This is a genomic window from Micromonospora sp. CNZ285 (genome assembly GCF_004637285.1).
On record NZ_SPQD01000001.1, the window covers coordinates 3,810,362 to 3,920,000 of the forward strand.

A 109,639-nucleotide genomic window follows, 5' to 3' on the forward strand; every position below is an offset into this window, starting at 1 on the left:
GCTGCCCCTGCTGCGGCCGGGTACGCGGCGCGGACCTGTCGTCCTCGACGTAGCGCAACTGGATGCCGGCGCGGGCGGCCAGCCGCTCGACGGACTCGACGAAGCTGAGGTGCTCGGCGTCCATCAGGAACTTGATCGCGTCGCCGCCGACCCCGCAGCCGAAGCAGTAGAACACGTTGCGGGCGGGCGAGACGTTGAACGACGGACTCTTCTCGTCGTGGAACGGGCAGAGCCCCTTGAGGTTGCCGCCGCCGGCCGACTTGAGCGTCACCACCTCGGAGATGACGTCCGCGATGGCGGTGCGCTCGCGGACCAGCGCGATGTCCTCGTCCCGGATCCGCCCCGCCATGACCGCCACCCCCTCGGCGTACATCCTGCCCTGCCGGACCGACGTTCCGGCGGCCGGGGGGACGGGCGTGTGGCCGGCCACGCCCGTCCCCCCGGCTCAGGCCGAGCGGGCCGCCGCGGGGTCGCCGATGCGCGGGAACGGCTCGATGGAGAAGACCACCTCGACCGGCACCTCGAAGTACGCGGCGATGCGCAGCGCCAGGTGCAGGCTGGGCCGGAACTCGCCGCGTTCCAGGTAACCGACGGTCTGGTAGTGCACACCGAGCGCGTCGGCCAGGTGCCGGCGGGAGATGCCCCGTTCGGCGCGCAGCACCGCGATGCGGTTGTGCACGGTCTCGCTCATCGACGCCCTCTCATCCGACCCGCTGCATGGCCCGCTCCCGGCGGGCCGCGACCCGCGAGCCGGACTCCCGGCGGGCCATCCGGCGCAGCACCACCGGGGCCAGCACGAGCCCGAGCACCGCCCAGGCGCCGAGCACGCCGACCGTCTCCAGGTGCCGCCAGGAGCCGCCGAGTTCGACGGCCGCGAGGTCGCCGGGGAGCAGCGCCGAGCGCATGCCCAAGCCTAGCCAGTAGAGCGGGAAGACCTGGGCGACGCCCTGGAGCCAGCCGGGCAGGCCGTTGATCGGGTAGAAGATGCCGGACAGCGCGATGAGACCGAAGATCGGCATCACCACCAGGCCCATGTTGCGCGGGTTCTCCACCAGCGAGCCGATCACCGCGCCCAGCGGCAGCGTCGCCACCAGCCCGAGCGGCACCACCCAGGCCAGCGTGAGCCAGGCGCCGGGGTCGCCGAGCCGCAGCCCGTCGAGGAAGAACAGCCCGGGCGTGAGCTGGATGACCACGCCGATCAGCGCGACCGCCGAGACCAGCACGATCTTGCCGACCAGGTAGCCGAGCATGCCGTCCGGGATGGCCTTGGCGCGCAGCAGCGTGCCGTCCTCCCGGTCGATGACGAGCTGGTTGGCCAGTCCGAGCAGGCCGCCGAAGAGCAGGCCCATGCCGAGCGCGCTGGGCAGCGTACGGGCACCGAGGGAGAAGTCGGTGCCGGGCACCGTCGAGCCGCGCATCCAGAACACGGCGATCAGCAGCACCACCGTGGGGAAGAAGTAGGTCCAGAGATCCTGGCCGTTGGTGAACGTCGCGCGCAGCTCGATCACGCCGCGCCGCAGCCCGGCCCGTAGCGCGTTGGTGGTCGGGTTCATCGGTTCGCCTCCTGCTGCCACACCCGCTCGGCCCGGCCGGTACGGATGCCGGTCTCCTCCTCGTGCACCAGCGCCAGGTACGCGTCCTCCAGGCTGGCCCGGCGGACCTCCAGCTCGCGTATCCGGTCGCCGTGCTCGCGGAGCAGGTCGCGCAGGAACGCGGTGGCGTCGGCGGTGGCGTGCACGTACCGCTCGCCGTCGCGGGTCCAGCGCACCTCGGCGTCCCCCGCGACGCGCCGGGCGAGCTGGTCGGGCGACCCCTCGGCGATGATCCGGCCGCCGGCCAGGATGAGGATGCGGTCGGCCAGCTTCTCCGCCTCGGCCAGGTCGTGCGTGGTCAGCACGATGGTGGTCTCGTCCAGGTCGGCCAGGCGGTGCACCAGCTCGTGGAACTCGCGCCGGGCGGCCGGGTCGAAGCCGACAGTGGGCTCGTCGAGGAACAGCAGTTCGGGGCGGCCGACGATGCCGACAGCGACGTCGAGCCGGCGACGCTGACCACCGGAGAGCCGGGACACCCGGCTGCCGGCGTGCGCGCTGAGGCCCACCGTCTCCAGCAGCTCGTCGACCGGCCACGGGCGCGGGATCCGGTCGGTGGCGTACGGCGCGTAGAAGTCGCCGAGGTGCGCGAGCAGCTCCCGCACCCGCCACTTGCCGTGGTCGCGCCAGGACTGCAGCACCACGCCGAGCCGTGCGCGCCACCGTTCGTCGCCGCGGGCCGGGTCGGTGCCGAGCACGCGCACCGTGCCGGCCGAGGGCAGCCGGAAGCCTTCGAGGATCTCGATGGTGGTGGTCTTGCCGGCGCCGTTGGGCCCGAGCAGCGCCACCACCTCGCCCCGCCGGGCGGTCAGGTCGACGCCGTGCAGCACGTCGACGGCGCCGTAGCGCATACGCAGATCCCGCACGTCGAGGACGAGATCCTCGTCGGGCGGTCGGGGGGACGCGACGGCCCCGGGAAGTTCGACCGCAGTCATGCCTCGGAATGTAGCACCTCTACTACATTCCGGGGTACGCCCGCTCACCGCGGGAACGCGCGGTGAGTCGTCAGGACACGACGGCGGCGGCCTCCTCGGCCTCCACCGCGGCGTTCCAGGCCGGCTTGGTGGACCGCCAGCCCTCGTCGTCCATGCCACGCCGCCAGTAGCCGGAGATGGACAGGTCACCCCGCGGCACGCCGCGCTCCACGCGCAGCAGCCGCCGCAGCTCCTTCACCGCGCCGGCCTCACCGTGCACGAACGCGTGCACCCGGCCGGGCGGGAACTCCAGCGCCCGGACCGCCTCGACCAGCGGCGCGCCGTACGGGCGCCCGTCACGGTGCAGCCAGCGCACCTCGACCTCGCCCGCGCCGGCCAGGGGCAGCTCGTCGGCCGGACCGCCGACCTCGACGTACACCTTCGCCGACGCGCCCGCCGGCAGCCGCTCCAGGGCGGCGGCGATGGCCGGCAGCGCGCTCTCGTCGCCCGCCAGCAGATGCCAGTCGGCGGCCGGGTCCGGCGCGTACGCGCCGCCCGGCCCGGTGAACAACACCCGGTCGCCGGGACGCAGCGCCGCCGCCCACGGCCCGGCCACACCCTCGTCGCCGTGGTGCACCACGTCCACCGTCATCTCACCCGCCGCGGCGTCCCAGGCCCGGACGGTGTACGCGCGCAGGCGCGGCCACTGCTCCGCCGGGAACTCCCGCTTGATCGTCGCCAGGTCGACCGGGTACGGGTAGGTCACCCCGGCCGGCGGGAAGACGAACTTCACGTAGTGGTCGGTGTACGCCCCCACCGGCAGCCCGGCCAGCTCCGGACCGCCCAGCACGAGGCGGATCAGGTGCGGGGTGGGCCGCGTGGTCCGGACGACCGTGGCGGCGGTGAGCTTCTTCGGACGATCCGTCATGCCGCTTAGGCTAGCCTAAGCTCCGCAGGGGCGATCCGGTCAGCTCGGCGACACCAGGCGGGCGTGCCAGGCCAGCGCGGCCGGATCGGTGAGCGAGGCCACCTGGTCGATCACCACCCGCAGCCGCGCGGCGTCGTCCGCCGCGTCCCGCCACAGCGGCGCGAACACCGGGTCGAGCGCGTCCGGCGCCCGGTCCAGCAGCGCCGCCACCAGCCCGGCCAGCACGTCGCGCTGCCGCCCGTAGCGGTCCTCGGCGCCGGGGCGGCGCATCACGTACCGCAGGGCGATGCCCTTGAGCAGCGCACACTGCGCCCGGATCCGGCGCGGCACCACCAGGTCGGCCTCGTAGCGGCGGTGCGGGCCGGGACCGTGGCGCTGCTCGGTGGCGGCCACCACGCCGGCGACGAACCGGCCGGTGAGCACGCTCGTGGTGGCCTTCAACGCGGCGAGCGCGCGGTGGCTGCCGTCGTACGCGGCCAGCGGGGCGAGCACCGGATCGGCCAGCAGGCCGGCGAGCACCTCGCCCAGGTCCTCCGGCGCCTCACCGGAGTAGGTGGCGGCCACGTCGGCGCAGAGCGCCCGCCGCTCGTCCGCGCCGGCCAGCAGCGGGCGCAGGTCGACGTACCCGCCGTGGATGCCGTCCTCGACGTCGTGCACCGAGTACGCCACGTCGTCGGCCCAGTCCATCACCTGGGCCTCCAGGCAGCGCCGCGCACCGGGCGGGGCGCCCTCGCGCAGCCAGTCGAAGACCTGGTGGTCGTCGGCGTACACGCCGAACTTGCGCTCACCGGGCCGGCGCGGCCACGGGTACTTGCTCACCGCGTCCAGCGCGGCCCGGGTCAGGTTCAGCCCTGCCGAACGCCCGTCCGGGGTGAACACCTTGGCCTCCAGCCGGGTGAGCACCCGCAGCGTCTGCGCGTTGCCCTCGAAACCGCCGCAGGCGGCGGCCAGCTCGTCCAGCGCGTACTCGCCGTTGTGCCCGAACGGCGGGTGACCCAGGTCGTGGGCCAGCCCGGCGGTGTCCACCACGTCCGGGTCGCAGCCCAGCCGGGCGCCCATCTCGCGGGCGATCTGCGCGACCTCCAGCGAGTGGGTCAGCCGGGTACGCAGAAAGTCGTTCGTGCCGGCGGTGTGCACCTGCGTCTTCGCGGCGAGCCGGCGGAACGCCGCCGAGTGCAGCACGCGGGCGCGGTCCCGCTCGAACGGCGAGCGGCCGTACCCGGTGTCCTTGGGCGCCTCGTCGACCAGCCGCGCCGCGTCGTCAGCCCCGGTCACCGTTGCCGCGTTGGCGCAGAACGCAGAACTCGTTGCCCTCCGGGTCGGCGAGCACCGTCCACTCCACGTCTCCCTGGCCGATGTCGACGTGCCGGGCGCCCATGTCGACGAGGCGCTCCACCTCGGCCTCCATGTCGGCCGGGCGCAGGTCGATGTGCAGCCGGTTCTTCCCCTCCTTCGGCCCGGCGACCGGGACGAAGACGAGACCGGGCAGCGTGTCGGGAGTCCGGCGGATCTCCACCTCGTCCGGCTTGTCGGTGATCACCTGATAGCCGAGGGCCTCCGCCCACCAACTGGCGAGCCGGGACGGATCCCGGGCGTCGACTACCAGGTTCTCCCAGACGGCGGTCATGTGGACACCCCTCCTGATCGACACGCGGCGGAAGCTCAGGTTACGCCGAGGAGACCGGAAAGGCGCGCCGGGCGGTACGCGGGGCCGCCGCCGAGCACCGGCGACCCCGCGCCCTCCTCAGCGGGAGTCCGAACCCGTGGTGGTGATGGCCGCGCGGCCCGCCTCCAGCCGGGCCACCGGCACCCGGAACGGCGAGCAGGAGACGTAGTCCAGCCCGACCTCGTGGAAGAAGTGCACCGAGTCCGGGTCACCGCCGTGCTCGCCGCAGACGCCGAGCTTCAGCCCCGGACGGGCCGCCCGGCCCTCCTCGGCGGCGATGCGCACCAGCCGGCCGACGCCGTCGGTGTCGATCGACTCGAACGGCGAGATGCCGAAGATGCCCAGCTCCAGGTAACGCCAGAAGAACGCGCCCTCCACGTCGTCGCGGGAGAAGCCCCAGCCCATCTGGGTCAGGTCGTTGGTGCCGAAGGAGAAGAACTCGGCCGCCTCGGCGATCTGCCCGGCGGTCAGCGCCGCCCGGGGCACCTCGATCATCGTGCCGATCAGCACCTCGACGCCGCTGTCCCCGACCACCTCGGCGATGATCCGCTCGGCCTCGGCGCGTACCGTCTCCAGCTCCTGCACGGCCCCGACCAGCGGCACCATGATCTCCGGGCAGGCCGTGCCGCCGTCGCGGACGACCGCGACGGCGGCCTCCGCGATCGCGCGGACCTGCATGGCGAACAGGCCCGGGATGACCAGGCCGAGCCGGACGCCACGCAGGCCCAGCATCGGGTTCTCCTCGTGCATCCGCCGCACTGCGGCGAGCAGCGCCTCCTCCTTCGCGACGTCCTCGCCGCGCTCCTGGGCGACCGCGACGTTCACCGCGAGCTGCTCCAGCGGGGGCAGGAACTCGTGCAGCGGCGGGTCGATCAGCCGCACGGTGACCGGCAGGCCGTCCATCTCGCGGAAGATCTCGATGAAGTCGGCCCGCTGCAGCGGCAGCAGCGCGGCGAGCGCGTCCTCCCGCTCCCGTTCCCCGGAGGCCAGGATGAGCCGCTCGACCAGCTCGCGCCGGTCGCCGAGGAACATGTGCTCAGTGCGGCACAGGCCGATGCCCTCGGCGCCGAAGCGCCGCGCCCGGGCCGCGTCCGCGCCGGTGTCGGCGTTCGTGCGGACCCGCAGCCGCCGCGCGGCGTCGGCGTGCGTCATGATCCGGTGTACGGCGCGGACCAGCGCGTCGTCGATGTTCTCCGGGTCGAGTTCGCCCTCGAAGTACTGCACCACCTCGGACGGCATGACCGGCACCTCGCCGAGGTAGACCTTGCCGGTGGTGCCGTCGATCGAGACCACGTCGCCCTCGTTCACCACGTGGCCGCCCACTGTGAACTTCTTCGCCGGCACGTTCACGTCCAGCTCGTCGGCGCCGGAGACGCAGGTCTTGCCCATGCCGCGGGCCACCACGGCGGCGTGGCTGGTCTTGCCGCCCCGGGAGGTGAGGATGCCCTGGGCGGCGATCATGCCGTTGAGGTCGTCCGGGTTGGTCTCCCGGCGGACCAGGATCACCGACTCCCCCTCGGCGGCCAGCTCGACCGCGCGGGCCGAGGTGAAGACGACCTTGCCGGACGCCGCACCAGGGGAGGCGCCGATGCCCTTGGCGACCGCCTCGAACTCGTGGTCGAGCTGGAAGCGCGGGAACATCAACTGGGCGAGCTGCGCTCCGTTGACCCGGTGCAGCGCCTCGTCCAGGTCGATCAGGCCCTCGTCGACGAGCTGCCCGGCGATGACGAACGCGGCGGCGGCGGTGCGCTTGCCGACGCGGGTCTGGAGCATCCAGAGCTTGCCGCGCTCGATGGTGAACTCGATGTCGCAGAGGTCCTTGTAGTGCTCCTCCAGCCGGGCCATGATGCCGAGCAGCTGGTCGTAGGAGGTCTTGTCGAGCTGCTCCAGCTCCTGCAACGGCACCGTGTTGCGGATGCCGGCCACCACGTCCTCGCCCTGGGCGTTGGCGAGGTAGTCGCCGTAGATGCCCTGCGCGCCGCTGCCCGGGTCGCGGGTGAACGCGACGCCGGTTCCGGAGTCGGGACCGAGGTTGCCGAAGACCATCGTCACCACGTTGACGGCGGTGCCCAGGTCGGCCGGGATGCGCTCCTGCCGGCGGTAGAGCACCGCCCGCTCCGCGTTCCACGACTCGAAGACCGCGCGGATGGCGAGGTCGAGCTGCTCGCGCGGCTCCTGCGGGAACTCGCGGCCGGTGTGCTTGGCGAAGATCTTCTTGTACGCGTCGACCAGCCCGCGCAGGTCGTCGGCGTCCAGGTCGAGGTCGTTGTGCGTACCCTTGGCGCCCTTGATCTCGTCGAGCGCGTGCTCGAACTCCTCGCCCGGCACCTCGCAGACGGTCTTGCCGAACATCTGGATCAGCCGCCGGTACGAGTCCCAGGCGAACCTGTCGTTCCCACCCGCCTGGTTGCTGAGGCCGATCACGCTGCGGTCGTTGAGGCCCACGTTGAGGACGGTCTCCATCATGCCCGGCATGGAGAACTTGGCGCCGGAGCGGACCGAGACCAGCAGCGGGTCGTCCGGGTCGCCGAGGCGCCGGCCCATCTCGCGCTCCAGGGACTCCAGGTGCGCCTCGATCTGCGCGGCCAGGCCGTCCGGCTCGCGCCCGGTCGTCAGGTACGCCTTGCAGGCCTCTGTGGTGATCGTGAAGCCGGGCGGAACCGGCAGGCCGAGATTCGTCATCTCGGCCAGGTTGGCCCCCTTGCCGCCGAGCAGATCCTTGAGATCCTTGTTGCCCTCGGCGAAGTCGTAGACGTACTTCTGCTCGACCGGATCGTGCGCTGCCACCAGAGCCTCCCACGCGCGCCATTGACACTTAACGAAGGTTCAGTTCGGACATACCCCGGTAGTGACCACCGGTAATCCCGGCTCGTCAGCGTCGGTGGGGCGAAGGCTAGGCGAGTTTCGAGAAACCTGGGAGCGTTCGGTGACTTTCGGCACAACGGTCACCACAATCCGCGTTCGTACGGGTTTTTGGGAACGCTTCCACGAGCACGATCACGCAATTCCGCTTCCCCTCGTACTCTTGACGTCACTGCATCTCGCGGAACCTGACCTTTGCCATATCCCGCGCGAATACACCCTCGGAGCCGTCGCCGTGCCGACAAACCCCGCCGCCCCGGAGACCGGGCCGGAGCCGACCGACACCCCTCCCACCAGCCCTTCCGCCGACCTGCCGCCGCCGGATGGGGCCTCGCCCGGCGCGCCCGCCCCGGCTAGCGCGGCGGCGTCTCCCGCCGGCCTGCCCGGTGTAGCGGCGCCCGCCGACGGCCTGCCCGGTGTGGCGGCGTCCTCCGCCGAGCTGGCCCGGGTCGCCGCGGGCCGGGCCGCCGGGGTGCTCGCCGGGCCGGCGCCGATCAGGCTCGACGACGTGGTGCCGGCGCCCGAGCAGGTGCGCCCCGACCCGGCGGGTGACTTCACGCTGAGCGCGGACGCGGTGCTGCGGGTCAGCCCCGCCGGGCGGGACGTGGCCGAGCAGCTCGCCGGCTGGCTGCGCCCGGCCACCGGCTTCCCGCTCCCGGTCACCGGCACCACCGAGGGCGGCCCGCTGACGCTCACGCTGTCCGCGGCGGCTTCCACCGGGCCCGGCGGGTCGGACGGGTCCGACGGCTCCGGCGGCTCCGGCGGCTCCGGCGGCTCCGGCGGGCCGGACGGCTCTGGCGGGCCGGACGGCTCTGGCGGGCCGGACGGCTCTGGCGGGTCGGGCGACGTGCGGCTCGGCGACGAGGGCTACCGCCTCGACGTGACCGCCGGCGGCGTGCGGATCACCGCCGCCGCCCCGGCCGGGCTGTTCCACGGCGCACAGACGCTGCGGCAGCTGCTACCCGCGCCGATCGAGAACCCGGCCGCTGTCGCCGCGCGCTGGGCGGTACCCGGCGGCACGATCGTCGACCGGCCGCGCTTCCCCTACCGGGGCGCCATGCTCGACGTCGCCCGCCACTTCTTCCCGGTGGAGGACGTACTGCGGGTGATCGACCACCTGGCCCGCTACAAGCTCAACCACCTGCACCTGCACCTCACCGACGACCAGGGCTGGCGGATCGCCGTCGACTCCTGGCCCCGGCTCGCCGAGGTCGGCGGCACGACAGCTGTCGGCGGCGGCCCTGGCGGCTGGTACACCCGTGACGACTACCGCCGCATCGTCGCGTACGCCGCCCGCCGTCACGTCACTGTGGTGCCCGAGGTCGACCTGCCAGGTCACACCAACGCGGCGCTGGTCGCGTACCCCGAACTGGCGCCCGGCAAGGTCGCGCCGCCGCCGTACACCGGCACCGAGGTCGGGTTCAGCTTCGTCGACCCCGCCGACGAGCGGACGTACGCCTTCGTCGCGGACGTGGTCGGCGAGGTGGCCGCGCTGACGCCCGGGCCGTGGCTGCACCTCGGCGGCGACGAGGCGTTCAAGGTGCCGGCCGACAGCTACCGCGCGTTCGTGGCGCGGGCGCAGCGGCTGGTCGCCGCCACCGGCAAGACCGTCGTCGGCTGGCACCAGCTCGCCCCGGCCGAGCACGTCGACGGGCGCGTCCTGCAGTGGTGGGGCACGAACGGGGACGACCCGGAGACCGCCGACGCGGTACGCCGCGGCGCCCGGCTGATCCTCTCCCCCGGCAACCACGCGTACCTGGACATGAAGTACGCCCCGGACACCCCGATCGGACACGACTGGGCCGGTCTGATCGACGTACGCCGGGCGTACGAGTGGGATCCGGCCACTCACGTGCGGGGTGTACCGGCCGAGGCGGTGCTGGGGGTGGAGGCGCCGCTGTGGACCGAGTCGGTCACGACGATCGCCGAGGTCGAGTTCATGCTCTTCCCGCGCCTGCCCGCCGTCGCCGAACTCGGCTGGTCACCGCGCGAGACGCACGACTGGTCCCGGTTCCGCAGCCGGCTCGCCGGCCACGGCCCGCGCTGGTCCACCGCCGGCATCACCTTCCACCAGTCCCCCGACATCCCCTGGCCCACCACCGCACCCCAGATCCCCACCCAGCCCACCCCCACCCCCACCACCCCCTGACCGCACAGGCGTCGCCCAACCCCGTCGATCATCCACGGGCCGGTGACGTCCAGCCGCCCCTCGCCGGCGCGCGCTCCTCCCGAGCGCCCGAGATCTTGGTACGAAACCGCCCGCCCCCAGAGGGCGCCGATCTACCAAGATCTCGAAGCTCACCCACCCACGAACCCGACATCGGGCACCCCACGCGGCTCACTCCCCCACCGGATCGGTGATCAAGGAGTTTGTGTCCGGCGCACGGCCTCAGACGGACACAAACTCCTTGATCAACGGGGTGGCCGGGTGGCTGCGGCGGGGGCGGGCGGGGGTTGGGGTCGGCGGCGGCCCTGATGGGGTCGGTGTCCGGAATCGGGGTGGTCGGGGTCACCGGTGGGGTGGAATCGGGGGTGGGCGCGGGGCGTTGTACATGGCAGACCGCGCCGCACCCGCCGACCGCCCGCCCCCTCGGGCCGGGAATCAGGCCGGGACGCCGGTCGTTACATCACCGGGCCGCCGAGCAGGCCGACAGCGCCCGCCGAGCCGGCCCCATCGCCGGACAGCGCCCCCGGGAATGACCCCGGACCCCCGGTCGTTACATCCCCGAGCCGCCGGAGCAGGCCACCCCCCTGGCCGCCCGAGCGAGCCACCGGCCCGACGCACATCCGGGCCACCTGATCTTTATTCGCGGCATCCCCCATCGCCGCGTACCCCCGACAGAGAGGCAACTGATCATGGCTACCACTCTGCTGCGCAAGACCGCTCTGACCGTCGCCGGTATCGCCGCCACCGCTGGTGGCATCGCCGGCCCCGCCATCGCCGCCCAGGCCACCCCGGCCGAGCGCGCCGCCCAGGTCGTCACCAACGACCGCAAGCACGGCGAGCGTGAGCTGGGCGTGCGCTACGAGGCGCAGCCGAACTTCTACTTCTGTGGCCCGGCTGCGGCCCGTAACGCGCTGAGCGTGCAGGGCAAGAACATCGACGTGCACGCCATGGCCGAGGAGATGGGCACCACCGAGGACGGCACCAACTCCATCAACGACATCACCCCGGTGCTGAACAAGGAGACCGGCAAGGACGTCTACAAGTCGACCGAGATCCCGGTGGACAAGGCCGGTGAGAAGGTGGAGAAGCTGCGCGCCGACGTGGTGCGCACGGTGGACGACGGCCGGGCCGTGGTGGCGAACATCGCCGGCACCGCGACCGACACCGACGGCAACACCCACTCGTTCGAGGGTGGCCACTACATCAGCGTGGTCGGCTACCGCGACGGCGGCAAGGTCGTGACGATCGCCGACTCGGCGAACCCGAACCAGGCCTCGTACCGCATGGACGTGGACGCCCTGGCGCACTGGATCGCCAGCCGCGGCTACAGCTCCTGACACATCGGCACAGCGAAGGGCCCGACCCCGAACGGGGTCGGGCCCTTCGGCGTCTCTCAGCCGCCGGAGTCGTCCAGCTCGGCGCCGTCCGGCGGGGTGTCGTCGTCGCGGCTGGCCAGCCAGCCGTCCGGCAGGAAGACCTTGCCCGGGGAGTTGGTGCGGCCGCGCGGCTGGCCGAGGTTCTCCACCGGGAAGGGTACGGCCGGGTCGAGCTTGCCGAGCAGGTCGTCGAGCTGCGCCAGGCTCTCGATCATGGCGAGCGAGCGGCGCAGTTCGCTGCCGATCGGGAAGCCCTTCAGGTACCAGGCGACGTGCTTGCGGAAGTCGGTGCAGCCGTCCCGCTCGCCCCGGGCCGGGTTGCGCGCGCCCGCCACGAACTGCTCCACCAGCAGCTCGGCGTGCCGGCGCATGGTCACCGCCACCTCGCCGAGGCTGGGCAGCCGCCGCTCGGCGCTCCCGTTGAACGCGGCCTCCAGGTCGGCGAACAGCCACGGCCGGCCCAGGCAGCCGCGCCCGATCACCACGCCGTCGACGCCGGTGTGCGCGACCATCCGCAGCGCGTCGTCGGCCTCCCAGATGTCGCCGTTGCCGAGCACCGGCACGTCGAGCGCCGACTTGAGCGTGGCGATCGCGTCCCAGTCGGCGGTGCCGGAGTAGCGCTGCGCGGCCGTACGCCCGTGCAGGGCGACCGCCGCGACGCCCGCGTCCTGGGCCGCCAGCCCCGCCTCGACGTACGTCAGGTGGTCGTCGTCGATGCCCTTGCGCATCTTGACGGTGACCGGCACCCCGGCGGGTGACGCGGCGTCCACCGCGGCCTTGACCAGCCGGGCGAACAGCCGGCGGCGCCACGGCAGGGCCGAGCCGCCGCCCTTGCGGGTCACCTTGGGCACCGGGCAGCCGAAGTTGAGGTCGATGTGGTCGGCCAGGTCGCGCTCGACCACGATGCGTACGGCGGCGGCGGTGATCTCCGGGTCGGTGCCGTAGAGCTGGAGGCTGCGGGGCTGCTCCTCGGCACCGAAGGCGATCATGCGCAGCGTCTTCGGGTTCCGCTCGACGAGCGCCCGAGTGGTGATCATCTCGCAGACGTAGATGCCGCCGCCCTGCTCACGGCAGAGCCGGCGGAAGCCGACGTTGGTGATCCCGGCCATCGGCGCGAGCACCACCGGCGGCCACACCCGGTGCGGGCCGATGGTCAACGCAGGCAGGGTCGGAGCAGTCACCTGACCAGTGTAGGGAGGGGTTCTCGGGTATCGACGCCTACCGGGCCGCCACCCGATGCGGCTCGGTCGACCGCGTGGTCCCGGGCTCCCTCGCCGGCATGATCAGCAGCAGTGCGAGGACACCCAGCCCGCCCGCCACGGCGCCGACGAACTGCACGACGCCGTAGCCGACCCCGGCGGCGAGCAGCGTGAGGAAGACCGCCACGGAGATCGCCCCGGCCACGTGGGTGGTCGACTCGAAGACCGCCGAGGCCGTTCCCTGGTCGCCCGGCGGAGCGTCACCGACACACACCCGGGTCAGCCCGACGTAGATCGGACCGGCGCTGAGCCCCCAGGCGACCAGGATCGTCGTCACGAGGATCAGCGGGCCGCCCGCGCTGACCGCCACCAGCGCGAGCGTGACCGCGCACAGGGCCAGCGCCACCGTGACGACCCGCCGCGCGCCGCTCCGGCGGATCAGCGCACCCGCCGGAGCGGCACTGACCAGCGCGCCGAGCAGCACCGGGGCCAGCACCAGCCCGGCGCCCGCCGGGGACAGGCCGTGGACCTCCTGGAGGTAGAGACTGCCCACGACCACCACCACCGCGTACGCGGCCGAGTGGGCGGCGAAGGCGAGGCAACCGGCGACCAGCGGGCGCGACCGGAGCAGGGACGGCCGGACCAGCGGATCGGCCACCCGCCGCTCGACGCGCACCAGCAGGAACAGCAGCACTCCGGAGGCGGCGACCGCGCCGAGCGCGACCGGGTCCGGACCCGACTCGGCGATCCGGTTGGCACCGAAGATCAGCGCGAGCAGCATGCCGGTGGCGAGGACCGCCCCGGCGAGGTCCAGCCGCTGCCGGCCGCCCGGGCCGGGCCGGCTCGCCGGCAGCAGCAGCCGGGCCGCCACCATCGCCACCAGTCCGACCGGCACGGTGGCCAGGAAGACCCAGCGCCAGCCCAGGTGCGAGGTGATCAGGCCGCCGACGATCGCCCCGGCCAGACCGGCCGTGTTCGCGGCGGCGGCGACCACCGCGAACACCCGGCTGCGCCACGGCTCGTCGGGGAAGTACGTGGCCGCCGACGCCAGTGTCGCCGGGATGGCGAGGGCCGCGCCGGCACCCTGCAGCACCCGCCCGATCAGCAGCGGGAGCAGCGCGGTCGCCAGCCCGGCCAGGGCCGAGCCGAGAGTGGCGAGCGCGAGGCTGACGACGATCAGCCGGCGTCGCCCCCACAGGTCGCAGAGCCGGCCTCCGAGCAGCAGCAGGCCGCCGATGCTCAGTGAGTACAGCGTCACGACCCACTGGAGGCGGCCCGGGTCGAGGCGGAACTCGTCGCCGATGCGCGGCAGCGCGGTGGCCACCGCCAGGCTGTCGAACAGCACCAGGAACATGGCGCTGGCCAGGACCAGCGCGGTGGGCCACCGATGCGCCACCACGGCGGGCGCCGGGGTGACGGACGGTCCGGTGGTCGCCTGCCGCATCTCGCCCCCTCCGCTGCCGCTGAGGGATCTGCTACCCGGTGCTCCCGCCGGCTAACGACACCAGGCTCGCGGGATTCAGACACGTCGACCTGTCGTCCCGCGCCGGAGACGCGACGAGGGGCGCCGTCGGCGACGGCGCCCCTCGTCGTGCGACGTCAGCAGCCGGGCAGGCGCTCGATCAGGTAGCGCTCGACCTGGTCCAGCGAGACGCGCTCCTGGGCCATGGTGTCCCGGTTCCGGACCGTCACCGCGTTGTCGTCGAGCGTGTCGAAGTCGACGGTGACGCAGAACGGCGTGCCGATCTCGTCCTGCCGGCGGTAGCGGCGGCCGATCGCCTGCGAGTCGTCGAACTCGACCACCCAGCGCTTGCGCAGGTCGGTGGCGAGCTGCTTGGCCTTCGGCGACAGCGCCTCGTTGCGCGACAGCGGCAGCACGGCGACCTTGACCGGGGCCAGTCGCGGGTCGAACCGCATGACGGTGCGCTTGTCCACGCCGCCCTTGGTGTTCGGCGCCTCGTCCTCGTCGTACGCCTCCAGCAGGAACGCCAGCACCGCGCGGGTGAGGCCGGCGGCCGGCTCGATCACGTACGGCATCCAGCGCTCGCCCTTGCCCTGGTCGAAGTACGACAGGTCGACGCCGGAGTGCTTGCTGTGCGTGGACAGGTCGAAGTCGGTGCGGTTGGCGATGCCCTCCAGCTCGGCGAACTCGCTGCCGCCGAACCGGAACCGGTACTCGATGTCGACGGTGCGCTTCGAGTAGTGGGAGAGCTTCTCCTTGGGGTGCTCGTAGAAGCGCAGGTTCTCCTCGGACAGGCCGAGGTCGAGGTACCAGTTCCAGCGCTCGGAGAGCCAGTACTCGTGCCACTGCTCGTCGGTGCCGGGCTCGACGAAGAACTCCATCTCCATCTGCTCGAACTCGCGGGTCCGGAAGATGAAGTTGCCGGGGGTGATCTCGTTGCGGAACGACTTGCCGGTCTGCGCGATGCCGAACGGCGGCTTCTTGCGGGCGACCGTCTCCACGTTCTTGTAGTTGACGAAGATGCCCTGGGCGGTCTCCGGGCGCAGGTAGTGCATGCCCTCGTCGCTCTCCACCGGGCCCAGGTAGGTCTTCATCAGGCCGTTGAACATCTTCGGCTCGGTGAAGGTGCCCTTGTTGCCGCAGTTGGGGCAGTTCAGCTCCGTCAGCGAGGTCAGCGGCTTGCCGTGCTTGGCCTCGTACGCCTCTTCCAGGTGGTCGGCCCGGAACCGCTTGTGGCAGGACTGGCACTCGGTGAGCGGGTCGACGAACTCGGCGATGTGGCCGCTGGCCTCCCAGACCTTGCGGGCCAGGATGACCGCCGAGTCGAGGCCGACGACGTCGTCGCGCTGCTGCACCATGGTCCGCCACCACTGCCGGCGGACGTTCTCCTTCAGCTCGACGCCGAGCGGACCGTAGTCCCACGCCGACCGGGTGCCCCCGTAGATCTCGCTGGAGGGAAAGACGAAGCCCCGGCGCTTGGCGAGGCTGGTGACGGCGTCGATACGGTCGGCTGGCATGTTTCCTCCTACGCCGGCTGGCGGTCGGCGCGGTTGAGATGGATAAAACCGGGCTGTTCGGGACAACGGTACGACCGTGTCCGTCCCGAGCCCAGCAGAATACCGGGGGCCGGTCAGCTCACCCCGCAGACCTCCACGCCGCCCGTCTGCTGGTCCGCCGCCAGCGTCACGGTCTGCGCCTCCCGCCGGCCGCCGACGAGCGTGACGTCCACCGGCACGGTGAGCGTGGTGAGGTCGACCTCGCCCACCCGGTAGCCGGAGATCTGCGGCTCGGTGGCCACCCGCCGCTCGAACTCCCGCCGGGGCTCGCGTCGGCGGATGTCGTCGCAGAGCGTGTCGTACGCCTTGGACCACTCCCGCGCCACGAGCGCCTGGTAGTAGTCGTTCGTGACCGCCCGGCCCTGCTCGCCGATCGCCTGGGCGTTGCTCACCGCCAGACCCACCACCGCCGCGCCGCCCCCGCCGCAGCAGATCAGCACGGCGAGCGCGCCCGCGCCGAGGCCGAGCCAGAGCCGGGTCCGCCCGCCCTCGGTGGGTGGGGCGGCGAACGGCGGCGTGGCGCCGGGCCCCTGCGGCGGCGCGGGCACCCCGGGGTCCGCCGGCAGCGCGGGCGGAACGGATGGCGGGGGTGGCGCGGCCGGTCCGGGAGCGGTCATACGCGCCAGGGTAGTGCCCCGGCACTCAGCGATACGGACGTGCGGCACGATCGCTGGCGACGACGACGATCTCCCCTTCGGGGGCGGCGCCGGCGAGCGTCTCGTACGCCGACGGCTCGTCCACCGATCGGGCGAGCAGCGGCACGGCGGTGACCTTGACGTCGAATCCGCCGAGCGCCCGCCGGTACGCACCGACCGACTCCCACTCGGTGACCAGGAGCCAGTGGTCCGGATCGTCGAGCGCCCGCAGCAGTTCACCGCGCAGGTAGCCGGGGCGGGCGGCGAGCGCGGTCAGCGCGGCGTGCGCCGCACGGGTGAACTCGTCCACCATTTCGGCTTCCACCACGAACCGGTTGGTGACCAGCACGGCGTTCCTCCTCGTAGAGTTTGTGGCATGCAGCGTACGCAGAGTCCCGTGCTGTCCCGGTTGGCACGGCTCAACCCGACGGCGGTGTTCCTGGCCGCGCTGGCCCTGGTGCTTGTCGGCCTCTTCGCGCCCGGCCCGGCGGGCGGCGTCCTGCTGCTCGTGCTGGCCGGCGGGCTGGTCTGGCTGATGTCGGTCACCTGGCCGGTGCAGGCCCCGGCGACCCGGATGCTCCGGCTGGTGATGGTGACCTTGTTGATCGCGGTGGCGCTGGCGAAGCTCATGGTCGGCTGACCTGACGAAGCCGAGCTGACCTGCGCTGACATGCAATCATGCGTTTTTGACAATAGTTTTCGTTGTCGCGGACAGTTGAGCCCATGACCGTTCGTGCACCGCGCCGCATCCTGACCGCCGCAGCCACCGCCCTGCTCGCCACCGCCGGTCTGACCGCCTGCGCGGACGGCACAGGCGGCGCGAGCGAGCCGGGCAGGGTCGACGTGGTGGCCGCGTTCTACCCGCTCCAGTTCCTGGCCGAGCGGATCGGCGGCGACACGGTCGCGGTCAGCAACCTGACCAAGCCCGGCGCCGAGCCGCACGACCTGGAACTCAACCCGCGGCAGGTCGGCCAGGTCGTCGACGCCGACGTGGTCGTCTACCTCAGCGGCTTCCAGCCGGCGGTGGACGAGGCGGTGGAGCAGAACGGCGGCGACCGCGCGTTCGACGTGGCGGGCGTGACGCCGCTGCTGGACGCCGCCGCCGGTGGCCACGACCACGACCACGAGGGCGAGGCCGGGCACGCCGAGGAGGGCGGCGGCAAGGACCCGCACGTCTGGCTCGACCCGACCCGGCTGGCCACCATCGGCGACAAGCTCGCCGAGCGGCTCGGCAAGGCCGACCCGGACCACGCCGCCGACTACACCGCCCGCGCCGGCGCGCTGCGCACCGAGCTGACGAAGCTGGACACCGAGTACGCCGACGGCCTGCGCACCTGCCAGCGCAGGGAGATCGTGACCAGTCACACCGCGTTCGGCTACCTGACCGAGCGCTACCGGCTGGAGCAGATCGGCATCAGCGGGCTCACCCCGGAGTCCGAGCCGTCCCCGAAGCGCCTCGCCGAGGTCGCCGAGGAGGCCCGGGAGCACCAGGCCGGCACGATCTTCTTTGAGACGCTTGTCAGCCCGAAGGTCGCCGAGACCATCGCGCGTGAGGTCGGGGCGAAGACGGCGGTCCTGGACCCGCTGGAGGGTCCGCCCGCCGACGGCGACTACCTCTCCGCGATGCGCACCAACCTGCAGACCCTGCGAACCGCTCTGGACTGTTCATGACCTCACCCGTGATCGAGATCGCGCACGCCACAGTCGGCTACGACGGCCGCCCGGTGCTGCGTGACGTCTCGTTGACAGTGACCGCCGGAGAGGTGGTCGCCGTGCTCGGCGCCAACGGCTCCGGCAAGTCGACGCTCGTGCGCGCCGCGCTCGGCCTGGTGCCGGTCGGCGCCGGGTCGGTCGCCCTGTTCGGCACGCCGCAGCGCCGCTTCCGGCAGTGGCACCGCATCGGGTACGTGCCGCAGCGGCTCGGCGCGGGCAGCGGAGTGCCAGCCACAGTGCGCGAGGTGGTGGCGTCCGGGCGGCTGGCCCGCCGGGGCGTGCTGCGTCCGGCCGGGCGGGCGGACCGGGAGGCGGTGTCGGCGGCGCTGGACGCGGTCGGGCTCGCCGACCGGGCCGGTGACCCGGTGTCCACGCTCTCCGGCGGCCAGCAGCAGCGCACCCTGATCGCCCGCGCGCTGGCCGGCGGGCCGGAGCTGCTGGTGCTCGACGAGCCGACCGCCGGGGTGGACGCGGCCAGCCAGGAGGCGTTCGCCGGGGCGCTGCGCGCGTTCCGCGACGGCGGCGGCACGGTGCTGCTCGTCGCGCACGAGCTGGGCCCGCTGCGCCCGCTGATCAGCCGGGCCGTGGTGGTGCACCAGGGCGGGATCGCCCACGACGGCGCGGTGCCCGAACCGGCCGGCCACCACGCCGACCCGGACCACGAGCACGTGCACCCGCACTGCGACGAGGAGCCCGCCCGGCTCTGGACAGGCATCTGAGATGGATCTCTTCCAGTACGACTTCATGCTCCGCGCCCTGGTCGGCGCGCTGATCATCGGGCTGGCCGCCCCGGCGCTCGGCATCTACCTGGTGCAGCGGCGGCTGGCGCTGATCGGCGACGGGCTCGGGCACGTGGCGCTCACCGGCGTCGGCGCGGGACTGCTGCTCAACCGCTCCCCCGTGCTGGTGGCGGTGATCGCCGCGACGCTCGGCGCGGTGGTGATCGAGCTGGTCCGCGCGTACGGGCGCACCTCCGGTGACCTGGCGCTGGCGTTGCTGTTCTACGGCGGCATCGCCGGTGGCGTGATGCTGGTCGGGCTCTCCGACGCCAGCAGCGGGTCGCTCAACGCGTACCTGTTCGGGTCGCTGACCACCACCTCCCGCACCGACCTGATCACCATCGGCGTGCTCGGCGTGGTGCTGCTGGTGACCATGCTCGTGTTGCGCCCGGCGCTGTTCGCGGTGTGCCACGACGAGGAGTACGCCCGGGTGTCCGGCCTGCCGGTGCGGACGCTGAACCTGGTCATCGCGGTCGGTACCGCGGTCACTGTGACCATCGCGATGCGGGCGGTCGGGGTGCTGCTGATCAGCGCGCTGATGGTGGTGCCGGTGGCGACCGCGCAGCAGGTGACCCGGGGCTTCCGCTCCACCATGACGGCGGCCATGGCGCTGGGCCTGTTCGCGGCCGGCACCGGGGTCTGGGTGGCCGCCACCGCCGACACCGCGCCCGGCGCGTCGGTGGTGCTCGTGGCGATCGGCTCGTTCCTGCTGGTCGCGCTCGCGGCGGCCGGTGTGCGGGCGCTGCGGCGGCGGGTGCGGGCCGACCGGGCCACGCCGCCGCCCGAGCCGGTCGAGCACGAGGTGCTGCTGCGGTGAGGCCCTGCCCGCCGACGCAGCTGGGATTGGTTACCGTTACAGGGTGACCGGCACGAACGGGTACGACGCCTTCGAGGGTGCGGGTGACCTGCTGCGCGCCCTCTCGGCCCCGATCCGGCTCGCGATCGTCAGCGAGCTGGCCGAGGGCGAACGCTGCGTGCACGAGCTGGTCGAGAAGCTCGGCGCGCCCCAGCCGCTGGTCTCCCAGCACCTGCGGGTGCTGCGCGGCGCCGGGGTGGTGCGCGGGTCGCGGCGCGGCCGGGAGATCGCGTACGCGCTGGTCGACGACCACGTCGCGCACATCGTGGCGGACGCGGTCAGTCACGCCGGTGAAGGGTCGCACTGAGCGGGAAATCGGCCAGGTGCCGACGCGCCCGCGGCGTGGGACGCTGTCCGGCGTGAAGATCTACGCCGACCGTTTTCCCATCGCCGTCCGCCAGTTCCTCACCGACCTGCTCGTGGTCGTCTGGGTGTACGCGGCGATCCGCTTCGCGCTGTGGCTGCACGACGTGGTCGAGAAGCTCGCCGTACCCGGGCAGAAGCTGGAGGGGGCCGGCGGTGGTCTCGCCGACAACCTGGCCGAGGCCGGCGGCAAGGTCGGCCGGGTGCCGATCGTCGGCGACGAGCTGACCGCGCCGTTCACCCGCGCCGCCGACGCCGCCCGCGCGGTCGCCGAGGCGGGCCGCGACCAGCAGGAGCTGGTCGGGCAGCTCGCGCTCGGGCTGACCGTCGCGGTGCTGGTGTTCCCGCTCGGCCTGGTGCTGTTCGGCTGGCTGCCGCTGCGCCTGCGCTGGATGCGCCGGGCCGGCGCGGCGAAGGCCCTGGCGGGCGTCCCGGCCGGCCGGGACCTGCTGGCGCTGCGCGCGCTGGCGGGTCAGCCGCTGTCGAAGCTGACCCGGATCGCGCCCGACGTCGCCGAGGCGTGGCGGCGCGGCGACGACGCGACAGTCGACGCGCTCGCCGCGCTGGAGCTGCGCGAACTGGGGCTACGCGGCGGCCGGTAAGGTGTGCCGGTGCTGTACTTCCTGATCGTCGTCGCCGTGCTGCTGCTGGCGTACGCGGCCGTGCTGGTGAGTTTCGTCCGCAAGGGCCGCAAGATCCCGCCGTCGGCGTACCTGGTGCTGGCCGGCCTCAACGGCCTGATCCTGGCCGGCATCCTGGCCTGGGCGATCGCGCGCTGACCGCCCGGCGGCCGCACTCGGCGGCCGTCCGGGCGGCACGACCGCCCGGTGGTCCGGTCAGCCGGCGGGCGGGATGCGACGGCGGACGTCCTGCTCGGTGGACGGCCCCGGTTCCCAGCGGGCCACCCAGGGCAGGTCGGCGGGCGGGGTGACCACGCCCTCCTCCACCGAGGCGTACCGGCCGGCGACGATCCGCCTGGCGGCGGCCACGTCGACCGAGTCGGTGTTCGACCACAGGCCGGTGAACAGCTCGTCGACGCGCAGCCGCGCCTGACGGCAGAACAGGTCGGCCAGCTCGACGTTCTCCGGGTGCGCGTCGCGCTCGGCGTAAGCCCGGACGCAGACCGCGCTCATCGCGAACAGCTCCGCGCCGATGTCCACCACCCGGCCGAGGAACGCCTGCTTGCGCTCCATCTTCCCCTGCCACCGGGACATCGCGTAGAACGTCGACCGGGCCAGCTTGCGGGAGGTCCGCTCGACGTGGCGCAGGTGCCCGGCCAGCGGCCCGAACTCCTGGTACGCCCCGGGCGTCTGCCCCTTGCCGACGGCGAGCGTGGGCAGCCACTTCGCGTAGAAGGCGCCGGCCCGCGCGCCCGCCCTCGCCTTGCGGCCCAGCCCGGCGTCGGGGTCGATGATGTCGCCCGCCACGGACAGGTGCGCGTCGACGGCCTCGCGGGCGATCAGCAGGTGCATGATCTCGGTGGATCCCTCGAAGATGCGGTTGATCCGCAGGTCGCGCAGGAGCTGCTCGACGGCGGCCGGCCGTTCCCCGCGGGCGGCGAGCGAGTCGGCCGTCTCGTAGCCGCGGCCACCGCGGATCTGGATGAGTTCGTCGGCGATCCGCCAGGCCATCTCGCTGGCGTAGAGCTTGACCAGCGCCGCCTCGATCCGGATGTCGTTGCGGTCGTCGTCGGCGAGCATGCAGGACAGGTCGAGCATCGACTCCATGCCGTACGTGGTGGCGGCGATGAAGGACAGCTTCTTCGCCACCGCCTCGTGCTCGCCCACCGGGCGGCCCCACTGGACCCGGTCCGCCGCCCACTCGCGGGCCACGTTGAGCGCCCACTTGCCGGCCCCGACGCACATGGCCGGCAGCGAGAGCCGGCCGGTGTTCAACGTGGTCAGCGCGATCTTGAGGCCCTTGCCCTCGCCGCCGATCACGTTCTCCTTCGGCACGAACACGTCGTGGAACCGGGTGAGGCTGTTCTCCAGGCCGCGCAGCCCGACGAAGGAGTTGCGCCGCTCCACGGTGATGCCGTCGCTGTCGCCCTCCACCACGAACGCGGTGATACCGCCGCGCCGCCCCTCACCGGCCGGCACCCGGGCCATCACCACCAGCAGCGTGGCGAGCGTGCCGTTGGTGGCCCAGAGCTTCACCCCGTTGAGCCGGTAGCCGGTGCCGTCCGCCGTCGGCTCGGCGGTGGTGGCGAGCCGGGCCGGGTCGGAGCCGACGTCCGGCTCGGTGAGCAGGAACGCGGAGACCTCACCGGCGGCGAGCCGGGGCAGGAACAGGTCCTTCTGCTCGGGCGTGCCGAACATCTTCAGCGGCTGCGGCACGCCGATCGACTGGTGCGCGGAGAGCAGCGCGCTGACCGCCGGGTTCACCGAGCCGACGAGCATCAGCGCCCGGCAGTAGTGCAGGTTGCTCAGCCCCAGCCCGCCGTACTTCCGGTCGATCTTCATGCCGAACGTGCCGAGCCCGGCCAGACCGTGGAACACCTCGTCGGGGATGCGCGCGTCCCGCTCGATCGCCTCGCCGTCCACCTCGGACGTCAGGTACGTGCGCAGCGCGCCGAGGAACTCGTCAGCGCGAGCCACCTCGGCCGGGTCGGGGCGGGGCCACGGGTCGATCAGGTCGAGCCGGAACCGGCCGAGGAACAACTCCTTGCCGAAGCTGGGCCGGTCCCAGGCCGACTCGCGGGCCGCCTCGGCGACCTGGCGGGCCTCCTTCTCGGAGACCTGGCCCGCCTCGGTGGGCAGCGGCCCCGCGCCGTCTGGTGACTCGGGCCGGCTGTTCTGTGTCGTGGTCACGGCTGCCTCCTCGCGGTCCGGCTGCGTCGACGCGTTCGACGAAAACGACGCTACCCCCGGGTGTTACCCAGGGGTAGCGCCCCGTGCACGCCCGATTTGGCGGACGGTCAGTCGGTGAGCGACTGCGGATTGTCGTCCTCGTCGTCGATGTCGTCCTCACCCCAGTTGCGCCGGCTGAACGGCAGGATCGCCCAGAAGATCAGGAACCAGAGGCCGGTGAGCGCGCTGAGCAGGAACGCGATCGGCCGGTCCAGCACGAAGTCGCTGACCAGCAGGACCGAGCTGACCATCGCGATCAGCATGAAGAACAGGCCGCCGGTGGCCATCCGGTGGGCGAACCGGACCAGCTCCGGCTTGCGCCCCTGCCGGAACAGCGCCCGGTGGAACGCGACCGGCGAGATGATCATCGCGGCGGACGCGGCGGCGGTCAGCAGCGCCAGGATGTAGACGTCCCGCTGGAACTCGGTGGTCCGGTCGAACCCGGCGCTGAACGGCAGCGTCAGCAGGAAGGCGAAGAGGATCTGCACACCGGTCTGCGCGACCCGCAGCTCCTGCAACAGATCGGCGAAGTTGCGCTGCCAGCGCTGCTTCTCGGATTCCTTGGACACTCGCGGACCTCCCCGGAGACGGCACCGCCAGCGGGTGAACGCCCACCGGCAGGAGCGCCTGTGCCCCGTACGGATGATCACGAAACCGGTTCAGGAACCGCGGCGGATCCGGCCCGCGTACCGTGCCTCCAGCTCGGCGTTGTGCTCGTCGCCGCCGGTGATGTTCGCGGACAGGTAGACCGGCGGGCGCTGCCCCGCCGCGACCAGCCGGGCCACCACCTCGGCGACGATCTGCTGGGCGAGCAACGCCGCGGTGATCGAGGAGACCGCGCCGACCGCGCCGCCGCCCGGCAGCGGCAGCGTGGCGTCGCCGTACGGGGCGCCGTTGTCCAGCACGACGTCGGCGAAGTCGGCGAGCTTGCGGCCGGACGGGTGCCGCGACGTCATCCGCGCCGAGTGCTGCGCCGAGGTGATCGCCACCAAGCCGTGCCCGCGTTCCTTCACGATGGACGCGAACTCGACCATCGCCCCGTTCACGCCCGAGTTCGAGGCCAGCACGAACACGTCCTGCGGCCGGATCGGCGCCAGCTCGTAGAGGCGGTGCGCCACCGCCGGGTCGCGTTCCAGCTTCGGGCCGAGCACGTCGGCCGGGTCGCCGCCGATCAGCACCAGATCACGCAGCGCGATCCGGTTGGTGGGCACCAGCCCGCCGGCCCGGCCGGCGATCTCCATGGCCAGCGCCTCGGAGTGCCCGGTGCCGAACGCGTGCACCACACCGTCGGCGCGCAGCGCCGCCGCGATCAGGTCGGCCGCGTCGGCCACGTTCTGCCGCTGCTCGGCGGCGACCCGGCCGATCGTCTCGGTCACCACCGCCAGGTACGCCTCGGCGCTCACCGTCATGCCTCCTCCGTTCCTGCGCACCGGGCGAGGATCGCCTCGGCCAGCGGGCCGGGCGCCTCGTCCGGAATCCAGTGGCTGACGCCGGACAGCTCCACGAACCGGTAGTCACCGGTGACGTGCGCGGCGCACGCCTGCGCGGCCGTCCGGCCGATCGCCACGTCCTTGTCGCTCCACACGAACGTGGTCGGCACCCCGACCGGGGCGACCGCCTTCATGTCCGCACCGGTCATCGCGCGGTACCAGTTCAGCGCCGCCGTCAACGCGCCCGGCTCGCGCATCGGCTCGGCGTACCGGGCCACCGCGCCGGCGTCTCCCACACCGCTGAGCAGCTTGCGCAGCGTGGCGCCGTTCCACGCCAGCAGCACCTTCTCCGCCGTACCGGGCTTGCGGAACAACGCGATGTAGGCGGACTTGACCTTCTGCCGCGGGTCGGTGGCGAGCGCGTGGCCCATCGCGGCCGGGTGCGGCACCGACACCGCGGTCAGCGTCCGCACCCGCTCCGGGTGCGCCGCCGCGAGGCCCCACGCCACGATCGCGCCCCAGTCGTGGCCGACCACGTGCGCGCCGGTCACCCCGAGTGCGTCGAGCACCGCCGCCGCGTCGGCCACCAGCTCCGGAATCCGGTACGCCCCCACGTCCGCCGGACGCGCGCCGGGCGAGTAGCCGCGCTGGTCGAGCGCGTACGTGCGCAGCCCGGCGGCGTGCAGCGCGGGCGTGACCGCGTCCCACTCGCCGGAGTGCTGCGGAAAGCCGTGCAGCAGCAGGACCGGATCACCGCCCTCGGGGCCGCCGGCGCGTACCTCGAACGTCAGTCCCCGCGCATCCACCAGCATGATCGCCACCATACCGACACTCGCCCTGCTGGGCCGGGGGCCGTGGTCGGTGCTAGCGTCTGCGACGAGACAACTTCACATCCGACAGGGGAGCGCACAGCGCTGAGAGTGCGGGCCGATGCCCGCAGACCCTCGAACCTGATCTGGGTAATGCCAGCGCAGGGAGTTCGGTCGACCTCCAGCCGCGTCGCCGTCCGGTGACCACCGGGCGCGGCGTGCGTCTTCTCCTGGTTCACCTCGACGAACTGGGAGCCAACCATGAACCACACCGACAGCAACCGCTGGCGTACCGTCGACATCGTCGTCGCCTCGGTCATCGCCGTCGCCTTCGGCGTCGTGTTCTGGGCCTGGGGCCTGCTCTGGAGCGCCACCGACGCGGCGTTCGCCTTCTTCCCGCCGGCACAGGCCGTGCTCTACGGCGTGTGGCTGATCCCGGCGGTGCTCGCCGGTCTGATCATCCGCAAGCCGGGCGCCGCGCTGTACTGCGAGACGGTGGCCGCGATCATCTCCGCCCTGCTGGGCAGCCAGTGGGCGAGCATCGTGATCCTCCAGGGCCTGATGCAGGGCATCGGCGCCGAGCTGGCCTTCGCCGCGTTCCGGTACCGCTCGTTCCGCCTGCCGGTGGCGGTGCTGGCCGGTGCGCTGACCGGTCTCGGCGCGGCGATCTTCGACTTCGTCTACTGGAACAAGGCGTACGACTTCGCCTCCTACCGCCTGCCGTACGCGCTGATCACGATCGTCAGCGCCACGATCGTCGCCGGTCTGGGCGCGCACGTCCTCACCCGCGCGCTGGCGAACACCGGCGTGCTGGACCGCTTCCCCGCCGGCCGCGACCGAGCCCTGGTCTAGCCCTCCCTCCCCACCCCCACCGCCCCGGTGATCAAGGAGTTTGCGTCCGCCGGGCACGGTTTTCCGGACGCGAACTCCTTGATCACGCAGGCTGGGCCGCGAGAGGGAGAGGGGGTGGGTGGGCGGTGAGCGCTGTGGTGCTGCGGGGGTTCGGGTGGCGGCACGGGGGACGGAAACGCTGGGCTCTGCGCGGGGTGGATCTGCGCGTGGAGAGCGGCGAGCGGGTGCTGCTGCTCGGACCCTCCGGCGCCGGTAAGAGCACGCTGCTTGCGGCGCTGGCCGGGCTGCTGCCGGAGGACTCCGGCGAGCAGGAGGGCACCGTCGAGATCGACGGGCTGGACCCGCGCAAGGCCCGCGAGCGCGTCGGCATCGTCTTCCAGGATCCGGAGTCCCAGCTCGTCATGGCCCGCTCCGGCGACGACGTGGCGTTCGGGCTGGAGAACCGTGGCGTACCCGCCGGGGAGATCTGGCCCCGCGTCGACGAGGCGCTGCAGCGGGCCGGCTTCCCGTACGACAGGGACCGCCCCACCGCCGCGCTCAGCGGCGGCGAGCAGCAGCGGCTGGCGCTGGCCGGCACGCTCGCGCTGCGCCCCGGGCTGCTGCTGCTCGACGAGCCCACCGCCAACCTCGACCCGGCCGGCGCCACCCTGATCCGCCGGGCCGTCGCGAACGCGCTCGACCCGGACACCACGATGGTCCTGGTCGAGCACCGGGTCACCGAGGCGCTGCCGCTGGTCGACCGCGTCGTGGTGCTGGAACCCGGCGGCGGGGTACGCGCCGACGGGCCGCCCGACGCGGTCTTCGCCGCGCACGGCGACGCGCTGGCCGCCGCCGGGGTCTGGGTACCCGGCCACGTCGCGCCACCCCGGCACGCCACCACGCCGCCCGGCGACGTGCTGCTCTCCGCGGAGCGGCTCGGCCTGCCGCCGCGACTCAACCCCACCGATCTTCGGGTACGCGCCGGCGAGGCGCTCGCCGTCCTCGGCCCCAACGGGGCCGGCAAGTCCACACTGGCGCTGCTCCTGGGCGGCCTGCTGAAGCCCGGCACGGGCGCCGTCACCGCGTCGGCGGAACTCGCCGGGCGGGACGCGCGTACTCCCCCGCACCGCTGGCGGGCGCCAGCGCTGGTACGCCGGATCGGTTCGGTGTTCCAGGACCCGGAACACCAGTTCGTCACCGCCACGGTCCGCGACGAGCTGGCGCTCGGCCCGCGCCGCACCGGCCGGCCCGAGTCGGCGGTCACCGCCACCGTCGACGAGCTGCTGCACCGGTTGCGGCTGGACCGGCTGGCCGGCGCCAACCCGTACACCCTCTCGGGTGGGGAGGCGCGGCGGCTGAGCGTGGCGACGGCCCTGGCCACCGCGCCCCGCCTGCTGATCTGCGACGAGCCCACGTTCGGCCAGGACCGGCGGACCTGGCTGGAGCTGGTCGACCTGCTCGCCGAGCTGCGCGACGCCGGGCACGGCGTGGTCACGGTGACCCACGACGAGGACTTCGTCGCCGCGCTGGCCGACCGGACACTCACCCTGCGCCGCGCCCCCGACGGGGTGGTCACGTGATCGGCCTCGAACCGGTCGCCGCGCCCGGCGCTCCGCTGGCCCGGCGCAACCCGGTGGCGAAGCTGGCCGCCGCGCTGGTCTTCACCCTGATCCTGGTGGCGACGCTCGACCCGGTCGCACCGGCCATCGCGATCGCCGTCGAACTCGCGGTGCTGCCGCTGTTCGGTGTCCGCTACCGGGTGCTGGCCCGCCGGGCCTGGCCGCTGCTCGCCGGCGCCGTCGGCATCCTGATCACGCTGGTGCTCTTCGCGGCCGACCGCTCCGGCCGGGTCCTGGTGGAGGCCGGCCCGGTCCTGGTGACCGAGGGCGTCCTCGTCACGGCGCTGGGCCTGGTGCTGCGGATGCTCGCCGTGGCGCTGCCCGGCATCGTCGTGTTCGCCACCACCGACCCGACGGACCTGGCCGACGCGCTGATCCAGAACGCGAAGACGCCCGCCCGGTTCGCCATCGGGGCGCTCGCCGCGTTCCGGATGGTGCCGCTGCTGGAACAGGAGTGGCGGATGATCAGCATGGCCCGCCGGGCCCGCGGCGTGGACGCCGGCCGCAACCCGGTGGCGAAGCTGCGGCTGTTCGCGTCCACCGCGTTCACGCTGCTGGTGGGCGCGATCCGGCGGGGTACCCGGCTGGCGGTGGCGATGGACGCGCGGGGCTTCGACGCGGGTACGCCACGCACCGTGGCCCGCCCGCAGCGCTTCACCCGCGCCGACGCCCTGCTCGTAGCGGGCGCCGCCCTGCTGGCAGGCGGCGCCCTGGCCGCAAGCATCGCCCTGGGCACCTTCCGCCCCTTGATCGGCTGACCCACGCCCCCTCCCCCCTCCCCCCTCCCCCGCCCCGTTGATCATGAAGTTGACGGCACCGGTTGCCCGTTTTGCCGCCGCCAACCTCATGATCAACCAGGATCGGGCGAGATCTTGGTACGGAATGACCCTTATGAGGGCCGGAATCTTCCAAGATCTTCGGGGACGGCCGGGCAGGCCCCGGATGGGGGGCCTGCCCGGTGGCGGGGCTGTCTGTCAGCTACGGCGGAAGGCGTAGAACCGGGTCTGGCCGGCGCGCTGGCTGCGCCCGGTGACCCGGGCCTGCCGCCCTGACGGCGGGCCGGATCTGGGCGGCGTCGCGGACGCGCCCGGCAGGACCGGGATCTCCAGAGAATCCGAGGGCGACACCGTGTCCGGGGACGCGGCGGACGCCGACGGCTCCGTGGGGAGCACCACCGCGGGTGGCGTCACCGTGAGCGCGTCGAGGTTCGGCGCGGTCACCTGCGGCGAGGACTGCTTGCGGGACTTCTTCGGATTGCGCTTCGCGGGCATTCGCGGGCCTCCTGTCGTGCGGGCGCGCCGACCGGGACGCGCCGAGCGAGGGCTCCGGTGCGTTCCGATCACGACAGACACCGCGACCGACGGTGGCGGGGAAGGGATGCGGACGCCCGGAGCAGGACGGGTCCACGGCACTGAAGGCGGTGGACCGGGCTCGGAGGTGGGGCGTCACTTACGCATGCCGTAACGCTAACCCGCCGCGGGGCGCCCCGCATCCGAATTACCGCGCAAGACGCACGGCCACCCGCCGGTCACGCCCTGTCGACGTCCCCGCCCGCTCCCCCGGCGACCGCGATACGGTCGCAGCACGGCAGCACGAACGAGAGGTGGCGGTACGCATGGCAGAGCAGGCGACGGCGCAGATCGGGGTCACCGGTCTGGCGGTGATGGGCCGCAACCTGGCCCGGAACCTGGCCCGCAACGGCTTCGCCGTGGCGGTGCACAACCGGTCGCCGGAACGTACCCGCAGCCTGGTCGCGGAGCACGGCGACGAGGGCACGTTCGTGCCGTCGGAGTCGCTCGCGGACTTCGTCGGCTCGCTGGAGCGGCCCCGCGCGGTGATCGTGATGGTGAAGGCCGGCGCGCCGACCGACGCGGTGATCGACGAGCTGGTCCCGCTGCTGGAGGAGGGCGACATCGTCGTCGACTGCGGCAACGCGCACTTCGCCGACACCCGCCGCCGGGAGGAGGCGCTGCGCGAGCACGGGCTGCACTTCGTCGGCACCGGCGTGTCCGGCGGCGAGGAGGGCGCGCTGCTCGGCCCGAGCATCATGCCGGGCGGGTCGGCCGAGTCGTACCGCAAGCTGGGGCCGATCTTCGAGAAGATCGCCGCGCAGGTGGACGGTGAGCCCTGCTGCCGGCACATCGGGCCGGACGGCGCGGGCCACTTCGTGAAGATGGTGCACAACGGCATCGAGTACGCCGACATGCAGCTCATCGCCGAGGCGTACGACCTGTTGCGGGCCGGTCTGTCGGCGAGCCCGGCGGAGATCGCGGAGATCTTCCGGGAGTGGAACGGCGGCGAGCTGGGGTCGTTCCTCATCGAGATCACCGCCGACGTGCTCGGCCACACCGACGCGGCGACCGGCCAGGCGTTCGTGGACATCGTGCTCGACCAGGCCGAGCAGAAGGGCACCGGCCGCTGGACCGTGCAGAGCGCGCTCGACCTCGGCATCCCGATCACCGGCATCGCCGAGGCCACGTTCGCCCGGTCGCTGTCCGGGCACGCCGACCAGCGCGAGGCCGCCCGCCGGGTGTTCGCCGACGCGGGCGACAAGTGGCAGGTGGACGACCGGGAGACGTTCGTCGAGGACGTGCGCCGCGCGCTGCTGGCCAGCAAGATCGTCGCGTACGCGCAGGGCTTCGACCACATCCGGGCCGGCAGCCGGGAGTACGACTGGGACATCGACCTGGGCGGTACGGCCACCATCTGGCGGGGCGGCTGCATCATCCGGGCCGGTTTCCTGGACCGGATCCGGGAGGCGTACGACGCGGAGCCGGACCTGTCGACGCTGCTCGTCGCGCCCTGGTTCGCCAAGCGGGTCAGCGCCGGCGTACCGGCCTGGCGACGGGTGGTGGCCGACGCGGCCCGGGCGGGCGTACCGGCCCCGGCCTTCGGGTCGTCGCTGGCCTACTTCGACGCGCTGCGGGCGCAGCGACTGCCGGCCGCGCTGATCCAGGGGCTGCGGGACGACTTCGGCGCGCACACGTACCACCGGGTGGACCGGGCCGGCTCGTTCCACACGCTGTGGGCGGGCGACCGCTCCGAAGTGGAGGCGTGAGCCCGGCCGGACGGGTCACCAGGCCCGCTGACCGTCCGGGTCGGGCGCCCAGCCGGCGGCCGGCTCGCCCGCCGCCAGCTCGCCGATCTCACCGGAGCGGACGGCGGGGGTGTGCCCGAGGTCGGCGCACCACCGCTGGGCGACGTCGGCGCACAGTGCGGCGACGGCGTCCCGGCGGGCCGGCTCCACCAGGTCGGCGGCGGCCAGGGCAGCAGTCATCTCGTACCGGAGATCGCGCATCCTCCACCCCCGTGGCGGGCGCGCACCCGGCGGCGCGCCCTGCGCCGATCGTAGAGCGGAACGCCCCGCGCCCGGCGGGAAAGCCGGATGCGGGGCGTCACGCTCGGGCCGGATACCGGCCGCAGCCACCAGGGCCGGACATCGCGTTCAGAAGAACCGGCGACGCTTGGCCTTCTGCGGCCGGATCAGGTCGGCGCCCTTGGTCAGCAGACGGCTCACCCCGGACGGGCCACGACGGGCCTCCAGGGTGTGGCTGAGCCGGCGCGCGCCGGCCGCCGCCAGCGGCACGGCGACCGCCATGACCGCCCACTGCGCGATCCGCTTCTGAATCATGTGGTTCACCTCCGCGTTTGCTGTCTACCGGTATCGGTACCCAGCGCGGCGCGTCGGTAAGCGTGACGTCAGGCGCCCGGGGCGACCGGGTTGGGCAGGGCGCCGCCGAAGCGGCGGTCGCGCTGGGCGTACAGCTCGCAGGCGTACCAGAGGTGACGGCGGTCGAAGTCGGGCCAGAGCGTGTCCAGGTAGACCAGTTCGGCGTACGCGGTCTGCCAGAGCAGGAAGTTGGAGATGCGCTGCTCGCCGGAGGGGCGCAGGAACAGGTCGACCTCGGGCACCTCGGGGTGGTAGAGGTAGCGCGCCACCGTCTTCTCGTTCACCTTGGCCGGGTCGAGCCTGCCGGCCGCGACGTCGCGGGCGATCCCGGCGGCGGCGTCGGCGATCTCCGCCTGGCCGCCGTAGTTGACGCAGAACTGCAGCGTCAGCGTCGAGTTGCCGCGCGACATCTCCTCGGCGGTCTGCAACTCGGAGATGACGCTCTTCCACAGCCGACCGGCACGGCCCGACCAGACCACCCGGACGCCCAGGTCGACGAGCTGGTCGCGGCGGCGGCGGATGACGTCCCTGTTGAAGCCCATCAGGAAGCGGACCTCGTCCGGCGAGCGCCGCCAGTTCTCGGTGGAGAACGCGTACGCCGACAGGTAGGGGATCCCCATCTCGATCGCGCCCTCGACGGCGTCGAACAGGCTGTGCTCGCCCTGCTCGTGCCCCTTGGTGCGAGGCAGCCCGCGCTCCTTGGCCCAGCGGCCGTTGCCGTCCATCACGATGGCGACGTGCCGGGGCACCGCGGCGGGCGGCAGCGCCGGCGGACGGGCGCCGGAGGGGTGCGGGGTCGGCGGCACCGGCTCGCGGCGGGTCGCCCTCGTCGATCGGATCACTCGGTCATCTCCCTGTTCACACCGGCGACGGGCCCGGCGCCGGAGCGCGGCGGGACCACATCCGGCCCCGCGCCGCCGGGCGGCGGGACCGCGCCGGCCGCCGGGGCACCCCGGTCGACCAGCGGCAGCGAGCGTAGCGCGCGCTCCAGATGCCACTGGAGGTGCGCCGCGACCAGCCCGCTGCACTCCCGGCGTACGCCGGTCTCCGCGGCGTCGGCGTACCCCCAGTCGCCGGAGGTCAGCGCGGACATCAGCTCCAGCGTGGCGGGCGCGGGGTGGGCGGCGCCGGGGGGCCGGCAGTCCGGGCAGACGGCGCCGCCGGCCGGTACGGAGAACGCGCGGTGCCGGCCCGGCTCGCCGCAGACGGCGCAGGCGGCGAGCGCCGGCGCCCAGCCGGCGAACGCCATCCCGCGCAGCAGGTACGCGTCGAGCACCAGCGTGGTGGCGTGCTCGCCCCGGGCGAGCGACTTCATCGCGCCGAGGGTGAGCTGGAACAGCCGCAGCGACGGCTCGCGCTCGACCGGGGTGAGCCGCTCGGCGGTCTCGGCGATCGCGCTGGCCGCGGTGTAGCGGGGGTAGTCGCCGAGGAACCGCTTGCCGTACAGCTCGATCGCCTCGACCTGGCTGACGGTGTGCAACGAGCTGCCCTGGTTGCCCTTGGGGTCACCGGCGAGCTGGAGGTCGACGTGCCCGAACGGCTCCAGCCGCGCGCCGAACCGGCTCGTGGTGCGGCGCACGCCTCGGGCCACCGCGCGCAACCGGCCGTGCCGGCGGGTGAACAGCGTGATGATGCGGTCGGACTCGCCCAGCTTCTGCACACGCAGCACCACCGCGTCGTCGCGGTAGAGCTGTCGGCGGTACCCGGCCATCAGGCCATTCTCCCTCCGGGTGCGATCTCAGGGTCGGCTCGGGGTGGACCGGCGGGCGATCCCCGATGTGCCGGGCGTCGGGCCGGACCTAATGTGCTGGCCATGGCTTCGCTCCGCACCGCTCCCCGGCTACGTGGCGCTTTCCGGCTACGTGGCGCTTTCCGGCTACGTGGTGTGGTGGCCGCCACCGCGGCCACCACCCTCATCGTCCTCGCCGGGTGTGACACCCTCTCGTTCCGCCGGCTCGACTACGACCACACCGAGCGGACCAGGATCACGAAGATCACCGTGGACGACGACGGCGCCGGCGACGTCGTGGTGCGGGCCAACGGCCCCGCCGACCAGGTACGCGTCAAGCGCGTGGTCCGCTACCAGGGCGACGAGCCGACCAGCCGGTACGAGATCAAGGGCGACGAACTCGTCCTGCCCACCGACTGCGGGCACCGGTGCAGCATCTCCTGGGAGGTGACCGCACCGCCCGGCGTGGTGGTCCGCGGCGGCACCGGCTCGGGCAACGTGGACCTCACCGACGTGGGCACCGTCGAGTTCACGCTCAGCTCCGGCGACCTGACCATCAGGGGCGCCACCGGCGAGGTCCGCGCGTCCACCACGTCGGGCAACATCCGGGTCGTCGAGGCGGCCGCTCCGGTGCGGCTGCGGGCCCGCTCCGGCGACATCGAGGCCCGCCGGCTCGCCTCCGCCGTCGACGTGGAGACCACCTCCGGCAACATCGTCGTCGAGCTGGACCAGCCGGCTCCGGCCCGGGCGCACGCCACGAGCGGCGACGTCGACCTCGCCGTACCGGCCGGTCGCTACCGGGTGCGCGCCACCGCGACGTCCGGCGACACCGACGTACGCGTCACCGACGACCCGACCGCGTCGGTGACGCTCGAAGCGTCCGCCACCAGCGGCAACGTCACGGTCAGCACCCGTTGAGCGGGCCGCGCCCGGTGGTCGCTCAGTCGCCGCCGGGCGCGTCCCGCCGCGACGCCGGGACGCCGTCTCCCCGGCCGGGGTCCTCGACCGGGCGGCGCGGGCCCGGCACCCGGGCGCCGACGCTCACCAGCACGTCCTCCGCCCCGGCGGGGGCCGGGCTGGCCGGCGCGGCCGCCGCCCGGTCGGCCACGGTCCGCCGCGGCTTGCCGGGGACCAGTTCGGGGGTACGCCGGGCGGCGACGTCCTCGACCCAGCCGACCATGAGCGTCACCACGCCGACGAGCGCGAAGACCAGCCCCACCCGCAGCCACAGGCCCACCGGGTCGCGCGGCGACCAGCCGACCAGGCCGACAAGCGGGGTGAGGAGCACCACGAACGGCATGTGCCAGAGGTAGATGGTCAGCGCGCGCCGGTTCACCACAGTCACCGCCCGGCCGAGCGCCGGCACGCGGTCGACCCAGGTCACCCCGGCCGGCGCCCGGCCGATCGCCACCAGGATGAACGCGGCCGACCAGAGCGCGTTGCCCAGCGGGATGTCGTTGATGTCGAATCCGCGCGGCCCCGGGTGCGTGACGATCCACGCCAGCCCGGCGGCGCCGACCACGGCGGCCACCGGCAGCAGCACCCGGTTGCGCATCCGGCGCAGCATCCCGTCGTGGTGGGCGAAGCCGAGCAGCCAGGCGCCGAAGTAGAGGCCGAACTCCCGCAGCACCGTCGGCGGGTTCGCCAGGACGCCCACCTCGATCGCGACGAGCAGCAGGTACGGGGCGGCGAGCGTGGGCAGCGGCGCCCGGCGGAACAGCCAGAGCACGAACGGTGAGGCGAGGACGAACCACAGGTAGTCCCGCAGGTACCAGATCGGGCTGAGCGCCAGCCCGCCCCAGTAGTTGGCCGGCGGGTCGCTGATCGGGAAGAGCCAGAGCAGCACCTTCGGGCTGAACGTCAGTCCGGTGAGCAGCATGGCCGGCACGAAGACCGCGGCGACCACCCACAGCGACGGCAGGAGGCGGCGCAGCCGGCGCCCGACCGCGCGTACCCCGCTGCGGTCGAGTGACGCCGCCATCAGCGACCCGGCCAGGGCGAACATCACCGACATCGCCGGGAACACCAGCGTGAGCGTGGCGTAGCCGGTGACGTGGTAGGTGACGACGCGCAGGATGGCCAGGAAGCGGAGCAGGTCCAGATAGCGGTTTCGCATCAGCTCACGGCGGGGTCCGGGGGCAGAGACAATGGTCCCTACCCTGCTCCCGGACACTGTGAAACAGCCAAGAACACCTATGGAAAGTGAGATGTCCCATAGGTCTGGCTGATCCTGATCATCCGCTGCCGGGCCTGCCCCGGCCGCCCGTCAGAAGCCGAGCTTGCGCAACTGCTTCGGGTCGCGCTGCCAGTCCTTCGCCACGCGGACGTGCAGGTCCAGGTAGACCCGCGTGCCCAGCAACTCCTCGATCTGCCGCCGGGCGGTGGTGCCCACGTGCTTGAGGCGGCTGCCCCGGTGGCCGATGACGATGGCCTTCTGGCTCGGGCGCTCCACGTACACGTCGGCGTAGATCTTGGTGAGGTTGCCCTCCGGGATCATCTCCTCGACCACCACGGCGATGGAGTGCGGCAGCTCGTCGCGTACGCCCTCCAGCGCCGCCTCGCGGACCAGCTCCGCCACGAGCACCTGCTCCGGGTCGTCGGTGAGCATGTCGTCCGGGTAGAGCTGCGGCGACTCGGGAAGGTAGCCGGTCATCACGTCGACGAGCGTGTCGACCTGATGGCCGGAGACCGCGCTGACCGGCACCACGTCGGCGAACTCGCCCAGCTCACTGACCGCGAGCAACTGCTCGGCCAGCCGCTTCTTGTCGACCAGGTCGGTCTTGGTGACCACCGCCAGCACCGTTGCCTTGAGGCTGGCCAGCTCACCGGTGATGAACCGGTCGCCCCGGCCGACCGGCTCGTTCGCCGGCACGCACAGGCCGATCACGTCGACCTCGCTCCAGGTCTCCCGGACCAGGTCGTTGAGGCGCTCGCCGAGCAGCGTACGAGGCCGGTGCAGACCCGGGGTGTCGACAAGCACGAGTTGCGATTCCGGCCGGTGCAGCACCGCCCGGATGATGTGCCGGGTGGTCTGCGGCTTGTTCGACGTGATCGCGATCTTGGTGCCGACGATCGCGTTGGTGAGCGTGGACTTGCCCGCGTTCGGCCGCCCGACGAAACAGGCGAAACCGGCACGGTAGGGACGTGCCTCGGGCGTTGTCACTCGACCACCGTGCCGAGGACGGTGCCGTCCGGCGCGGCCACGTGCACCGGCGCGTCGGCGGACAGGTCACGCACCGCGGCGTGCCCGGCCCCGTCCAGCGTCGACGCCTCGGTCACCACCACCGCGGCCTCCAGCCGGCTCGCGCCCGCCGCCACCGCCGAGGCCACCGCGAGCTGGAGCGCGGTCAGGGTCAGCGACGGCAGCGCCACGCTCGCCGCCGCGTACGTCCGGCCGTCCTGGTCGCGGACCGCGGCGCCCTCCACGGCCGCCACCCGGCTCCGCGCCCCCCGGGCCAGGATCACGAGCTTGGCGTCCTCGGCGCTCAGCTCGGCCGGGTCGGCGGGGGTGGGCAGGGCGGCCGGTACGGCGGGTGACTCAGGCATCGGCGGGTTGCCTCTCCTCGGAACGGTTGTTGTCGCCACGCGAATCGGGCGGCTCGCTGCGGTTGGTGCCCTCCGGCGCGTCACCCCGGTCGACCCGGCTCACCAGAACCGTGTCGATCCGGTTGCGCCGGCCGGTCGTGCCCTCGGCCACCAGCCGCAGGCCGGCCACCTCGGCCTCGGCACCCGGGATGGGCACCCGGCCGAGCGCCTGGGCGAGCAGGCCACCGACCGTCTCCACCTCGTCGGTGGGCAGCTCGGTGTCGAACAGCTCACCCAGATTCTCCACCGGCAGCCGCGCGGTCACCCGCACGGCCCCGTCAGGCAGGTGCTCGACCGGCGGGCGCTCGACATCGTACTCGTCGGTGATCTCCCCGACGATCTCCTCCAGGATGTCCTCGATGGTGACCAGCCCGCCGGTGCCGCCGTACTCGTCGACCACGATGACCAGGTGGTTGCGGGCCGCCTGCATCTCGGAGAGCAGGTCGTCCACCGGCTTGGACTCCGGCACGAACGTGGCCGGGCGCATCAGCTCGGCCACCGGCATCTGCCGGGCGCCCTGGTCGCCCTGCACCCGGCGGATCAGGTCCTTGAGGTAGAGCACACCGAGCACGTCGTCGACGTTCTCGCCGATCACCGGGATGCGGGAGAAACCGGAGCGCAGGAACAACGCCAGCGCCTGCGCGAGCGTCTTGCGTTCCTCGATCCACACCATCTCGGTACGCGGCACCATCACCTCGCGGGCGATGGTGTCGCCGAGCGCGAAGACCGAGTGGATCATCTGACGCTCGCCGTGCTCCACCACACCGCGCTGCTCGGCCAGGTCGACCAGCTCCCGCAGCTCCACCTGGGTCGCGAAGGGCCCCTCGCGGAAGCCCTTGCCGGGGGTGACCGCGTTGCCGATCAGGATCAGCAGCGACGCCAGCGGGTTGAGCGCGCGGCCCAGCCAGCGCACCAGCGGCGCGACAGCGCGGCCGACCGCGTACGCGTGCTGACGGCCGATCGTGCGCGGGCCGACACCGACCACGACGAAGCTCACCACCGTCATCGCGCCCGCGGTCACCAGCGCCGCCCGCCAGCCCGCGCCGAACGTGTCGACGGCCACCAGCGCGACGAGCGTGGTGGCTGTCAGCTCGGCCAGCAGACGCAGCAGGAGCAGCAGGTTCAGGTGGCGGACCACGTCACCGGCGACCGCCTGGAGGGCACGCCCGCCGCGGGCACCGTCCCGGGTCAGTTCCGCGGCACGGGCCGGCGAGACCGCGGCGAGCGCCGCCTCGGTCATCGCGATCAGGCCGGCGAGCACCACCAGCCCGGCGGCGAAGACCAGGAGTTGAAGATCAGGCAGACCGGCGGGGGTGCGGACCGCCGCCAAGGTGTCCATCACCGCGACCGGGTCGACCGCCAGCTGGCCAGCAGCCGGGCCTGGAGACCGAACATCTCCCGCTCCTCCTCGGGCTCGGCGTGGTCGTAGCCCAGCAGGTGCAGCACGCCGTGCACGGTGAGCAGGTGCAGCTCGTCGGCGGCCGAGTGCCCGGCCGCGGCGGCCTGCTTGGCCGCCACCTCCGGGCAGAGCACGATGTCGCCGAGCAGGGCCGGCTCACCGCCGGCCGGGTTGCTCTCCCCCGGGCCGTGGTCGACGCTGCCCTCGTCCATGGGGAAGGCGAGGACGTCGGTCGGGCCGTCGCCACCCATCCAGCGGTGGTTCAGCTCCGACATGTATTCGATGTCGACGAGCAGCACGGACAGCTCGGCGAGGGGGTTGACCCCCATCTCGTCGAGGGCGTGCCGCGCGACGGCGAGCACGGCGTCGGTGTCGACGTCGACACCCGACTCGTTGGCGATCTCGATGGACAACTGTCTTCCTCTGATGATGTGACGGCTTCCGCCGGTGGGTCAGCGGCGCCGGCCGGCCCGGCCGCCCTGGGCGGTGCGCCCCGGTACGGCGTGCACGCTCTGCGCCTGCTGGTTCTCCCGCTCGGCGTCCCAGCGGGCGTACGCGTCGACGATGTCGCCCACCAGCTTGTGGCGCACCACGTCGGAGCTGGAGAGCTGGGCGAAGTGCACGTCCTCGACGTTGTTCAGGATCTCCCGGACCACCCGCAGGCCGCTGGTCGTCCCGCCGGGAAGGTCCACCTGGGTGACGTCACCGGTGACGACGATCTTGGAGCCGAAGCCGAGCCGGGTGAGGAACATCTTCATCTGCTCGGGCGTGGTGTTCTGCGCCTCGTCCAGGATGATGAACGCGTCGTTGAGGGTGTTGTGGGTCACCAGGAAGTCGTCGGTGACGTAGAGCGAGTCCTCCGCCGCGACCTGGATACACATCGTCTCCCGTACCCCGGCCGGGGTGATCGAGTCGATGAACCGCATCGGCCGGCCACCGCCGTGCTCGTCGTAGAGCCGGCGCTTGCGCGACAGGCGGAACGGCGCGACACCGGCGGGCAGCCGGATCTCCACGACGTAGGCGTCGGACCGGTACGGAACCGGCCGGCCTTTCGCCAGACCGAGCTTGCGTCCCTCGGCGGGACGAACCCGCGCCGTGGCCACCCCTCCGAGCGACTCGACCAGGTGGACCACGTCGTCGCACAACCGGGGGGACGTGGTCGAGTACTGCACACGGCACGTGCGTCCGGCCTGGGTGACCGGCCCGCCGTCGGTGTCCAGCAGCCCTTGCAGGACCGCCAGCCGGACGCCGACGCTGTTGTTCTTGTAGACCTCGGGGACGAACTTCGTGCCCGAGGTGGCCCCGGCCAGCCCCAGTTCGCGGACGGCCACCGTCACCGGGTTCGCCACGATCACGCCGCCGCGGTGCCCGTTGACGTGCCGGAGGACGTAGTCGTAGTCACCCTTGCGAACCAGTTGGATGTCGACGAGCGCATCCTCCAGCGCGGTCGCCAGCTCCGGATCGGCAGTGCAGAAGGCCGGCGTGGCGCGGGACGAGATCGTGCCGTCGCCGAGCAGCAGCCCGAGCGCGTACGGGTCGAGCGGAACCGCCCGCGGCTCCATCTGCACCGGCGCGACGAGCGGGAGTTCGTAGCGACGGGTGTGGCCTCGCCACTCCTTGCCGATCATCTCCTGCGTCTCGATCGTGCGCCGCCGGCCGCGACGCTTGTCGTCCGGCGTGGCTACGGTCCACAGGTGCTCGCCGCAGCAGAGCGTGGACGCGCCGTCCTGGGTGGTGACCCGGTAGACCTGCTTCTGGCCCTGGGGGTAGATGCCGATCACCGGTGTGGGCGTCCCGTTCGAGCCGATGACCAGGTCACCGACCTGGAGCGAGCCGAACGGCCGGAAGCCCTCCGGGGTCAGCACCCGGGCGTCGTACGGCTGGGCCCGCCCGCGCATGTACGCCAGCGGCGCCACCTCGATCGTGCCGGCGGCCATCAGCTTCGGGATGGTCTCCGGGTCGAGCATGTCGTGCAGCGCGTCGTAGAGCGGGCGCAGGTAGGGGTCGATCTTCTCGTTCAGGGTGCCGGGCAGGAAGCCCAGCCGCTCCCCCGCCTCGACCGCCGGCCGGGTCAGGATGATCCGGTTGACCTGCTTGGCCTGGAGCGCCTGCACGGCCTTCGCCATCGCCAGGTACGTCTTGCCGGTACCCGCCGGGCCGATGCCGAAGACGATGGTGTGGGCGTCGATCGCGTCGACGTACTTCTTCTGCCCCAGCGTCTTGGGACGGATGGTGCGACCGCGCCGGGAGAGGATGTTGAGCGTCAGGACCTCGGCGGGCCGCTCGGCGCCGCCCTGCTCGAGCATGCCGACGGTACGCCGTACCGCGTCTGTGGTCAGGGTCTCGCCTTTCTCGATCAGTTCGAGCAGCTCACTGAAGAGGCGCTCGGCGAGGGCGTTGTCGGCGGGGGCGCCGGTGATGGTGATCTCGTTGCCGCGGACGTGGACGTCACTGTCGATCGAGCGCTCGACGAGCCGCAGGATCTCGTCGCCCGCGCCGAGCAGGTTCACCATGATCTTCTGGTCGGGGACCGTGATCCTGGTCTGCACACGCGGCGTGCCGGGAGGTGGGGTGCCGGTCATAGGTCGGGCCGTCGGGCCCTGCGCCACCTGCTCTCCGCTTCTCGGGCGCCGGGCCCTGCTGGCGCGGCGTACGGTTACCTCCATCGTATCGGGTCGGCACCGTACGCACCGCGCCCATTTCCGGTGGCCGGCGGTCAGTCGCCGGCGCGGAAGTCGTACCCGTCGAAGGTCTCCTGGGTGCGGGTGAACCGGTAGGTCGCCCAGTGCATCCGGACCACCACGCCCCGTTCGTCGCGGGTCAGCCGCAGCAGCTCCCCCACCTCCCGGCCGGAGACCGTGCGGAACACGTCCGGCCGGTCCGGCAGCGGCGCGAACACCGCCGGCGGCTTCCCGGCCGGGTCGTCCGCGCCGCGCGCCCGCAGCGTCCCGTCGTGCCACGAGAAGACGTACTCGAAGCCCTCGCCCCACCAGCGGCCCAGCACGCCGCGCAGGTGGTCCGGCGCGGGCGGGCCGGGACGCCACGGCTCGATCTCCGCCGGGTCGTGCTCGGCGGCGGCGGCCAGCAGCCGGTGTGACAGGTCGAACACCTCCACGCCGGTGCCGGACGAGCCGAGCACCGCGGCGCCCATCGCCCCGGCGGTGCCCTGCCCGCCGCGCCGCCCGTACACGGCGGCGAGGAATCCGGGCATCGCGCCGTCGTGGCCCACGTGGGTCACCCGCTCCGGCTGCGGGATCAGGATCAGCCCCAGCCCGAAGCCGGCCGACCAGACCGACTCGTCGGTGGGGGTGAGCGGCCAGCGCATCTCGTCGACAGTCGTCGCGGCGAGCACCGCGCCGTCCGGGTCCACCGCCGCCGGGTCGGCCAGGAACGCGGCCCAGCGGGCCATGTCCGACGCGGTGCTCCAGAGCTGCGCGGCGGGGGCCACCGCGCCGAAGTCGGCGGGTGGTTCCGGGTGGGCCTCGTCGGAGTACGCGTCGACCAGGAACCCGGTCGCGGCGCGCTCGGTCGGGTGCGGGCCGGTGGAGGTCAGCCCGAGCGGGCCGAGCACCCGGTCGGCCAGCACCTCGGCCCAGGTGCCGCCGCGCAGCCGGGCGACCGCCTCGCCGAGCAGCGCCAGGCCGAGGTTGGAGTAGTGGAAGCGGCGGCTGGTGGGCAGCACCCGCTCGACCCGGGCCAGGTCGGCCAGCATCTCGTCGACGGCCGGGGCGCGCAGGCTGTCCCACACGTCGCCGTGCGGCTCGCGTTGCAGGCCGGCGGTGTGTGACAGCAGCCGGCGTACTGTCGCGTCGCCGTGCGCGGGCAGGTCGAGGTGCCGCCCGATCGGGTCGTCCAGGTCGAGCAGGCCCTCGTCGCGGCACTGCATGACGAGCGCCGCGGTGAAGGTCTTGGTGACCGAGCCGATCCGGAACACCGTCTCCGGCCCCAGCGGGGTGTCGTTGCCGGTGTCGCCCACGGTGCAGGTCCAGAGCGGCCGGTCGGCCCGGTGCAGGGCGGCCGACACCGCCGGGATCCGCCCGGTGGCCTGCGCCTGGCGCACCATCCGGGCGAGCCGGTCGGAGACGTCGGTCATCGGCAGAGCATCGGGCCGAGCGGCGCGCCACCGAGCAGGTGGGCGTGCACGTGGAAGACCTCCTGGCCGCCGTACGGGCCGGTGTTGAACATCAGCCGGAACCCGTCCACGGTCAGGCCCTCCTCCTCCGCCACCACGGCGGCGGTCTGGAGCACCTCGCCGGCCAGCTCGGGCGCGCCCTGGGCCAGCGTGGCCACGTCCGCGTAGTGCTCCTTGGGGATCACCAGCACGTGCGTGGGCGCCTTCGGGTCGATGTCCCGGAAGGCCAGGGTGGTGGCGGTCTCGCGGACGATGGTGGCCGGAATCTCCCCGGCGACGATCCGGCAGAAGAGGCAGTCCATCGCAGCAGTGTAAGGAGGGGCCCCAGCTCAACGCCTCCGGTATGGGAAGGGGCCCTTTCAACAGCCTGGCCCGGTGCGGCAGGATGGCCGCCATGTCGGGACGGGCGGTGCTGGTGACGGGGGCCTCGCGGGGCATCGGGCGGGCGGTGGCGCGGGCGTTCGCCGCAGGTGGAGACCGGGTGGCGATCCACCACCGGGACTCGGCCGAGCTGGCCGAGCGGCTGCGCGCCGAGCTGCCCGGTGACGGGCACGTCGTGGTCCGCGCCGACCTGGCCGACCCCGACGCGGTACGGACCATGGTGGACGAGGCGGCCCAGCGACTCGGCGGCCTCGACGTACTCGTGAACAACGCCGGGGTGTTCGGGCCGGCCGATCCCCCGCACCCGGTCTTCGAGAGCAGCTACGAACAGTGGCGGGCGCGGTGGCGGGAGGTGCTCGACACCAACCTGGTCGGCGCCGCGAACGCCGCCTGGTGCGCCGCGCAGCACATGCGCGAACGCGGGGGCCGGATCGTCAACGTCTCGTCCCGGGGCGCGTTCCGGGGCGAGCCGGCCAACCCGGCGTACGGGGCCAGCAAGGCCGGGATGAACGCGATGGCCCAGTCGCTGGCGGTGGCCCTGGCGCCGTACGGCATCGCTGTGGCGTGCGTGGCGCCCGGCTTCGTCGAGACCGACATGACGAACGAGCACCTGAAGAGCGAGCGGGGCGAGGCGGTACGCGCCCAGTCCCCGTTCCACCGGGTCGCCCGGCCGGAGGAGATCGCCGCGGCGGTCCACTGGCTGGCGAGCCCCGAGGCCGAGTGGGCGGCAGGCACCATCATCGACCTGAACGGCGCCTCCTACCTCCGCTCCTGACCCATCCTCCCCCCGACCCCCCGACTCCGCGATCTTGCAGTCTTGGCCCTGACAAATCGCGCTGAAGGGACACCGCGAGGGCCCTAACTGCAAGATCGCGCGCGAGAGGCGCGGCGCGCGGGGGCGCGGGGGCGCGGAAGACAGCGGGGCGGGCGGGGTTACCAGTGGGTCAGGCGGGTGGCCAGGACTGTCAGGGCTGCCACGCCTGCCGTGGACGTGCGCAGGACTGACGGGCCCAGGCGGACCGTGCGGGCGCCCGCCTCGGCGAACGCGGCCAGCTCGTGGTCGGCGATGCCGCCCTCCGGGCCGACCACCAGCACGATCTCCCCGGCGGCCGGCAGGTCCACTGTGGTCAGCCGGTCCTGCGCGCCCTCGTGCAGCACGAACGCGCCGGCCGCACCGGCGATCCGCCGGGCCACCGAGGCGGTGGACTCGTCCGGCGCGCCGGCCACCACCGGCAGCCACGGGCGGCGGGCCTGCTTGGCCGCCTCGCGGGCGGTCGCGACCCACTTCTGCCGGGCCCGTGCGCCTCGCTCGCCGCGCCACTGCGCCACCGAGCGGGACGCCGCCCAGGGCACGATCTCGTCCACCCCGACCTCGGTCATCGCCTGCACGGCGAGTTCGCCCCGGTCGCCCTTGGCGATGCCCTGCACCACGACGAGCCGGGGTACCGGCGCGTCCGCGTACCCCCGGCTCGTGACCCGCAGGTCGAGCGTGCCGCGGCCGACGGCGGTGACCACCGCGGCGGCGGTGCCGCCCCGGCCGTCGGCGAGCACCAGTTCCTCGCCGACGCGCAGCCGCTGCACGGTGGCCGCGTGGTGGCCCTCCGGGCCGTCCAGCGTCAGCGTGTCACCGGTGGGCAGCGCCTCGACCAGGAACAGCGGCGCGGACACCTCAGGCGTGCCCGTTGAAGGCGTCGCGCATCCGGGAGAAGAAGCCGCCCTGCTTGGTCAGCTCGGCGACCTCCTCGCCGCGGGTCTTGGCGAAGTCGCGCAGCATCCGCTCCTGGTCGGCGTCGAGCTTGGTCGGGGTACGCACGTCCAGGTGCACGTAGAGGTCACCCCGGCCGGTGCCGCGCAGGTGCGGTACGCCCCGGGCACGCAGCCGCAGCGTGCTGCCGGGCTGGGTGCCGGGCTTGACGTCGACCGTCTCCTCGCTGTCCAGCGTCTTGATGGTCAGCCGGGTGCCGAGCGCGGCGGCGGTCATCGGCACCGTGACCCGGCAGTGCAGGTCGTCGCCCTTGCGCGAGTAGACGTCGTGCGGCCGCTCGTGGATCTCGACGTAGAGGTCACCGGCGGTGCCGCCACCCGGGCCGACCTCGCCCTGCTGGGCCAGGCGGATCCGCATGCCGTCCTCGACCCCGGCCGGGATCTTGACGGTCAGCGAGCGGCGGGTGCGTACCCGGCCGTCACCGGCGCAGGTCGGGCAGGGGTGCGGGATGGTGGTGCCGTAGCCCTGGCAGACGGTGCACGGCCGGGCGGAGACCACCTGACCGAGGAAGGTCCGCTGCACCGACTGCACCTCGCCCCGGCCGCCGCACGCCTCGCAGGTGGCCAGGTGGGTGCCGGCGGCGGTGCCGGCGCCGGAGCAGGTGGTGCAGAGCACTGCGGTGTCGACGGTGATCGGCGCCTCGACGCCGAACGCGGTCTCGTTGAGGTCCAGTTCCAGGCGCAGGATCGCGTCCGCGCCGGGGCGGGTACGCGGACGCGGCCCTCGGCTGCCGCCCGCGGCGCCGCCGAAGAACGCGTCCATGATGTCCTGGAAGCCGACGAACGGACCGGCGCCGCCGGGACCGCCCGGGCCGCCCATGCCACCGCCGCCCGGGGCGAGCGGGTCGCCGCCCAGGTCGACGATCTGCCGCTTCCGGTCGTCCGAGAGGACCTCGTACGCGGCGTTGATGTCCTTGAACTTCTCCTGGGCCTCCGGGTCCGGATTGACGTCCGGGTGGAACTGCCGCGCCAGCTTGCGGTAGGCGCGCTTGATCTCGTCGTCGGAGGCGTCCCGGCTCACGCCGAGAATGCCGTAGTAGTCCCTGGCCACTGCGTTAGGTGTCCTCATGTTCGTCTCGCGTCGCTCCGGTCGTCGGCCGGAACCGGCCGTCGGCCCTGACTGGTCAGTTCTGGGCCAGCAGTTCGCCCACGTAGCGTGCCACGGCCCTCACCATGGCGATATTGCCGGGGTAGTCCATCCGGGTCGGCCCGAGCACGCCGAGTCCACCGACGATCGTGCTGCCCGGTCCGTAGCCGGTGCTGACCACCGAGGCGGCCCGCAGGTTGTCGAATTCGTTCTCGTCGCCGATGAGCACCCGGGTGGTGCTCGGCTCGGTCTCGCCGATCAGCTTGAGCAGCACGACCTCTTCTTCGAGCGCCTCCAGGATGGGGCGCAGCGAGCCCTGGAAGTCGAGCAGGCCGCCCCGGGTGAGGTTGGCCTGGCCGGCCAGCGCGAGGCGTTCCTCGTGCCGCTCCACCAGCGTCTCCAGCAGCACGGTGGACAGCGTGGTCATGGCCGGGCGCAGGTGCGGCGCCGACTCGTCGACGAGCGCCTGCACCAGCGGCGGCGTCTCGGCGAGCTGGCTGCCGACCAGCTTCTCGTTCACCAGCCGGCGCAGGTCGGTCACGTCGTCGGCGGGCACCGGGGCGGGCAGCTCGACCAGCCGCTGCTCGACCCGGCCGGTGTCGGCGATCATGACGACCATCAGCCGGGTGGTGGAGATCGGCACCAGCTCCAGGTGGCGCACCTTGGACCGGGCCAGGCTCGGGTACTGCACCACCGCCACCTGACGGGTGAGCTGGGCGAGCAGCCGGACCGTGCGGTGCACCACGTCGTCCAGGTCGACCGCGCCGACCAGGAAGCGCTCGATCGCCCGGCGCTCGGCCGGGCTGAGCGGCTTGACCCGGGACAGCCGGTCGACGAAGAGGCGGTAGCCGCGGTCGGTGGGTACCCGGCCGGCGCTGGTGTGCGGCTGCCGGATGTAGCCCTCCTCCTCCAGCACCGCCATGTCGTTGCGCACGGTGGCCGGGGAGACGCCGAGCTGGTGCCGCTCGACCAGGGCCTTGCTGCCGACCGGTTCCTGCGTGGCGACGTAGTCCTCGACGATCGCGCGCAGCACGGCGAGTTTGCGGTCGTCGAGACCCATTCCCCACCTCCTGACGCACCTCGGCCGGGCCGGCACGCGGCATCCGCCGGGCGGCTGGCACTCGACTGTAGCGAGTGCCAGTCTACGTCGGCACCCCCGCCGACGCGATGATCGCCTGACGGACCTGCGGTGCGGCCCACCACACAGCGCCGCCCACCAGGGCCGAACAGCCGGTCATCGTCGGTCTGTGTCGCTCTGGTGCGAGTTGACCGGTGCCCCTACCGTGGCGACCATGACAGAACCTCCTCGCCCTCCAGGGGCAGGGGACTCCGGCCCCCAGCCCGACCCGTCGGCGCCCTACGGCTCGTCGCCGGGCAGCGAACCGCCCACCGCTCCACTGTCCGGGGCGCCGGGCGCCGGCGGCTATCCCCCGCCCGGTGACTATCCGCCCCCGGGCGGCTACCCGCCCCCGGGCGGCGGCTACCCCCCGCCGGGTGGTTACCCCCCGCCGGGCGGCACGCCCGGCTACCCCGCCGGCGGCGGGTACGGTCCGGCCTCGTACGCCAACAACGACGAGAAGACGTGGGCCCTGGTGGCGCACTTCGGCGGTGCCGCCGGCGTCATCGTCGGTGGCGGTCTGCTCGGCTGGGTCGCCCCGCTGATCGCGATGATGACCCGCGGTCAGCAGTCCCCGACGGTCCGCGCCCACGCGGTCGCGGCGCTGAACTTCCAGATCACCTGGACCATCGCCAGCGTGCTCGCCTGGGTGATCACGGTCATCACCTGCGGGATCCTGTTCTTCGTCCCGATGCTGGTCTGGCTGGTGCCGCTGATCTTCGGGATCATCGGCGGGGTCAAGGCCAACGAGGGTGTGCTCTACCGCTACCCGATGACCTACAACTTCATCAAGTGACACCGCCGGCCGGCCGAGGGGGCGGCCGGCCGGTGCCGGTCACGGCAGCAGGTCGCGTACCACCGCGTCGGCCAGCAGCCGTCCGCGCAGCGTCAGCACCACAAGCCCTCGCGCGTACGCTCCGACGTCGAGCAGCCCGGCGTCCCGGGCCCGCTCGGCGCCCGCCCGGCCGGGTTCGTCCAGCACGTCCAGCGGCAGCCCGGAGGCGAGCCGCACCCGCAGCATCACGTCCTCCATGTGCTGCTCCTCGGGGCTGAGCCGCTCCCGGGCCAGCGCCGGCGAGGCACCCTCGGCCAGCCGCGCCGCGTACGCGCTCGGGTGCTTGACGTTCCACCAGCGCACGCCGCCGACGTGGCTGTGCGCCCCCGGGCCCAGGCCCCACCAGTCGGCGCCGGTCCAGTAGAGCAGGTTGTGCCGGCACCGAGCCGCCGCCGAGCGGGCCCAGTTCGACACCTCGTACCAGGAGAACCCGGCCTCGCCGAGCGCGGCCTCCGCGGCCAGGTAGCGGTCCGCCGCCACGTCGTCGGAGGGGTACGGCAGCTCGCCGCGCCGCATCCGCGCGGCCAGCCGGGTGCCGTCCTCCACGATCAGGGCGTACGCGCTGACGTGGTCCACGCCCGCGTCGACCACCTGGGCCAGCGAGGCGGCGAAGTCGTCGGCGGTCTCGCCCGGCGTGCCGTAGATCAGGTCCAGGTTCACGTGCTCGAATCCCGCGTCGCGCGCCTCCAGCGCGGCGGCGGTGGCCCGGCCCGCGCTGTGCCGCCGGTCCAGCACCGCCAGCACCCCCGGCGCGGCCGACTGCATGCCGAGCGAGATCCGGGTGTACCCGGCGGCCCGCAGCGTCTTGAGCGACTCCGGGCTCACCGACTCGGGATTGGCCTCGGTGGTCACCTCGGCGTCGGCGGCCAGCCCCCAGACGCGGTCGATGCCGTCGAGGATCCGGGCCAGGTCGTCGGCGGGCAGCAGGGTGGGCGTGCCACCGCCGACGAAGACGGTGTCGACCCGGGGCGGCGGCGAGTCGCCCAGCACCCGCGCGGCCAGCGCCAGCTCGGCCAGCACCGAGTCGGCGTACGTCTCCCGGCTCGCCCCGCCGCCCAGCTCCGAGGCGGTGTACGTGTTGAAGTCGCAGTAACCGCACCGGCTGGCGCAGAACGGCACGTGGACGTACACGCCGAAGCCGCGCGCGCCGACGGCGCGAGTGGCGGTGGCGGGCAGCGATCCGTCGCGCGGGACGGGTTCGCCTTCTGGAAGGACGCCGGGCATGGCCACTAGTGTGCCCGGCATGACCTCTCCGGACGCTCTCGTGCGAGTCGCCACGGCCCGTGGGGTGACCACCCTCACCCTGGACAGCCCGCACAATCGCAACGCGCTCTCCACGCCCCTGATGACCCAGCTGCTGGCCGGGCTGGCCGACGCGGTCGCCGACGACGCGGTACGCGCGATCGTGCTCGACCACACCGGCCCGGTCTTCTGCTCCGGCGCCGACCTGAAGGAGACCGCCGCCGCGTACGCCAGCGGCACGGTGCCCGCCGGGATGCTCGGTGACGTGCTGGTGGCGGTGCGGGAGTGCCCGAAGCCGGTGGTGGCGAAGGTCGCCGGGCCGGCCCGGGCCGGTGGGCTGGGCCTGATCGCCGCCGCCGACCTGGCGGTCTGCGCGCAGGAGGCGACCTTCGCGTTCACCGAGGTGCGGATCGGCGTGATCCCGGCGGTGATCTCGGCGACCGTGCTGCCCCGGCTGGGCCAGCGGGCCGCCGCCGAGCTGTACCTGACCGGCGACACGTTCGACGGCCGCCGCGCCGCCGAGATCGGCCTGGTCACCGCCGCGGTGCCGGCCGACGAGCTGGACGCCGCCGTCGGGCGCTACTGCGACTCGCTGGTGAAGGGCGCGCCGGGAGCGCTGGCCGGGGCGAAGGAGCTGCTGCGCCGGCCAGCCGGGACCGACCTGCGGGCCGAGATCGCCGAGTTGGCCGCGCTGTCGACCGGGTACTTCCTCTCCGACGAGGGACGCGAGGGCGTCATGGCGTTCCGGGAGAAGCGTCCCGCCGCCTGGGTGCCCGCCGGAGACTGAGGTGCGCGGCGGGCCCCGCGGGAGCCATTGCGGCCGAGGTGGGGCCCGCCGGTCGGCCGAGACGCGCCGGTGCGGGTGGGACGTACGCTTGTCGGACTGTCGGGACAGGGGGTGCGGGTGCGGACGCGAGCGGCGATCGTGGCATCTGGGGTGGCGGTGTGCGTGCTGGCACTGCTCGCGGTCTATGTCGTGACCAAGCAGTTCGGCGAGCACCTGCGGTTGCCGCTGGCCAGCCGGACCTGCACCGTGAAGGCGGACGGCGAGGTGGTGCTCGGCGCCGACCAGATGGCGAACGCGGCCACCATCGCGGCCATCGGCATGCAGCGCCGGATGCCCGAGCGGGCGGTGGTGGTGGCGCTGGCGACTGCGTACCAGGAGTCGCACCTGCGCAACATCGCCCACGGCGACCGCGACTCGCTCGGCCTGTTCCAGCAGCGCCCGAGCCAGGGCTGGGGCACCCCGGAGCAGGTCCAGGACCCGCGGTACGCGGCGAACAAGTTCTACGCCGCGCTGAAGAAGGTCAGGGGCTGGGAGCGGATGCGGGTCACCGACGCCGCCCAGCGGGTGCAGCGGTCGGCGTTCCCCGAGGCGTACGAGAAGTGGGCGGACGAGTCGGAGGTCCTCACCCGGGCGCTGCTCGGCCACGCGACAGGCGCGGTGGCCTGCACCGTCTCCTCGCCGCCGACGATGCGCGGCCCGGCCGCCGCCAGCGCCGTGCTGGAGAGCCTGTCGCTGGACTGGGGGCTGCCCCGGCTGCCCACGGCGACCGACCTGACCGCGCTCACCGTGCCGGCCGGCGACGACCGCAACGGCTGGCGGTACGCGCACTGGCTGGTCTCGCACGCCGACGACCACGGCGTGAAGAAGGTCCGCTTCGGCAACCTGGAGTGGACCGCCGAGCAGGGCTCCTGGGCCCGGGTGAAGGGCGACCCGGCCACCGAGGTGCGGGCCGAGGTGTTCGCCGCGGCCTGACCGGCCGGCCGGGTCAGCCCTTCACGGCTCCGGCGACCAGGCCGGAGACCATCCGGCGCTGCACCAGCAGGAAGAAGACGATCACCGGCAGGGTGAACAGCGTGGACGCCGCCATCACCGAGCCCCAGGCGGTGTCGTCCCGGCCGAAGAAGAACGTCATCGCCACCGGCAGCGTGTACTTCTGCTGGTCGTTGATGAAGGTCAACGCGAAGATCAGCTCGTTCCACGCGGTGATGAACGAGAAGATGCTGGTGGCGACCAGGCCGGGCGCGACGAGCGGGAACAGCACCTTGCGGAACGTCTGGGCCCGGCTGGCGCCGTCGATGGCGGCGGCCTCCTCCAGTTCCTTCGGCACCGCCGCGACGAAGCCGCGCAGCATCCAGACCGCGAACGGCAGCGAGAAGCCGAGGTACGTGAGGATCAGGCTGGGCAGCGTGTTGTAGAGGCCGAGCCGCTGGATCATCAGGAACAGCGGGATGACCAGCGCCTCCAGCGGGATCATCTGCACCACCAGCAGCATGATCAGGAACGTGGTGCGCAGCTTGAACCGGAACCGGGCCACAGCCGTCGCGGCGAGCAGCGCGACCAGCCCGCTCAGCAGCACCGTCGCCAGCGCGACGAGCGCGCTGTTGAGGAAGAAGTCGGCGAACGTGACGCCCGGGATCAGGTTGCCGGTGAGGATCTCCCGGTAGTGCTCCAGCGTCGGCTCCGCCGGCACCGGCCGGGGCGTGGACGAGAAGATCTCCCGGTTGGGCTTCAGCGAGGTCGCCACCATCCAGTAGACCGGGAACGCGGCGAAGAGCGCGACCAGCAGGCCCGCGCCGTTGAGGGCGATCTTCTTCATCATTCGTCCTCCTGCCGCAGCACCATGCGGACGTACAGGGCGGTCACCACGAGCAGGATCACGGTGAGGATGACCGCGATGGCCGAGCCGAGGCCGTACTTGGGCGGCGGCGAGAACGCCTCCGCGTACGAGTAGATCGACAGCATGAACGTGGACCGGTCCTGGGTGCCGCCGGCCAGCACGAACTGCTGGGTGAAGACCTTGAAGTCCCAGATCGTGGAGAGCACCACGAGGATGCCGAAGACCGGCCGCAGGACCGGGAACGTCACCGACCAGAAGACCTTCCACGGCCCGGCGCCGTCGACCCGGGCCGCCTCCTGCAACTCCGTCGGCACGCTCTTGAGCCCGGCCAGCACGCTCACCGCGATGAACGGGAACGAGTGCCAGACCACCACGAGCGTCAGGATGGCGAAGAACAGCAGCGGGTCGTTGAACCAGCCGTACCCGGTCCAGTCGCTGCGCCCGAACAGGGCCGTGGACAGCCCGTCCGGGAGCTTGTTGAACAGCCAGGTGACCAGGCCGCTCGTGTCGTCGAAGATCCACTTCCAGACGATCGTGCCGGTCAGCGCCGGGGTGGCCCAGGCGAGCATCACGCAGCTCGCCACGAACGTGGCCATCTTCTTGCCCAGGCGGTTGAGCAGCAGCCCGACCAGCGTGCCGAGGATCATCGTGAGCGCCACGTTGGCGAGCGCGAACAGCACCGTGTTGCGCAGCACCGTACGGAAGAACGGGTCACCGAGGATCTGCGCGTAGTTGGCCAGGCCGACCCACGGCCACTCGCGGTCGCCGCGCAGCTGCCGGACGCTGTCCAGCTTGTGGAAGGACATCCACACGACCTGGCCGAGCGGCCAGAGCAGCAGCACGGCGATGATCGCCAGGCAGGGCAGGAGGAGCAGGTACGGAAGGTGGTCCACCCGGCGACGGCGCCGCCGCGCGGGGGTCTCCCGCGCGGCGGCCTCGCCGGTGGCCTCGGTCAGCGTGGTCACTTGGCGTTGAGGATGCTTTCCATCTCGGTGGCCGCGTCGGCGGTGGCCTTCTCGACCGTCTTCTGGCCCTTGATGACCGAGCTGTTCATCGCCTGGGTCACCGTCTTGGTCCGGCTGACCTCGACCCACTTCGGGGTGAGCGGGGTCAGCTTGGTGTTCTGGATGGCGGTGGCGAACGCGGCCATCACCTTGTCGTTGGCGTAGTCGCCGCTGCTCACCAGGTCCTGGTAGACCGGGAAGAAGCCGAGGCTGCTGGCGAACTCCTTGTCCTTCTGCTTGCTCAGCAGCACGGTCATGTAGTCCCAGGCCAGCGCCTGCCGCTCGCTGTCCTTCCAGATGGCGATGTCGGAGCCGCCGGCGAACGCCGGGGCGGGCTTGCCGTCCGGGCCGGGGATCGGGAACGTGCCCCACACCTTCTCGATGTCGGGGTTGTCCTTCTTCATCGCGCCGCCCTGCCAGCTACCGGCGAACGCCATGGCGGCCTTGCCGGTGGCGAACTGGGTACGGGCGTCGACCTCGTTCCACCCGGCGGCGGCCGGCGGGGCGACCTTGTGCACTGTCACCAGGTCGGTCCAGAACTTGACCGCCTTCTGCGCCTCGGGGGTGTTGTAGCCGGACTTCCAGCTGTCGCCCTCCTTCGTCGCGATCTCCCCGCCGGCACCCCAGAGGAAGGAGTAGAACGGCAGCTCGGAGTTGCCGGGCAGGGCGATGCCGTAGGTGCCCGGCTTCTTGGCCTGCACGGCCTTCGCGGCGGCGACCATCTCGTCCCAGTTCGTCGGCGTCTTCACGCCCGCCTCGGCGAACCAGTCGGTGCGGTAGTAGACGGCGCGCACGCCGGCGTACCACGGCACGCCGTACTGCTTGCCGTCGAGCTGGGCGTTCTTGACCAGGTCGGGCAGGATGTCCTTGCCCTCGGACCAGCCGTTGAACTTGTCCGAGACGTCGGCCAGGGCCTCCTGCGCGGCCCAGCCCTGGGTCTCGGTGTTGCCCAGCTCGGTGACGTCCGGGCCCTCCCCGCCGGCGAGCGCGGCCTGGAACTTCTTCGGCGCCTCGAGCCAGGGGATGTACTGCACCACGACGTCGGTCTCGGGGTGCTTCTTCTTGAACTCCGCCTCGACGCTGTCGAGGAACGTGGTCTGGGCGTCGCCGCCCTCACCCATCATCCACACAGTGAGCTTGCTGTTGTCGGCGGCCTTGTCGTCGTCGCCGGAGCCACCGCACGCGGTCAGCACCAACGCGGCCGACGCCACGATGGCGGTGACCGGAGCCAGCCGCTTCCACCTGTTCACGCCATATCTCCCTCAGGGCCGTTTGGCACTAACCTTCTCCGCCGCACCTTAGTAGGAAAATTTCCTTTACAACAGGGGGTGTTCGTGACGGAGGGCACAGGCGACCGTATCGCAGCCGGAGGCCTGGCCGACATCGATGCCGTCCGGGCAGTTCAAGGGCCGCACACGCCGACGGGCGCCCGGCCGGTGAGGCCGGGCGCCCGTCGAGGCGCGTGGTGCGGGGTCAGTAGCGCGAGACGCCGCGGCGACGGCCGACACCGGCCACCAGGGCCACGCCGATCGCGGCGAAGAGCACCTGCAGCAGCAGCTCGCGCCAGTCGATACCGGCGGTCTCGGCGAAGCCGGAGGCCCGGGCCACGATCGTGCCCAGAAGCGCGGCGCCGACGCCGATCAGCATGTGCAGCCACATCGGCATGTTCTGCCGGCCCGGCACGACCAGCCGGCCCAGCGCGCCGACGATCAGACCAACGACCAGCGCCGTGATGATGCCCCAAACGGTGAGCTCCATGGTCGCCCTCCTCCTTAAGATCCGGTCACACGTTTTTGTGTGGTTACTGTCGTGATCGCTAAGTTCCCGGCCGCCCGGAAATCCAAACCGACTCCGATGACGAATTGTGCAGACGTACCCTGACCTGGTGCTTCTCCCCGAAACCCGGCGTGGCGGGCGGGCCCGGCACACCGACGGGGTTCAATGCGCCGAATACGCCGACGGGCGCCCGGCCGCGAGGCCGGGCGCCCGTCGAGGCGCGTGATGCGGGAATCAGTAACGCGAGACGCTGCGGCGACGGCCGACACCGGCCACCAGGGCCACGGCGATGGCGGCGAGCACGACCTGCACGGCCAGCTCGGCCCAGTCGATGCCGGCGGTCTGCGTGGCGATGCCGAGCGCGCGGGCCAGGACGGTGCCCAGCAGCGCCGCGCCGACACCAATCACCATGTGCAACCACATCGGCATGTTCTGCCGGCCCGGCACGACCAGCCGGCCCAGCGCGCCGACGATCAGACCCACGACGAGCGCGGTGATGATGCCCCAGACGGTGAACTCCACGGTCGGTCCTCCTAAAGCGATTTCGCACGTTCTGTGCGGTTGCTGTCGTGACCGCTAAGTGCCCGACGCATCGAAAACCGAAACCGGCGGCATCGACCGCGGCTCCCCAGGCCGGGACGAACCCGCAGGTGGGAGCGCTGCCAGCAGCTGGAAATTTCCTGGGTACGCGAACGGCCGGCGCCCCTGCGAGGGGACGCCGGCCGGTTCGTGGGCTCTGGCGGCTACTTCTTGCCGGCGGGCTTGCCGTCGCCGGAGTCGGACGACAGCGCCGCGATGAACGCCTCCTGGGGGACCTCCACCCGGCCCACCATCTTCATCCGCTTCTTGCCCTCCTTCTGCTTCTCCAGCAGCTTGCGCTTCCGGCTGATGTCACCGCCGTAGCACTTGGCGAGCACGTCCTTGCGGATCGCGCGGATGGTCTCCCGGGCGATCACCCGGCTGCCGATGGCCGCCTGGATCGGCACCTCGAACTGCTGGCGCGGGATCAGCGTGCGCAGCTTCGCCGCGATCGTCGTGCCGTACGTGTACGCCTTGTCCTTGTGCACGATCGCGCTGAACGCGTCGACCGGCTCACCGTGCAGCAGGATGTCGACCTTCACCAGGTCGGACGCCTGCTCGCCGGAGGGCTCGTAGTCCAGCGAGGCGTAACCCTTGGTGCGGCTCTTGAGCTGGTCGAAGAAGTCGAAGATGATCTCGGCCAGCGGCAGCGTGTAGCGCAGCTCCACCCGGTCGGCGGAGAGGTAGTCCATGCCGAGCAGGCTGCCCCGGCGGCCCTGGCACAGCTCCATCACCGCGCCGACGTAGTCGTTCGGGGTCAGCACCGTGGCCCGCACCGTCGGCTCGTACACCTCGGCGATCTTGCCGGTCGGGTACTCGCTCGGGTTGGTGACCACGATCTCCTCGCCGTCCTCCTGGATGGCCCGGTAGACCACGTTCGGCGCGGTGGAGATCAGGTCGAGGTTGAACTCCCGCTCCAGCCGCTCCCGGATGATCTCCAGGTGCAGCAGGCCGAGGAAGCCGCAGCGGAAACCGAAGCCCAGCGCGCCGGAGGTCTCCGGCTCGTAGACGAGCGCGGCGTCGTTGAGCTTGAGCTTGTCCAGCGCCTCGCGCAGGTTCGGGTAGTCCGAGCCGTCGATCGGGTAGAGCCCCGAGTAGACCATCGGCTTCGGGTCCTTGTAACCGCCGAGCGCCTCCTTGGCCGGGTTGCCGTTGATGGTGACCGTGTCACCGACCCGGGACTGGCGCACGTCCTTCACGCCGGTGATCAGGTAGCCCACCTCGCCGACGCCGAGCGCGTCGGCCTTCACCATCTCCGGCGAGATGACGCCGATCTCCAGCAGTTCGTGGACCGCGCCGGTGGACATCATCTTGATCCGGTCCCGGGCGGAGATCCGGCCGTCGATGACCCGGACGTACGTGACCACGCCCCGGTAGACGTCGTACACCGAGTCGAAGATCATCGCGCGGGCCGGCGACTCGGCCTCGCCCACCGGCGGCACGAACTGCCGGACGATCTCGTCCAGCAGGTAGGGCACGCCCTCGCCGGTCTTGCCGGAGACCCTGATGCAGTCCGCCGGGTCGCCGCCGATCAGGTGGGCCAGCTCCTCGGCGTACTTCTCCGGCTGCGCGGCGGGCAGGTCGATCTTGTTGAGCACCGGGATGATGTGCAGGTCGTTCTCGAGCGCCAGGTAGAGGTTGGCGAGCGTCTGCGCCTCGATGCCCTGCGCGGCGTCGACGAGCAGGATCGCGCCCTCGCAGGCGGCGAGCGAACGGGACACCTCGTAGGTGAAGTCCACGTGGCCCGGGGTGTCGATCATGTTGAGCACGGCTGTCTCGCCGGTCCGGTCGCCCTCGCGGATCGTCCACGGCATCCGCACGGCCTGGCTCTTGATGGTGATGCCGCGCTCGCGCTCGATGTCCATCCGGTCCAGGTACTGCGCGCGCATCTGCCGGGGGTCGACCACACCGGTGAGCTGCAACATCCGGTCGGCCAGGGTCGACTTCCCGTGGTCGATGTGGGCGATGATGCAGAAGTTCCGGATGCGCGCCGGGTCGGTGGCACCAGGAGCGTTCGCGCCGGGATCGAGCGTCGGTGGCACAGCGGTCCGTTCTGGTCGGCTGACGTGAGCGGGCCGGCGCGCCGCCGGCCCCCTCCATGGTCCCACGTCGCCCGGCGCGCGCCCGGGCTCCCCCTTCACTCCACCGCTATTCCACGGGTGGCTCGGCTATTCCACGGGTGGCTCGACGAAGAGAGCGGCCAGCCTCGGCAGGCGGCGGCGGGCCTCCTCCTCGTCGTCGAAGTCCCAGAAGTCGTTCAGGTCGGGCACCGGAACCGGGTCACGCTCGGCCGGCAGGTCGGACGCGGTGGCCTTCCGGTACGCGTCCCACGGCACCGCCAGCATCTGCTCGCACTCGAACTCCTCGCCGCTGAGCGCCGCGGCGCGGACCTGCGGCAGCTCGGCCAGCGCGTCCGGGTCGCCGACCGCCCGCGCGAACACCGCCCGCCCCTGCGTCATCAGCCAGCCCCGGAAGTACTCGAAGCCGTCGTCCGAGGCGCCGCCGTTGATCAGGTACGCCGCGCCCCACAGGTCGACCTTGTAGGAGGCGGCGAGCACCCGCCGCTGGTGGTGGGCGTAGCCGACGATCTCCTCCGGGTCGCGCTCGGCCAGCAGCGCGACCGCCCGGGCTGCGACCGCGTCGGGCTCTCCCCCGGCGCCGGCGCGGGCGTCGTCGATCAACTGCCAGAACTCGTCGGTCCTCATGGTGGGCAGTCTGGCAGAGCCCACCGACGCGCCGGTTCGCCGCGCGCCGCCGGTGCGGCAGCATGGTGCGGTGCGCCCGATCTCCCCACCGCCCGTCCCGTACGGGTCGACAGCCGTCCGGCCCGGCTGGGCCGACCTGCCGGCCGGGCTGCGCGACGCGCTGGCCGCCCGGATCGGCGGCCCACCGGCGGCGGTACGGGTGACGGGCGGCGGATTCACCAGCGGCTTCGCCGCCGTGCTGACCGGCCCCACCGGGGGGCGCGTGTTCGTCAAGGCGGCAGCGCTCGACGGGCAACGGCACCTGGTCGACTGGTACGCCCACGAGGCGGCGATTCTGGCCCGGCTCCCGGCCGGCCTGCCGGTGCCCCGGCCGCGCTGGGCGCTCACCGAGTCCGGCTGGTACGCGCTCGCGCTCGACGCGATCGACGGGCACACCCCCGCGCTGCCCTGGGCGCCGGCCGAGCTGGACGCCGCCCTCGCCACGTACGCCGAAGTCGCCGCCGCGCTCGCCGAGCCGCCCGCGGAGCTGGCCGCGCTCCGGCTCCCCCGCCTCGCGGACCTGGCCCGCGACGACATCCTCTGGTGGGGCGAGGTGGCCGCCGGCCGCGAGCCACTGCCCGAACCGGCGACCGGCGCCCCGCTGGCCGAGCTGGTCGCGCTGGAGTCGCGGCTGCCCGGGTACGCCGACGCGGTCCCCGGACTGGCCCACGGCGACCTGCGGGTGGACAACCTCCTGATCGACTCCGACGGGCGGGCCTGGCTGTGCGACTGGCCCTGGCTCTGCCACGGGCCGGGTTGGTTCGACCTGGCCGGGCTGCTGCTCACCGCGTACGCCAGCGGCCTGGACGCGGACGCCGCGTTCGCCGGTCACCCGACGACGGCGGGAGCGCCCGCCGACGCGCTGGACGTGACGCTCGCCGCACTGGCCGGGTACTTCCTGACCGGCGCCGCCGCCGGACCGTCGAACGCCTCCCCGCACCTGCGCGCCCACCAGCGGTGGAGCGGGGAGCAGGCGCTCGGCTGGCTGGCCGAGCGGCAGGGCTGGTCCTGGGCCCGCCCCACCCCTTCCCCTTGATCCACACCAGTTCGGCGAGGTGGCGGCATCCCACGGGCCCTGACCCCACCATCTCCCCGACGTGGCGCGCCGCCCGACCAGGCCGGGCGGAGGCGTTTTGGCTCGTCCGGGGCCGACCTGGTAGCCTGGCTTTTCGCGCGGCGATGACGCATGCTCGTCGTGCGCGAAAGCAGACCAACCCGAGCTATCAAGACGAGGCTGTCGCGTGGCGAACATCAAGTCCCAGATCAAGCGCAACCGGCAGAACGAGAAGCGCCGGCTGCGTAACAAGTCGGTCAAGTCGTCGCTGAAGACCGCCATCCGGAAGTTCCACGAGGCTGCCGAGGCGGGCGACACCGAGAAGGCCACCGTGCTCATGCGTGAGGCCACCCGCAAGCTGGACAAGGCTGCCAGCAAGGGTGTCATTCACTCGAACCAGGCGGCCAACCGGAAGTCGGCGATCGCCAAGCGCGTCGCCTCGTTCTCTGCCTGACCAGCGCTACAGATTCCACCGGAAGCCCCGGGGCCACGAGCCCACGGGGCTTCCGGCTGTCCGCACTCCCCCGAAGCGGCTCGCGTAGCGCTGCCCGCGCCGCGCATCGCGCCGTGCCGCGCGCGCGAAGATCTTGGACGATTTTGGCCCCTCTGGGGGCCATTTCGTACCAAGATCTGCGGGGTGATCCGGCCCCGACGGCGTCTTCGGCGGTCGGGCTCTCCGGCGGGAAGGCGCGGGGCGTCCGGAGGGCGCAGCACGGAGCGCCGGGAGGGTCCAGCGCGATGGGCGCTACTGCTCGTTCGGGTGGTCGAACGTCGCGCGTTGCGGGTGGTGGTAACGGACGCCCCGGGAGTCGGTGGTCGCGCCGCCCGGCCACGCGCGGGCGCTCGGCGGCGTCGCGGCCCGCGGCAGCGACCCGATGCTCGCCGCGCCGCCCGGCAGCGCGCGGGCGCTCGTGGGCACCCGGGCCCGGCCGACCACCGGCTCCATCTGGCGGCGGAAGCGGTCCCGCTCCTGCTCGGGCACCTGCGCCGCGGTGCGGACGACCATCTCGGCCACCACGTCGTTGAGCTTGACCATCGCCGCGACCGCGACCGGCAGCACGAGCACCGCCCACCAGCTCACCAGTTCGGCGAGCGCGAGCAGGACGGCCAGCGCCACCGCGCCCTCGAAGAACAGGAAGCAGAGCACCCCACCCGGGTTGACGAAGCGCAGTCCCAGCACCCGGGCGTAGAGCGGGCGGTACCGCTCCTCGTCCGTGGCCACCGTCGACCACGCTCGGGTCACCGGGCGCCGCCCTGCCGGGCCGCGGCCACCGAGAACACGGCCCGCTCCAGCGCGTACGCCCGGTCGTCGGCGCCGCCCTTGACCGCCGCGTTGCACTCGGCTGCCACCCGCATCGCCTCGACCAGGCCCTCGGGCGTCCAGCCCCGGGCGCGTACCTGGGCCTTCTCGATCTTCCAGGCCGGCATGCCGAGCGTCTTGGCCAGCTGGAACGCGCTGCCCCGGCCGGCGGCGGCGACCCGGGCCACGGTCCGTACGCCGTCGGCCAGCGCGTCGGCGATCGGCACCGGGTCGACGCCGACGTGCAGCGCCCACCGCAGCGCCTCCAGCGCGCCGGGTACGTCGCCGATCATCGTCGCGTCGGCGACGGTGAAGCCGGTGACCTCGGCCCGCCCCCGGTAGTACCGGGCGACGGTGTCCGCGCCGATCCGCCCGTCGGTGTCGGCGACCAGTTGCGAGCAGGCGGCGGCCAGCTCACGCATGTCGTTCCCAACGGCGGCGACCAGGGCGTCGGCCGCGTCGGGCGTGCACTTGCCGCCGATGCGGCGGATCTCGTCCCGCACGAAGGCGGCCCGCTCCCGGTCGCCCTTGAGCTTCACCGCCGGCACCACGGTGGCGCCCGCCGCCCGCAGGCCGTCGGCGAACGCCTTGCCCTTGGCCCCGCCCAGGTGCAGCACCACGAGCTGCACGTCCGGGTCGGGGTTCTTCGCGTACGCCAGCAGCGCGGTGGACAGGTCTTTACGGGCGTCCTGTCCGGAGCGGAGCACAAGCACCCGGCGACCGCCGAACAGCGACGGGCTGAGCATCTCGGCGATCTCGCCGACGGTGAGCGTGCCGGCCTGGTACTCCCGTACGTCCACGTCGGGGTCGACCTCGCGGGCCCGGGCGACGGCTTCGGTGACCGCTCGCGTGGCGAGCAGCTCCTCGTCGCCGAGGACGAGCACAATAGGAGGCAGATCGGCGGGGGTCACGTCGCCCATACTCGCACGCCCTCCGACCCGGCCGGGCCTGCTCATCGGGGACTGTGACGGCGCAGCCCGCACACAGCGCAAATCCAGACATTTGACTTGATTCCCCATCTACCGCAACAAGATCCCCCTGGTTCAGCGTGGCCGTCCCGACTCGGCGCCGCGCTTCACCACGGCGAGACCACCACCCGCCCGGACCGCCGCCACGTCCCCGTCGGTGTCGGTACGCAACACCCGCGCACCAGCCCGGGTCAGCCGGTCCAGCAGCCCGGCGTTGGGATGCCCGTAGTCGTTGTCGACGCCCACGCTCACCAGCGCCACCGCCGGACGTACCGTGGCCAGGAACTCCGGCGCCTGGTACGCGGACCCGTGGTGGGCGACCTTCAGCACGTCGGCCCGGATCGCGGCGGCCGGTGTGGTCTCCAGCATCGCCCGCTGCTCCTCCGTCTCGGCGTCACCGGTGAGCAGGATCCGTACCCCGCCCACGGTGGCGGCCAGCACCAGCGAGTTGTTGTTCGGATCCGACCGGCTTCCCCGCAGCGGGTACGGCGGCCCGACCGCGACCAGGTCCACCGCGCCCGCCGACCACCGCCAGCCCGCCTGCACCGGGGTCAGCGGCGCACCGGAACGGCGGGCCGCGTCGCGTACCCGGGCGGCACCGAAGGGTGGCTCGGACCAGGACGGGCCCACCACCGCGCCCACCCGCCGGCCCCGGAACACCCCGGCCACGCCGCCGACGTGGTCGACGTGGAAGTGGCTGACCACCAGCAACGGCACCTCGCGTACGCGAAGACGGCGCAGGCAGGCGTCCACGCCGGACGGCTCCGGGCCGGCGTCGACCACCACGGCCCGGCCGGCGGCGACCGGCAGCACCACCGCGTCCCCCTGCCCCACCGCGCACGCCACCACCACCCAGCCGCGCGGCGGCCAGCCCGAGGCGAGCAGCCGGATCGGCACCGCGCCGAGCACCACCGCCACCACGACGACAGCGATCAGCCGCCGCGCCCGGCGTCGCCGGAAGGCGAGCAGCAGGGCCACGCTCACCGCCGCCAGCAGCAGGGCCCCTGCCACCCCGCCCGCCCACGGCAGGTTCCCGGCCGGCAGGTCCGCCCCGTACGCGGCCACCGCCACCAGCCACCGCGCCGGCCAACTCGCCAGCCAGGCCAGGAACTCCGCGCCGCCCGGCCACACGGGAGACAGCACCGCCGCCAGCACGCCGAGCACGGTGGCCGGCGCGACGGCCGGCACCGCGAGCAGGTTCGCCGGCACCGCCACCAGGCTCACCGTCGCGGACAGCCCGGCGATCACCGGGCCGCAGGCCAGTTGCGCGGCGGCCGGCACCGCGAGCGCCTCGGCCAGCCCGGCCGGTACGCCCCGGCGCCGCAACGCGTCCCGCCATCCCGGCGCGAGCAGCAGCAGTCCCCCGGTGGCGCAGACCGACAACGCGAAACCCGGATCGCCCGCGAGGTCGGGGTCGTACAGGACCAGCCCGGTGACAGCGGCGGCGAGCGCGGGCAGCGCCGACCGGGACCGCCCGGCGGCGAGCGCGGCGAGCCCGATCGCGCCCATCGCTGCGGCACGCACCACGCTCGGCGAGGGCCGCACCAGGATGACGAACCCGACGAGCGCGAGGACGCAGAGCACGGCGGCGGTACGCGGACCAGCGCGCGCCCAGCGGGCCAGCAGCAGCACCGCTCCGACGACGATCGCCACGTTGGAGCCGGACACCGCGTTGAGATGCGTCATCCCGGTGGCCCGGAAGTCCTCCTCCACCTCCGGCAGCAGCCGGCTGGTGTCGCCCACCACCAGACCCGGCAGCAGCCCGCCCGGCGCATCGGGCAACGGCTCGCACGCCCGTTGCAGCCCGGCTCGCAGCACCCCTGCCGCTCGTTGCGGCCACGACGCGTCGCCGCGCAGCGTGGGCGGGTCGGCGGTGGAGAGCACTGCGGCGGTCAGGTCTCCGCCGCGCGGGGCGGCCAGCCTTCCCCGGCTGGTGACCCGCTGGCCGGGGAGCAGTGGACGCCAGGCCGGGTCGGTGGCGAGCACCAGCGCGCGTACCGGGCCGGTGACGCGGGCGCCGCCGGGTCCGGTGAGCCGGACCAGATCCACGCGGACCAGCAGCATCGGTTGCCGGCCGGGCGCGCCGCGTACCGGGCGGGGATCGTCGCGCAGCACCAGCTCGGCGGTGACCAGGGCACCGTCGGCGACGAGCGCGCGGATCGGGGCGGCGTCGCGGACCGCGACCCGCGCACCGGTGGCCGCCGCGCCGCAGAGCACACCGAGCAGTACGGCGACCGCGATCCAGCCGTAGCGGCGGGCCGTCGCGCTCGGCCGGCCCAGCACGCCGCCCAGGTGCAGGCCCGTGAGCAGAGCCAGCGCGGCGGCGACGGCGGCCACCCACACCGTCACCCGCACGGTGAGGTGCAGCCCGGCCAGCGCGGCGAGCCAGGCCGCCACCGCCAACCCGGCCAGCCGCAGATCGGGCACATCACGGCCGGCCGCGTCACCGTCGAGAGCCGCGGGACGCCCTCGGCCGCGCTCGCCGCCCGCCGCAGCGCCAGTCGGCCCGGTCGCGCGAGCACCGGCTCGTCCTGCGGCGCTCTCACCGGCGATGCCGGGGCGATCCATGCCCGGGCGCGGCCCTCGTCGGTGGCTCACACCGTCACCAGTTCCTTGAGCTGCTCGTACCGGGCGTCGCCGATGCCGTCGACCTGCCGCAGGTCGGACACGGACCGGAACCCGCCGTTGCGGTCCCGGTGGTCGAGGATCCGCTGGGCGAGCACCGGGCCGACTCCCGGCAGCGCGTCGAGCTGGGCCAGCGTGGCGGTGTTCAGGTTGACCGGTCCGGCGGGTGCCGCCGAGCCGCCCGGCGCACCACCACCGGCTGCCGGGCCTGGTGCGGCCTGCCCGGGTGGGGCGGTGACGCCGACCAGGATCAGCTCCCCGTCGGTGACCTTGCGGGCCGGGTTGAGCAGCGCCACGTCGACGCCGGGCAGCGCACCGCCCGCCGCCTCGATCGCGTCGGCCACCCGCGCGCCGGCCGGGAGGCGCACCAGGCCGGGACGCCGGACCTTGCCGGCGAGCGCGACGACCACCTGACCGGGTGAGCCCGCCGACACGGGCGCACCGGGAGCCGTGTCGGTCGCCGCGCTCACCGGCGCCGCGGAGGACGCCGCGACCGGCTGGACGGGCTCGGCGCTGGGACGCGCGCGCCACGCCCAGACGGCGGCCACCACGACCACCACTGCGGCCACCGCCGCGAGCGCGCGTACGCCCCGGCGGCCGGGATCGAACGCCCCGGGGCCGAGCAGCCGCGCCGCGAGCCCGCGCTCGGTTGCCGGAGCGTCGCCTATGCCGTCGGCGTCCGGATCGGCGGAGGCCGGCTCGGTCCCGAACGGATGCTTCCGCCCGCTGTCGTGCTCTGGGAATCCGGGGCGCAGGCCGGGAACCGGCTCGATCTCGTCCGTGGCAGGCCGGGGCCGAGCTCGGAGATCGGCCCAGGTGTCGCCGAGGACGGGCCCGGCGACGGCACCGGCCCCGAAGACCGCCCCGGCTTCCCCGAGACCGGACACGCTGCCGGACCCGGAGACGCGGCCGAGGCCGGACACGCTGCCGGGCCCGGACAGGGACAGCCCCGGCCGCCGCGAGGACCGCTCCGCTCTACCCGACTCGCCCAAGCTGTCGGCGGGGACCGGCGGAACAGCAGCGGCATCCGTGAACCCGAACAGCCGGGCGAGCCGCCGCCGTACCGTCGTCTCCTGGTCGTCTGGCACGGCTCGGGACGCTACGGCGACGACTCGACCCGCATCTGCTGGTGAGCCCTCGCCTGTGGACGGCACGGGCACTGTGGACAGCCACCCGATCAAGCCCCGACTCTGCTAGGTGGGCCCGGGTGAGGGATCGCCGGCAGCGGGCGTGGTCATGTCAGCGTGCCTCCGGGTCCAGGCCGAGCGCGTCCCGTCCCCCGTCGACCGGCACCGTCGCGCCGTTGACGAACGAGGCGCGGTCGGAGAGCAGGAACGCGACCACGTCGGCCACCTCGTCGGTACGCCCGATCCGGCCGAGCGGGTGCAGCCGGGCCATCTCCGCGTCGACGTGCTCCACCCCGGCCGGGTCGAGTCCGGCCAGGTAGGCGGCGTGCCGTTCGGTGTGGATGGAGCCGAGCGCGACCGCGTTGGTGCGGATCCCGCGGGGACCGTAGTCGACGGCGAGCGCCCGGGTCAGCCCCTCCAGCGCGGCCTTGGCGGTGGCGTACGGCAGGGCACCCGGCACCGCCCGGCGGGCCTGGTGGGACGAGACGTTGACGATCGCGCCGCCGGTGCGCGCGGCCAGGAACCGGCGTACGGCGGTGGCGGCCCCGGCCACGGCGGGGCGCAGGTTGAGCGCGATCAGGTCGACGACCTCGCTGGCGGGCGCGCGGTGCAGGTCGGCGTCGCGGAACACGGCGGCGTTGTTGACCCAGCCGGCCAGCGGCGCGTGCGCCTCGGCGCGGTCGGCGGCCCGGCCGGTGACCGCCTCGTCGCCGGCGTCCCCGGTGACGGCGTGCAGCCGGTCGGCGAGCGGATGGCGGGCCAGCCAGTCCAGCGCGCTGGTGTCCCGCTCGACCACGACCACTGTGCCGCCGTCTGCGGCGAGCCGTTCGACGACGGCCCGTCCGACGCCGCGCCCGCCGCCGGTGACGACGTACGACAGGGGGTTCATCCGGTCACCCTAGGGCGTGCGGCGGTGGACCACCACGCATGCCAGCCCGGGTCCGGCGTGGGCGGCGACGACGGCTCCGGCCTCGGTGACGTACGTGTCGTGCAGGCGGTCGCCCAGCCGCTCGGTCAGCGCCGTCAGCAACTGCTCGGCCCGTTGCGGCGCGGCGAGGTGGTGCACGGCGAGGTCCACAGGGGCGTCGCCTGCCGCCTCGACGGCGAGGTCGACCAGGCGTGCCACGCCCCGGCTGGCGGTACGGACCTTGTCCTTGACCACGATCGCGCCATCAGGCATGTGCATGATCGGCTTGACCGAGAGGGCGGTGCCGAGCAGTGCCTCGGCCGCGTTGATCCGGCCGCCCCGGCGCAGGAACTCCAGCGTGTCGACGTAGAAGTAGATGGTGGTCCGGGCGACCGCGTCCAGCGCCGCGTCGCGTACCCCGGTCAGGTCGTCGCCCCGCGCGGCGGCCGCGGCGGCGGCGAGCGCCGGGAAGCCGAGGCCCATGCCTGTGGATCGGCTGTCGACGACGGTGACGCGGTCGTCGCCGACCTCGGCGGCGGCGAGCCGGGCGGCCTCGACGGTGCCGGACAGCTCGGCGGACAGGTGCACCGACACCACGCCGTCGGCGCCCTCGGCGAGCAGCGTGCGGTAGACCTGCGCGAACTGTTCGGGCGCGGGTCGGGACGTGCTCACCGAGACCCGCCGGCCGCCGAGTGCGCGGGTGGCGTCGGCCGGGGAGGTCTCGACGCCCTCCAGCCCTTCCGCGCCGTTGAGCACGACGGTCAGCGGGACGACTGTGAGCCCGCGTGCGCGGACCAGGTCGGGGGGCAGGTAGGCGGTGGAGTCGGTGACGACCGCGACGGGCATGACCGGCACGCTAGCCGATGACGCTGTGACGTGCCGGGGCCGGAGGTGTCAGACGGCGTCGGTGAGCGCCGGCTGGGTGATCAGGCCGACGTTGTGGGCACGCAGGTGCCAGCCCCGCACGTCGTCGTGGCGCAGTTCGGTCCAGTGGCAGTTCGCCAGCGAGCCGAGGCTGCGCAGCACCGTGTGATCCCAGCCGAGCAGGTGCCCGACGCCCTGCCGGGCGCCGCCGCCGTGCGTGGTCACCACGACGGTGCCCCCGACGGCGAGGTCGGCCGCGTCCTGGAACCCGGCGCCGAGCCGGGCGCCCAGGTCACCCAGGGGCTCGATGCCGGCGCCGGGATCCGGATCGCCGGCCCGCCAGCGGGCGTACTCGTCGGGGAACCGCTCGGCCGCCTCGGTCAGGGTGAGGCCCTGCCACTGGCCGAAGTGCCGTTCGCGCAGCCGGGCGTCGGAGCGGACCGGCAGCCCGGTCAGCGCCGCGAGCGCGGCGGCGGTGTCGGCGGCCCGGCGCAGGTCGCTGGCGACGATCGCGTCCGGGCGAAGCGCGGCCAGCACCGGCGCGGCGGCGCGGGCCTGCTCCCGGCCGAGATCGTTGAGCGGCACGTCGGTCTGGCCCTGGACGCGGCTTCCGGCGTTCCAGTCGGTGTTGCCGTGCCGCCAGACGATCAGGCGGGTCATTCGGCGGTGGCGGTGCCGGCGGCCGAGTCGGCCAGGTCGCGATCGGTGAACGGGATCTGCGGGCAGTCCTTCCAGAGCCGGTCGAGGGCGTAGAACTCGCGCTCCTCGGTGTGCTGGACGTGGACCACGATGTCGACGTAGTCGAGCAGCACCCAGCGGCCGCCCCGCTCGCCCTCGCGGCGCACCGGCTTGGCCTTCTCCGGCAGCTCCAGCAGGCGCTCCTCGATGGCGTCGACGATGGCGAGCACCTGACGCTCGTTCGGAGCGGCGGCCAGCAGGAACGCGTCGGTGATCGCGAGCTGGTCGCCCACGTCGATGATGACGATGTCCTGTGCCTTCTTGTCGGCCGCGGCCTGGGCGGCGGCCATCGCCAGCTCGTGCGCGCGTTCGGAAACTGTCACCGTTCTCCTTCGATCAACCGTGCGACCCTCCAAGCGTCTCACACCCGACGGTGTGGCGACTTGTCAGTTCTGGTCGATTTCAGGCATGAACCGGGACACATAGGGGCGAATCACCGCTGGTAAAGACGCCGTTTCGCGATGTACTGCACCACACCGTCGGGCACCAGGTACCACACCGGCTCGCCCCGGGCGACCCGCGCGCGGCAGTCGGTCGAGGAGATCGCCATCGCGGGCACCTGCACCAGGCTCACCGAGTCGGCCGGCAGGTGCTTGTCGGTGAGTTCGAAACCGGGCCGGGTCACGCCGATGAAGTGGGCCAGTTCGAGCGCTTCGTCCAGGTCCTTCCAGGAGAGGATGCGCTCCAGGGCGTCCGCGCCGGTGATGAAGAACAGCTGGGCCTTCGGGCCGTACTCGGCGTGCAGGTCGCGCAGTGTGTCGACGGTGTAGGTGGGACCGCCCCGGTCGATGTCGACCCGGCTCACCTGGAAACGCGGGTTGGAGGCGGTGGCGATCACCGTCATGAGGTAGCGGTCCTCGGCCGGGGTGACCGCTTCCTCCGCCTTCTGCCACGGTTGCCCGGTCGGCACGAAGACGACCTCGTCCAGGCCGAACCGGTCGGCCACCTCGCTCGCCGCCACCAGGTGCCCGTGGTGGATCGGGTCGAACGTGCCGCCCATGATGCCGACCCGCCGGATGTCTTCCTCCACCCCGCGATCGTAGGCCGCGCGGCGGGCGGGCCCGGGCGGGGTCGGCCACGCCGGGCGGGTGGCCCCGCCCGGCGTGCCCCGATCAGGCCGACGCGGCGGCCACCGCCGTCCGGGCCACCAGCGCCCGGCGCATGTCGTCGTCCAGGTCGGTCACCCATCGCCGCAGGCCGGGCGTGAGGTCGTCGCGGGCCAGCAGCGCCGCGGCCATCTCCCGGGTGGGTTGCGACACGGCGTAGCGGGGGTACGCGGCCACGGTGACCGCGTCGGCCACCCACGCGGTACGCAGCCGCGCCGCCGCCGGCATGTCGGTGAAGTAGCGCTCCACGTACCCGGCGGTCAGCTCGGCCTGCTCGGGCTGCCAGAAGCCCTCGGCGGTCGCCTCGACCAGCCGGTTCGACAGCTCGGTGCTGCGCGTGACGATCTCCCACGCGGCCCGCTTCGCATCGGCGTCGGGCAGCGCGGCCCGGCACGCGGCGGCCTGCTCGGCGCCGGTGGCGCTGCGGTCCGCGTCGGCCTCGGCGTCGATCTCCGATGCTCCGGCCGCGCCGAGCACCACGAGCCGGCGCAGCACCGCCCAGCGCAGGTCGGCGTCGACCGCGAGCCCCGGCGGCACGTCCTTGCCGGCGAGCCAGCCGGTCAGCACGGCGGTGTCGGTGGTGGCGCCGATCAGACCCCGCGCCGCCGCCAGTTGCAGGGAGCCGCCCGCGGGCGCCGAGTCGAGCAGCGCCGCGCAGGCGGTCGCCACCCGCAGCAGCGCCGCGTCCCGGGCGAGCGGGTCGAGGTAGCGGTCGATCAGCCGGCGGCTGAGCAGCAGCACGTCCTCGACGATCGTCACCTCGGTCTCGGCGGGCAGCGCCGCCGCGATCAGCCCGGCGAGTGCGCCGGCGGGCCGCTCCCCGTCGGTGACCGCGTCCAGCGTCTCGGCCCAGAGCAGCGCCCGGGCCAGCGAATCGTCGAGCCCCGGCAGCAGCAGCGGCACCGCGTCCGCCGAGGCCGGGTCAAGCCGGATCTTGGCGAACGTCAGGTCACCGGCGTTCGGCAGCACGAGCCCGGTGGCGGGCCGCCCGACCAGCTCGGGCAGCGGCGTCCGGCCGCCGTCGGCGTCGGGGTCGAGGTCGACCTCGAACCGGTACGCCGGGCCGTCCGCCGTGTGGTGGGCGACGCCGATGCGGTGCGGCCGCAGCACCGGGTGGCTCGCCGGGGCGGTCTGCACGATCGCCACGTCGGTCCACCGCCCGTCGGCGTCCACAGCGGTGTCGACCCGCAGCGTGTTCACCTGCGCGCGGCGCAGCCAGCGCTCCGCCCAGCCGTCCAGGTCGCGGCCGCTCGCCGTACCCAGGGCGGCCAGCAGGTCGGCGAGCGTCGCGTTGCCGAAGCGGTGCGCGGCGAAGTGCGCGTTCAGCCCGGCCAGGAACGCCTCGTCACCGAGCCAGGCGACGAGCTGGCGCAGCACGCTGGCGCCCTTGGCGTACGAGATGCCGTCGAAGTTGAGCAGCGCCTGGGCGGCGTCGGCCACCTCCTCCGGCGCCACCGGGTGGGTGGAGGGACGCTGGTCGGCGGTGTAGCCCCAGGCCTTGCGGCGGCTGGCGAACGTGGTCCACGCCCGGTCGAACCGGGTCGCCTCGGCGGTCACCCGGGTGCCGAGGTATTCGGCGAAGGACTCGTTGAGCCAGAGGTCGTCCCACCAGCTCATGGTGACCAGGTCGCCGAACCACATGTGCGCCATCTCGTGGGCGATGGTGGTGGCACGCAGCTCCCGCTGGGTGTCGGTCACAGCGGAGCGGAAGACGTAGTCGTCGCGGATCGTGACCAGGCCCGGGTTCTCCATCGCGCCGGCGTTGAACTCGGGCACGAACGCCTGGTCGTACTTGCCGAACGGGTAGCGCTCGGCGAACAGCTCGTGGAAGCGGTCGAAACACTGCCGGGTGACGGTGAAGATCTCGTCGGCGTCGGCGTCCAGGTGGGCGGCGAGCGAACGCCGGCAGTAGAGGCCGAGCGGGATGCCGTCGTGCTCGGCGCGCAGCACGTGCCAGGGCCCGGCGATCAGCGAGACGAAGTAGATGGCCAGCGGCTCGGTGGTGGCGAACACCCAGCGGCCGGGTTCCGGTCGGTCGGCGAGCGGCCCGTTGGCGGCGACGGTCCACTCCGGCGGCGCGGTGACGGTCAGCGTCACCGGCGCCTTCAGGTCGGGCTGGTCGAACGCGGCGAAGATGCGCGGCCCGTCGTCCAGGAAGGACATCGCGTAGAGATAGGTCTCGCCGTCGGCCGGGTCGACGAAACGGTGCAGCCCCTCGCCGGTGTTGGAGTAGGCCATCTCCGCCTCGACGGTGAGCGTGTTGTCCTCGGCCAGGCCGGTCAGCGGCAGCCGGTCGCCGGCGAGCAGGGCCGGGTCGAGGTCACGGCCGTTGAGGCGGGCGGCGAGGAGTCGGCGCGGCTTGACGTCGACGAAGGTCTCGGCGCCGGGGGTGGCCCGGAACCGGATGGTGACGGCGGAGCGGAACCGCTCGGCGTCGCCGGTCAGGTCGAGGTCCACATCGTAGGACTCGACGGTGATCGACGCGCGGCGCGCGGTCGCCTCTGCACGGGTGAGGCTCGGCATCCGCTTATCCTGCCCGATGAGGTCCGCTCGGGCCGTCTCGTTACGCATGGCGATGGAGGAGCAGCGATGGGTCAGCACCCCAAGGGCGATTTCGACCTCTCCCGGGCGGTTTGGCAGCGGGCTGAGGGCGACACCTCCGAGGGAGCGGTCGAAGTGGCCTTCGTCGACGACCTGATCGGTATGCGCAACTCCGCCGAGCCGGACGGACCGGTGCTGGTCTTCACCCAGGCCGAGTGGGACGCGTTCGTCGCGGGCGCCCAGGACGGCGAGTTCGACCTGGACTGAGCGCACCTCAGTCACCGTCGCCCCAGCCGAGCCCGCCCGGGCCGGGCGCGTGGTGGAAGCCGGGGTGACCGGCCACGTCGGCGCAGCGCTCGCCGTCGGGCCCGGCGGCGTCGCAGAACAGCCGCTCGGCGCGGTGCCAGGCGTCCGCCGGGGACAGCGCCGCCGCGCCGAGCGCCAGCTCCGGGCGGAGCAGGCCGAGTGCTTCGGCGTACGCCACGGCGTGCTCCCGCGCGACGGCCGGATCGGCCGCGGCGAAGCCCAGGTGCACGGTGAAGTAGCGCGGCGGGCGGGCGGCGGCGCGCCGGGGCGTGCCGATCAGCGGCCCGTCGCGGCCGTCGCCGCGCAGCCGGGCCGGTGCCTCGCGGTGCCGTCGTGCCGCCCTGTCGTCACGCATCGGTGCCCTCCCCCGTGGTCGGTGACGCCCGCCGGACGTCGCGCCGGCGGGCTGCGGGCCGGTCGCCGCCGGTCCGCGAACCCGAGCCAACCAGCTTTTCCGCGCCCGGGGAGGGGCCAGCGCCCGCCCGCGTGGCCGGCCCCTCCCCCACGGGGCCGGAGCTGCTGGAATGGAGGGTTCGGCCGCGCCGGCCCGGGTAGGTAGGCAGCGCCGCCGAACCGCGTCAGGAGCAGCCGAGATGAGCACCATGCCGAGCGACCGGAGCCCGGACAGCACGCTGGCGTTCCTCCGGGAGGGCTACCGCTTCGTCGGCTCCCGCTGCGACCGCCTCGGCAGCGACGTCTTCCAGACCCGGCTGCTGCTGGAGCCGACGATCTGCCTGCGCGGCCGGGAGGCCGCCGAGCTGTTCTACGACGAGGAGCGGTTCGTCAGGCGCGGCGCCATGCCGATGCGCGGGCAGCGCACGCTCACCGGCGTCGGCGGCGTGCAGGGCCTCGACGGGCAGGCCCACCTGGTCCGCAAGGCGATGTTCATGTCGATCATGACGCCGGCTGCGATCCGCCGCCTCGGGGAGATCTTCGACGAGCAGTGGCGGGCCCGGATCCCGGTCTGGGCGCAGAACGGCCCGGTGGTGCTCTACGACGAGGTGGGCCGGATCCTGACCCGTACGGTCTGGGCCTGGGCCGGGGTGCCGCCGGCCGAGGCCGACGTGCCGCGCCGCACCGCCGAGATGCACGCCATGATCGAGGCGCCGGCCGCGGTGGGCCCCCGGCACTGGCGCGGACGGCTCGGCCGCCGGCACGCGCAACGCTGGGCCGGCGAGCTGATCGAGCGGGTACGCGCGGGCGCGGTGCCCGCCCCGGAGGGCAGCGCGCTGGCGGTGGTGGCCGGGCACCGGGACGAACGGGGCCTGCCGCTGCCCCGCCGGATCGCCGCTGTGGAACTGCTGAACGTGCTGCGCCCCACCGTCGCGGTGGACCGGTACGTGGTCTTCGCCGCGCTGGCGCTGCACGACCACCCGCACTGGCGGGACCGGCTACCAGGCGACGACGCCGCGACCGAGCAGTTCGTGCAGGAGGTACGCCGCTACTACCCGTTCTTCCCGGTCGCCGCGGCCCGGGTCCGCCGCTCGTTCCAGTGGCGCGGGTACGCGTTCCCGCAGGGCCGGCGGGTGCTGCTCGACCTGTACGGCACGAACCACCACCCCGACGTGTGGCCGGAGCCGGAACGGTTCCGCCCGGAACGCTTCGCCGGCTGGCGCGACGACCCGTTCGGCCTGGTCCCGCAGGGCGGCGGCGACCACTTCACCGGCCACCGCTGCGCCGGTGAGTGGATCACGATCGAGCTGATGAAGCGGGCGGTGACGAACCTGACCGGCGCGATGAGCTACCGCGTACCGCCGCAGGACCTGGCGCTCGACCTCGGCGCCATGCCGGCGTTGCCGCCCGGCGGGCTGGTGCTCGACGGGGTACGCCCGGCCGACGGCGCACGCCCGGCCGGTGGGGTACGCCCGCTGCGCTGAACCGGGCGCACCCCCTGCCGTGGTCAGGCGGCCTGCGGGTGCAGCACGGTACGCAGGCAGCCGTCCTCCTTCTTCTCGAAGATCTCGTAGCCCCGCGCGCCCTGTTCCAGCGACATCGGGTGGGTGGCCAGGTAGCCGGGGTCGATCTCGCCGGCCGCGACCCGGTCCAGCAGCATCGGGATGTAGCGCTGGGCGTGCATCTGTCCCATCCGCAGCACCAGGGCCTTGTTCATGGCCGCGCCGAGCGGGAACTTGTCCACCAGGCCGCCGTACACGCCGACGATGCTCACCGTGCCGCCCTTGCGGGCCGCCATGATCGCCTGCCGCACCGAGGTGGGCCGGTCGGTCTGCGCGCGTACCGTCTGCTTGGCCTTGTCGTACGCGTAGACCGGGCCGACGTCGTGCGACTCCATGCCGACGGCCTCGATGCAGGCGTCCGGGCCGCGTCCGGCGGTCATCTCCCGCAGCGCCTCCAGCACGTCGGTCTCGGCGTAGTTGATCGTCTCCACGCCGAGGCGCTGCGCCGCGGTGGCGAGCCGTTCCGGCAGCCGGTCGATGACCACGACACGCTCGGCGCCGAGGATCTGCGCGGACCGGGCCGCCATCTGGCCGACGCCGCCGGCGCCCCAGACGGCGACCACCTCGCCACCCTTGAGGTTGCAGAAGTCGGCCGCCATCCAGCCGGTCGGCATCGCGTCGGAGGCGAACACCACCGAGTCGTCCGGCACCCCGTCCGGCACGGTGAACGCGCCGACGTCGCCGAACGGCACCCGGATGTACTCGGCGTGGCTGCCCGCGTAGCCACCGGCCGCGTGCGAGTAGCCGAGGATGCCGGCGGGCGAGTGACCCCACAGCTTCTCGGTGAAGACCGGCTGCGGGTTGGAGTTGTCGCAGAGCGAGAACTGCTCGGTGCGGCAGTACCAGCACGAGCCGCAGGCCACCACCGAGCCGACCACCACCCGGTCGCCGACGGAGATGCGCCGCACGTCCGGGCCGGTCTCGACCACCTCGCCCATGAACTCGTGGCCGAGGATGTCACCCTCGCGCATGGCCGGCAGGTACCCGTTGATCAGGTGCAGGTCGGATCCGCAGACGCTGCTCGCGCGCACCTTGACGATGATGTCGCCGCCGGACCTGACGGTCGGCTCCGGCACGTCCCGCACGGCGAGCTTGCCCACGCCCTCCCAGCACAACGCCCTCACGGTCGTCCTCCCGCCATCAGCTTCTCGCGTACCTTGTCCGTCGCCCGTTCCTGCCGCGCGCTGCGCCCGGACGGGTCGTGCCGGGTGTCCAGCACCTGCCCGGTCTCGACAAGGGACTTGATCCGGCGCAGCGTGGTGCGCAGCCCCAGGTCCGGGTCGCTGCCGCCGACCAGGCCGACCGCCCGCCGGATCGGACCGGAGCGCCACCGCAGCTCGGCCCGGATCTCGGTGCCCCGGTCCTGCGGGGCGGCGGCCAGCTCGACCCGGCCGCGCTGGGCGACCGGCCCGTCGGTGACCCGCCAGCTCAGCCGGCCCGGCCCGTCGACGGTGATCTCGGCCCGCCACTCGGTGCCGCCGCCGGCCGGGTCGGCCGCCACGCAGCGCCACCGGTTTGCGTCGAGCTGCTCCAGCGTGGCCCACTCGGCCAGCCCTCGGTCGAGCCGTTCCCGGTCGGTCCAGAAGCCGATCACCTCGTCCATCGGCCGGTTCACGGTGATCCCGCGGCGCACCACGTACCAGCCGTCCTCCCGGTCGGGCTGATGCCGGTGCCGTCGGCGGGCCACCGTCCGGGTGACTCCGAGCGCGGTGACCGCGGCGGCGCCGGCCAGCGCCCATCTCGTCGCGTTGCTGGGCATCACGTCTCCTCCCGACTCGGACCGTCCGTATCCGGCTGCGCTACCCGACACAGCCCGCCCGAAACGGTTTCAGCAGCCGCATTCCGGGCAAGTCGCGTCACCCGGCACGAGGGGAGACGACATGACCCGACCGACCGCCACGCCGCCACGCGACGAGGGCGCCGCATCCGCGCCGGTCCGGCTGCCGATGGCGTACGTCCTGCCGCTGCGCGCCCACGACGACGGCGGCCTGGACGAGCTGACCGGGTACCTGCGGGAGCTGAGCCGGTGGGTCGACGTGGTGGTGGTCGACGGATCGGCGCCGGAGCTGTTCGCCCGGCACGCCGACGCCTGGCGCGGGCTGGTCCGGCACGTGCCGCCGGACCCGGCGCTGCGCGGGCGCAACGGCAAGGTGCTCGGCGTGCTCACCGGCGTCGCGCTGGCCCGGCACGAGCACGTGGTGATCGCCGACGACGACGTCCGGTACGACCGGGCGGCCCTGTGCGCGGTGCACCAGCTGCTGGACGGGGTGGACCTGGTCCGGCCGCAGAACCACTTCGACCCGCTGCCCTGGCACGCCTGGTGGGACACCGGCCGGACGCTGCTGGCCCGCGTGTTCGGCGGCGACTGGCCGGGCACGCTCGGGGTGCGGCGGAGCACGTTCCTGGCGATGGGCGGCTACGACCCCGACGTGCTCTTCGAGAACCTGGAGCTGGTCCGGACCGTGCGCGCGTACGGCGGCAGCACCGCCACCCCGGCGTGGCTGTACGTGCGGCGGCTACCGCCCTCCGTCGCGCACTTCCTCGGGCAGCGCGTCCGGCAGGCGTACGACGAGACGGCCCGGCCGGTGTGGCTGCTGGCCGCGCTGGCGGTGCTGCCGGCGACGGCTGTCGCGCTCGCCACCCGCCGGCCCGGGCTGCTGCTGCGCGCCGGGCTGGCGACGGTGGCCGTGGCGGAGCTGGGCCGGCGACGGGCGGGCGGTGCCCGGGTCTTCCCGGCGCACACGAGCCTGGCCGCGCCCGCCTGGGTGCTGGAACGCGGCCTGTGCGCGTGGCTGGCGGTGGGCCGGCGGCTGCGCGGCGGGGTGCCCTACGCGGGCGCCCGGCTGCGGACGGCGGCCCACCCCACAGGTGTCCTGCGCCGGCGGATGACGCGCCGCCGCCCCGACGATCTGGTGCTGTGGGTCGAGACCGGGGCGGTGCTCCCGCCCCTGCGCGCCGAGGTGTGAGGAAGGGCCCCTTCTGATCGCCTGGGCGATAAGAAGGGGCCCTTCCCCACCGAGGGCGCGGACCTTCAGGACCGCACCTGCTCGGCGCTGTGCCGGACGTCCTGGGCGGCGGCGCGGCCGTCGTCCTTGACCGTGTGCGCGGCGTCCTGCGCGGTGGCCCTCACCGACTCGGCGGCGTGCTGCGCCGGCTCGCGCAGCTCGTCCTTCAGCTCACCGGCGACCTCGCCCAGCTTCTCCTTCACCACCCCGCCGTGCTCGGCGGCCTTCTCCTTGACCTGCGCGGCGACCTGCTGCTCGCGGCGGGTGGCTGGGATCAGCGAGGAGACCAGCATGCCGACACCGAAGGCGATCACCCCGGCGGCGATCGGGTTGCCCTCGGACTTGCGCCGCACCACCTGCGGCGCCCGGTGCGCGGCGTCGCTCACCGTGGCGGCGGCGGACTGCGCCTTGTCGCCCACCGTGGACGCCATCGAGGAGGCGTGGTCGCCCACCGAGTGGGCGGCGTGGCCGGTGCTGTGGCCGAGGTCCGAAGCGGTTCCCATCACCTTGTCCTTCACGTTCGTCAGCGCGCTGCGGACGCGCTGCTTGCGGTCGTCGACGATGCGGCTCGGGCTGACCTTGTACGCCAGGGCGTCCACGTCCGAGCTGAGGTTGTTGCGGGTGGCTTCGATCTCGCGGCGGATCTGCTCGGGATCGGTGCTCATCGGATGACTCCCTCCGGGTGCGGCTTGAGCGCGTCGGGGATGCGCTGCACGCTGTCGTTTGTCTGCTTCAGGCCGCGGATCCGCTCGGCGTTCTTCTTGCCCATCGAGTACAGGACCGCCGCGACAGCGGCCCAGACGACGGCCACGATCAGCGCGGCCAGCCCGGAGTCCATCACGTTGTCGAGGAACTGCCAGATCGCGATCGAGACGAAGAGCGCCACCATGTAGCCGCCGAAGCCGGCGCCGCCGAACAGTCCGGCGGCCTTGCCCGCCTTCTTGCCCTCCTGGCGGATCTCCGCCTTGGCCAGCTCGACCTCCTGGCGCATCAGCGTGGACAGGTCAGTGGTGACCTGGCGCATCAGGTCGCCGAGCGAGCTGCCGCGCACCTCGTCGGCGTGGGGCGGGGCACCCGCCGCCTGATAGCCGGGGTCCTGCGTGGGTACGGTCATGCCGTCGCCTCCCTTCTACCGGTGCGGCCGGTCACGGGCGGGGAGCGCCGGTCGACGGGACACCCGGCAGCGGGTCGGTGCGCTCCGGCGGCGGCAAAGGCTGACCGGTGCCACCCGCCGGGTCGGCCCAGGTGTTCGGGGCGCCGCCACCCGGGTAGGTCGCGCCCGGCGCGGAGTAGCCCGGGTCCGGCTCGGCGTAGCTGCCCGGCGTCGGGTCGAGGTAGCCGCCCGGCGGCACCTGGTCCGGCACCTCACGCGCGGTCGGGATGACGGCGGTGCGGTCCGGGTCGTACGCCGGCCGCGTCGCGCTGTCGTCGCCGATCGCGGCGATGTTGCGGGTGAGCCGCCCGGCGACCACGCCGAGCAGCGCCGCGCCGACGAGGAACGTGCCCGGGTTGCGGCGGGCGTAGCTCTTCACCTCGTTGAGCAGGTCGCCCGGCTCGCGCTGCTCCAGCCAGCCGGCCACGCCGTGCACCCGCTCGGCCGCCTGGTGGGCCAGCTCGGTGACCGGCCCGGAGCCGCCGCCCTGCTGCGCCATGGTGCGCATCTCGTCGGCGAGCGAACGCAGGCCGCTGGCGGCGCGCTGCTGCTGCTGACCGGCCTGGGCGGTGACCTGGCTGCGGGTCTCGCTGTAGAGGTCGCGGGCCTGCCGCTTGGCCTCGCCCACCACCTCCCGGCCCTGCTCCTTGGCGGTCTGCGCGACGGCGCCGCCCGCGCTCGCGGCGTCGGAGCCGACCTGGCGGGCCTGGTCACGTACGCCGCCACCACCGTTCGTCGACTGGTACGTGGCCGAACTGGGGGAAAGATCCTGAGTCATGGTGTCCCTTCCGCTCGTGTTTCCCAGCGGGTGTCTTCGGGGGGTACGCGGATTTGTTTCCGCGTGACAATCGCCCTACCCCAGGTCGGCGGGTCCATGCCTGATTCGTGAATTCTCTGCGGGAGCGCCCCACCCCGGTCAGACAATGAGGTGCCCGCCCGCCCGGGCGGCGGCGAGTTCCACGGGGGTGACAGGGATGGCACGTGACCTGCACGAACACGCGCCCGCCCGGGCTGCGGTGCAGAAGGTCGCCCTCGCGGCGGCGGCCCTGTTCGCGCTCATCGGCGTGCTCGGCTTCATTCCCGGGATCACCACGAACTACGGCGAGATGACGTTCGCCGGGCACCACTCCGAGGCGAAACTGCTCGGGGTGTTCCAGGTGTCGGTGCTGCACAACCTGCTGCACCTGCTGTTCGGGCTGGTCGGTCTGGTGATGGCCCGGCGGCTGGCCGGCGCGCGGGTCTTCCTGGCCGGCGGCGGCGCGCTCTACCTGGTGCTGTGGCTGTACGGCTTCGCCATCGACAGGGACACCTCGGTGAACTTCGTGCCGGTGAACGACGCCGACAACTGGCTGCACCTGGCCCTCGGGTTCGGCATGCTCGCCGCCGGCCTGCTGCTCAACAACAACCTCGGCACCGGCACCCGGGTGGAGGCCCCCTTCGACCGCCCCTGACCAGGCGCGACACGCCGGTGCGGCGTTTGCCCCGCCCCGGCGCCGGGCAGGAGGGCAAGCGCGAGCGGGTCGAGGAGGTCCGGCGATGCCACGGTGGTTGCGCGACAACATGCTCTCGGTCGCCATGCTCGGCGCGTTCCTGGTCTTCCTGCTGCTGCAGAGCGTGTTCGGCTGGCAGGTGCACAACGAGGAGCTGAGCCGGTACGGCGCCGAGCCGCTGAGCTGGTGGGCCTACCTCGGTACCGGGCACTTCGCCGAGGCGGTGTTCGAGAACTGGGAGTCGGAGTTCCTCCAGATGGGCGGCTACGTGCTGCTCACCGCGTACCTGGTGCAGAAGGGCTCGGCCGAGTCGAAGCCGGAGGACCAGACGGACCGGCCGGAGGACAACCGCGACCACGCCCGCCCCGATTCACCGTGGCCGGTACGCGCCGGCGGGCTGCCGCTCGTGGTCTACCGCAACAGCCTCGCCATAGCACTGCTGATGATCTTCGGCGGAGCGTTCCTGGGGCACCTGTTCGGCGGTGTGGCCGCCTACAACCAGGAGCAGGCGCTGGAGAGCGGCGCCGCCCCGATCAGCGCGTGGCAGTTCCTCGGCACCAGCGACTTCTGGTTCCAGTCGATGCAGAACTGGCAGAGCGAGTTCCTCGCCGTCGGCGTGCTGATCCTGCTCAGCATCGTGCTGCGCCAGCACGCCAGCCCGGAGTCCAAGCCGGTCACCGCGCCGCACGCGCAGACGAGCGCCTGAGCGTCAGGCCGCCGATCAGGCCGCCACCGGCAGCCGCTTGGCGAAGCAGACGCTGTACGGGTTGTCCACGTACTCGCCGTAGACCGGGATCGGCTCGTAGCCGCTGGACCGGTAGAGCCCGATCGCGGCCGGCAGGTAGGTGCCCGTCTCCAGGCACACCGTGCGGTGCCCCTGCTGGAACGCCAGTTCCTCCAGCGCCACGAGCAGCTGCCGGGCGATGCCCCGCCCGCGGAACGCCGGCCGCACGTACATCCGCTTCAGCTCGCCGGTGCCGGCGTCGAGCGCCTGGAGCCCACCGCAGCCGACCGCCCGGCCGCCCACCACGGCGGCCAGGTAGTGGATGTCGGTGTGCACGACGGTGACCTGCCCGTCCAGCCCGCCGTCCGCGTCGCGCAGCTCACGCTGCTGGGCGACGACGAGCGCGGCGATCTCCGGATCGGTGGCGGGACGGGACTCGATCAACATGTCCGTACGCTAGATCGGCCGGATTTCGCGCAGGTTTCCCGCCACCGACCCGGAAACGGCTACTCGGCGTCCGCCTCCGCCGCGGGCGCGGCCTCGACCTCGTCCTCCGGCCGGACCCGGCGGGCCTTGCGGGCCGCCAGCCGATCGGACGCCGACGGACGGTTCGACTTCTCCTCGAGCCGCACGTCGGTGCCCCGGTTACCGGGTACGAAGTCGACGCCGGCGTAGAGCGTCGGCTGCCAGTCGAACTCCCGGTCGCCGATGCGCACCAGGTCACCGGCCTGCGCGCCGGCCTTCGCGAGCTTCTCCTCGACGCCGAGGCGGGCCAGCCGGTCGGCCAGGTAACCCACCGCCTCGTCGTTGTCGAAGTTGGTCTGCTTGACCCAGCGCTCCGGCCGGCTGCCGCGCACCGTGTACGAGCCGTCCGGCTCGGCCTCGATGGTGAAGCCGGCGTCGTCGACCGCCTTCGGGCGGATCACGATCCGGGTCGGCTCGGCCGGCGGGGCGGCGCGGCGACCCTGCTCGACCAGCTCCGCCATCGCGTACGTCAGCTCGCGCAGGCCCTCCCGGGTGGCCGTGGAGACGTCGAACACGCGCAGGCCGCGGGCCTCCAGGTCGGGGCGGACGATGTCGGCGAGGTCCTTGCCGTCCGGCACGTCGACCTTGTTGAGCGCGACCAGCCGGGGCCGGTCGGCCAGGCCGCCGTACTGGGACAGCTCGGACTCGATGGCGTCGATGTCGGCGAGCGGGTCGCGGCCGGGCTCCAGCGTCGCGGTGTCGATCACGTGCACCAGCACGGCGCAGCGCTCGACGTGGCGGAGGAACTCCAGGCCCAGGCCCTTGCCGCTGGCCGCGCCCGGGATCAGGCCCGGTACGTCGGCGACGGTGAAGGTGTGGTTGTCGACCCGGACCACGCCCAGGTTCGGCACCAGCGTGGTGAACGGGTAGTCGGCGATCTTCGGCTTGGCCGCGGAGATCACCGAGATCAGCGACGACTTGCCCGCGGACGGGAAGCCGACCAGGCCCACGTCGGCGACGCTCTTGAGCTCCAGCACGACGTCGAGCCGGTCGCCGGGCTCACCCAGCTCGGCGAAGCCCGGCGCCTTGCGGCGGGCGTTCGCCAGCGAGGCGTTGCCGCGCCCGCCCCGGCCGCCCCGGGCCGCCTCGAACGTGGTGCCGACGCCGACCAGGTCGGCCAGCACCTCGCCGTCGAGGCTCTGCACGACGGTGCCGTTCGGCACCTTGATGAGCAGGTCGCGGCCGTTGGCGCCGTCCCGGTTCGAGCCGGCGCCGCCCTTGCCGTTCTCGGCCTTCAGGTGCGGCCGGAAGTGGAAGTCGAGCAGCGTGGTGACCTGCGGGTCGACCACCAGCGACACGCTGCCGCCGTGGCCGCCGTTGCCGCCGTCCGGCCCGCCGAACGGCTTGAACTTCTCCCGGTGGATCGAGACACAGCCGTGCCCGCCGTCGCCGGCCTGCATGTGCAGGACGACCCGGTCAACGAACGTCGTCACGACGCCAATCCTTCCAGCGGGGTCCGCCCCGCACGGGGAAAAGCGAAGCGGGCCGGGACTCGAGGTCCGCGGCCCGCAACGCTTACAGAACTACTGCTGCGGCACGATGCTGACGGTCTTGCGACCGCGCTTGGTGCCGAACTGAACCGAACCGGCGGCCAGCGCGAACAGCGTGTCGTCGCCGCCACGGCCGACCAGGTCACCGGGGTGGAACTTGGTGCCACGCTGACGGATGAGGATCTCACCCGCGCTGACGACCTGACCACCGAAGCGCTTCACGCCGAGCCGCTGGGCCGCGGAGTCACGGCCGTTACGCGAGCTGGACGCACCCTTTTTGTGAGCCATTGGAGGACGACCTACTTCCCGCTGGAGATGCCGGTCACCTTGACCTGGGTCAGCGGCTGGCGGTGACCCTGGCGCTTGTGGTAGCCGGTCTTGTTCTTGAACTTGTGGATCCGGATCTTCGGGCCCTTGGTGTGCGCGGCGATCTCGCCGGACACCGCGACCTTCGCGAGCTTCGCCGCGTCGGTCACCAGGTCGTCACCGTCGACGAGGAGCACCGCGGTGAGCTTCACCGCGTCGCCGGGGGCACCGGCGAGCTTCTCGACCTCGATCACGTCGCCCTCGGCGACCTTGTACTGCTTGCCGCCGGTCTTGACGATCGCGTACATCGGAGGCGGACTCCCTGTCGTTGAGGCTACTGGCGTCTATTCCACCGCAGTCGGCTGTCACACCGTTCGCGGTCGTTCCCACGGCGTCTCGCCGGGAGCCGTGACACCGGCAGCGCGGGCACGCGGGAACTCGGCACACCAAAGTGCGCCGCAGGCAAGCGTACGCCATACCCGGCCCGCCCCCCAAACCGGGCTGCCGTCCGGCGCCCGCCCGCCGGGCTCGACGGGCACGGCAGGGCCCCCGCCCCGCCTGGTAGCGGCGGAGCGGGGGCCCTGTTCGCGCAGGTCAGTACCTTACGGCCTCACGGCCGCGTACGCCGCCGGGCGCCACCACGGCGTGCCCGCCGGCGCGGGGCGCCGCTGTCGTCGTCGTTGTCGCCGTCACCGATCGCGTCCGGGTCGTCGGCGGCGGCCAGCCGGGCCGAGTCGCCCTCCTGGCTGTCCGCGACCGCCGGGGCGGCCGGGGTGTCCGTCTCGAACCGGGACAGGTCGTAGCCCTGGGTGTCGTAGTAGTCGTCGTCGGTCTCGACCACCTCGGCGACGGCCCGCTCCGGGGCGGCCGGCGCGGCAGGCGGCTCGACGGCCGGCGGCTGCGCGGCGGCGGCCTCCGGCGCGGCCTCCACGGCCGGCTTCTCCGCGGCGGCCTTGCGGCCCCGGCGCCGGCCGCTCTTCTCCTCGGCCGGTGCGGTGACAGCCGAGGCGACCGCCTTGACCTTCTCCCCCGCCCCGCCGCGCGGCTTCTCCGGCACCGGCTCGGTGTGGATGATCACGCCCCGGCCCTTGCAGCACTCGCAGGTCTCGCTGAACGCCTCCAGCAGGCCCGCGCCGATGCGCTTACGGGTCATCTGCACCAGGCCGAGCGAGGTGATCTCGGTGACCTGGTGCTTCGTGCGGTCCCGGCCGAGGCACTCGGTGAGCCGGCGCAGCACCAGCTCCCGGTTCGACTCCAGCACCATGTCGATGAAGTCGATCACCACGATGCCGCCGAGGTCACGCAGCCGCAGCTGACGCACGATCTCCTCGGCCGCCTCCAGGTTGTTGCGGGTGACCGTCTCCTCCAGGTTGCCCCCGGAGCCGGTGTACTTGCCGGTGTTGACGTCGACGACAGTCATCGCCTCGGTGCGGTCGATCACCAGCGAGCCGCCCGAGGGGAGGAAGACCTTCCGGTCCAGCCCCTTGAGGATCTGCTCGTCGATCCGGTACTCGGCGAACACGTCCGCCACCCCGGCGTGCCGGCGCAGCCGCGCCACCAGGTCCGGCGACACGTGCGACAGGTACGACTCGACCAGGTCGTACGCGGGCTCACCCTCGATGACCAGCTCGCGGAAGTCCTCGTTGAAGAGGTCCCGGACCACGCGGATGACCAGGTCCGGCTCCTCGTAGAGCAGCACCGGGGCGCCACCCTCGGTCGCCTTGGCCTGGATGTCCTCCCACTGCGCCTGGAGCCGCTTGACGTCGCGCGCCAGCTCGTCCTCGCTGGCGCCCTCGGCCGCGGTCCGGACGATCACCCCGGCGCCGTCCGGCACCAGCTTCTTCAGCACGTCCCGCAGGCGCTTGCGCTCGGTGTCGGGCAGCTTGCGGCTGATCCCGGAGGCGTTGCCGTTCGGCACGTAGACCAGGTGCCGGCCGGAGAGCGCGATGTGGCTGGTCAGCCGCGCGCCCTTGTGCCCGATCGGATCCTTGGTCACCTGCACCAGCACCGAGTCGCCGGAGCGCAGCGCCTGCTCGATCGAGCGGGCCCGGCCCTCCAGGCCGGTGGCGTCCCAGTTGACCTCACCGGCGTACAGGACCGCGTTGCGCCCGCGCCCGATGTCGACGAAGGCCGCCTCCATGCTGGGCAGGACGTTCTGGACCTTGCCCAGGTAGACGTTGCCGGCCATGGTGCCGGACGAGTTCCGCGTGACGTAGTGCTCCACGAGCACGCCGTCCTCGAGCACGGCGATCTGGGTGCGGTCGCCGCGCTGGCGGACCACCATCACCCGGTCCACCGCCTCGCGGCGGGCCAGGAACTCCGACTCGCTCAGGATCGGCGGGCGGGTACGCCGCTGCTCGCGGCCGTCCCGGCGGCGCTGCCGCTTGGCCTCCAGCCGGGTCGAGCCGGAGACACCCTGCACCTCGTCGACCGGTTTGCGCGGCTCACGGATCTTGACGACGGTCGGCACACCGTCCTCGGCGGCGGTGTCCGCCTCCCCGGCGCCCCGGCGGCGACGACGGCGACGGCGGCGGGTCATCCCCTCGCCCTCGGCCTCCTCGTCCTCCGCGGACTCCTCGGCCTCACCCTCGGCGGTCTCGGCCGCGACGGGCTCCTCGCCGTCCTCGTCGTCGGCCTCGTCCGCGCCGCCCTTGCCCCGGCCACGCCCCCGGCGGCCCCGGCGACGGCGACGACGGCCCGCGGCCGTCTCGTCGTCCTCGTCCCCCTCGACGGCCTCCTCGGCCTCGGCGGCGGACTCCTCCTCGGTGACCTCCGGCTCGACCTCGGCCTCGACCGGCTCGACCTCACGGCGGCCGCGACGGCGGCGCCGGCCGGTCTCGACCGCTTCCTCGATCGGCTCCTCCGCCGCCGGGTACGTCACCTGGACGGCCGGCGCCTCGTCGGGCTGCGGCGCCATGAACAGGACGGTCGGCGCGGAGAGCGCGGCACGACGGCGGCGGCTGGTGGGCGGCGGCGTCTCGGCCGGCTCCTCGGCCACGCGCGGCACGGCGGCGCCCGTCGACACGACGCCCGTCGCGTCCGCCGGGCCGCCGCTGCGGGCCAGGTCGACCTCCTGGGTACGCGCGGCAGCGGCGCTCGCGTCCTCGACGGTCCCGCCGGTCTCGCTCTCGGCGTCCTCGTCCTCGACGTCCTCGACGATGCTCTCAGCAGCGCCGGTGCTCGCCGTACCGGCGGCGGCCCTGCTCCCGCTGGTGGTCTCGTCGCCGGCGGCGGTGGTCTTGGCGGCGGCGCGCCGGCGGGTACGGGTCCGGCCGCCGGTCCCGGCGGTCTCTTCGGTGGCGGTCCCGCCCGGGCCGGTTGCTTCGCCGCCGTCGATGTCGGCGCGTCCCTCGGCGATCAGGTCGCCACCCGGCGCGGACACCGGCCCGTCGATCACGCCGTCCGCGGGCGCCTGCCCCGCGGCGGCGGTCTCGTCCGGGGCGACGGTCTCGGCAGCCGGCGTGGCCTTGCGGCGACGGGTCCGGGTCACCTTGACCGGCGGCACGACCTCCTCCGAGGCGGCCTCCACCCCGGCTGCGGCCACCGGCTCCTCGACCGCCTTCGCCGGCGTCGCCTTACGACGCCGCCGGGTGGTCTTGGGCGCGGTGTCCAACTCGCCTGCGATGGGTGCGAACACCTCGGCCTGCGGCGACTCGCCGCTGCCGGTCACCGTGGTGGACGCCTCGACCGGCGCGTCGGTCTGCTCCGGCTGGTTCAGCGGAGCGGCCTTGCGGCGGCTGGCCCGCTTACGGGCCGGCGGCTTGGTCTCGGCGACGCCCTCCACGGTGCCCTCCGTGGTGGCTCCCTCGGCGCCGGCCGGGGTCGCGCTCGCGGCGCTGCCGGAGGCGGTGGCGGCGTTGTCGGCGGTCGTCCCGGTCGGCTCTGCGCCGGTCCGTTCGCCGCCCTCGGGCTCGTTCTCGAGCATGGACGTTCTCCAGTTCTGGCCGCCCCGGGCGCGGGTGAGCGCTGCCACGCAGGGTTGCCGCAAAGGTGTTTCCGCCGGGCGCGCAAACGCGCGACCGCCGAAGTCTGCCTGCCAGAGCGTTGACCGACGGTCAGCGCTCTCCGATGGTTGCCCCGTCGCGATCCGCTTCCAACGGATCGACGATCTCGCCCTGCGCGGTCAGCGTGCCCTGCGCCAGCCGGATCACCTTCGGGGTGACCGGCGGCTCCAAGGCGGCCACCGCGCGGAGGCCGGACAGGACGTCATCGGGCCGAACGGACGGGGTGACCTGCCGCACGACCAGTTCGAGTATCGCACACGGTACGGCCGCCGCCCCGGAAGGCGTCTCAGCCGGAGCCATCACATCGATGGATACCACTGCTGCTCGGGCGTCGAACGTACGCCGCCCCTGCTTGGTCATCCGCTCGACCTGGATCTCGTCGGCGGCGGTGAAGGCCGCCACCGCCTGCGCGAGCACCTTCGGGTCGACCTCGGGCAACTCGATGCGCCAGTACGACGCCTCGATCCGGTCGGCCAGGCTGCCCCCGGTGGCCTCCACCGCGTCGAGCACGTCGAGCCCGGGCGAGAGGGCGCCGTCGAGGGCTTCGCGCAGCTTCGCCGGGTCGACCGGCTCACGGAGCCCGATCTCCAGGTACTCGGCCTCGCTCGCCACACCCGTCGGAGCGGCCGAGGCGTACGAGATCTTCGGGTGCGGGGTGAACCCCTGGGAGAAGGCGATCGGCACGCCGGCCCGGCGCAGCGCGCGCTCGAAGGCCCGGGCGAAGTCCCGGTGCGAGGTGAACCGCAGCGGCCCACGCTTGGCGTACCGGATACGGACCCGCTGGACGACGGGGGCCTGGCCGCCCTCGGGTTGAGGCTTTCTGGCGATCGTGAGCTCCTCGGCTGTGCCTGCGTATCGGTCTCATCCTGACGCAGCGCCCACCACGCCTCACACCCGGGGCCACCCCACCCACCCCAAACCCACCCAAACCCCGCCGTCGCCGCCCGCGCCCGCCCTCGCCCTACTCCCGCCGCGCCCTCGCCCGCGCTCGCCCCCGCTGATCATGAAGTTAGCGGCGAAGTCGATCTCCGAATGTGCCGCTAACTTCATGATCGTCGGGCCGAGGGCGTGCCGGGTGGGTGGGCGCGGGCGTGCAGGTGCGAGCGCGGACGTGCAGGTGCGAAAGCGCAGGCACGGGTGTGGGTGGGCGCGCGGCGTGCGGGTTCGGGCCGGGGCGGTAGCGGGAAGAGTCAGGAACGGTTGTCGCCGGGTGGGGCGTAGGGGCTCTGGCCGGGTGGGGCGTAGGGGCTCTGGCCGGGTGGGGCGTGGTGGGCCTGCCCCTGGGGCGGGTAGGCGCCCTCGCCCGGCGGGTACGCCCCGGGCTGGGGGTACCCGCCCGGCTGCGGATATCCGCCCTGCTGGGGATACCCGCCCTGCTGGGGGTGCGCGCCGGGTGGCGGGTAGCCGCCGGGTGCGCCGTAGCCGGGCGGCGGGGCGGCCGCGTGGCCGGCGGGCACCGGTGGGCCCTGCCCGTTCAGCCGGTCCAGTTCGTCGTCCGGGATCGCGCCGGCCCGGGCCAGTTCGCGCCGGTGACGGCGGCGGTTCCAGATCAGGAACGCCACGAGCGCCAGCAGCACCACGAGCGCCACGGCGATACCGATGCCGATGACCATCACCTGCTGGTCGGTGGGGCCGCCCCGGTCGCCGTACTTCGTCACGTCGAAGTTGTCGTCCTCGGCGGCGGCCGGTGGCGCTGACGCGCTCGGCGCGGCGGCACCGAGCAGCGGGTTCGCCGACACCCCCGGTACGTCGGCGGTGAGCGCCGCCACCGGGTCGATCCGTCCGAAGCCGAACCGCGGGTCGCGGCCGGGCGGGCCGGCGTCCCGGGCGGTGCGGATGATCCGGTTGATCACGTCGGGCGCGGACAGCTTCGGGTACTTCGACCGGATCAACGCCGCGACGCCGGAGACGACGGCGGCGGCGTCGGAGGTGCCGTCACCCCAGCCGTAGCCCCGGTCCGGTCCGATGTTGTAGACCTCGTCACCGGGCGCGGCGATCACCGCCTCCGGCCCCGAGGCCGATCCGGACCAGAACCCCCCGCCCCGGACCGTGCCGGTCACCGCGATCACGCCGGGGATCTTGGCGGGTGAGGTGACGTCCGGGCCGGCCTGGCGGGCGTTACCTGCGGCGGCCACCACGACCACGTCGCGCTCCAGCGCGTACCGGATCGCGGCCTCCTCGACCTCCTCCACGGCTCCGGCACCGCCGTACGACAGGTTGAGCACCTTCGCCCCGCCGTCGACAGCCATCCGGATGCCCCGCGCGGAGTCGTCCGAGGTGAACGCGTCGCCGGCGGGCTTCCGGATGGGCAGGATCCGGGCGTCGGGCGCGATGCCCACCACCCCGGTCCCGTTGGCCGCGATGATCCCCGCCATGTGGGTGCCGTGACCGTCCGGGTCGCGCCGCCCGTCGCCGGAATCGCGGGTGCTTCCCCCGGCCAGCAACTGGCCCCGCATGTCGGGGTGCCCCGCGTCGACGCCGGTGTCCACCACGCCCACGACGACGCCCCGGCCGGTGGAGATCTGGTGCGCCCTGTCGATCCGCAGCTCGTCCAGATACCACTGCTCGGCGCGACGCGGAGCGGCGACCGCCGGCTGGGCCGCGCCCAGCAGCATCAGTCCGGCAAGCAGACCGGCAGCCACTGGCCGGAGCGCGCCGACGTGCACCTTCATCCGTCCGTCCTCATCGCAGGATGCCCGGGGACGCACCGTCACCGGTGCCCCACGGATCGTCGTCCTCAGTCAACCATGACGAGTGCCCTGCCGCGTCGCCGCCGTGACCGGCGCCGCCGTGACCGCCCATCATCCCGCCGCCCATCATTCCGGCGCCGGCCATCCCGCCACGCGCACCGGCCGCGCCGCCCGGGCCCGCCGCGGCCGCGGCCTTCAGCGCGCTGGCCGCGCTGGTCAGCGGCGGAACCTTGCCGTTGCCACCGCCGACCATGCCGGGCAGGCCGCCCATGGCCATGCCGCCGGCCGCGCCGATCCCACCGCCGCCGATCCCACCGGCCGAACCCAGGCCGGCGCCACCGCCACCGAAGCCGCCGCCACCGGCGCTCAGTCCACCCGCGCCACCGCCGACGCCACCGGCCCCGAGGCCGAGCGTGCCCGGCCCACCGGCGGTGACCGTGCCGGGCCCGCCCGCGCCGGCCAGACCGCTGCCGTACTCCGGGGTGCCCGAGCCGGGGGCGCCACCGAGCTCGGGGATACCCCCTGTGGTCGGCGGGGTGTAGGAGCCGCCGCCCGGCAGGCCGCCGCCGGGACCACCGGGGGGCGGCGTGTACGAGCCGCCACCGGGCGTGCCACCACCGATGCCGGTGCTGCCGATGGACGGCATCGGGCCGCCGCCGGGCATGCCACCGCCGGGCATACCGCCGCCGGGTGCGCCGCCACCGGGCAGGCCACCACCGGGTACGCCCGACGGGGGAACGCGCGGGTCGCCGCGGTAGCCGTCGCCGAAGTCGTTCTTGGGCTGCGGTACGGCCAGCTTGGGGCGCTCGGCCTCGACCGCGGCCGGCAACGGCGACATCGCCGCGTTGGCCGCCTTCTGGTTGTCGTTGTACCAGTTGTCGAGGTGCGACTTGGTGTCCCACCAGCCGCCACGCTTCTGGTCGCTGGCGTTGCCGTCGATCTTCATGGTGGCTTCGAGGTCGTCGGCCTTGTCGCGGAACGCGCCGTCGGCGTACAGGGACTGGTTGCCCTGGTAGTCGCTGCGCAGGGCGGCGAGGAAGCCGGACTGGCTCTCCCCGTCACGGGCGTCGTCCAGCTCGGTGCCGCCGGGCAGGCTCCACTCGTTCCAGCCGAAGTTGTCCATCAGCGGGATCGGGATGCTCGCCACCGTCTTGCGGATGTCACCCTCGATTCGCGACAGCGCACCACTGACGTTGCTGGCGTGCGTGATGAGGTCCTCGATGTCCTTGCCGATCTCGGACAGGTGCTCGCGGTAGGCGTCGCCGCCGCTGCCCTTCCAGCCGGCGAGCATCCCGGGCAGGCCGCCGGTGTGCGGGCGCTCCTGGCCGGCGGCGATCGGGCCGACGAACGACCGGCCGACGAGGGAGTCGCGCAGGTGGCCGAGACCGGTGGAGAGGTTGCTCCACCCCGAGCCGACCAGGCCGACGGTGTACGGATCCGCCGACAGCGTCACCTCGCGGACACAGCGTTCCCAGGTGGCTCCAGCCATGACCGTCTCCTCTCTCAGGCCGGGTACGGGTAGGTGGGCGGCTCGGCGCCGCCGGGCGGCGGAGCAGCGGACTCCAGCAGCCGTTCGATGTCCTTGCCGTTCGCGGCGTTGCGCTCCTCGGCGTCGCGGAACGCCTTGGCGATGTCCTCGGTGCCCTTCTTCAGGCCGGCCAGCTTGGCGGAGAGGCCCTTGAGGTGGGCCTCCATGTTGGCCGTGGAGCGTTCCAGCGCCTGCCACTGCAACCGGGCGTCGGCGAACGCGCCGAACGGTGTCCCGTTGGACATGATCTGCGGGCTGTTGCTGTCGCCCTTCATGTTCTCCTTGATGCGCTCCATCTCCCAGGAGATGGTGTCCTCGACGTACTGCTTGAGGCGCTCGATGTACTCGGCCGCCGCGTCCAGGTCCTCGACGCTGACGTGCAGATCGCCGGTGTCCGGCGGATTGATGCCCATGCTGCCTGTCCTCCCCGCTACCGGCCCGGCCGGTCCATTACGGACGCAGCGTATCGAGGAAGGACCAGTCGGGGCACCCCCACCCCGCGTATCGCGGCGGTCACCGGAGACGACGGAGCGCGGGAACCCGTTCTCGGGTTCCCGCGCTCCGGTGCGTGTGTGCGGCTCAGCCCTGGGCGGCGGCGGGCAGCTTCAGCCCGTTGACCGGGGTGAGCGGCAGCAGCTTGCGGCCGGTCGGACCGATCTGGATCTCGGTGTCCATGGACGGGCAGACGCCGCAGTCGAAGCAGGGCGTCCAGCGGCAGTCGTCCTGCTCGTACTCCGACAGCGAGTCCTGCCAGTCCTGCCAGAGCCAGTCCTTGTCCAGGCCGGAGTCGAGGTGGTCCCAGGGCAGGACCTCCAGTTCCTCGCGCTCGCGGGTGGTGTACCAGTCGAGGTCGACGCCGTACGCCGGCAGCACTTCGGCGGCGGCGTCCACCCACCGCTGGTACGAGAAGTGCTCGCTCCAGCCGTCGAACCGGCCGCCGTTCTCCCAGACCTTGCGGATCACGGCGCCGACCCGGCGGTCGCCCCGGGACAGCAGGCCCTCGATCAGCGACGGCTCGCCGTCGTGGTAGCGGAAGCCGATCGCCCGGCCCAGCGACCGGTCGCTGTTGATCGCCTGCTTGAGCAGCTTGAGCCGGCCGTCGATGACCTCCGGCCGCTCCATCGAGGCCCACTGGAACGGGGTGTGCGGCTTCGGCACGAACCCGCCGATGGAGACCGTGCAGCGGATGTCCTTGGACCCGGTGGCGGCGCGGCCGGCCCGGATCACCTCGTGCGCCATGTCGGCGATCTCCAGGACGTCCTCGTCGGTCTCGGTGGGCAGGCCGCACATGAAGTAGAGCTTCACCTGCCGCCAGCCGTTGGAGTACGCGGTGACCACGGTGCGGATGAGGTCTTCCTTCGACACCATCTTGTTGATCACCTTGCGGATCCGCTCCGACCCGCCCTCGGGGGCGAAGGTCAGACCGGTCCGGCGCCCGTTGCGGGACAGCTCCTGGGCCAGGTCGATGTTGAACGCGTCCACCCGGGTCGACGGCAGCGACAGCGAGACGTTGGTGCCGGCGTACTGCTCGGCCAGGCCGGAGCACATGTCGCCGATCTCGGAGTGGTCGGCCGACGACAGCGACAGCAGGCCCACCTCGTGGAAGCCGGAGAACTCCAGCCCTTCCTTGACCATCTGGCCGACGGTGGTGATCGACCGCTCCCGCACCGGGCGGGTGATCATGCCGGCCTGGCAGAACCGGCAGCCACGGGTGCAGCCCCGGAAGATCTCCACCGCGTACCGCTCGTGGACCGTCTCGGCGAGCGGGACCAGGGGCTTCTTCGGGTACGGCCAGGCGTCCAGGTCCATGGTCGTGCGCTTGTGCACGCGGAACGGCACGTCCGGGCGGTTCGGCACGACCCGCTGGATCCGGCCGTCCGGCAGGTAGTCGACGTCGTAGAAGCGCGGCACGTAGACGCTCTCGGTCCGGGCCAGCCGCAGCAGCAGCTCGTCCCGGCCGCCCGGGGAGCCCTCCGCCTTCCACTCCCGCACGATGGCGGTGATCTCCAGCACCGCCTCCTCGCCGTCGCCGAGCACCGCGGCGTCGACGAAGTCGGCGATCGGCTCCGGGTTGAACGCGGCGTGCCCGCCGGCCACGATCACCGGGTCGGCGTCGGTGCGGTCGGCGGCGAGCATCGGGATGCCGGCCAGGTCGATCGCGGTGAGCAGGTTGGTGTAGCCCAGTTCGGTGGAGAACGAGACGCCGAACACGTCGAAGTCACGCACCGGGCGGTGGGCGTCGACGGTGAACTGCGGCACGCCCTGGGCGCGCATCAGCTTCTCCAGGTCCGGCCAGACCGCGTACGTCCGCTCGGCCAGCACGTCGGGCAGCTCGTTGAGCACCTCGTACAGGATCTGCACGCCCTGGTTGGGCAGGCCCACCTCGTACGCGTCCGGGTACATCAGCGCCCACCGGACGGTCGCGGCGTCCCAGTCCTTCACCACCGCGCCCAGCTCTCCACCCACGTACTGGATGGGCTTGGTCACCTGCGGCAGCAGCGGCTCCAGCCGGGGCCAGACCGAGTTGGCGGCGGCGGGACGCGGGGTCGTGGACGGGGCACTCATGATGCCCAAGGGTACGCGGTGCCCCCGCCCTCTCCCGCGCCCGCGCCCGTCTCCACCGGGTTGATCAAGGAGTTTGTGTGCTGTCCCGCGCTCCCACCGGACACGAACTCCTTGATCACCGGAGTGAGGGTCGGGGAGCGGGCGGGATTCGTCCCGGGTGGCGGGGCGGTACTAACCTCGCAACGGGCGCGAGAGGAGATAGCCGCGATGCCGCAGCCGCAGCCGGGGGCGGACCGGCCGGCCGACGGGGCCGAGATGCCGTCCGTCACCGAGCCGGCGACCGCCGCCGACACCGAGGACGCCACCGGCGCCTCGGCTCCGGCGTCCCCGTCCACCACGCCGGAGGCCGCCGACGACCGGACCTCCGCCGACGTTTCGGCCGGGCAGCCGTCCGGCGCCGCCGAGAGCAGGCCGCACGACGGTACGCCCCGCCGCCCGCCGACCGCCGTCGCGCCGGATGAGCAGCCGCACCGCGCCGAGCCCGGTGACCAGCCGTCCGGCGCCGAGGCACCCGCCTCCCCGCCCGACGTCCCGGCCACGCCGAGCCAGGCGGCCTCGACCCCCGGCCCGCAGCCGGCACCCACCGAGCAGTCGGAGCAGGCCGAACCCGCGCGGCAGGACGAACCGGCGCTGCCGGACGACCGCCCCGAACCGGCCGAGCAGGCCGAACCGGCGCAGCGGGACCAACGAGCCGAACCGGCGGGCGAGCCGGCCGACACCGCCTCCGTCGACGACACGAGCCCGCACCCAGCGACGAGCACGACGACCGCCGAGGCCCCCACCGGCGATGCCGGAACGCCGGCCGACGCGCCCACCGACAGCGAGGCCCCGACCGCCGACGCCGGAACACCTGCCGGCATCGACGCCACCCCGCCCGTACCGGTGACCCGGGCGCGCGGATCCGCAGCGGTTCCCGGCCGCACCACGCCCGTCCCCACTCCGCGTACCGGGCGCCGGCCGGATCCGACCCGCATCGACGTCGCGCCGCAGCCAGCCCCGGCCGCGGCCACGCCGGATCCCACGAAGGTCGAGAACGCCCCGGCCTCCACCCGGGCCGGGAACATGCCGGATCCGACCCGCGTGGAGAACGCCCCGAACCAGACCCGGGTCGAGGCGCCCCGCTGGAGCGGTTCCGCAGCCGTCCCGCCACCGCCGGCACGCCGGCCCGCCTGGGGCGAGTCCGCCGAGCCCACCCCGGTGCCGCCGCTAGCGTCGCCGGAACACGCCACGCCTGTCGACCCGTGGGCGGGGGTGGACACCACCGGCTGGGAGCTGCACGCCCCGGAGCTGCCGCCACCGACGCCGACACTGCCGTACACCGCGCCCTGGGCCGTGCCGAACAACCCGCACCCGGCCCACCCGGGCCCGGCCGCTCACCCTGCCCCGCCACCGGCCCGTCCCGCGCCGCCCGCAGCCCGGCCGGTCTCGCCGCCGCCGCACAGCCCGCCGTACCCCGGACCGGCCCGGCCGGTCTCGCCGCCGCATCATCCCGCGCCGCCCGCCGCCCGGCCCCTGCCGCCCGCGGCACCCGTCGCGCCGCCGGCGAAGCCCGGGCGGCCGCCGAAGCAGCGCCGGGGCAAGGCCGGTCCGCCTGTCGCACCGCCGCCGGGCTGGCAGCAGCCGCCGAAGCGGACCCGCCGCCGGCGCCGCTGGCCCTGGGTGCTGCTGCTCTCCGTCGCCTGCTGCTGCGGGCTCCCGCTCTGGTGGTTCCAGCCGATCTCCAACCAGTACCCGGCCAGCGCCACCCTCCCGGACCAGATCGACTCGATGCGGCTACGCCAGGACGACAGCAGCCGGGCCGCCGCCGAGGAGCTGAAGTCCCGGGTACGCGAGTCGAACCTGCTGGCCGAGGACACGTTCGCCGGCATCTACAGCACGAGCGACGGCAAGCGGGTGACGTTGTTCGGCAGCACCGGCCTGCGGTTCAGCCCGGAGTCGGACGCCAAGTCGGAACTCGAGCGCCTCGCCGGGGACTACGCCCTGCAGGAGTCGGTGGTGGTGGACACCGGCGTACGGGGACGCCACGAGCGCTGCGCCGTCGGCCGCGCGGACGGCGACTCGGTGGTGGTCTGCGTGTCGGCCGACCACGGCAGCCTCACCACCGGCGTGTTCACCCGGTTGTCGGTGGACGACAGCGGGCGGCTGCTGAACGACCTGCGTCAGCGCGTGGTGGTGCCGAAGTCCTGACCGCTCAGGCGGTCGGCTCGCCGCCGGTCTGGTCGCCGGTGGCCGCCTGGTCGGCGCGCTTCGGGGCGTAGCGCGGGACGTACTCCTGCCCGCTGAGCTTCTGGATCTCGGCCATCATCTCGTCGGTCATGACGCGCAGCGAGGTGCGGTCGTCGGGACGGCCGGTGAAGTCCAGCGGCTTGCCGAACTTGATGGTGATCTTGGCGCGGCCCGGTCGCGGGATCCGCGTGCCGATCGGCTGGGCCTTGTCGGTGCCGGTCACGCCGACCGGGATGATCGGCACGCCGGCGGCGATGGCCAGCCGGACGGTGCCGGTACGCCCGCGGTAGAGCCGCCCGTCCGGCGAGCGGGTGCCCTCCGGGTAGACGGCGACGAGGTCGCCGGCCTTGAGCACCGGGATCGCCGCGTCGAACGCGGTCAGCGCGGCCCGGCCGCCGGCCCGCTCGACCGGGATCGCGCCCAGCCCGGTGAGCACAAACTTGGAGAAGCCGCCCTTGAGCCCGGTGCCCTTGAAGTACTCCGACTTGGCCCAGAACGCCAGGTGCCGGGGCACCACGGTGCCGAGGAGCAGTTCGTCGGCGACGGAGAGGTGATTGCTGGCGAAGATCGCGCCGCCGGTCGCCGGGATGTGCTCCAAACCCTCCACGTGCGGACGGAAGGCCAACCGGAGCGCGGGCGCCACGGTGAGCTTGCCGATGGTGTAGAGCAGGGGCACGGGTCCTCCGGCGGTCGTACGTGAAACAGGCGCTGTCACGGTAGCCGACGCGGCCGTCCGCCACCGAGCGGGTGGCCCGCAGTCCACTCGCTGGGGCCGGGCCCTCCTCCACCCGAAGGGGTGCAGGAGGGCCCGGTCCGCTCACACCTTGCGGACCGTCACGGTCACGCGCTCGCCCTCGCCCGCCTCGCCGGAGAAGCCGTCGAGGCCCTCGGCGAAGTCGATGCTGTCGGCGAGCACCTCCCGCGCCACGAACCCGGTGTACGCGGCGACCGCCGCCCGCACCTCCTCCGACGCCGAGACGGCCACCGTGATCCGGTCGGAGATGTCCAGATCGGCGTCGCGGCGGGCCTGCTGCACGACCCGGACCACGTCCCGGGCCAGCCCCTCGGCGGCGAGTTCCGGCGTGACCTCGGTGTCCAGCACGACCACTCCCTCACCGCCTGGTAGCGGCGCGGAGTGCTCGGCGTCGGCGGCGACCAGGCGCAGCTCGTACTCGCCCTCGGCCAGCGTCACCCCGGCGGCGACCGGGGCGCCGTCGCGCAGCTCCCACTCCCCCGCCTTGACCGCCTTGATGACCTGCTGGACGGCCTTGCCGACGCGCGGGCCGAGCGCCCGCGGCACCACGGTGAGCACCTGCTGGCAGTACGCGGACACCTCGTCGGTGAGCACGACCTCCTTCACGTTCACCTCGTCGGCGACCAGGTCGGCGAAGGGCCGCAGCTGGGCGGCGACGGGCGACGCCACGGTGAGCGTCGCCAGCGGCAGCCGTACCCGCAGGCCCTTGGCCTTGCGCAGCGACAGCGCCGCCGAGGCGACCGCCCGGACGTTGTCCATCGCGGAGACCAGCTCGTGGTCGGCCGGGAACTCCTCCGCGGACGGCCAGTCGGTCAGGTGCACCGACCGCTCGCCGGTCAGCCCGCGCCAGATCTCCTCGGCGGTCAGCGGCGCCAGCGGCGCCACCACCCGGCACAGCGTCTCCAGCACGGTCCACAGCGTGTCGAACGCGTCCGCGTCGCCGGCCCAGAACCGGTCCCGGGACCGGCGCACGTACCAGTTGGTCAGCGCGTCCAGGTAGGACCGCACGGTGGCGCAGGCGCCGGAGATGTCGTACGCGTCCATCTGCGCGCCGACGGTCGCGACCAGCTCGTTCGTCTTCGCCAGCACGTACCGGTCGAGCACGTTCGTGGAGTCGGTACGACGACGCGCGGTGTAGCCGTCGGCGTTGGCGTACAGCGAGAAGAAGTACCAGACGTTCCACAGCGGCAGCAGCACCTGGCGCACCGCGTCCCGGATGCCCGACTCGGTGACCGCCATGTCGCCGCCGCGCAGCACCGGCGAGGACATCAGCATCCACCGCATCGCGTCCGACCCGTAGGAGTCGAACACGTGGTAGACGTCCGGGTAGTTGCGCAGGCTCTTGGACATCTTGCGCCCGTCCGAGCCGAGCAGGATGCCGTGGCTCAGGCAGTTGCGGAACGCCGGCCTGTCGAACAGCGCGGTGGCCAGCACGTGCATGGTGTAGAACCAGCCGCGGGTCTGCCCGATGTACTCGACGATGAAGTCACCCGGGTAGTGGTGCTCGAACCACTCACGGTTCTCGAACGGGTAGTGCACCTGGGCGAACGGCATCGAGCCGGACTCGAACCAGCAGTCCAGCACCTCCGGCACCCGGCGCATCATCGACTTGCCCGTCGGGTCGTCCGGGTTGGGGCGGACCAGGTCGTCCACCACCGGCCGGTGCAGGTCGGTCAGGCGTACGCCGAAGTCCCGCTCGATCTGCTCCAGCGAGCCGTACACGTCGACCCGCGGGTAGTTCGGGTCGTCGGACTTCCACACCGGGATCGGCGAGCCCCAGAACCGGTTGCGGCTGATCGACCAGTCCCGGGCGTTCGCCAGCCACTTGCCGAACGAGCCGTCCTTGATGTGCCCAGGGGTCCAGTTGATCTGCTGGTTCAGCTCGACCATCCGGTCCTTGAACGTCGACACCGCGACGAACCACGACGACACCGCCTTGTAGACAAGCGGGGTGTCGCAGCGCCAGCAGTGCGGGTAGGAGTGGGTGTAGGTGTCCTGCCGCAGCACCACCCCCCGCTCCTTCAGCTCCCGGATCACCGGCTTGTTCACGTCGAAGACCTGCTCGCCCTGGTACGGCGGCACCAGCGCGGTGAACCGGGTGTGGTCGTCCACGGTCACGACGGTGGGGATGCCGGCGGCGTTGCAGGTGTTCTGGTCGTCCTCACCGAAGGCGGGCGCCAGGTGGACGATCCCGGTGCCGTCCTCGGTGGTCACGAAGTCCGCGCCGAGCACCTGGTAGGCGTTCGGGCCGGCCGGCTCGACGAGGAAGTCGTACAGCGGCGTGTAGCGGCGTCCGACCAGGTCGCGGCCGTACACGGTGCCGACCTGCTCGTACCCCTCCAGCTCCTTGGCGTACGCGCCGAGGCGCGCGGCGCCGACGACGTAGCGCTCGCCGTCGCGTTCCAGCACGGCGTACTCGATGTCGGGGCCGACGGCGAGCGCCAGGTTCGACGGCAGCGTCCACGGCGTGGTCGTCCAGACGCCCAGCTTGACCGGCCCGCGCAGCGGCTCCGGCGCGTTCTCGTCGGCGGTCAGCTCGAACCAGACGGTGAGCGTCGGGTCGTGCCGGTCCCGGTAGACGTCGTCCATCCGGGTCTCGGTGTTCGACAGCGGCGTCTCGCACCGCCAGCAGTACGCGAGCACCCGGAAGCCCTCGTAGACCAGGCCCTTGTCGTGCAGGGTCTTGAAGGCCCACATGACGCTTTCCATGTAGTCCAGGTCGAGCGTCTTGTAGTCGTTGGCGAAGTCGACCCAGCGGGCCTGCCGGGTGACGTACCGCTCCCAGTCGTGGGTGAACTCCAGCACGGAGGTGCGGCAGGCGTCGTTGAACCGGGCCACGCCGAGGTCGAGGATCTCCGCCTTGGTGGTGATACCGAGCTGCTTCTCGGCCACCACCTCGGCGGGCAGGCCGTGGCAGTCCCAGCCGAACCGGCGCTCGACGTGCCTGCCACGCATGGTCTGGTAGCGCGGCACCACGTCCTTGACGTAGCCGGTGAACAGGTGGCCGTAGTGCGGCAGGCCGTTGGCGAACGGCGGGCCGTCGTAGAAGACGTACTCGTTCTCGCCGTCGCGGCCGGCGTCGCGGGCCTCGACGGACGCCTCGAAGGTCTTGTCGGCCGTCCAGTGCTCCAGCACCCGGCGCTCGACCGCGGGCAGGTCCGGGCTCGCCGGGACACCGGCGCCGGTCGGGTCGTGCAACGGATAGGCCATCGCCTGTCGCTCTCCCTCAGCAGCTCACTCGTCTGTGGTCTGCGAGGACGAACCGAATCCGGTACGCCGTGACCGGCGTCCCGGGCGTGGCCCGCGGTACCACCCCGCTTGGCGGCCGAGGTGCGACCGCCCGCTCGTTGGCCGGCTGTGACGGGCCGTCCCGTCCGGTTCTACTGAGCCGGTGACCCGGCCGTTCTTCCGGAGGCTCACCGGTGATGGCCGGGTCGTCGCCTGTGCCCGTCAAGCGTACTCGACCCCCCACCCACCGCGCCGCCGAGTATCACCCGCCCCGCCCCGGGCGTCAGCGGCGCGACGGGGCCGGGAGGGTGGTGGTCCAGAGGGAGGCGCCGGCGCGGTCGCGCAGGTGGACCGTCAGCGCCGCCGACGGGCCGTCGATGGTCACCTCGCCGAAGTGCTGGAAACCCTCGGCCGGGGAGGTGTTGGCGCGCGGCGGCGCGTGCACGAACACCGCCTTCGGGCCGAACGTGCCGTCCAGCGCGTTCGGCCCGAACGCACCGGCGTGCGCCGGGCCGGAGACGAACTCCCAGAACGGGCTGAAGTCCCGCACGGCGGCGCGCGCCGGGTCGTAGTGGTGGGCGGCGGTGTAGTGCACGTCGGCGGTGAGGAACACCAGCCCGGTCACCCCGGCCCGGTGCGAGGTGCGCAGCACCTCGGCGAACTCCAGCTCCCGGCCGGCCGGCACGCCGTGGTCACCCTGCGCGACGCCCTCCTGCGCGGCGGAACCGTCCGGCACCACCACGCCGATCGGCAGGTCGTTGGCGATCACCTTCCAGGTGGCCCGGGACGCGCGCAGCTCCCGGATCAGCCACTCCCGCTGCGCCCGGCCGAGCAGCCCGCGATTGCGGTCGGCGTACGTGTTGCCGTCGTTCGGGTCCTTGTAGGTGCGCATGTCCAGCACGAACACGTCCAGCAGCGGCCCGTACGACAGCTTCCGGTACATCGGCCCGCCCGACGGCACCGGCAGCCACTCGTGGAACGCCTGCCGGGCCCGGGCGGCGAGCACGTCCACCCGCTTCTCGCCGTACCGCTCGTCGGTCAGGGTCTCCCCCGGGTACCAGTTGTTCACCACCTCGTGGTCATCCCACTGGTTGATCTGCGGCACCTCGGCGGCGAACGCCCGCAGGTGCTCGTCGAGCAGGTTGTACGCGAACTGCCCCCGGTACTCGGCGAGCGTCTCGGCCACCTTGCTCTTCTCCGGCGTCACCAGGTTGCGCCAGGTCCGGCCGTCCGGCAGCACCACGCTCTCGGCCAGCGGGCCGTCGGCGTACACCGTGTCGCCGCTGCACAGGAAGAAGTCCGGGCGGCGCTCCCGCATGGCCCGGAAGATCGCCAGGCCGTCGAAGTCGGGGCTGATCCCCCAGCCCTGCCCGACGATGTCGCCGGTCCACACGAACCGCACGTCACGCCGCTGGTGCCGCCCGGGGGCGGTGGCGAACGAACCGGTCAGCGGCTCGCTGCACAGGCCGTGCCGGTCCAGGCTCTCCACCCGTACCCGGTAGTGCAGCCGCTCCCCCGCGGGCAGGCCGCGCAGGCGGACCTTGCCGGTGAGGTCGCCGGTGAGGTCGACCACCGGGCCGCGCACCAGGCGGGCGCCGCGCAGGTCCGGCCGGCGGCTGACCTCGACCAGCATCCGGCCGGGCCGGTCCGCGCGGGTCCAGACCAGCGCCGAGTCGGCGGTCACGTCGCCGCTCTGCACGCCGTGGGTGAGCAGCGGCCGGCCGCTGCGCCGCAGGCCGGGTGCGGCGGGCGCGCCGGGCGCGCCGAGCAGCGCGCCGCCGGCGACTCCGGCACCGGCGACCAGGCCGGCGCGGAGCAGGGTACGTCGATCGAAGTGCGTCATGGGTTCTCCCGGTCTCGGCAGTGTCGCCAGCCCGGTCTACCGGCCGCAGGTGGCCGGGAACTCCGGTCGAGGTGACCGGCACGTCAACGACTGCTGTCCAGCGCCCCGGCATGACCACCGTCACACCGCCGGGCCGTCACACCGCACCCGCCGTGCCCCGTCCTGTGCGCGTACCCGAACCCTCAAGGAGGCGGCGATGAGCCGGATGGACATGGCGGCGGTGGCACCCGAGGCGTACCAGGCCGTGCTGGGCCTGGAGAAGTACGTCCGGGCGAACGTGGACCACACCGTGCTGGAGCTGGTGAAGCTGCGGGCGTCGATGCGCAACGGCTGCGCGTTCTGCGTCGACATGCACAGCCGCGAGGCGCTGGCGGCCGGCGAGGACAGCCGCCGGCTGTTCGCGGTCGCGGCGTGGCGCGAGGCGCCGTTCTTCGACGAGCGGGAGCGGGCCGCGCTGGACCTCACCGACGCGGTGACCCGGCTCGGCGAGCACGGCGTGCCGGACGACGTCTGGGACGCCGCGGCGAAGGTGTGGTCGGAGAAGGAGCTGGCGGACCTGGTGATGGCGATCGCCACCATCAACGTGTGGAACCGGGTCGCGGTGACCTGCCAGACGCAGCCGCCGGCGCAGGTCTGACCGCTGACACACGACGGCCCCGGTCCCGCCAGTCGCGGGCCGGGGCCGTCGGCGCGTCGGTCAGGCCAGCTCGGGGAACCAGAGCGCGATCTCGCGCTTGGCGCTGTCCGCCGAGTCGGAGGCATGCACCAGGTTCTCCCGGTTCGACAGCGACAGGTCACCGCGGACGGTGCCGGCGGCGGCCTTGCGGCCGTCGGTGCTGCCGATCATCGCGCGCACCACCTCGACCACCTGGTCGCCGGAGAGCACCAGCGCCACCAGCGGGCCGCTGGTCATGAACGTCTTCAGCGGCGGGTAGAACGGCTTGTCGACGTGCTCGGCGTAGTGCTGGTCGGCGAAGTCGCCGTCCATGGTCCGGCTCACCATCGCGTCGATCCGCAGGCCCTTGCGCTCGAAACGGGACAGGATCTCGCCCACCAGACCGCGGCGCACCGCGTCGGGCTTGATCAGTACGAGCGACCGCTCGTCCGGGCTGCTGCTGGACACGCTGGGTTCCTCCTGCGCACTCAAACGGGGTTCGGCTGGGTACGGTCAGCGTAGCGACCCGGTCCCGGCGCCGGCGCGGCGGCTGCGTCTTCCCTGGCCCGCCGCGGCGGCCTAGCCTGGCCCTGGAACCCCTGGGAGGTCCACTGTGGCGAATGGCGGGAACCGCACGATCGCGCCGGTACGCAAACTGATCGGCGCGGTGCTGGGCACCGTCGCCACCTTCGTGACCGTGTTCGGGCTCGGCATGACCAGCTGGGCCATCGTGGCCCTCGGCGTTGCGCTGCTGGTGCTGGCGATCGCCCTGGCCACGGTACGCGGCGGCGGCCGCACCTGGGTGATCGGCCTCGGGCACGTGCACAGCGCCTCCGAGCCGCCCACCCAGTACGCGTTCGGCCGGTGCGAGCTGCAACTGGTCATCGACGCGCCGGGGCTGCCGCCCCGCTCCAAGAAGATCATCGAACCTCGGGTACCGGTCGCCAAGTGGCCCTCGCTGGGCCAGGCGCTGCCGGTCCGGGTGGCGCTGGACGACCAGCGGCACGTACGCGTGCTCTGGGACGAGGTGCCCACGCACGCCGAGAGCGCCGCCGCGGTCGCCGACCTGCCGCCCGAGTACGCCACCGAGCCGGACCCGCTCGACGAGCCGCTGATCGCGCAGGAGGCGCCGCCGTGGGCCGGGCGCGCGCCGGAGGACGACTTCCGCGACGACTACCCGCCCGCGCCGGACCCGTACCTGGACGACGTCCCGCCCCGGGCCGAGGAACGCGAGCCGGTGGTGCTGCACCAGAGCCCCGGCGGCCCGGTGGTGCTGGAGGGCCAGCTCGTCGAACGGGCCGAGCGCACGGCCGGCCCTGACCCGCTCCCCCGCCGCGCCCCGGCGCCCCGCTCGCCGGCCGAGGAGCCGGTCGACACGGTGCCGGTCGAGACTGTGCTCGTCGACTCCCCGCCGGCTGACTCGGTGCCGGCCGACACCGGACGGGCCGACGCCGGGCCGGCCGGATCCGGGCCGGCCGACGGCGGGCCCGATCCGATCGACGTGGCGCTGGACGACCCCGCGGACGCGCCTCCGCGCTCCGACGCGCCGCCGACGCCCGAGGAACTGGACGAGGCGATCTTCGGTCCGTCCGGCGCGGCCGAACCGGACGAGCTGGCCAGCCCGATCAGCGGCGTCGGCATCACGCTGCTCGTCACCGACCTGGACCGGTCCCTCGACTTCTACCGCGAACTCGGCTTCGAGGAGCTGGACCGGGGCGAGGGCAACGCCGTGCTCGCCTCCGGGCCGACCCGGCTGGTGCTGCGCCGGGTGACCGGCGCCGCCCCGATCAGCCGCCGCCTGGTGCACGTCAACCTGGAGGTGGACGACATCCAGGGCGCGTACGAACGGCTGCGCGACTCCGGCGTCCGGTTCACGTACGCCCCGCGCGTGGTCAACCGGGGCACCAAGCTGGAGGTGTGGGCGGCTGCCTTCCGCGACCCCGACGGCCACGGCGTCGCGCTGACGCAGTGGCGCACCCTCGCCCAGGTGTAAGGAAGGGGCCCCTCTCAACACGCGCAACCGCGCGCCGGCGCTCAGCCGAGGATGACCCGCCGCACGTGCAGCGCGTACGCCCACACCAGCGCGAACATCACCCCGAGCGCGAACAGCGACCAGTGCAGCAGCCCGGAGAGCAGCAGCAGGCCCTGGATCACGGTGCCGGCGTGCCACGCCCACGGGCGGCGCATCATCCCGGCGAGCACCACACAGGCGACCGCCAGCGCCACGATCGCGCCGATCGCCGCGCCGCTCAGGTCACCGCCGACCACCCGGATCGGCTGGATGGCCAGCAGCAGCACCAGCGCCTCCAGCGACATGGTGCCGGCGCCGAGTCCGCGTACCGCCTTGTCCGGGTTCCGCAGCCCGGACCGCCGCCCGCCGCCCACCGACTCCGAGCCGCCTGCCTGCTCCGGACCGGACGGCTGCTCCGGGCCCGTCGGCTGCTCAGTGCCGGCCGCCTGCTCCGGATCGGTCGGGCGCTGCTGCGGGCCGGTCATCGCTTGAGCAGCCGGCGGGCGTCGGCCACTGTCACCACCGATCCGGTGATCAGCACGCCCACCCCGGACAGTTCGCCCGGCACGTCCGCCTCGGCCTCCGCCACCGCCGCCTCGATGGCGTCGGGCATCTCCCGGGTCACCTGCACGCGCTCCGGCCCGAAGATCTCCCGCGCCAGCGCGGCCAGCTCGTCCACCGGCATCGCCCGGGCCGAGCTGTTCTCCGCCACCACGATCGAGTCGAGCACCGGTTCGAGCAGTTCCAGCAGGCTCGCCGCGTCCTTGTCGCCGAGCACCGCCAGCACGCCGACGAGCTTGCTGAACGCGAACTCCTCCTGCACGGCGGCGACCGTCGCGGCCATGCCGTGCGGGTTGTGCGCGCCGTCGAGCAGCACCGTCGGGGCGCTACGTACCCGCTCCAGCCGGCCCGGCGAACTGGTCGCGGCGAATCCCTCACGGACCGCCTCGATGTCGAGCTGCCGCCGGGCGCCGGCACCGAGGAACGCCTCCACCGCGGCCAGCGCGACCGCCGCGTTCTGCGCCTGGTGCGCGCCGTGCAGCGGGATGAAGATCTCCTCGTACACCCCGCCCAGGCCCTGGATGGTCAGCACCTGGCCGCCGACCGCGACCGCGCGGCGCAGCACGCCGAACTCGGCGCCCTCGCGCGCGACGGTGGCGTTGACCTCGGCGCAGCGTGCCAGGATCGGGCGGGCCGCCTCCTCCTCCTGCGCCGCCGCGATCACTGTGGCGCCGGGGTGGATGATGCCGGCCTTGTGCAGCGCGATGTCCTCGATGGTGTCGCCGAGCCACTCGGTGTGGTCCAGCCCGATCGGGGTGATCACGGCGACGCCGGCCTGGATGACGTTCGTCGCGTCCTCCGCGCCGCCGAGCCCGACCTCCACCACCGCCACGTCGACCGGGGCGTCGGCGAACGTGGCGAACGCCAGCGCCGTGGTCATGTCGAAGTAGGTCAGCGGCTCGGCGAACCGCTGGTCGACCAGCTCGGCCAGCGGCGCGATCTCACGGTACGTGGACACGAACCGCTCCTCGCTCACCGCCTCGCCGTCCAGGCTGATCCGCTCCCGGACGGTCTCCAGGTGCGGGCTGGTGTAGCGGCCGGTGTGCAGCCCGAACGCCCGCAGCAGCGAGTCGATCATCCGGGCCGTCGAGGTCTTGCCGTTGGTGCCGGTCAGGTGGATCGACGGGTACGCCCGCTGCGGGCTGCCCAGCAGGTCGAGCAGGGTCTCGATCTTCTCCAGCTCGAAGTGCATCCGGGTGAAGCCGCGCGCGTTGAGCGCGGCCTCCACCTCGGCGAACTCGGTGCGGTCGGTGCGGTCACTCATGCGGAGCCAGCTTTCGTTCGCGACTGCGGGGCTCGCAACCCCGGCTCACTCCTCGCGCTCACGAGGAGCCATCTTTCGTTCGCGACTGCGGGGCTCGCAACCCCGGCTCACTCCTCGCGCTCATGCGGAGCCATCTTTCGTTCGCGACTGCGGGGCTCGCAACCCCGGCTCACTCCTCGCGCTCACGAGGGCAGCGCCTCCAGGGCGGCGTCGATCCGGACCAGGTCCGCCTCGGCCACCGCCAGCCGTTCGCGGATCTTCGCCACCACCGGCTCGGGCGCCTTGCCGACGAACGCCGGATTGTCCAGCTTCGCCCGCGCCTGGGTGGCCTCCTTCTCGGCCGCCGCCCGGTCCTTGGTGAGCCGGGCGCGCTCGGCGGCCACGTCGATCGAACCGCGGGTGTCGAGCGCGACGCTCACCGCGCCGGGCATGGCCAGCGTGGCGCCGGCCTGGAAGTCGTCGCCTGGTGCGTCGAGCCGGGCCAGCGAGCGCACCAGCGGCTCGTGCGCCGCGATGCCCGCGCCGGCCAGGCCGTCGAGCCGCGCGGCGACCCGCTGGGTCGGCCGCAGCCCTTGGTCCGACCGGAACCGCCGGACCTCGGTCACCACCCGCTGGAGGGTGCCGACTTCGCCCTCCGCGGCGTCGTCGACGAGGGTACGGTCGGCGACCGGCCAGGACGCCGTCAGGACGGTCTCGCCGCCGCTCAGCGCGGCCCACAGCTCGTCGGTGACGAACGGGATGACCGGGTGCAGCAGCCGCAGGAGCTGGTCCAGCACGTGGCCCAGCACCCGGCGGGTGGCGTCGGCGGCGGGGCCGCCCTCGGCCAGCACCGGCTTGCTCAGCTCCACGTACCAGTCGCAGACGTCGTCCCACGCGAAGTGGTAGAGCAGGTCGCAGACCTTCGCGAACTCATACGCCTCGAACTGCTCGTCGACCTCGGCGGTGACGTGCGCCAGCCGGGACAGGATCCACCTGTCGACGGTGGAGAGGTCAGCGGCGGCCGGCAGCGGACCGTCGGTGTGCGCGCCGTTGAGCAGCGCGAACCGGGTGGCGTTCCAGAGCTTGTTGCAGAAGTTGCGGGAGCCCTGGCACCACTCCTCGCTGACCGGCACGTCCTGGCCGGGGTTGGCGCCCCGGGCCAGCGTGAAGCGGGTGGCGTCGGCGCCGAACCGGTCGATCCAGTCCAGCGGGTCGACCACGTTGCCGAACGACTTCGACATCTTCTTGCCGTGCTCGTCGCGGACCATGCCGTGCAGCGCCACCACGTCGAACGGCTGCACGCCGTCCATCGCGTACAGGCCGAACATCATCATCCGGGCGACCCAGAAGAACAGGATGTCGTAGCCGGTGACCAGCACGCTGGTCGGGTAGAACTTCGCCAGGTCGGGGGTGCGCTCGGGCCAGCCGAGCGTGGAGAACGGCCACAGCCCGCTGGAGAACCAGGTGTCCAGGACGTCCTCGTCCTGCCGCCAGCCCTCGCCGGACGGCGGCTCCTCGTCCGGGCCGACGCAGACGATCTCGCCGTCCGGGCCGTACCAGACGGGGATGCGGTGGCCCCACCACAGCTGGCGGGAGATGCACCAGTCGTGCATGTTGTCGACCCAGGCGAAGTAGCGCTTGGCCAGCTCGGCCGGCTCGATCTTCACCCGGCCGTCACGCACCGCGTCACCGGCGGCCTTCGCGAGCGGGGCGGTGTTGACGAACCACTGCAACGACAGCCGGGGCTCGACAGTCGTCTTGCACCGCGAGCAGTGCCCCACCGCGTGCAGGTACGGCCGCTTCTCGGCCACGATCCGGCCCTGCTCGCGCAGCGCCGCGACGATCGCCGGGCGGGCCTCGTAGCGGTCCAGGCCCTGGAACGGGCCGGGCGCGGTGATGACGCCGCGCTCGTCCATGATCGTCAGCGAGGGCAGGTCGTGCCGCTGGCCGATCTCGAAGTCGTTCGGGTCGTGCGCCGGGGTCACCTTGACCATGCCGGTGCCGAAGCTGGGGTCGACGTGCTCGTCGGCGACGATCGGGATCCGCCGGTCGGTGAGCGGCAGCTCCACCTCGGTGCCGATCAGGTGCCGGTAACGCTCGTCGTCCGGGTGCACCGCCACCGCGGTGTCGCCGAGCATGGTCTCCGCGCGGGTGGTCGCCACCACGACCTCGTCGCCGTAGCGGATCGAGACCAGCTCGCCCTCGTCGTCGGTGTGCTCCACCTCGATGTCGGACAGCGCGGTGAGGCAGCGCGGGCACCAGTTGATGATCCGGTTGGCCCGGTAGATGAGCCCGTCGTCGAAGAGCTTCTTGAACATGGTCTGCACGGCCCGGGACAGGCCCTCGTCCATGGTGAAGCGCTCGCGGTCCCAGTCGACCGCGTCGCCGAGCCGGCGCATCTGGCCGAGGATCGCGCCGCCGGACTCGGCCTTCCACTGCCAGACCCGCTCGACGAACTTCTCCCGCCCGAGGTCGTGCCGGGACAGCCCCTCACCGGCGAGCTGCCGCTCGACCAGGTTCTGGGTGGCGATGCCGGCGTGGTCCATGCCCGGCAGCCAGAGCGCCTCGTACCCCTGCATCTTCTTGCGCCGGGTGAGCGCGTCCATGAGCGTGTGCTCGAACGCGTGACCCATGTGCAGCGAGCCGGTGACGTTCGGCGGCGGGATGACGATGGTGAACGGCGGCTTCTCGCTGTCCGCCGACGCCCGGAAGTGCCCGCCGGCTACCCACTGCTCGTACCGTCGCTGCTCTACCTCGCCGGGCTGGTACTGGCCGGCGAGGGTCGGGGCGTCGGGGCGTCGGGCATCCAGTCTCTCGGTCACCCTGAAAGTCTACGGAGCGCTTTCGGGGACCCGACGTGCACCACCTGTGATTCGCGTACGGTGGCGGTCATGTCCGACGCGCATCTCACCGAGCACCCGGTCGACGGGGGTTCCGATCCGGTCGAGCTGACCGATGAGCCGATCGAGCTGAGCCGCCGCGATCCCGCGCAGGAGCCCGAACGCCGTCCCGTGTCCCGGCGCCGGAAGATCGTCCTCGCCGCCCTGCTGGCGGCCGGCCTGGCCGGCGCCGGCGCGCTCGGACTGGGCGGCTGGCGGGTGATCCAGCAGAAGGACACCACGCTCGGTCAGCCGGCCGAGGTGGCCGGGCTGGTACGCGACGACAGCGAGCGGGCCCGCAGCACCGCCGACTACCTGCGCGACGGACTGGCCGCCGACATCGAGCTGGACCGCGGCTACGGCGCCGTCTACTCCGACGGCGGGGACGCCAAGCGTTCGGTGCTGCTGTTCGGCGGCACCACGCTGCTCTGGCAGCCCGAGCGTGACCTGGACACCCTGTTCGGCCTGATGGCCGATGAGACCGGCCGGGTGGCAGGGCTGCGCGAGGTGGACGCGGGCCGCCTGGGCGGCGTGATGAAGTGCGGTACGACGAGCGGCGACGGCGGCGACTTCGCGGTGTGCGGGTGGGCCGACCACGGCAGCGTCGTGATGGGCATGTTCCCGGGCCGCCGGGTCGACGACGCCGCGGCCCTGTTCCGGGACATCCGCGAGTCCGTCCAGAGCCGCTGACCGCAGCCGGCCTTCGGGCCGGCTTTCCGGTGAACGCAATTCAGGGCCACCCGGTGCGGGGTGGCCCTGAATTGGAAGATTGTCCGGCGGTGTCCTACTCTCCCACACCCTCCCGAGTGCAGTACCATCGGCGCTGGAGGGCTTAGCTTCCGGGTTCGGAATGTGACCGGGCGTTTCCCCTCCGCCATGACCGCCGTAACTCTATGAACATGTCAACCAACCCTGATGGGTGGTGGTTTGTTCAGAGTTGCACAGTGGACGCGTAGCAGCTTGGTAGTCAAGTCCTCGGCCTATTAGTACCGGTCAACTGAACCCGTTACCGGGCTTACATTTCCGGCCTATCAACCCAGTCGTCTAGCTGGGGGCCTTACCCCACAATGTGGGTGGGATACCTCATCTTGAAGCGAGCTTCCCGCTTAGATGCTTTCAGCGGTTATCCCTTCCGAACGTAGCTAACCAGCCGTGCCCCTGGCGGGACAACTGGCACACCAGAGGTTCGTCCGTCCCGGTCCTCTCGTACTAGGGACAGCCCTTCTCAAGTATCCTACGCGCACGGCGGATAGGGACCGAACTGTCTCACGACGTTCTAAACCCAGCTCGCGTACCGCTTTAATGGGCGAACAGCCCAACCCTTGGGACCTGCTACAGCCCCAGGATGCGACGAGCCGACATCGAGGTGCCAAACCATCCCGTCGATATGGACTCTTGGGGAAGATCAGCCTGTTATCCCCGGGGTACCTTTTATCCGTTGAGCGACACCGCTTCCACATGCCAGTGCCGGATCACTAGTCCCGACTTTCGTCCCTGCTCGACCTGTCAGTCTCACAGTCAAGCTCCCTTGTGCACTTGCACTCAACACCTGATTGCCAACCAGGCTGAGGGAACCTTTGGGCGCCTCCGTTACCCTTTAGGAGGCAACCGCCCCAGTTAAACTACCCACCAGACACTGTCCCTGAACCGGATAACGGTCCGAAGTTAGATACCCAAATCAACCAGAGTGGTATTTCAAGATTGCCTCCACCCATACTGGCGTATGGACTTCACCGGCTCCCACCTATCCTACACAAGCTAATTCAGATACCAATGTCAAGCTATAGTAAAGGTCCCGGGGTCTTTCCGTCCTGCCGCGCGTAACGAGCATCTTTACTCGTAATGCAATTTCGCCGGGCCTGTGGTTGAGACAGTGGGGAAGTCGTTACGCCATTCGTGCAGGTCGGAACTTACCCGACAAGGAATTTCGCTACCTTAGGATGGTTATAGTTACCACCGCCGTTTACTGGCGCTTAAGTTCTCCGCTTCGCTCGTGA

102 protein-coding genes, 2 rRNA genes, 3 pseudogenes and 1 riboswitch (2 of these 108 cut by a window edge) are annotated in these 109,639 nt (G+C 73.0%); of the genes and pseudogenes, 29 read left to right on the forward strand and 78 right to left on the reverse strand.

What is annotated here, in order from left to right; genetic code table 11:
• The 8 genes from dnaG to ppdK all read right to left on the reverse strand — a co-directional run.
• On the reverse strand, nt 1-373 hold the start of the coding sequence (gene dnaG, locus CLT75_RS17155) for a DNA primase (protein ID WP_135241550.1). 1,523 nt of this gene lie to the left of the window's left edge; the window shows 373 of its 1,896 coding nt (coding positions 1-373); it begins with the start codon at nt 371-373; its stop codon lies beyond the left edge, outside the window.
• A 72-nt stretch (nt 374-445) separates the two neighbouring features.
• Nucleotides 446-691, reverse strand: a complete 246-nt coding sequence (locus CLT75_RS17160; RefSeq protein ID WP_135241551.1) for a helix-turn-helix transcriptional regulator — start codon at nt 689-691, stop codon at nt 446-448.
• 10 nt (nt 692-701) lie between these two features.
• Nucleotides 702-1,553 (reverse strand): ABC transporter permease, encoded by an 852-nt coding sequence (locus tag CLT75_RS17165; protein ID WP_120568541.1) that lies wholly within the window; start codon nt 1,551-1,553, stop codon nt 702-704.
• Nucleotides 1,550-2,524: an ABC transporter ATP-binding protein gene (locus tag CLT75_RS17170; RefSeq protein ID WP_135241552.1), complete on the reverse strand. Its 975-nt coding sequence runs from the start codon at nt 2,522-2,524 to the stop codon at nt 1,550-1,552. Before CLT75_RS17170 ends, CLT75_RS17165 begins: the two co-directional genes overlap by 4 nt.
• Before the next feature lie 70 nt (nt 2,525-2,594).
• A complete protein-coding gene (locus CLT75_RS17175) occupies nt 2,595-3,431 on the reverse strand; it encodes a siderophore-interacting protein (RefSeq protein ID WP_135241553.1) in 837 nt (278 codons plus the stop codon).
• A 39-nt stretch (nt 3,432-3,470) separates the two neighbouring features.
• On the reverse strand, nt 3,471-4,706 hold the full coding sequence (locus CLT75_RS17180; protein WP_135241554.1) for a deoxyguanosinetriphosphate triphosphohydrolase: 1,236 nt from the start codon (nt 4,704-4,706) through the stop codon (nt 3,471-3,473).
• Entirely contained in the window at nt 4,693-5,058 is a 366-nt protein-coding gene (locus CLT75_RS17185) for a VOC family protein (RefSeq protein ID WP_135241555.1), read from the reverse strand. Before CLT75_RS17185 ends, CLT75_RS17180 begins: the two co-directional genes overlap by 14 nt.
• Nucleotides 5,059-5,175: 117 nt before the next feature.
• On the reverse strand, nt 5,176-7,884 hold the full coding sequence (gene ppdK, locus CLT75_RS17190; RefSeq protein ID WP_135241556.1) for a pyruvate, phosphate dikinase: 2,709 nt from the start codon (nt 7,882-7,884) through the stop codon (nt 5,176-5,178).
• 310 nt (nt 7,885-8,194) lie between these two features.
• On the opposite strand from ppdK, the gene CLT75_RS17195 reads away from it, so the two are divergent.
• On the forward strand, nt 8,195-10,108 hold the full coding sequence (locus CLT75_RS17195; RefSeq protein WP_135241557.1) for a beta-N-acetylhexosaminidase: 1,914 nt from the start codon (nt 8,195-8,197) through the stop codon (nt 10,106-10,108).
• A gap of 707 nt (nt 10,109-10,815) precedes the next feature.
• A complete protein-coding gene (locus tag CLT75_RS17200) occupies nt 10,816-11,463 on the forward strand; it encodes a C39 family peptidase (protein WP_135241558.1) in 648 nt (215 codons plus the stop codon).
• A 56-nt stretch (nt 11,464-11,519) separates the two neighbouring features.
• On the opposite strand, the gene dusB is transcribed toward CLT75_RS17200, so the two are convergent.
• The 5 genes from dusB to CLT75_RS17225 form a co-directional block, all read right to left on the reverse strand.
• Nucleotides 11,520-12,683 carry a tRNA dihydrouridine synthase DusB gene (gene dusB / locus CLT75_RS17205; RefSeq protein ID WP_128138319.1) on the reverse strand — a complete coding sequence of 388 codons (1,164 nt, stop codon included), beginning with the start codon at nt 12,681-12,683 and terminating at the stop codon, nt 11,520-11,522.
• A 37-nt stretch (nt 12,684-12,720) separates the two neighbouring features.
• A complete protein-coding gene (locus CLT75_RS17210) occupies nt 12,721-14,145 on the reverse strand; it encodes an MFS transporter (RefSeq protein ID WP_135241559.1) in 1,425 nt (474 codons plus the stop codon).
• A gap of 155 nt (nt 14,146-14,300) precedes the next feature.
• A complete protein-coding gene (locus CLT75_RS17215) occupies nt 14,301-15,680 on the reverse strand; it encodes a glycine--tRNA ligase (RefSeq protein ID WP_013475540.1) in 1,380 nt (459 codons plus the stop codon).
• Nucleotides 15,681-15,793: 113 nt separating this feature from the next.
• A complete protein-coding gene (locus CLT75_RS17220; protein ID WP_135244044.1) occupies nt 15,794-16,267 on the reverse strand; it encodes a hypothetical protein in 474 nt (157 codons plus the stop codon).
• Between the two features lie 94 nt (nt 16,268-16,361).
• Nucleotides 16,362-16,703: an antibiotic biosynthesis monooxygenase family protein gene (locus CLT75_RS17225; RefSeq protein ID WP_135241560.1), complete on the reverse strand. Its 342-nt coding sequence runs from the start codon at nt 16,701-16,703 to the stop codon at nt 16,362-16,364.
• Between the two features lie 27 nt (nt 16,704-16,730).
• Here CLT75_RS17225 and CLT75_RS17230 point away from each other — a divergent pair, with 27 nt between their 5' ends.
• The 7 genes from CLT75_RS17230 (at nt 16,731) to CLT75_RS32680 (ending at nt 20,844) form a co-directional block, all read left to right on the forward strand.
• The gene (locus CLT75_RS17230; protein ID WP_135241561.1) at nt 16,731-16,994 is read left to right on the forward strand and encodes a DUF6703 family protein; all 264 of its coding nucleotides are present in this window, start codon (nt 16,731-16,733) and stop codon (nt 16,992-16,994) included.
• An 83-nt stretch (nt 16,995-17,077) separates the two neighbouring features.
• Nucleotides 17,078-18,025, forward strand: a complete 948-nt coding sequence (locus CLT75_RS17235; protein WP_135241562.1) for a metal ABC transporter substrate-binding protein — start codon at nt 17,078-17,080, stop codon at nt 18,023-18,025.
• Nucleotides 18,022-18,786 carry a metal ABC transporter ATP-binding protein gene (locus CLT75_RS17240; RefSeq protein ID WP_135241563.1) on the forward strand — a complete coding sequence of 255 codons (765 nt, stop codon included), beginning with the start codon at nt 18,022-18,024 and terminating at the stop codon, nt 18,784-18,786. Before CLT75_RS17235 ends, CLT75_RS17240 begins: the two co-directional genes overlap by 4 nt.
• Before the next feature lies 1 nt (nt 18,787).
• Nucleotides 18,788-19,663, forward strand: a complete 876-nt coding sequence (locus CLT75_RS17245) for a metal ABC transporter permease (protein WP_135241564.1) — start codon at nt 18,788-18,790, stop codon at nt 19,661-19,663.
• Nucleotides 19,664-19,706: 43 nt separating this feature from the next.
• Nucleotides 19,707-20,009, forward strand: coding sequence for an ArsR/SmtB family transcription factor (locus CLT75_RS17250; RefSeq protein WP_013287947.1), 303 nt, complete (start codon nt 19,707-19,709; stop codon nt 20,007-20,009).
• A gap of 52 nt (nt 20,010-20,061) precedes the next feature.
• Nucleotides 20,062-20,667, forward strand: a complete 606-nt coding sequence (locus CLT75_RS17255) for a hypothetical protein (RefSeq protein ID WP_135241565.1) — start codon at nt 20,062-20,064, stop codon at nt 20,665-20,667.
• Between the two features lie 9 nt (nt 20,668-20,676).
• Nucleotides 20,677-20,844 (forward strand): hypothetical protein, encoded by a 168-nt coding sequence (locus tag CLT75_RS32680; protein ID WP_167796926.1) that lies wholly within the window; start codon nt 20,677-20,679, stop codon nt 20,842-20,844.
• Between the two features lie 57 nt (nt 20,845-20,901).
• Here CLT75_RS32680 and CLT75_RS17260 read toward each other — a convergent pair whose 3' ends face one another.
• The 4 genes from CLT75_RS17260 to CLT75_RS17275 all read right to left on the reverse strand — a co-directional run bounded on the left by CLT75_RS17260 (nt 20,902) and on the right by CLT75_RS17275 (nt 25,156).
• Nucleotides 20,902-22,875 carry an acyl-CoA dehydrogenase family protein gene (locus tag CLT75_RS17260; protein ID WP_135241566.1) on the reverse strand — a complete coding sequence of 658 codons (1,974 nt, stop codon included), beginning with the start codon at nt 22,873-22,875 and terminating at the stop codon, nt 20,902-20,904.
• 107 nt (nt 22,876-22,982) lie between these two features.
• On the reverse strand, nt 22,983-23,483 hold the full coding sequence (locus CLT75_RS17265) for a DUF6328 family protein (protein WP_135241567.1): 501 nt from the start codon (nt 23,481-23,483) through the stop codon (nt 22,983-22,985).
• A gap of 90 nt (nt 23,484-23,573) precedes the next feature.
• A complete protein-coding gene (locus CLT75_RS17270; protein ID WP_013287952.1) occupies nt 23,574-24,323 on the reverse strand; it encodes a sugar isomerase domain-containing protein in 750 nt (249 codons plus the stop codon).
• Nucleotides 24,320-25,156 (reverse strand): alpha/beta fold hydrolase, encoded by an 837-nt coding sequence (locus CLT75_RS17275; RefSeq protein ID WP_209310339.1) that lies wholly within the window; start codon nt 25,154-25,156, stop codon nt 24,320-24,322. Before CLT75_RS17275 ends, CLT75_RS17270 begins: the two co-directional genes overlap by 4 nt.
• 76 nt (nt 25,157-25,232) lie before the next feature.
• A riboswitch (TPP riboswitch) is annotated at nt 25,233-25,339 on the forward strand.
• A gap of 75 nt (nt 25,340-25,414) precedes the next feature.
• Here CLT75_RS17275 and CLT75_RS17280 point away from each other — a divergent pair.
• The 3 genes from CLT75_RS17280 (at nt 25,415) to CLT75_RS17290 (ending at nt 28,361) form a co-directional block, all read left to right on the forward strand.
• On the forward strand, nt 25,415-26,005 hold the full coding sequence (locus CLT75_RS17280) for an ECF transporter S component (protein WP_135241569.1): 591 nt from the start codon (nt 25,415-25,417) through the stop codon (nt 26,003-26,005).
• A 125-nt stretch (nt 26,006-26,130) separates the two neighbouring features.
• Nucleotides 26,131-27,564: an ABC transporter ATP-binding protein gene (locus CLT75_RS17285; protein WP_135241570.1), complete on the forward strand. Its 1,434-nt coding sequence runs from the start codon at nt 26,131-26,133 to the stop codon at nt 27,562-27,564.
• On the forward strand, nt 27,561-28,361 hold the full coding sequence (locus CLT75_RS17290) for a CbiQ family ECF transporter T component (RefSeq protein WP_135241571.1): 801 nt from the start codon (nt 27,561-27,563) through the stop codon (nt 28,359-28,361). The genes CLT75_RS17285 and CLT75_RS17290 overlap by 4 nt, the downstream gene beginning before the upstream one ends.
• A 216-nt stretch (nt 28,362-28,577) precedes the next feature.
• Here CLT75_RS17290 and CLT75_RS17295 read toward each other — a convergent pair whose 3' ends face one another.
• Nucleotides 28,578-28,874 carry a hypothetical protein gene (locus CLT75_RS17295; protein ID WP_135241572.1) on the reverse strand — a complete coding sequence of 99 codons (297 nt, stop codon included), beginning with the start codon at nt 28,872-28,874 and terminating at the stop codon, nt 28,578-28,580.
• A 344-nt stretch (nt 28,875-29,218) separates the two neighbouring features.
• Between CLT75_RS17295 and gndA the strand changes: the two genes are divergently transcribed.
• A complete protein-coding gene (gene gndA / locus CLT75_RS17300) occupies nt 29,219-30,661 on the forward strand; it encodes an NADP-dependent phosphogluconate dehydrogenase (RefSeq protein ID WP_135241573.1) in 1,443 nt (480 codons plus the stop codon).
• Nucleotides 30,662-30,676: 15 nt separating this feature from the next.
• Here the strand turns inward: gndA and CLT75_RS17305 are convergent, their stop codons facing one another.
• From CLT75_RS17305 to recO, 4 genes are all read right to left on the reverse strand, one after another.
• Nucleotides 30,677-30,901, reverse strand: a complete 225-nt coding sequence (locus CLT75_RS17305; protein WP_128138750.1) for a thioredoxin reductase — start codon at nt 30,899-30,901, stop codon at nt 30,677-30,679.
• Nucleotides 30,902-31,048: 147 nt separating this feature from the next.
• Entirely contained in the window at nt 31,049-31,234 is a 186-nt protein-coding gene (locus tag CLT75_RS17310; protein WP_026268349.1) for a hypothetical protein, read from the reverse strand.
• Between the two features lie 68 nt (nt 31,235-31,302).
• Nucleotides 31,303-32,079, reverse strand: a complete 777-nt coding sequence (locus CLT75_RS17315) for an isoprenyl transferase (protein WP_030274649.1) — start codon at nt 32,077-32,079, stop codon at nt 31,303-31,305.
• 32 nt (nt 32,080-32,111) lie between these two features.
• A complete protein-coding gene (gene recO, locus CLT75_RS17320; protein WP_135241574.1) occupies nt 32,112-32,984 on the reverse strand; it encodes a DNA repair protein RecO in 873 nt (290 codons plus the stop codon).
• A gap of 102 nt (nt 32,985-33,086) precedes the next feature.
• Between recO and CLT75_RS17325 the strand changes: the two genes are divergently transcribed.
• The gene (locus tag CLT75_RS17325; protein WP_486485207.1) at nt 33,087-33,920 is read left to right on the forward strand and encodes a DUF4097 family beta strand repeat-containing protein; all 834 of its coding nucleotides are present in this window, start codon (nt 33,087-33,089) and stop codon (nt 33,918-33,920) included.
• 22 nt (nt 33,921-33,942) lie between these two features.
• Here the strand turns inward: CLT75_RS17325 and CLT75_RS17330 are convergent, their stop codons facing one another.
• From CLT75_RS17330 to CLT75_RS17365, 10 genes and pseudogenes are all read right to left on the reverse strand, one after another.
• Nucleotides 33,943-35,118 carry an acyltransferase family protein gene (locus tag CLT75_RS17330; RefSeq protein WP_135241575.1) on the reverse strand — a complete coding sequence of 392 codons (1,176 nt, stop codon included), beginning with the start codon at nt 35,116-35,118 and terminating at the stop codon, nt 33,943-33,945.
• A 150-nt stretch (nt 35,119-35,268) separates the two neighbouring features.
• Entirely contained in the window at nt 35,269-36,165 is an 897-nt protein-coding gene (gene era, locus CLT75_RS17335; protein WP_135241576.1) for a GTPase Era, read from the reverse strand.
• Nucleotides 36,162-36,548: a cytidine deaminase gene (locus tag CLT75_RS17340; RefSeq protein WP_135241577.1), complete on the reverse strand. Its 387-nt coding sequence runs from the start codon at nt 36,546-36,548 to the stop codon at nt 36,162-36,164. Before CLT75_RS17340 ends, era begins: the two co-directional genes overlap by 4 nt.
• The gene (locus CLT75_RS17345; protein WP_209310464.1) at nt 36,541-37,950 is read right to left on the reverse strand and encodes a hemolysin family protein; all 1,410 of its coding nucleotides are present in this window, start codon (nt 37,948-37,950) and stop codon (nt 36,541-36,543) included. The genes CLT75_RS17340 and CLT75_RS17345 overlap by 8 nt, the downstream gene beginning before the upstream one ends.
• Nucleotides 37,926-38,399, reverse strand: coding sequence for an rRNA maturation RNase YbeY (gene ybeY, locus CLT75_RS17350; RefSeq protein WP_135241579.1), 474 nt, complete (start codon nt 38,397-38,399; stop codon nt 37,926-37,928). The genes CLT75_RS17345 and ybeY overlap by 25 nt, the downstream gene beginning before the upstream one ends.
• Nucleotides 38,400-38,438: 39 nt before the next feature.
• Nucleotides 38,439-38,801: pseudogene (locus CLT75_RS33330) on the reverse strand (PhoH family protein); the annotation flags it as partial.
• Nucleotides 38,802-39,071: 270 nt separating this feature from the next.
• Nucleotides 39,072-39,884, reverse strand: a pseudogene (locus tag CLT75_RS33335) (LAGLIDADG family homing endonuclease); the annotation flags it as partial.
• Nucleotides 39,873-40,568, reverse strand: a pseudogene (locus CLT75_RS33340) (PhoH family protein); the annotation flags it as partial. The pseudogenes CLT75_RS33340 and CLT75_RS33335, both read right to left, overlap by 12 nt.
• 134 nt (nt 40,569-40,702) lie before the next feature.
• The gene (locus tag CLT75_RS17360) at nt 40,703-42,079 is read right to left on the reverse strand and encodes a serine hydrolase domain-containing protein (RefSeq protein WP_135241581.1); all 1,377 of its coding nucleotides are present in this window, start codon (nt 42,077-42,079) and stop codon (nt 40,703-40,705) included.
• The gene (locus tag CLT75_RS17365; protein ID WP_013475524.1) at nt 42,076-42,420 is read right to left on the reverse strand and encodes a histidine triad nucleotide-binding protein; all 345 of its coding nucleotides are present in this window, start codon (nt 42,418-42,420) and stop codon (nt 42,076-42,078) included. The genes CLT75_RS17360 and CLT75_RS17365 overlap by 4 nt, the downstream gene beginning before the upstream one ends.
• Before the next feature lie 92 nt (nt 42,421-42,512).
• Between CLT75_RS17365 and CLT75_RS17370 the strand changes: the two genes are divergently transcribed.
• Complete coding sequence (locus tag CLT75_RS17370; protein ID WP_135241582.1) at nt 42,513-43,274, forward strand: SDR family oxidoreductase; 762 nt, start codon at nt 42,513-42,515, stop codon at nt 43,272-43,274.
• Nucleotides 43,275-43,432: 158 nt separating this feature from the next.
• Here CLT75_RS17370 and CLT75_RS17375 read toward each other — a convergent pair whose 3' ends face one another.
• The 3 genes from CLT75_RS17375 to hrcA all read right to left on the reverse strand — a co-directional run bounded on the left by CLT75_RS17375 (nt 43,433) and on the right by hrcA (nt 46,410).
• Nucleotides 43,433-44,167 (reverse strand): 16S rRNA (uracil(1498)-N(3))-methyltransferase, encoded by a 735-nt coding sequence (locus tag CLT75_RS17375; protein ID WP_135241583.1) that lies wholly within the window; start codon nt 44,165-44,167, stop codon nt 43,433-43,435.
• Nucleotide 44,168: 1 nt separating this feature from the next.
• Nucleotides 44,169-45,314, reverse strand: coding sequence for a molecular chaperone DnaJ (gene dnaJ, locus CLT75_RS17380; protein WP_175438744.1), 1,146 nt, complete (start codon nt 45,312-45,314; stop codon nt 44,169-44,171).
• 73 nt (nt 45,315-45,387) lie between these two features.
• Nucleotides 45,388-46,410, reverse strand: a complete 1,023-nt coding sequence (gene hrcA / locus CLT75_RS17385) for a heat-inducible transcriptional repressor HrcA (protein ID WP_135241584.1) — start codon at nt 46,408-46,410, stop codon at nt 45,388-45,390.
• Between the two features lie 232 nt (nt 46,411-46,642).
• Here hrcA and CLT75_RS17390 point away from each other — a divergent pair, with 232 nt between their 5' ends.
• Nucleotides 46,643-47,263 carry a DUF4870 domain-containing protein gene (locus CLT75_RS17390; protein WP_135241585.1) on the forward strand — a complete coding sequence of 207 codons (621 nt, stop codon included), beginning with the start codon at nt 46,643-46,645 and terminating at the stop codon, nt 47,261-47,263.
• A 39-nt stretch (nt 47,264-47,302) separates the two neighbouring features.
• Here CLT75_RS17390 and hemW read toward each other — a convergent pair whose 3' ends face one another.
• A complete protein-coding gene (gene hemW, locus CLT75_RS17395) occupies nt 47,303-48,526 on the reverse strand; it encodes a radical SAM family heme chaperone HemW (protein ID WP_209310340.1) in 1,224 nt (407 codons plus the stop codon).
• 19 nt (nt 48,527-48,545) lie between these two features.
• Here hemW and CLT75_RS17400 point away from each other — a divergent pair, with 19 nt between their 5' ends.
• Both CLT75_RS17400 and CLT75_RS17405 read left to right on the forward strand, forming a co-directional pair.
• A complete protein-coding gene (locus tag CLT75_RS17400; protein ID WP_135241587.1) occupies nt 48,546-49,331 on the forward strand; it encodes an enoyl-CoA hydratase-related protein in 786 nt (261 codons plus the stop codon).
• 111 nt (nt 49,332-49,442) lie between these two features.
• On the forward strand, nt 49,443-50,303 hold the full coding sequence (locus tag CLT75_RS17405) for a hypothetical protein (protein ID WP_209310341.1): 861 nt from the start codon (nt 49,443-49,445) through the stop codon (nt 50,301-50,303).
• Between the two features lie 13 nt (nt 50,304-50,316).
• Here CLT75_RS17405 and CLT75_RS17410 read toward each other — a convergent pair whose 3' ends face one another.
• From CLT75_RS17410 to CLT75_RS17440, 7 genes are all read right to left on the reverse strand, one after another.
• Nucleotides 50,317-51,150: a carbohydrate ABC transporter permease gene (locus CLT75_RS17410; RefSeq protein WP_013287980.1), complete on the reverse strand. Its 834-nt coding sequence runs from the start codon at nt 51,148-51,150 to the stop codon at nt 50,317-50,319.
• Nucleotides 51,147-52,133 carry a carbohydrate ABC transporter permease gene (locus tag CLT75_RS17415; RefSeq protein WP_013287981.1) on the reverse strand — a complete coding sequence of 329 codons (987 nt, stop codon included), beginning with the start codon at nt 52,131-52,133 and terminating at the stop codon, nt 51,147-51,149. Before CLT75_RS17415 ends, CLT75_RS17410 begins: the two co-directional genes overlap by 4 nt.
• On the reverse strand, nt 52,130-53,422 hold the full coding sequence (locus CLT75_RS17420; RefSeq protein WP_135241589.1) for a sugar ABC transporter substrate-binding protein: 1,293 nt from the start codon (nt 53,420-53,422) through the stop codon (nt 52,130-52,132). The genes CLT75_RS17415 and CLT75_RS17420 overlap by 4 nt, the downstream gene beginning before the upstream one ends.
• A 223-nt stretch (nt 53,423-53,645) precedes the next feature.
• Nucleotides 53,646-53,930: a GlsB/YeaQ/YmgE family stress response membrane protein gene (locus CLT75_RS17425; RefSeq protein WP_107155698.1), complete on the reverse strand. Its 285-nt coding sequence runs from the start codon at nt 53,928-53,930 to the stop codon at nt 53,646-53,648.
• 252 nt (nt 53,931-54,182) lie between these two features.
• Complete coding sequence (locus CLT75_RS17430) at nt 54,183-54,470, reverse strand: GlsB/YeaQ/YmgE family stress response membrane protein (protein WP_013287984.1); 288 nt, start codon at nt 54,468-54,470, stop codon at nt 54,183-54,185.
• Between the two features lie 221 nt (nt 54,471-54,691).
• Nucleotides 54,692-56,569 carry a translation elongation factor 4 gene (lepA, locus tag CLT75_RS17435; RefSeq protein WP_135241590.1) on the reverse strand — a complete coding sequence of 626 codons (1,878 nt, stop codon included), beginning with the start codon at nt 56,567-56,569 and terminating at the stop codon, nt 54,692-54,694.
• Between the two features lie 126 nt (nt 56,570-56,695).
• Nucleotides 56,696-57,232: a DUF4240 domain-containing protein gene (locus tag CLT75_RS17440; protein ID WP_135241591.1), complete on the reverse strand. Its 537-nt coding sequence runs from the start codon at nt 57,230-57,232 to the stop codon at nt 56,696-56,698.
• Between CLT75_RS17440 and CLT75_RS17445 the strand changes: the two genes are divergently transcribed.
• Together CLT75_RS17445 and rpsT are read left to right on the forward strand one after the other, a co-directional pair.
• Nucleotides 57,231-58,307 (forward strand): phosphotransferase family protein, encoded by a 1,077-nt coding sequence (locus CLT75_RS17445; protein WP_486485208.1) that lies wholly within the window; start codon nt 57,231-57,233, stop codon nt 58,305-58,307. The two genes, CLT75_RS17440 and CLT75_RS17445, sit on opposite strands and share 2 nt — an antisense overlap.
• 205 nt (nt 58,308-58,512) lie before the next feature.
• Entirely contained in the window at nt 58,513-58,779 is a 267-nt protein-coding gene (gene rpsT / locus CLT75_RS17450; protein WP_013287988.1) for a 30S ribosomal protein S20, read from the forward strand.
• A gap of 291 nt (nt 58,780-59,070) precedes the next feature.
• Here rpsT and CLT75_RS17455 read toward each other — a convergent pair whose 3' ends face one another.
• The 10 genes from CLT75_RS17455 to pepN all read right to left on the reverse strand — a co-directional run bounded on the left by CLT75_RS17455 (nt 59,071) and on the right by pepN (nt 70,483).
• Complete coding sequence (locus CLT75_RS17455; RefSeq protein ID WP_135241592.1) at nt 59,071-59,568, reverse strand: hypothetical protein; 498 nt, start codon at nt 59,566-59,568, stop codon at nt 59,071-59,073.
• Complete coding sequence (gene holA, locus CLT75_RS17460; RefSeq protein ID WP_135241593.1) at nt 59,565-60,545, reverse strand: DNA polymerase III subunit delta; 981 nt, start codon at nt 60,543-60,545, stop codon at nt 59,565-59,567. The genes CLT75_RS17455 and holA overlap by 4 nt, the downstream gene beginning before the upstream one ends.
• Before the next feature lie 123 nt (nt 60,546-60,668).
• The gene (locus CLT75_RS17465; protein ID WP_135241594.1) at nt 60,669-63,020 is read right to left on the reverse strand and encodes a ComEC/Rec2 family competence protein; all 2,352 of its coding nucleotides are present in this window, start codon (nt 63,018-63,020) and stop codon (nt 60,669-60,671) included.
• A 167-nt stretch (nt 63,021-63,187) separates the two neighbouring features.
• The gene (locus CLT75_RS17470) at nt 63,188-63,991 is read right to left on the reverse strand and encodes a ComEA family DNA-binding protein (protein ID WP_209310465.1); all 804 of its coding nucleotides are present in this window, start codon (nt 63,989-63,991) and stop codon (nt 63,188-63,190) included.
• A 466-nt stretch (nt 63,992-64,457) separates the two neighbouring features.
• Nucleotides 64,458-65,234 carry an SDR family oxidoreductase gene (locus CLT75_RS17480; protein ID WP_135241596.1) on the reverse strand — a complete coding sequence of 259 codons (777 nt, stop codon included), beginning with the start codon at nt 65,232-65,234 and terminating at the stop codon, nt 64,458-64,460.
• A gap of 9 nt (nt 65,235-65,243) precedes the next feature.
• Nucleotides 65,244-66,098 carry a DegV family protein gene (locus tag CLT75_RS17485; protein WP_135241597.1) on the reverse strand — a complete coding sequence of 285 codons (855 nt, stop codon included), beginning with the start codon at nt 66,096-66,098 and terminating at the stop codon, nt 65,244-65,246.
• A gap of 48 nt (nt 66,099-66,146) precedes the next feature.
• Entirely contained in the window at nt 66,147-66,776 is a 630-nt protein-coding gene (locus CLT75_RS17490; RefSeq protein WP_135241598.1) for a histidine phosphatase family protein, read from the reverse strand.
• On the reverse strand, nt 66,773-67,177 hold the full coding sequence (gene rsfS / locus CLT75_RS17495) for a ribosome silencing factor (RefSeq protein WP_013287996.1): 405 nt from the start codon (nt 67,175-67,177) through the stop codon (nt 66,773-66,775). The genes CLT75_RS17490 and rsfS overlap by 4 nt, the downstream gene beginning before the upstream one ends.
• 110 nt (nt 67,178-67,287) lie before the next feature.
• Nucleotides 67,288-67,884 (reverse strand): nicotinate-nucleotide adenylyltransferase, encoded by a 597-nt coding sequence (nadD, locus tag CLT75_RS17500; RefSeq protein WP_013475510.1) that lies wholly within the window; start codon nt 67,882-67,884, stop codon nt 67,288-67,290.
• Nucleotides 67,885-67,966: 82 nt separating this feature from the next.
• On the reverse strand, nt 67,967-70,483 hold the full coding sequence (pepN, locus tag CLT75_RS17505; RefSeq protein ID WP_135241599.1) for an aminopeptidase N: 2,517 nt from the start codon (nt 70,481-70,483) through the stop codon (nt 67,967-67,969).
• Nucleotides 70,484-70,549: 66 nt separating this feature from the next.
• On the opposite strand from pepN, the gene CLT75_RS17510 reads away from it, so the two are divergent.
• Nucleotides 70,550-70,768 carry a DUF397 domain-containing protein gene (locus tag CLT75_RS17510; RefSeq protein ID WP_013287999.1) on the forward strand — a complete coding sequence of 73 codons (219 nt, stop codon included), beginning with the start codon at nt 70,550-70,552 and terminating at the stop codon, nt 70,766-70,768.
• A 7-nt stretch (nt 70,769-70,775) separates the two neighbouring features.
• On the opposite strand, the gene CLT75_RS17515 is transcribed toward CLT75_RS17510, so the two are convergent.
• Entirely contained in the window at nt 70,776-71,162 is a 387-nt protein-coding gene (locus CLT75_RS17515) for a hypothetical protein (RefSeq protein ID WP_135241600.1), read from the reverse strand.
• A 238-nt stretch (nt 71,163-71,400) separates the two neighbouring features.
• On the opposite strand from CLT75_RS17515, the gene CLT75_RS17520 reads away from it, so the two are divergent.
• Nucleotides 71,401-72,684 carry a cytochrome P450 gene (locus tag CLT75_RS17520; protein ID WP_135241601.1) on the forward strand — a complete coding sequence of 428 codons (1,284 nt, stop codon included), beginning with the start codon at nt 71,401-71,403 and terminating at the stop codon, nt 72,682-72,684.
• A gap of 23 nt (nt 72,685-72,707) precedes the next feature.
• Here the strand turns inward: CLT75_RS17520 and CLT75_RS17525 are convergent, their stop codons facing one another.
• Nucleotides 72,708-73,886 (reverse strand): zinc-dependent alcohol dehydrogenase, encoded by a 1,179-nt coding sequence (locus CLT75_RS17525; RefSeq protein ID WP_135241602.1) that lies wholly within the window; start codon nt 73,884-73,886, stop codon nt 72,708-72,710.
• A complete protein-coding gene (locus CLT75_RS17530; protein ID WP_135241603.1) occupies nt 73,883-74,521 on the reverse strand; it encodes an SRPBCC family protein in 639 nt (212 codons plus the stop codon). The genes CLT75_RS17525 and CLT75_RS17530 overlap by 4 nt, the downstream gene beginning before the upstream one ends.
• A 121-nt stretch (nt 74,522-74,642) precedes the next feature.
• Here CLT75_RS17530 and CLT75_RS17535 point away from each other — a divergent pair, with 121 nt between their 5' ends.
• Nucleotides 74,643-75,728 carry a glycosyltransferase family protein gene (locus CLT75_RS17535; RefSeq protein ID WP_135241604.1) on the forward strand — a complete coding sequence of 362 codons (1,086 nt, stop codon included), beginning with the start codon at nt 74,643-74,645 and terminating at the stop codon, nt 75,726-75,728.
• Between the two features lie 65 nt (nt 75,729-75,793).
• Here CLT75_RS17535 and CLT75_RS17540 read toward each other — a convergent pair whose 3' ends face one another.
• Genes CLT75_RS17540 through CLT75_RS17550 form a run of 3 tightly spaced genes read right to left on the reverse strand, consistent with a single transcriptional unit; the run spans nt 75,794 to nt 77,698 of the window.
• Complete coding sequence (locus tag CLT75_RS17540) at nt 75,794-76,432, reverse strand: DUF3618 domain-containing protein (RefSeq protein ID WP_135241605.1); 639 nt, start codon at nt 76,430-76,432, stop codon at nt 75,794-75,796.
• Nucleotides 76,429-76,881 (reverse strand): phage holin family protein, encoded by a 453-nt coding sequence (locus CLT75_RS17545; RefSeq protein WP_064448735.1) that lies wholly within the window; start codon nt 76,879-76,881, stop codon nt 76,429-76,431. The genes CLT75_RS17540 and CLT75_RS17545 overlap by 4 nt, the downstream gene beginning before the upstream one ends.
• A gap of 31 nt (nt 76,882-76,912) precedes the next feature.
• Nucleotides 76,913-77,698 carry a hypothetical protein gene (locus tag CLT75_RS17550; protein WP_135241606.1) on the reverse strand — a complete coding sequence of 262 codons (786 nt, stop codon included), beginning with the start codon at nt 77,696-77,698 and terminating at the stop codon, nt 76,913-76,915.
• Between the two features lie 208 nt (nt 77,699-77,906).
• On the opposite strand from CLT75_RS17550, the gene CLT75_RS17555 reads away from it, so the two are divergent.
• Nucleotides 77,907-78,371: a DUF4383 domain-containing protein gene (locus CLT75_RS17555; RefSeq protein WP_209310466.1), complete on the forward strand. Its 465-nt coding sequence runs from the start codon at nt 77,907-77,909 to the stop codon at nt 78,369-78,371.
• Nucleotides 78,372-78,456: 85 nt separating this feature from the next.
• The gene (locus CLT75_RS17560) at nt 78,457-79,116 is read left to right on the forward strand and encodes a DUF6766 family protein (protein ID WP_047893486.1); all 660 of its coding nucleotides are present in this window, start codon (nt 78,457-78,459) and stop codon (nt 79,114-79,116) included.
• Nucleotides 79,117-79,131: 15 nt separating this feature from the next.
• Here the strand turns inward: CLT75_RS17560 and CLT75_RS17565 are convergent, their stop codons facing one another.
• The 10 genes from CLT75_RS17565 to CLT75_RS17610 all read right to left on the reverse strand — a co-directional run bounded on the left by CLT75_RS17565 (nt 79,132) and on the right by CLT75_RS17610 (nt 92,242).
• Nucleotides 79,132-79,581: a GNAT family N-acetyltransferase gene (locus CLT75_RS17565; protein ID WP_135241608.1), complete on the reverse strand. Its 450-nt coding sequence runs from the start codon at nt 79,579-79,581 to the stop codon at nt 79,132-79,134.
• A 59-nt stretch (nt 79,582-79,640) separates the two neighbouring features.
• Nucleotides 79,641-81,092 (reverse strand): GTPase ObgE, encoded by a 1,452-nt coding sequence (gene obgE, locus CLT75_RS17570; protein ID WP_135241609.1) that lies wholly within the window; start codon nt 81,090-81,092, stop codon nt 79,641-79,643.
• 90 nt (nt 81,093-81,182) lie between these two features.
• A complete protein-coding gene (rpmA, locus tag CLT75_RS17575; protein WP_013288010.1) occupies nt 81,183-81,437 on the reverse strand; it encodes a 50S ribosomal protein L27 in 255 nt (84 codons plus the stop codon).
• A gap of 11 nt (nt 81,438-81,448) precedes the next feature.
• Nucleotides 81,449-81,763, reverse strand: a complete 315-nt coding sequence (rplU, locus tag CLT75_RS17580) for a 50S ribosomal protein L21 (protein WP_018787289.1) — start codon at nt 81,761-81,763, stop codon at nt 81,449-81,451.
• A 302-nt stretch (nt 81,764-82,065) separates the two neighbouring features.
• Nucleotides 82,066-85,380, reverse strand: a complete 3,315-nt coding sequence (locus tag CLT75_RS17585) for an Rne/Rng family ribonuclease (protein WP_135241610.1) — start codon at nt 85,378-85,380, stop codon at nt 82,066-82,068.
• A 130-nt stretch (nt 85,381-85,510) separates the two neighbouring features.
• Nucleotides 85,511-86,230 carry a TIGR03936 family radical SAM-associated protein gene (locus CLT75_RS17590; protein ID WP_135241611.1) on the reverse strand — a complete coding sequence of 240 codons (720 nt, stop codon included), beginning with the start codon at nt 86,228-86,230 and terminating at the stop codon, nt 85,511-85,513.
• Between the two features lie 419 nt (nt 86,231-86,649).
• Nucleotides 86,650-88,131 carry a type VII secretion-associated serine protease mycosin gene (mycP, locus tag CLT75_RS17595; RefSeq protein ID WP_135241612.1) on the reverse strand — a complete coding sequence of 494 codons (1,482 nt, stop codon included), beginning with the start codon at nt 88,129-88,131 and terminating at the stop codon, nt 86,650-86,652.
• A gap of 10 nt (nt 88,132-88,141) precedes the next feature.
• Nucleotides 88,142-89,638 carry a hypothetical protein gene (locus tag CLT75_RS17600; protein WP_135241613.1) on the reverse strand — a complete coding sequence of 499 codons (1,497 nt, stop codon included), beginning with the start codon at nt 89,636-89,638 and terminating at the stop codon, nt 88,142-88,144.
• Nucleotides 89,639-89,652: 14 nt separating this feature from the next.
• Complete coding sequence (locus CLT75_RS17605) at nt 89,653-90,090, reverse strand: hypothetical protein (protein ID WP_135241614.1); 438 nt, start codon at nt 90,088-90,090, stop codon at nt 89,653-89,655.
• Between the two features lie 166 nt (nt 90,091-90,256).
• Nucleotides 90,257-92,242: a TIGR03960 family B12-binding radical SAM protein gene (locus CLT75_RS17610; RefSeq protein WP_135241615.1), complete on the reverse strand. Its 1,986-nt coding sequence runs from the start codon at nt 92,240-92,242 to the stop codon at nt 90,257-90,259.
• A 207-nt stretch (nt 92,243-92,449) separates the two neighbouring features.
• Here CLT75_RS17610 and CLT75_RS33345 point away from each other — a divergent pair, with 207 nt between their 5' ends.
• Nucleotides 92,450-94,429, forward strand: coding sequence for a hypothetical protein (locus tag CLT75_RS33345; protein WP_486485209.1), 1,980 nt, complete (start codon nt 92,450-92,452; stop codon nt 94,427-94,429).
• Nucleotides 94,430-94,433: 4 nt separating this feature from the next.
• Here CLT75_RS33345 and CLT75_RS17620 read toward each other — a convergent pair whose 3' ends face one another.
• From CLT75_RS17620 to CLT75_RS17630, 3 genes are all read right to left on the reverse strand, one after another.
• Complete coding sequence (locus CLT75_RS17620) at nt 94,434-95,144, reverse strand: lysophospholipid acyltransferase family protein (RefSeq protein ID WP_135241616.1); 711 nt, start codon at nt 95,142-95,144, stop codon at nt 94,434-94,436.
• Between the two features lie 141 nt (nt 95,145-95,285).
• Entirely contained in the window at nt 95,286-98,432 is a 3,147-nt protein-coding gene (gene ileS / locus CLT75_RS17625; RefSeq protein WP_135241617.1) for an isoleucine--tRNA ligase, read from the reverse strand.
• A gap of 301 nt (nt 98,433-98,733) precedes the next feature.
• Nucleotides 98,734-100,293 carry an alkaline phosphatase D family protein gene (locus tag CLT75_RS17630; protein WP_135241618.1) on the reverse strand — a complete coding sequence of 520 codons (1,560 nt, stop codon included), beginning with the start codon at nt 100,291-100,293 and terminating at the stop codon, nt 98,734-98,736.
• Between the two features lie 196 nt (nt 100,294-100,489).
• On the opposite strand from CLT75_RS17630, the gene CLT75_RS17635 reads away from it, so the two are divergent.
• On the forward strand, nt 100,490-100,930 hold the full coding sequence (locus CLT75_RS17635; protein WP_135241619.1) for a carboxymuconolactone decarboxylase family protein: 441 nt from the start codon (nt 100,490-100,492) through the stop codon (nt 100,928-100,930).
• A 60-nt stretch (nt 100,931-100,990) separates the two neighbouring features.
• On the opposite strand, the gene ndk is transcribed toward CLT75_RS17635, so the two are convergent.
• Nucleotides 100,991-101,416 (reverse strand): nucleoside-diphosphate kinase, encoded by a 426-nt coding sequence (gene ndk, locus CLT75_RS17640; protein ID WP_135241620.1) that lies wholly within the window; start codon nt 101,414-101,416, stop codon nt 100,991-100,993.
• 145 nt (nt 101,417-101,561) lie between these two features.
• On the opposite strand from ndk, the gene CLT75_RS17645 reads away from it, so the two are divergent.
• Nucleotides 101,562-102,941, forward strand: coding sequence for a VOC family protein (locus tag CLT75_RS17645; protein WP_135241621.1), 1,380 nt, complete (start codon nt 101,562-101,564; stop codon nt 102,939-102,941).
• Nucleotides 102,942-102,982: 41 nt separating this feature from the next.
• Here CLT75_RS17645 and CLT75_RS17650 read toward each other — a convergent pair whose 3' ends face one another.
• From CLT75_RS17650 to CLT75_RS17660, 3 genes are all read right to left on the reverse strand, one after another.
• A complete protein-coding gene (locus CLT75_RS17650) occupies nt 102,983-103,444 on the reverse strand; it encodes a DUF4233 domain-containing protein (RefSeq protein ID WP_135241622.1) in 462 nt (153 codons plus the stop codon).
• A complete protein-coding gene (locus tag CLT75_RS17655; protein WP_135241623.1) occupies nt 103,441-104,784 on the reverse strand; it encodes a bifunctional folylpolyglutamate synthase/dihydrofolate synthase in 1,344 nt (447 codons plus the stop codon). Before CLT75_RS17655 ends, CLT75_RS17650 begins: the two co-directional genes overlap by 4 nt.
• A gap of 182 nt (nt 104,785-104,966) precedes the next feature.
• Complete coding sequence (locus CLT75_RS17660; RefSeq protein WP_135241624.1) at nt 104,967-107,585, reverse strand: valine--tRNA ligase; 2,619 nt, start codon at nt 107,583-107,585, stop codon at nt 104,967-104,969.
• A gap of 69 nt (nt 107,586-107,654) precedes the next feature.
• Here CLT75_RS17660 and CLT75_RS17665 point away from each other — a divergent pair, with 69 nt between their 5' ends.
• Nucleotides 107,655-108,332, forward strand: coding sequence for a hypothetical protein (locus tag CLT75_RS17665; protein ID WP_135241625.1), 678 nt, complete (start codon nt 107,655-107,657; stop codon nt 108,330-108,332).
• An 81-nt stretch (nt 108,333-108,413) separates the two neighbouring features.
• Here CLT75_RS17665 and rrf read toward each other — a convergent pair.
• Nucleotides 108,414-108,530 (reverse strand): 5S ribosomal RNA (rrf, locus tag CLT75_RS17670).
• A 75-nt stretch (nt 108,531-108,605) separates the two neighbouring features.
• Nucleotides 108,606-109,639 (reverse strand): 23S ribosomal RNA (locus tag CLT75_RS17675); it runs 2,075 nt beyond the window's last position.

Bases quoted from the DNA above. Each gene is read 5' to 3' on its own strand.
- CLT75_RS17160 (WP_135241551.1), bottom strand. From the start codon at position 691: ATGAGCGAGACCGTGCACAACCGCATCGCGGTGCTGCGCGCCGAACGG.
- CLT75_RS17165 (WP_120568541.1), bottom strand. From the start codon at position 1,553: ATGAACCCGACCACCAACGCGCTACGGGCCGGGCTGCGGCGCGGCGTG.
- CLT75_RS17170 (WP_135241552.1), bottom strand. From the start codon at position 2,524: ATGACTGCGGTCGAACTTCCCGGGGCCGTCGCGTCCCCCCGACCGCCC.
- CLT75_RS17175 (WP_135241553.1), bottom strand. From the start codon at position 3,431: ATGACGGATCGTCCGAAGAAGCTCACCGCCGCCACGGTCGTCCGGACC.
- CLT75_RS17185 (WP_135241555.1), bottom strand. From the start codon at position 5,058: ATGACCGCCGTCTGGGAGAACCTGGTAGTCGACGCCCGGGATCCGTCC.
- CLT75_RS17200 (WP_135241558.1), top strand. From the start codon at position 10,816: ATGGCTACCACTCTGCTGCGCAAGACCGCTCTGACCGTCGCCGGTATC.
- CLT75_RS17210 (WP_135241559.1), bottom strand. From the start codon at position 14,145: ATGCGGCAGGCGACCACCGGACCGTCCGTCACCCCGGCGCCCGCCGTG.
- CLT75_RS17215 (WP_013475540.1), bottom strand. From the start codon at position 15,680: ATGCCAGCCGACCGTATCGACGCCGTCACCAGCCTCGCCAAGCGCCGG.
- CLT75_RS17230 (WP_135241561.1), top strand. From the start codon at position 16,731: ATGCAGCGTACGCAGAGTCCCGTGCTGTCCCGGTTGGCACGGCTCAAC.
- CLT75_RS17235 (WP_135241562.1), top strand. From the start codon at position 17,078: ATGACCGTTCGTGCACCGCGCCGCATCCTGACCGCCGCAGCCACCGCC.
- CLT75_RS17240 (WP_135241563.1), top strand. From the start codon at position 18,022: ATGACCTCACCCGTGATCGAGATCGCGCACGCCACAGTCGGCTACGAC.
- CLT75_RS17245 (WP_135241564.1), top strand. From the start codon at position 18,788: ATGGATCTCTTCCAGTACGACTTCATGCTCCGCGCCCTGGTCGGCGCG.
- CLT75_RS17270 (WP_013287952.1), bottom strand. From the start codon at position 24,323: ATGACGGTGAGCGCCGAGGCGTACCTGGCGGTGGTGACCGAGACGATC.
- CLT75_RS17275 (WP_209310339.1), bottom strand. From the start codon at position 25,156: ATGCTGGTGGATGCGCGGGGACTGACGTTCGAGGTACGCGCCGGCGGC.
- CLT75_RS17280 (WP_135241569.1), top strand. From the start codon at position 25,415: ATGAACCACACCGACAGCAACCGCTGGCGTACCGTCGACATCGTCGTC.
- CLT75_RS17295 (WP_135241572.1), bottom strand. From the start codon at position 28,874: ATGCCCGCGAAGCGCAATCCGAAGAAGTCCCGCAAGCAGTCCTCGCCG.
- gndA (WP_135241573.1), top strand. From the start codon at position 29,219: ATGGCAGAGCAGGCGACGGCGCAGATCGGGGTCACCGGTCTGGCGGTG.
- CLT75_RS17305 (WP_128138750.1), bottom strand. From the start codon at position 30,901: ATGCGCGATCTCCGGTACGAGATGACTGCTGCCCTGGCCGCCGCCGAC.
- CLT75_RS17310 (WP_026268349.1), bottom strand. From the start codon at position 31,234: ATGATTCAGAAGCGGATCGCGCAGTGGGCGGTCATGGCGGTCGCCGTG.
- recO (WP_135241574.1), bottom strand. From the start codon at position 32,984: ATGGCCGGGTACCGCCGACAGCTCTACCGCGACGACGCGGTGGTGCTG.
- CLT75_RS17325 (WP_486485207.1), top strand. From the start codon at position 33,087: ATGGCTTCGCTCCGCACCGCTCCCCGGCTACGTGGCGCTTTCCGGCTA.
- CLT75_RS17330 (WP_135241575.1), bottom strand. From the start codon at position 35,118: ATGCGAAACCGCTATCTGGACCTGCTCCGCTTCCTGGCCATCCTGCGC.
- CLT75_RS17340 (WP_135241577.1), bottom strand. From the start codon at position 36,548: ATGCCTGAGTCACCCGCCGTACCGGCCGCCCTGCCCACCCCCGCCGAC.
- CLT75_RS17360 (WP_135241581.1), bottom strand. From the start codon at position 42,079: ATGACCGACGTCTCCGACCGGCTCGCCCGGATGGTGCGCCAGGCGCAG.
- CLT75_RS17365 (WP_013475524.1), bottom strand. From the start codon at position 42,420: ATGGACTGCCTCTTCTGCCGGATCGTCGCCGGGGAGATTCCGGCCACC.
- CLT75_RS17370 (WP_135241582.1), top strand. From the start codon at position 42,513: ATGTCGGGACGGGCGGTGCTGGTGACGGGGGCCTCGCGGGGCATCGGG.
- hrcA (WP_135241584.1), bottom strand. From the start codon at position 46,410: ATGGGTCTCGACGACCGCAAACTCGCCGTGCTGCGCGCGATCGTCGAG.
- CLT75_RS17390 (WP_135241585.1), top strand. From the start codon at position 46,643: ATGACAGAACCTCCTCGCCCTCCAGGGGCAGGGGACTCCGGCCCCCAG.
- hemW (WP_209310340.1), bottom strand. From the start codon at position 48,526: ATGCCCGGCGTCCTTCCAGAAGGCGAACCCGTCCCGCGCGACGGATCG.
- CLT75_RS17400 (WP_135241587.1), top strand. From the start codon at position 48,546: ATGACCTCTCCGGACGCTCTCGTGCGAGTCGCCACGGCCCGTGGGGTG.
- CLT75_RS17410 (WP_013287980.1), bottom strand. From the start codon at position 51,150: ATGATGAAGAAGATCGCCCTCAACGGCGCGGGCCTGCTGGTCGCGCTC.
- CLT75_RS17425 (WP_107155698.1), bottom strand. From the start codon at position 53,930: ATGGAGCTCACCGTTTGGGGCATCATCACGGCGCTGGTCGTTGGTCTG.
- CLT75_RS17445 (WP_486485208.1), top strand. From the start codon at position 57,231: ATGGTGGGCAGTCTGGCAGAGCCCACCGACGCGCCGGTTCGCCGCGCG.
- CLT75_RS17440 (WP_135241591.1), bottom strand. From the start codon at position 57,232: ATGAGGACCGACGAGTTCTGGCAGTTGATCGACGACGCCCGCGCCGGC.
- holA (WP_135241593.1), bottom strand. From the start codon at position 60,545: ATGGGCGACGTGACCCCCGCCGATCTGCCTCCTATTGTGCTCGTCCTC.
- CLT75_RS17480 (WP_135241596.1), bottom strand. From the start codon at position 65,234: ATGAACCCCCTGTCGTACGTCGTCACCGGCGGCGGGCGCGGCGTCGGA.
- CLT75_RS17485 (WP_135241597.1), bottom strand. From the start codon at position 66,098: ATGCCCGTCGCGGTCGTCACCGACTCCACCGCCTACCTGCCCCCCGAC.
- CLT75_RS17490 (WP_135241598.1), bottom strand. From the start codon at position 66,776: ATGACCCGCCTGATCGTCTGGCGGCACGGCAACACCGACTGGAACGCC.
- pepN (WP_135241599.1), bottom strand. From the start codon at position 70,483: ATGCCGAGCCTCACCCGTGCAGAGGCGACCGCGCGCCGCGCGTCGATC.
- CLT75_RS17510 (WP_013287999.1), top strand. From the start codon at position 70,550: ATGGGTCAGCACCCCAAGGGCGATTTCGACCTCTCCCGGGCGGTTTGG.
- CLT75_RS17515 (WP_135241600.1), bottom strand. From the start codon at position 71,162: ATGCGTGACGACAGGGCGGCACGACGGCACCGCGAGGCACCGGCCCGG.
- CLT75_RS17520 (WP_135241601.1), top strand. From the start codon at position 71,401: ATGAGCACCATGCCGAGCGACCGGAGCCCGGACAGCACGCTGGCGTTC.
- CLT75_RS17530 (WP_135241603.1), bottom strand. From the start codon at position 74,521: ATGCCCAGCAACGCGACGAGATGGGCGCTGGCCGGCGCCGCCGCGGTC.
- CLT75_RS17535 (WP_135241604.1), top strand. From the start codon at position 74,643: ATGACCCGACCGACCGCCACGCCGCCACGCGACGAGGGCGCCGCATCC.
- CLT75_RS17540 (WP_135241605.1), bottom strand. From the start codon at position 76,432: ATGAGCACCGATCCCGAGCAGATCCGCCGCGAGATCGAAGCCACCCGC.
- CLT75_RS17545 (WP_064448735.1), bottom strand. From the start codon at position 76,881: ATGACCGTACCCACGCAGGACCCCGGCTATCAGGCGGCGGGTGCCCCG.
- CLT75_RS17550 (WP_135241606.1), bottom strand. From the start codon at position 77,698: ATGACTCAGGATCTTTCCCCCAGTTCGGCCACGTACCAGTCGACGAAC.
- CLT75_RS17560 (WP_047893486.1), top strand. From the start codon at position 78,457: ATGCCACGGTGGTTGCGCGACAACATGCTCTCGGTCGCCATGCTCGGC.
- CLT75_RS17565 (WP_135241608.1), bottom strand. From the start codon at position 79,581: ATGTTGATCGAGTCCCGTCCCGCCACCGATCCGGAGATCGCCGCGCTC.
- rpmA (WP_013288010.1), bottom strand. From the start codon at position 81,437: ATGGCTCACAAAAAGGGTGCGTCCAGCTCGCGTAACGGCCGTGACTCC.
- rplU (WP_018787289.1), bottom strand. From the start codon at position 81,763: ATGTACGCGATCGTCAAGACCGGCGGCAAGCAGTACAAGGTCGCCGAG.
- CLT75_RS17585 (WP_135241610.1), bottom strand. From the start codon at position 85,380: ATGCTCGAGAACGAGCCCGAGGGCGGCGAACGGACCGGCGCAGAGCCG.
- mycP (WP_135241612.1), bottom strand. From the start codon at position 88,131: ATGAAGGTGCACGTCGGCGCGCTCCGGCCAGTGGCTGCCGGTCTGCTT.
- CLT75_RS17600 (WP_135241613.1), bottom strand. From the start codon at position 89,638: ATGGCTGGAGCCACCTGGGAACGCTGTGTCCGCGAGGTGACGCTGTCG.
- CLT75_RS17605 (WP_135241614.1), bottom strand. From the start codon at position 90,090: ATGGGCATCAATCCGCCGGACACCGGCGATCTGCACGTCAGCGTCGAG.
- CLT75_RS17610 (WP_135241615.1), bottom strand. From the start codon at position 92,242: ATGAGTGCCCCGTCCACGACCCCGCGTCCCGCCGCCGCCAACTCGGTC.
- CLT75_RS33345 (WP_486485209.1), top strand. From the start codon at position 92,450: ATGCCGCAGCCGCAGCCGGGGGCGGACCGGCCGGCCGACGGGGCCGAG.
- ileS (WP_135241617.1), bottom strand. From the start codon at position 98,432: ATGGCCTATCCGTTGCACGACCCGACCGGCGCCGGTGTCCCGGCGAGC.
- CLT75_RS17630 (WP_135241618.1), bottom strand. From the start codon at position 100,293: ATGACGCACTTCGATCGACGTACCCTGCTCCGCGCCGGCCTGGTCGCC.
- CLT75_RS17635 (WP_135241619.1), top strand. From the start codon at position 100,490: ATGAGCCGGATGGACATGGCGGCGGTGGCACCCGAGGCGTACCAGGCC.
- CLT75_RS17650 (WP_135241622.1), bottom strand. From the start codon at position 103,444: ATGACCGGCCCGCAGCAGCGCCCGACCGATCCGGAGCAGGCGGCCGGC.
- CLT75_RS17655 (WP_135241623.1), bottom strand. From the start codon at position 104,784: ATGAGTGACCGCACCGACCGCACCGAGTTCGCCGAGGTGGAGGCCGCG.
- CLT75_RS17665 (WP_135241625.1), top strand. From the start codon at position 107,655: ATGTCCGACGCGCATCTCACCGAGCACCCGGTCGACGGGGGTTCCGAT.